115 protein-coding genes, 1 riboswitch and 1 other annotated feature (2 of these 117 cut by a window edge) are annotated in these 115,343 nt (G+C 46.6%); of the genes, 54 read left to right on the top strand and 61 right to left on the bottom strand.

Annotated features, from left to right (window positions below; translation table 11 throughout):
* From MUN34_RS13525 to MUN34_RS13515, 3 genes are all read left to right on the top strand, one after another.
* Positions 1–608, top strand: the 3' portion of a protein-coding gene (locus tag MUN34_RS13525) for an ABC transporter permease subunit (protein WP_247858073.1). It extends 199 nt beyond the left edge of the window; only the last 608 of its 807 coding nucleotides appear in the window; its start codon lies off the left edge, out of view; its stop codon occupies positions 606–608.
* Positions 609–752: 144 nt separating this feature from the next.
* Complete coding sequence (gene rlmN, locus MUN34_RS13520) at positions 753–1,826, top strand: dual-specificity RNA methyltransferase RlmN (protein WP_131503575.1); 1,074 nt, start codon at positions 753–755, stop codon at positions 1,824–1,826.
* 133 nt (positions 1,827–1,959) lie between these two features.
* Positions 1,960–3,405, top strand: a complete 1,446-nt coding sequence (locus tag MUN34_RS13515) for a DEAD/DEAH box helicase (protein WP_247858072.1) — start codon at positions 1,960–1,962, stop codon at positions 3,403–3,405.
* A gap of 33 nt (positions 3,406–3,438) precedes the next feature.
* On the opposite strand, the gene MUN34_RS13510 is transcribed toward MUN34_RS13515, so the two are convergent.
* The 5 genes from MUN34_RS13510 to MUN34_RS13490 form a co-directional block, all read right to left on the bottom strand.
* Positions 3,439–4,749 (bottom strand): NAD(P)/FAD-dependent oxidoreductase, encoded by a 1,311-nt coding sequence (locus tag MUN34_RS13510; RefSeq protein WP_247858113.1) that lies wholly within the window; start codon positions 4,747–4,749, stop codon positions 3,439–3,441.
* Positions 4,750–4,824: 75 nt separating this feature from the next.
* Positions 4,825–5,460 carry a nitroreductase family protein gene (locus MUN34_RS13505; protein ID WP_026827093.1) on the bottom strand — a complete coding sequence of 212 codons (636 nt, stop codon included), beginning with the start codon at positions 5,458–5,460 and terminating at the stop codon, positions 4,825–4,827.
* Positions 5,461–5,514: 54 nt separating this feature from the next.
* Positions 5,515–6,150 (bottom strand): nitroreductase family protein, encoded by a 636-nt coding sequence (locus MUN34_RS13500; RefSeq protein ID WP_247858071.1) that lies wholly within the window; start codon positions 6,148–6,150, stop codon positions 5,515–5,517.
* A 15-nt stretch (positions 6,151–6,165) separates the two neighbouring features.
* Positions 6,166–6,615, bottom strand: coding sequence for a MarR family winged helix-turn-helix transcriptional regulator (locus MUN34_RS13495; RefSeq protein ID WP_247858070.1), 450 nt, complete (start codon positions 6,613–6,615; stop codon positions 6,166–6,168).
* Positions 6,616–6,770: 155 nt separating this feature from the next.
* On the bottom strand, positions 6,771–7,439 hold the full coding sequence (locus MUN34_RS13490; RefSeq protein ID WP_026827096.1) for a YczE/YyaS/YitT family protein: 669 nt from the start codon (positions 7,437–7,439) through the stop codon (positions 6,771–6,773).
* Between the two features lie 150 nt (positions 7,440–7,589).
* Here MUN34_RS13490 and MUN34_RS13485 point away from each other — a divergent pair, with 150 nt between their 5' ends.
* Positions 7,590–8,399, top strand: coding sequence for a DUF817 domain-containing protein (locus MUN34_RS13485; RefSeq protein ID WP_247858069.1), 810 nt, complete (start codon positions 7,590–7,592; stop codon positions 8,397–8,399).
* Positions 8,400–8,427: 28 nt separating this feature from the next.
* Here the strand turns inward: MUN34_RS13485 and tnpB are convergent, their stop codons facing one another.
* The gene (gene tnpB, locus MUN34_RS13480; protein ID WP_247858112.1) at positions 8,428–9,600 is read right to left on the bottom strand and encodes an IS200/IS605 family element RNA-guided endonuclease TnpB; all 1,173 of its coding nucleotides are present in this window, start codon (positions 9,598–9,600) and stop codon (positions 8,428–8,430) included.
* 205 nt (positions 9,601–9,805) lie between these two features.
* Here tnpB and MUN34_RS13475 point away from each other — a divergent pair, with 205 nt between their 5' ends.
* The 5 genes from MUN34_RS13475 (at position 9,806) to MUN34_RS13455 (ending at position 14,637) form a co-directional block, all read left to right on the top strand.
* Positions 9,806–11,071: a DUF2325 domain-containing protein gene (locus MUN34_RS13475; protein WP_247858068.1), complete on the top strand. Its 1,266-nt coding sequence runs from the start codon at positions 9,806–9,808 to the stop codon at positions 11,069–11,071.
* 66 nt (positions 11,072–11,137) lie between these two features.
* Positions 11,138–11,776, top strand: a complete 639-nt coding sequence (locus MUN34_RS13470) for a DUF975 family protein (RefSeq protein ID WP_026827099.1) — start codon at positions 11,138–11,140, stop codon at positions 11,774–11,776.
* 119 nt (positions 11,777–11,895) lie between these two features.
* A riboswitch (SAM riboswitch) is annotated at positions 11,896–12,001 on the top strand.
* Positions 12,002–12,073: 72 nt separating this feature from the next.
* Positions 12,074–13,132 carry an LLM class flavin-dependent oxidoreductase gene (locus tag MUN34_RS13465; RefSeq protein ID WP_026827100.1) on the top strand — a complete coding sequence of 353 codons (1,059 nt, stop codon included), beginning with the start codon at positions 12,074–12,076 and terminating at the stop codon, positions 13,130–13,132.
* Positions 13,129–14,076 (top strand): ATP-grasp domain-containing protein, encoded by a 948-nt coding sequence (locus MUN34_RS13460; RefSeq protein ID WP_247858067.1) that lies wholly within the window; start codon positions 13,129–13,131, stop codon positions 14,074–14,076. Before MUN34_RS13465 ends, MUN34_RS13460 begins: the two co-directional genes overlap by 4 nt.
* Positions 14,077–14,178: 102 nt before the next feature.
* Complete coding sequence (locus MUN34_RS13455) at positions 14,179–14,637, top strand: SRPBCC family protein (RefSeq protein ID WP_247858066.1); 459 nt, start codon at positions 14,179–14,181, stop codon at positions 14,635–14,637.
* 89 nt (positions 14,638–14,726) lie between these two features.
* On the opposite strand, the gene MUN34_RS13450 is transcribed toward MUN34_RS13455, so the two are convergent.
* The 3 genes from MUN34_RS13450 to MUN34_RS13440 form a co-directional block, all read right to left on the bottom strand.
* Positions 14,727–16,604: a PhoX family protein gene (locus MUN34_RS13450; protein ID WP_247858065.1), complete on the bottom strand. Its 1,878-nt coding sequence runs from the start codon at positions 16,602–16,604 to the stop codon at positions 14,727–14,729.
* A gap of 113 nt (positions 16,605–16,717) precedes the next feature.
* Complete coding sequence (locus MUN34_RS13445; protein ID WP_247858064.1) at positions 16,718–17,119, bottom strand: NUDIX domain-containing protein; 402 nt, start codon at positions 17,117–17,119, stop codon at positions 16,718–16,720.
* Between the two features lie 86 nt (positions 17,120–17,205).
* Positions 17,206–18,831 (bottom strand): ABC-F family ATP-binding cassette domain-containing protein, encoded by a 1,626-nt coding sequence (locus MUN34_RS13440; protein ID WP_247858063.1) that lies wholly within the window; start codon positions 18,829–18,831, stop codon positions 17,206–17,208.
* A gap of 301 nt (positions 18,832–19,132) precedes the next feature.
* Here MUN34_RS13440 and MUN34_RS13435 point away from each other — a divergent pair, with 301 nt between their 5' ends.
* Positions 19,133–20,005 carry a prohibitin family protein gene (locus MUN34_RS13435; RefSeq protein WP_012371819.1) on the top strand — a complete coding sequence of 291 codons (873 nt, stop codon included), beginning with the start codon at positions 19,133–19,135 and terminating at the stop codon, positions 20,003–20,005.
* 104 nt (positions 20,006–20,109) lie between these two features.
* Here the strand turns inward: MUN34_RS13435 and pepT are convergent, their stop codons facing one another.
* Positions 20,110–21,345 carry a peptidase T gene (gene pepT / locus MUN34_RS13430; protein WP_247858062.1) on the bottom strand — a complete coding sequence of 412 codons (1,236 nt, stop codon included), beginning with the start codon at positions 21,343–21,345 and terminating at the stop codon, positions 20,110–20,112.
* Between the two features lie 107 nt (positions 21,346–21,452).
* Between pepT and MUN34_RS13425 the strand changes: the two genes are divergently transcribed.
* Positions 21,453–22,469, top strand: a complete 1,017-nt coding sequence (locus MUN34_RS13425) for a zinc-binding dehydrogenase (protein ID WP_247858061.1) — start codon at positions 21,453–21,455, stop codon at positions 22,467–22,469.
* 93 nt (positions 22,470–22,562) lie between these two features.
* Here the strand turns inward: MUN34_RS13425 and MUN34_RS13420 are convergent, their stop codons facing one another.
* Together MUN34_RS13420 and MUN34_RS13415 are read right to left on the bottom strand one after the other, a co-directional pair.
* Complete coding sequence (locus MUN34_RS13420) at positions 22,563–23,750, bottom strand: class I SAM-dependent rRNA methyltransferase (RefSeq protein WP_247858060.1); 1,188 nt, start codon at positions 23,748–23,750, stop codon at positions 22,563–22,565.
* Positions 23,751–23,776: 26 nt separating this feature from the next.
* Positions 23,777–24,247 carry a very short patch repair endonuclease gene (locus MUN34_RS13415; protein ID WP_247858059.1) on the bottom strand — a complete coding sequence of 157 codons (471 nt, stop codon included), beginning with the start codon at positions 24,245–24,247 and terminating at the stop codon, positions 23,777–23,779.
* Positions 24,248–24,369: 122 nt separating this feature from the next.
* Here MUN34_RS13415 and MUN34_RS13410 point away from each other — a divergent pair, with 122 nt between their 5' ends.
* Positions 24,370–25,317 (top strand): DNA cytosine methyltransferase, encoded by a 948-nt coding sequence (locus MUN34_RS13410; protein WP_247858058.1) that lies wholly within the window; start codon positions 24,370–24,372, stop codon positions 25,315–25,317.
* A 76-nt stretch (positions 25,318–25,393) separates the two neighbouring features.
* On the top strand, positions 25,394–26,578 hold the full coding sequence (locus tag MUN34_RS13405) for an MspI family type II restriction endonuclease (protein ID WP_247858057.1): 1,185 nt from the start codon (positions 25,394–25,396) through the stop codon (positions 26,576–26,578).
* Between the two features lie 40 nt (positions 26,579–26,618).
* On the opposite strand, the gene MUN34_RS13400 is transcribed toward MUN34_RS13405, so the two are convergent.
* The 4 genes from MUN34_RS13400 to MUN34_RS13385 all read right to left on the bottom strand — a co-directional run bounded on the left by MUN34_RS13400 (position 26,619) and on the right by MUN34_RS13385 (position 29,588).
* The gene (locus MUN34_RS13400; RefSeq protein ID WP_247858056.1) at positions 26,619–27,065 is read right to left on the bottom strand and encodes an OsmC family protein; all 447 of its coding nucleotides are present in this window, start codon (positions 27,063–27,065) and stop codon (positions 26,619–26,621) included.
* A gap of 105 nt (positions 27,066–27,170) precedes the next feature.
* Positions 27,171–28,103 (bottom strand): aldo/keto reductase, encoded by a 933-nt coding sequence (locus tag MUN34_RS13395; RefSeq protein WP_247858055.1) that lies wholly within the window; start codon positions 28,101–28,103, stop codon positions 27,171–27,173.
* A 13-nt stretch (positions 28,104–28,116) separates the two neighbouring features.
* A complete protein-coding gene (locus MUN34_RS13390) occupies positions 28,117–29,007 on the bottom strand; it encodes an aldo/keto reductase (protein ID WP_247858054.1) in 891 nt (296 codons plus the stop codon).
* 95 nt (positions 29,008–29,102) lie between these two features.
* A complete protein-coding gene (locus tag MUN34_RS13385; protein WP_247858053.1) occupies positions 29,103–29,588 on the bottom strand; it encodes a cupin domain-containing protein in 486 nt (161 codons plus the stop codon).
* Between the two features lie 144 nt (positions 29,589–29,732).
* Between MUN34_RS13385 and MUN34_RS13380 the strand changes: the two genes are divergently transcribed.
* From MUN34_RS13380 to MUN34_RS13370, 3 genes are all read left to right on the top strand, one after another.
* Positions 29,733–30,014 (top strand): putative quinol monooxygenase, encoded by a 282-nt coding sequence (locus tag MUN34_RS13380; protein ID WP_247858052.1) that lies wholly within the window; start codon positions 29,733–29,735, stop codon positions 30,012–30,014.
* A 164-nt stretch (positions 30,015–30,178) separates the two neighbouring features.
* Positions 30,179–31,585, top strand: a complete 1,407-nt coding sequence (locus MUN34_RS13375; RefSeq protein ID WP_247858051.1) for a YfcC family protein — start codon at positions 30,179–30,181, stop codon at positions 31,583–31,585.
* Positions 31,586–31,694: 109 nt separating this feature from the next.
* Entirely contained in the window at positions 31,695–32,516 is an 822-nt protein-coding gene (locus tag MUN34_RS13370; RefSeq protein WP_026827117.1) for a DUF1028 domain-containing protein, read from the top strand.
* Between the two features lie 47 nt (positions 32,517–32,563).
* On the opposite strand, the gene MUN34_RS13365 is transcribed toward MUN34_RS13370, so the two are convergent.
* Positions 32,564–34,201: a glycosyl hydrolase family 28-related protein gene (locus MUN34_RS13365; RefSeq protein WP_247858050.1), complete on the bottom strand. Its 1,638-nt coding sequence runs from the start codon at positions 34,199–34,201 to the stop codon at positions 32,564–32,566.
* Positions 34,202–34,440: 239 nt separating this feature from the next.
* Here MUN34_RS13365 and MUN34_RS13360 point away from each other — a divergent pair, with 239 nt between their 5' ends.
* The 4 genes from MUN34_RS13360 to MUN34_RS13345 all read left to right on the top strand — a co-directional run bounded on the left by MUN34_RS13360 (position 34,441) and on the right by MUN34_RS13345 (position 37,885).
* Positions 34,441–35,106 carry a hypothetical protein gene (locus tag MUN34_RS13360; protein WP_247858049.1) on the top strand — a complete coding sequence of 222 codons (666 nt, stop codon included), beginning with the start codon at positions 34,441–34,443 and terminating at the stop codon, positions 35,104–35,106.
* A 65-nt stretch (positions 35,107–35,171) separates the two neighbouring features.
* Positions 35,172–35,678, top strand: a complete 507-nt coding sequence (locus MUN34_RS13355; protein ID WP_247858048.1) for a hypothetical protein — start codon at positions 35,172–35,174, stop codon at positions 35,676–35,678.
* Between the two features lie 285 nt (positions 35,679–35,963).
* Positions 35,964–36,947 (top strand): YhdH/YhfP family quinone oxidoreductase, encoded by a 984-nt coding sequence (locus tag MUN34_RS13350; protein ID WP_247858047.1) that lies wholly within the window; start codon positions 35,964–35,966, stop codon positions 36,945–36,947.
* 71 nt (positions 36,948–37,018) lie between these two features.
* Positions 37,019–37,885: a hypothetical protein gene (locus tag MUN34_RS13345; RefSeq protein ID WP_247858046.1), complete on the top strand. Its 867-nt coding sequence runs from the start codon at positions 37,019–37,021 to the stop codon at positions 37,883–37,885.
* A gap of 98 nt (positions 37,886–37,983) precedes the next feature.
* On the opposite strand, the gene MUN34_RS13340 is transcribed toward MUN34_RS13345, so the two are convergent.
* From MUN34_RS13340 to MUN34_RS13330, 3 genes are all read right to left on the bottom strand, one after another.
* Positions 37,984–39,519, bottom strand: a complete 1,536-nt coding sequence (locus tag MUN34_RS13340) for a M4 family metallopeptidase (RefSeq protein WP_247858045.1) — start codon at positions 39,517–39,519, stop codon at positions 37,984–37,986.
* A 177-nt stretch (positions 39,520–39,696) separates the two neighbouring features.
* A complete protein-coding gene (locus MUN34_RS13335; protein WP_247858044.1) occupies positions 39,697–40,128 on the bottom strand; it encodes a GyrI-like domain-containing protein in 432 nt (143 codons plus the stop codon).
* Positions 40,129–40,149: 21 nt separating this feature from the next.
* Positions 40,150–41,643 (bottom strand): HD domain-containing phosphohydrolase, encoded by a 1,494-nt coding sequence (locus MUN34_RS13330; RefSeq protein WP_247858043.1) that lies wholly within the window; start codon positions 41,641–41,643, stop codon positions 40,150–40,152.
* Between the two features lie 279 nt (positions 41,644–41,922).
* Between MUN34_RS13330 and MUN34_RS13325 the strand changes: the two genes are divergently transcribed.
* The 5 genes from MUN34_RS13325 (at position 41,923) to MUN34_RS13305 (ending at position 47,575) form a co-directional block, all read left to right on the top strand.
* Positions 41,923–44,307 carry an immune inhibitor A domain-containing protein gene (locus tag MUN34_RS13325; protein ID WP_247858042.1) on the top strand — a complete coding sequence of 795 codons (2,385 nt, stop codon included), beginning with the start codon at positions 41,923–41,925 and terminating at the stop codon, positions 44,305–44,307.
* Between the two features lie 263 nt (positions 44,308–44,570).
* Positions 44,571–44,771: a cold-shock protein gene (locus tag MUN34_RS13320; RefSeq protein ID WP_012371797.1), complete on the top strand. Its 201-nt coding sequence runs from the start codon at positions 44,571–44,573 to the stop codon at positions 44,769–44,771.
* A 126-nt stretch (positions 44,772–44,897) separates the two neighbouring features.
* On the top strand, positions 44,898–45,863 hold the full coding sequence (locus MUN34_RS13315; protein WP_247858041.1) for a ring-cleaving dioxygenase: 966 nt from the start codon (positions 44,898–44,900) through the stop codon (positions 45,861–45,863).
* 77 nt (positions 45,864–45,940) lie between these two features.
* Positions 45,941–46,240, top strand: a complete 300-nt coding sequence (locus MUN34_RS13310) for a DUF3817 domain-containing protein (RefSeq protein ID WP_247858040.1) — start codon at positions 45,941–45,943, stop codon at positions 46,238–46,240.
* 102 nt (positions 46,241–46,342) lie between these two features.
* A complete protein-coding gene (locus MUN34_RS13305) occupies positions 46,343–47,575 on the top strand; it encodes a DEAD/DEAH box helicase (protein ID WP_012371794.1) in 1,233 nt (410 codons plus the stop codon).
* Between the two features lie 60 nt (positions 47,576–47,635).
* Here the strand turns inward: MUN34_RS13305 and MUN34_RS13300 are convergent, their stop codons facing one another.
* From MUN34_RS13300 to MUN34_RS13290, 3 genes are all read right to left on the bottom strand, one after another.
* Positions 47,636–48,049 carry a DUF2231 domain-containing protein gene (locus tag MUN34_RS13300; RefSeq protein WP_026827129.1) on the bottom strand — a complete coding sequence of 138 codons (414 nt, stop codon included), beginning with the start codon at positions 48,047–48,049 and terminating at the stop codon, positions 47,636–47,638.
* 75 nt (positions 48,050–48,124) lie between these two features.
* Positions 48,125–49,297, bottom strand: coding sequence for a sensor histidine kinase (locus MUN34_RS13295; protein ID WP_247858039.1), 1,173 nt, complete (start codon positions 49,295–49,297; stop codon positions 48,125–48,127).
* Positions 49,290–49,967 (bottom strand): response regulator transcription factor, encoded by a 678-nt coding sequence (locus MUN34_RS13290; protein ID WP_026827131.1) that lies wholly within the window; start codon positions 49,965–49,967, stop codon positions 49,290–49,292. Before MUN34_RS13290 ends, MUN34_RS13295 begins: the two co-directional genes overlap by 8 nt.
* A gap of 110 nt (positions 49,968–50,077) precedes the next feature.
* On the opposite strand from MUN34_RS13290, the gene MUN34_RS13285 reads away from it, so the two are divergent.
* From MUN34_RS13285 to MUN34_RS13275, 3 genes are read left to right on the top strand one after another with little or no spacing between them, the layout of a single operon-like run.
* Positions 50,078–50,389: a hypothetical protein gene (locus MUN34_RS13285; RefSeq protein ID WP_247858038.1), complete on the top strand. Its 312-nt coding sequence runs from the start codon at positions 50,078–50,080 to the stop codon at positions 50,387–50,389.
* 13 nt (positions 50,390–50,402) lie between these two features.
* A complete protein-coding gene (locus MUN34_RS13280) occupies positions 50,403–51,293 on the top strand; it encodes an FAD:protein FMN transferase (RefSeq protein ID WP_026827133.1) in 891 nt (296 codons plus the stop codon).
* Positions 51,281–51,856 (top strand): ferric reductase-like transmembrane domain-containing protein, encoded by a 576-nt coding sequence (locus MUN34_RS13275; protein WP_026827134.1) that lies wholly within the window; start codon positions 51,281–51,283, stop codon positions 51,854–51,856. Before MUN34_RS13280 ends, MUN34_RS13275 begins: the two co-directional genes overlap by 13 nt.
* A 13-nt stretch (positions 51,857–51,869) precedes the next feature.
* Here the strand turns inward: MUN34_RS13275 and MUN34_RS13270 are convergent, their stop codons facing one another.
* The 4 genes from MUN34_RS13270 to MUN34_RS13255 form a co-directional block, all read right to left on the bottom strand.
* On the bottom strand, positions 51,870–52,655 hold the full coding sequence (locus tag MUN34_RS13270; protein ID WP_247858037.1) for an alpha/beta hydrolase family protein: 786 nt from the start codon (positions 52,653–52,655) through the stop codon (positions 51,870–51,872).
* 163 nt (positions 52,656–52,818) lie between these two features.
* Complete coding sequence (locus tag MUN34_RS13265; RefSeq protein ID WP_012371786.1) at positions 52,819–54,375, bottom strand: ABC-F family ATP-binding cassette domain-containing protein; 1,557 nt, start codon at positions 54,373–54,375, stop codon at positions 52,819–52,821.
* Between the two features lie 27 nt (positions 54,376–54,402).
* A complete protein-coding gene (locus MUN34_RS13260; RefSeq protein WP_012371785.1) occupies positions 54,403–54,576 on the bottom strand; it encodes a hypothetical protein in 174 nt (57 codons plus the stop codon).
* An 86-nt stretch (positions 54,577–54,662) separates the two neighbouring features.
* Entirely contained in the window at positions 54,663–55,109 is a 447-nt protein-coding gene (locus MUN34_RS13255; protein ID WP_026827136.1) for a hypothetical protein, read from the bottom strand.
* 142 nt (positions 55,110–55,251) lie between these two features.
* On the opposite strand from MUN34_RS13255, the gene MUN34_RS13250 reads away from it, so the two are divergent.
* The 4 genes from MUN34_RS13250 (at position 55,252) to MUN34_RS13235 (ending at position 59,170) form a co-directional block, all read left to right on the top strand.
* Positions 55,252–55,581, top strand: a complete 330-nt coding sequence (locus tag MUN34_RS13250; protein ID WP_026827137.1) for a hypothetical protein — start codon at positions 55,252–55,254, stop codon at positions 55,579–55,581.
* Between the two features lie 14 nt (positions 55,582–55,595).
* Entirely contained in the window at positions 55,596–56,804 is a 1,209-nt protein-coding gene (locus tag MUN34_RS13245; RefSeq protein ID WP_247858036.1) for a glutathionylspermidine synthase family protein, read from the top strand.
* Positions 56,804–57,439: an NAD(P)H-binding protein gene (locus MUN34_RS13240; protein ID WP_034769584.1), complete on the top strand. Its 636-nt coding sequence runs from the start codon at positions 56,804–56,806 to the stop codon at positions 57,437–57,439. Before MUN34_RS13245 ends, MUN34_RS13240 begins: the two co-directional genes overlap by 1 nt.
* A 237-nt stretch (positions 57,440–57,676) precedes the next feature.
* Positions 57,677–59,170 carry a peptide MFS transporter gene (locus MUN34_RS13235; protein ID WP_247858035.1) on the top strand — a complete coding sequence of 498 codons (1,494 nt, stop codon included), beginning with the start codon at positions 57,677–57,679 and terminating at the stop codon, positions 59,168–59,170.
* 63 nt (positions 59,171–59,233) lie between these two features.
* Here the strand turns inward: MUN34_RS13235 and MUN34_RS13230 are convergent, their stop codons facing one another.
* On the bottom strand, positions 59,234–60,505 hold the full coding sequence (locus tag MUN34_RS13230; RefSeq protein ID WP_026827141.1) for a purine/pyrimidine permease: 1,272 nt from the start codon (positions 60,503–60,505) through the stop codon (positions 59,234–59,236).
* A 159-nt stretch (positions 60,506–60,664) separates the two neighbouring features.
* Between MUN34_RS13230 and MUN34_RS13225 the strand changes: the two genes are divergently transcribed.
* The gene (locus MUN34_RS13225) at positions 60,665–61,360 is read left to right on the top strand and encodes an alpha/beta hydrolase (RefSeq protein ID WP_247858034.1); all 696 of its coding nucleotides are present in this window, start codon (positions 60,665–60,667) and stop codon (positions 61,358–61,360) included.
* 77 nt (positions 61,361–61,437) lie between these two features.
* On the opposite strand, the gene MUN34_RS13220 is transcribed toward MUN34_RS13225, so the two are convergent.
* The 5 genes from MUN34_RS13220 to MUN34_RS13200 form a co-directional block, all read right to left on the bottom strand.
* Complete coding sequence (locus MUN34_RS13220; RefSeq protein WP_026827143.1) at positions 61,438–62,373, bottom strand: carbohydrate kinase family protein; 936 nt, start codon at positions 62,371–62,373, stop codon at positions 61,438–61,440.
* Positions 62,360–63,211, bottom strand: a complete 852-nt coding sequence (locus MUN34_RS13215) for a PRD domain-containing protein (RefSeq protein ID WP_348772919.1) — start codon at positions 63,209–63,211, stop codon at positions 62,360–62,362. The genes MUN34_RS13220 and MUN34_RS13215 overlap by 14 nt, the downstream gene beginning before the upstream one ends.
* Before the next feature lie 108 nt (positions 63,212–63,319).
* Positions 63,320–64,732, bottom strand: coding sequence for a sucrose-specific PTS transporter subunit IIBC (locus tag MUN34_RS13210; RefSeq protein ID WP_247858033.1), 1,413 nt, complete (start codon positions 64,730–64,732; stop codon positions 63,320–63,322).
* A gap of 175 nt (positions 64,733–64,907) precedes the next feature.
* Positions 64,908–65,711 (bottom strand): endonuclease/exonuclease/phosphatase family protein, encoded by an 804-nt coding sequence (locus tag MUN34_RS13205; RefSeq protein ID WP_026827146.1) that lies wholly within the window; start codon positions 65,709–65,711, stop codon positions 64,908–64,910.
* Between the two features lie 84 nt (positions 65,712–65,795).
* Complete coding sequence (locus tag MUN34_RS13200) at positions 65,796–67,451, bottom strand: PTS transporter subunit IIBC (RefSeq protein ID WP_026827147.1); 1,656 nt, start codon at positions 67,449–67,451, stop codon at positions 65,796–65,798.
* 252 nt (positions 67,452–67,703) lie between these two features.
* Between MUN34_RS13200 and MUN34_RS13195 the strand changes: the two genes are divergently transcribed.
* Positions 67,704–67,988 carry a helix-turn-helix domain-containing protein gene (locus tag MUN34_RS13195; RefSeq protein ID WP_026827148.1) on the top strand — a complete coding sequence of 95 codons (285 nt, stop codon included), beginning with the start codon at positions 67,704–67,706 and terminating at the stop codon, positions 67,986–67,988.
* Positions 67,989–68,038: 50 nt separating this feature from the next.
* Here the strand turns inward: MUN34_RS13195 and queF are convergent, their stop codons facing one another.
* The 9 genes from queF to MUN34_RS13150 all read right to left on the bottom strand — a co-directional run bounded on the left by queF (position 68,039) and on the right by MUN34_RS13150 (position 74,199).
* Positions 68,039–68,527 carry a preQ(1) synthase gene (queF, locus tag MUN34_RS13190; RefSeq protein WP_014971619.1) on the bottom strand — a complete coding sequence of 163 codons (489 nt, stop codon included), beginning with the start codon at positions 68,525–68,527 and terminating at the stop codon, positions 68,039–68,041.
* Positions 68,528–68,538: 11 nt separating this feature from the next.
* The gene (gene queE, locus MUN34_RS13185) at positions 68,539–69,255 is read right to left on the bottom strand and encodes a 7-carboxy-7-deazaguanine synthase QueE (RefSeq protein ID WP_034769591.1); all 717 of its coding nucleotides are present in this window, start codon (positions 69,253–69,255) and stop codon (positions 68,539–68,541) included.
* Complete coding sequence (queD, locus tag MUN34_RS13180; RefSeq protein WP_012371768.1) at positions 69,252–69,707, bottom strand: 6-carboxytetrahydropterin synthase QueD; 456 nt, start codon at positions 69,705–69,707, stop codon at positions 69,252–69,254. Before queD ends, queE begins: the two co-directional genes overlap by 4 nt.
* Positions 69,704–70,360, bottom strand: a complete 657-nt coding sequence (gene queC / locus MUN34_RS13175; protein WP_247858032.1) for a 7-cyano-7-deazaguanine synthase QueC — start codon at positions 70,358–70,360, stop codon at positions 69,704–69,706. Before queC ends, queD begins: the two co-directional genes overlap by 4 nt.
* Before the next feature lie 169 nt (positions 70,361–70,529).
* A complete protein-coding gene (gene bshB2, locus MUN34_RS13170) occupies positions 70,530–71,186 on the bottom strand; it encodes a bacillithiol biosynthesis deacetylase BshB2 (RefSeq protein ID WP_026827151.1) in 657 nt (218 codons plus the stop codon).
* The gene (locus MUN34_RS13165) at positions 71,186–71,551 is read right to left on the bottom strand and encodes a YojF family protein (RefSeq protein WP_247858031.1); all 366 of its coding nucleotides are present in this window, start codon (positions 71,549–71,551) and stop codon (positions 71,186–71,188) included. The genes bshB2 and MUN34_RS13165 overlap by 1 nt, the downstream gene beginning before the upstream one ends.
* Positions 71,552–71,612: 61 nt before the next feature.
* The gene (locus tag MUN34_RS13160; protein ID WP_026827153.1) at positions 71,613–72,428 is read right to left on the bottom strand and encodes a bifunctional hydroxymethylpyrimidine kinase/phosphomethylpyrimidine kinase; all 816 of its coding nucleotides are present in this window, start codon (positions 72,426–72,428) and stop codon (positions 71,613–71,615) included.
* 132 nt (positions 72,429–72,560) lie between these two features.
* Positions 72,561–73,565 (bottom strand): inorganic phosphate transporter, encoded by a 1,005-nt coding sequence (locus MUN34_RS13155; protein ID WP_026827154.1) that lies wholly within the window; start codon positions 73,563–73,565, stop codon positions 72,561–72,563.
* Positions 73,566–73,581: 16 nt separating this feature from the next.
* The gene (locus tag MUN34_RS13150; RefSeq protein ID WP_026827155.1) at positions 73,582–74,199 is read right to left on the bottom strand and encodes a DUF47 domain-containing protein; all 618 of its coding nucleotides are present in this window, start codon (positions 74,197–74,199) and stop codon (positions 73,582–73,584) included.
* A gap of 342 nt (positions 74,200–74,541) precedes the next feature.
* On the opposite strand from MUN34_RS13150, the gene cbpA reads away from it, so the two are divergent.
* The 5 genes from cbpA to MUN34_RS13125 all read left to right on the top strand — a co-directional run bounded on the left by cbpA (position 74,542) and on the right by MUN34_RS13125 (position 80,841).
* Positions 74,542–75,180: a cyclic di-AMP binding protein CbpA gene (gene cbpA / locus MUN34_RS13145; RefSeq protein WP_026827156.1), complete on the top strand. Its 639-nt coding sequence runs from the start codon at positions 74,542–74,544 to the stop codon at positions 75,178–75,180.
* 58 nt (positions 75,181–75,238) lie between these two features.
* Positions 75,239–76,006, top strand: coding sequence for a pyrroline-5-carboxylate reductase family protein (locus MUN34_RS13140; RefSeq protein WP_247858030.1), 768 nt, complete (start codon positions 75,239–75,241; stop codon positions 76,004–76,006).
* A 191-nt stretch (positions 76,007–76,197) separates the two neighbouring features.
* Complete coding sequence (locus tag MUN34_RS13135; protein WP_247858029.1) at positions 76,198–76,755, top strand: TetR/AcrR family transcriptional regulator; 558 nt, start codon at positions 76,198–76,200, stop codon at positions 76,753–76,755.
* Positions 76,756–76,799: 44 nt separating this feature from the next.
* Complete coding sequence (locus MUN34_RS13130; RefSeq protein ID WP_247858028.1) at positions 76,800–79,961, top strand: efflux RND transporter permease subunit; 3,162 nt, start codon at positions 76,800–76,802, stop codon at positions 79,959–79,961.
* A gap of 217 nt (positions 79,962–80,178) precedes the next feature.
* Positions 80,179–80,841, top strand: a complete 663-nt coding sequence (locus MUN34_RS13125; protein ID WP_026827160.1) for a C40 family peptidase — start codon at positions 80,179–80,181, stop codon at positions 80,839–80,841.
* Between the two features lie 63 nt (positions 80,842–80,904).
* Here the strand turns inward: MUN34_RS13125 and MUN34_RS13120 are convergent, their stop codons facing one another.
* Positions 80,905–81,870: a LacI family DNA-binding transcriptional regulator gene (locus MUN34_RS13120; protein WP_247858027.1), complete on the bottom strand. Its 966-nt coding sequence runs from the start codon at positions 81,868–81,870 to the stop codon at positions 80,905–80,907.
* A 12-nt stretch (positions 81,871–81,882) separates the two neighbouring features.
* Positions 81,883–82,140, bottom strand: coding sequence for a hypothetical protein (locus tag MUN34_RS13115; protein ID WP_026827162.1), 258 nt, complete (start codon positions 82,138–82,140; stop codon positions 81,883–81,885).
* Between the two features lie 172 nt (positions 82,141–82,312).
* Here MUN34_RS13115 and MUN34_RS13110 point away from each other — a divergent pair, with 172 nt between their 5' ends.
* Both MUN34_RS13110 and MUN34_RS13105 read left to right on the top strand, forming a co-directional pair.
* Positions 82,313–82,771: a MarR family winged helix-turn-helix transcriptional regulator gene (locus MUN34_RS13110; RefSeq protein ID WP_026827163.1), complete on the top strand. Its 459-nt coding sequence runs from the start codon at positions 82,313–82,315 to the stop codon at positions 82,769–82,771.
* Between the two features lie 116 nt (positions 82,772–82,887).
* Complete coding sequence (locus tag MUN34_RS13105; RefSeq protein ID WP_247858026.1) at positions 82,888–83,520, top strand: NAD(P)H-dependent oxidoreductase; 633 nt, start codon at positions 82,888–82,890, stop codon at positions 83,518–83,520.
* A 50-nt stretch (positions 83,521–83,570) separates the two neighbouring features.
* Here the strand turns inward: MUN34_RS13105 and MUN34_RS13100 are convergent, their stop codons facing one another.
* Positions 83,571–84,293 carry a WecB/TagA/CpsF family glycosyltransferase gene (locus MUN34_RS13100; RefSeq protein ID WP_247858025.1) on the bottom strand — a complete coding sequence of 241 codons (723 nt, stop codon included), beginning with the start codon at positions 84,291–84,293 and terminating at the stop codon, positions 83,571–83,573.
* Positions 84,294–84,375: 82 nt separating this feature from the next.
* On the opposite strand from MUN34_RS13100, the gene MUN34_RS13095 reads away from it, so the two are divergent.
* Positions 84,376–85,035: a uracil-DNA glycosylase gene (locus MUN34_RS13095; protein ID WP_247858024.1), complete on the top strand. Its 660-nt coding sequence runs from the start codon at positions 84,376–84,378 to the stop codon at positions 85,033–85,035.
* A 52-nt stretch (positions 85,036–85,087) separates the two neighbouring features.
* Here the strand turns inward: MUN34_RS13095 and MUN34_RS13090 are convergent, their stop codons facing one another.
* Entirely contained in the window at positions 85,088–85,894 is an 807-nt protein-coding gene (locus tag MUN34_RS13090; protein WP_026827167.1) for a Cof-type HAD-IIB family hydrolase, read from the bottom strand.
* 125 nt (positions 85,895–86,019) lie between these two features.
* Between MUN34_RS13090 and MUN34_RS13085 the strand changes: the two genes are divergently transcribed.
* The 6 genes from MUN34_RS13085 (at position 86,020) to MUN34_RS13060 (ending at position 91,816) form a co-directional block, all read left to right on the top strand.
* Positions 86,020–87,282 carry a hypothetical protein gene (locus MUN34_RS13085; protein ID WP_235188801.1) on the top strand — a complete coding sequence of 421 codons (1,263 nt, stop codon included), beginning with the start codon at positions 86,020–86,022 and terminating at the stop codon, positions 87,280–87,282.
* Between the two features lie 23 nt (positions 87,283–87,305).
* Positions 87,306–87,998, top strand: coding sequence for a response regulator transcription factor (locus tag MUN34_RS13080; protein ID WP_026827169.1), 693 nt, complete (start codon positions 87,306–87,308; stop codon positions 87,996–87,998).
* Positions 87,995–89,380 (top strand): sensor histidine kinase, encoded by a 1,386-nt coding sequence (locus tag MUN34_RS13075; protein ID WP_247858023.1) that lies wholly within the window; start codon positions 87,995–87,997, stop codon positions 89,378–89,380. The genes MUN34_RS13080 and MUN34_RS13075 overlap by 4 nt, the downstream gene beginning before the upstream one ends.
* Before the next feature lie 97 nt (positions 89,381–89,477).
* Positions 89,478–89,855 carry a DUF1499 domain-containing protein gene (locus MUN34_RS13070; RefSeq protein WP_247858022.1) on the top strand — a complete coding sequence of 126 codons (378 nt, stop codon included), beginning with the start codon at positions 89,478–89,480 and terminating at the stop codon, positions 89,853–89,855.
* Positions 89,852–91,279: a dihydrolipoyl dehydrogenase family protein gene (locus tag MUN34_RS13065; protein WP_026827172.1), complete on the top strand. Its 1,428-nt coding sequence runs from the start codon at positions 89,852–89,854 to the stop codon at positions 91,277–91,279. Before MUN34_RS13070 ends, MUN34_RS13065 begins: the two co-directional genes overlap by 4 nt.
* Positions 91,280–91,282: 3 nt before the next feature.
* Complete coding sequence (locus MUN34_RS13060; RefSeq protein WP_247858021.1) at positions 91,283–91,816, top strand: DUF420 domain-containing protein; 534 nt, start codon at positions 91,283–91,285, stop codon at positions 91,814–91,816.
* A gap of 84 nt (positions 91,817–91,900) precedes the next feature.
* Here the strand turns inward: MUN34_RS13060 and MUN34_RS13055 are convergent, their stop codons facing one another.
* Entirely contained in the window at positions 91,901–92,674 is a 774-nt protein-coding gene (locus MUN34_RS13055) for a flagellar motor protein MotB (protein WP_247858020.1), read from the bottom strand.
* Entirely contained in the window at positions 92,649–93,434 is a 786-nt protein-coding gene (motA, locus tag MUN34_RS13050; protein ID WP_012371742.1) for a flagellar motor stator protein MotA, read from the bottom strand. The genes MUN34_RS13055 and motA overlap by 26 nt, the downstream gene beginning before the upstream one ends.
* 497 nt (positions 93,435–93,931) lie before the next feature.
* Between motA and MUN34_RS13045 the strand changes: the two genes are divergently transcribed.
* Positions 93,932–95,323, top strand: a complete 1,392-nt coding sequence (locus tag MUN34_RS13045) for a TrkH family potassium uptake protein (RefSeq protein ID WP_247858019.1) — start codon at positions 93,932–93,934, stop codon at positions 95,321–95,323.
* Positions 95,324–95,385: 62 nt separating this feature from the next.
* Here MUN34_RS13045 and MUN34_RS13040 read toward each other — a convergent pair whose 3' ends face one another.
* From MUN34_RS13040 to MUN34_RS13030, 3 genes are read right to left on the bottom strand one after another with little or no spacing between them, the layout of a single operon-like run.
* Positions 95,386–96,129: a sugar nucleotide-binding protein gene (locus MUN34_RS13040; RefSeq protein WP_247858018.1), complete on the bottom strand. Its 744-nt coding sequence runs from the start codon at positions 96,127–96,129 to the stop codon at positions 95,386–95,388.
* Positions 96,126–97,211 carry an SDR family oxidoreductase gene (locus MUN34_RS13035; RefSeq protein WP_247858017.1) on the bottom strand — a complete coding sequence of 362 codons (1,086 nt, stop codon included), beginning with the start codon at positions 97,209–97,211 and terminating at the stop codon, positions 96,126–96,128. Before MUN34_RS13035 ends, MUN34_RS13040 begins: the two co-directional genes overlap by 4 nt.
* Complete coding sequence (locus tag MUN34_RS13030) at positions 97,208–99,352, bottom strand: PAS domain-containing sensor histidine kinase (protein WP_247858016.1); 2,145 nt, start codon at positions 99,350–99,352, stop codon at positions 97,208–97,210. The genes MUN34_RS13035 and MUN34_RS13030 overlap by 4 nt, the downstream gene beginning before the upstream one ends.
* A gap of 215 nt (positions 99,353–99,567) precedes the next feature.
* Here MUN34_RS13030 and MUN34_RS13025 point away from each other — a divergent pair, with 215 nt between their 5' ends.
* Both MUN34_RS13025 and MUN34_RS13020 read left to right on the top strand, forming a co-directional pair.
* On the top strand, positions 99,568–100,092 hold the full coding sequence (locus tag MUN34_RS13025) for a restriction endonuclease (RefSeq protein ID WP_247858015.1): 525 nt from the start codon (positions 99,568–99,570) through the stop codon (positions 100,090–100,092).
* 172 nt (positions 100,093–100,264) lie between these two features.
* On the top strand, positions 100,265–100,741 hold the full coding sequence (locus MUN34_RS13020) for an LURP-one-related family protein (protein WP_026827182.1): 477 nt from the start codon (positions 100,265–100,267) through the stop codon (positions 100,739–100,741).
* A gap of 49 nt (positions 100,742–100,790) precedes the next feature.
* Here the strand turns inward: MUN34_RS13020 and MUN34_RS13015 are convergent, their stop codons facing one another.
* On the bottom strand, positions 100,791–101,411 hold the full coding sequence (locus MUN34_RS13015; protein ID WP_026827183.1) for a DUF1836 domain-containing protein: 621 nt from the start codon (positions 101,409–101,411) through the stop codon (positions 100,791–100,793).
* A gap of 116 nt (positions 101,412–101,527) precedes the next feature.
* Between MUN34_RS13015 and MUN34_RS13010 the strand changes: the two genes are divergently transcribed.
* Positions 101,528–102,175: a diacylglycerol/polyprenol kinase family protein gene (locus MUN34_RS13010; RefSeq protein WP_026827184.1), complete on the top strand. Its 648-nt coding sequence runs from the start codon at positions 101,528–101,530 to the stop codon at positions 102,173–102,175.
* A gap of 1 nt (position 102,176) precedes the next feature.
* On the opposite strand, the gene MUN34_RS13005 is transcribed toward MUN34_RS13010, so the two are convergent.
* From MUN34_RS13005 to MUN34_RS12975, 7 genes are all read right to left on the bottom strand, one after another.
* A complete protein-coding gene (locus MUN34_RS13005; protein ID WP_026827185.1) occupies positions 102,177–103,040 on the bottom strand; it encodes a tetratricopeptide repeat protein in 864 nt (287 codons plus the stop codon).
* 108 nt (positions 103,041–103,148) lie between these two features.
* Entirely contained in the window at positions 103,149–104,273 is a 1,125-nt protein-coding gene (ald, locus tag MUN34_RS13000; RefSeq protein ID WP_247858014.1) for an alanine dehydrogenase, read from the bottom strand.
* Between the two features lie 120 nt (positions 104,274–104,393).
* Complete coding sequence (locus MUN34_RS12995; RefSeq protein WP_247858013.1) at positions 104,394–105,611, bottom strand: PucR family transcriptional regulator; 1,218 nt, start codon at positions 105,609–105,611, stop codon at positions 104,394–104,396.
* 207 nt (positions 105,612–105,818) lie between these two features.
* Positions 105,819–106,673: a sulfite exporter TauE/SafE family protein gene (locus MUN34_RS12990; RefSeq protein WP_114596637.1), complete on the bottom strand. Its 855-nt coding sequence runs from the start codon at positions 106,671–106,673 to the stop codon at positions 105,819–105,821.
* 107 nt (positions 106,674–106,780) lie between these two features.
* A complete protein-coding gene (locus MUN34_RS12985; RefSeq protein WP_026827189.1) occupies positions 106,781–108,337 on the bottom strand; it encodes a solute symporter family protein in 1,557 nt (518 codons plus the stop codon).
* A complete protein-coding gene (locus MUN34_RS12980; protein WP_247858012.1) occupies positions 108,334–108,660 on the bottom strand; it encodes a DUF485 domain-containing protein in 327 nt (108 codons plus the stop codon). The genes MUN34_RS12985 and MUN34_RS12980 overlap by 4 nt, the downstream gene beginning before the upstream one ends.
* A 296-nt stretch (positions 108,661–108,956) precedes the next feature.
* Positions 108,957–109,601: a TVP38/TMEM64 family protein gene (locus MUN34_RS12975; protein ID WP_247858011.1), complete on the bottom strand. Its 645-nt coding sequence runs from the start codon at positions 109,599–109,601 to the stop codon at positions 108,957–108,959.
* 236 nt (positions 109,602–109,837) lie between these two features.
* On the opposite strand from MUN34_RS12975, the gene trhO reads away from it, so the two are divergent.
* Positions 109,838–110,755 carry an oxygen-dependent tRNA uridine(34) hydroxylase TrhO gene (trhO, locus tag MUN34_RS12970; protein WP_481804381.1) on the top strand — a complete coding sequence of 306 codons (918 nt, stop codon included), beginning with the start codon at positions 109,838–109,840 and terminating at the stop codon, positions 110,753–110,755.
* Positions 110,756–110,816: 61 nt separating this feature from the next.
* Here trhO and MUN34_RS12965 read toward each other — a convergent pair whose 3' ends face one another.
* Together MUN34_RS12965 and MUN34_RS12960 are read right to left on the bottom strand one after the other, a co-directional pair.
* Positions 110,817–111,596 carry an alpha/beta hydrolase gene (locus tag MUN34_RS12965; protein WP_247858009.1) on the bottom strand — a complete coding sequence of 260 codons (780 nt, stop codon included), beginning with the start codon at positions 111,594–111,596 and terminating at the stop codon, positions 110,817–110,819.
* A 15-nt stretch (positions 111,597–111,611) separates the two neighbouring features.
* On the bottom strand, positions 111,612–113,288 hold the full coding sequence (locus MUN34_RS12960) for a GGDEF domain-containing protein (RefSeq protein WP_247858008.1): 1,677 nt from the start codon (positions 113,286–113,288) through the stop codon (positions 111,612–111,614).
* A gap of 125 nt (positions 113,289–113,413) precedes the next feature.
* Positions 113,414–113,635: a binding site (T-box leader), on the top strand.
* A 57-nt stretch (positions 113,636–113,692) separates the two neighbouring features.
* On the opposite strand from MUN34_RS12960, the gene argS reads away from it, so the two are divergent.
* Positions 113,693–115,343, top strand: the 5' portion of a protein-coding gene (gene argS / locus MUN34_RS12955; RefSeq protein ID WP_026827195.1) for an arginine--tRNA ligase. 32 nt of this gene lie beyond the right edge of the window; the window shows 1,651 of its 1,683 coding nt (coding positions 1–1,651); its start codon is at positions 113,693–113,695; its stop codon lies off the right edge, out of view.

Here is a 115,343-nt window from a genome sequence, read left to right as displayed (position 1 = left end):
ATAACGTGCTCGATTTACTGGGCGGGAATTATTACGGACTGATTTTTCAAATCATCGCGTCCCTGTTCTTATTATCGCTTGCTGCACGACTGCTCGCACGGCCGATTGATAACGGAGAATTGATTTTATACCTCGCAGCTCCGATTACGCGTCACCAATACACAGCATCGGCGATGATTGTGATGCTCGTCGCGAGTACATGCCTAGTGTTATGCAATACGTTCGTTTTACTGCTCGCTGACTGGTTTGTTTCCGGGGTTTCAATTGACGGTATGACGCTGGTCCGCTTTCAAGTAAACGCACTCTTCCTACTGTATGCCATCGGAGGGTTCACGTTGTGTATCGCCACGTTATTTGATGATGAACGACGTGCCTTTTCGATTGCCGGCAGTGTACTCGTACTGTCGATTGTCTTGATGATCGGAGCCGGTCTCAGTGAAAAAACGGACTGGATGCGTTACGGCTCGATTTTCAGTTTGTTCAACACACAACAATTATTAGAAGGAACCGAGCACTTCTTTTTACATCTCCTGCTGTTAGCGGGTATCAGTGTGTTGTTCCATCTCGGAGCCTTTGTCAGTTTTCGGAAACGAAGTTTGTCGATTTGACACGACTAGACCAAAAAATAAGCCAAAGTGGACAAGAAAATTTACAGAAAGTGAACATTTAGGATTTGAACGTTGCGTAAGCGGCTGATTTTTACTAAGATAAAGGAATGTTATAGTTCTGGAAAAAGAAATGAGGTCTCACTAATGAATAAACCATCCATTTATGGATTAACACTTGAGCAGATGACTGAATGGTTATCGCATCAAGGTCACAAACCGTTCCGAGCAAAACAAGTCTGGGATTGGTTGTATCGTAAACGTGTCACTACTTTCGCAGAAATGACGAATGTCAACAAGGATTGCCTTGAGTTGTTAGATCAGAGTTTTGCGATTAATTCAATGACGGAAGCCGTCAAGCAAGAATCAGCAGATGGAACAATCAAGTTCCTCTTCAAATTATATGACGGCAGCTTGATCGAAACGGTCCTGATGCGTCATAAGTACGGTTTGTCTGTCTGTGTCACGACACAAGTCGGCTGTAACATCGGCTGTAGCTTCTGCGCAAGTGGCTTGATCAAGAAGAGCCGTGATCTCTCGGCTGGAGAAATCGTCGAGCAAATCATGAACGTTCAGCATCACCTCGATGCGGTCGGTAAAGAAGAGCGTGTCAGCCACGTCGTCGTCATGGGTATCGGTGAGCCGTTTGATAACTTCGACAACATGGTCGATTTCTTGAACGTCATCAAAGATCATAACGGTCTTGCGATCGGTGCGCGTCACATCACGGTTTCGACAAGTGGACTCGCAGACAAAATCTATAAATTCGCAGATTTAAAACTTCAAGTCAACTTGGCGATTTCATTACATGCGCCAAACAACGAACTCCGGACACAAATCATGAAAATCAACCGTGCGATTCCGCTCGAGAAATTGATGCCTGCCATCGATTACTACGTCAAGACGACGAACCGGAAAATCACGATTGAGTACATCCTCTTACGTGGTGTCAACGACCAGAAAGCTCAAGCAATCGAGCTTGCGAAATTGTTCGAAGACAAACGTCATTTGACGTATGTCAACTTGATTCCGTATAATCCGGTTGACGAGCACGGTCAATATCAACGCAGTACGTCAGAAGATATTTCAACCTTCTACGACACGTTGAAAAAGAACGGTTTGAACTGTGGTGTCCGTCTTGAACATGGTACGGATATCGATGCCGCATGTGGTCAGCTCCGCAGTAAACAAATCAAAAAAGATACAGTCGCAGCAAAATAAGCAAGTGGAGCTTCCTGTCACTCTGACGGGAAGCTCTTTTGACGTCCTGCTGAAAGTAGCGCATAATGAGAGGTCACGTCTGATTCATTCATCGAACCAACACATAAACTATAAAAATAAATGAGGTATTCTTATGTCTAAAAAACCATTCACTGATTTTCAACTCAGTACTCCGATTCTAGAAGCGATTGAACAGCTCGGCTACCATACGCCGACGGATGTCCAACAAGCAGTCATTCCGGTCGCTTTATCGGAAAAAGATATCATCGTCAAATCACGGACCGGCAGCGGGAAAACGGCATCGTTCGGAATTCCGCTCTGTGAGCTCGTCGAGTGGGAAGAAAACAAACCACAGGCGTTGATTTTAACGCCAACGCGTGAGCTGGCCCTGCAAGTCACGGAAGATGTCATGAACATCGGTCGTTATAAACGAATTAAAGCGACAGCTGTGTTCGGGAAACAACCATTCCGCGGACAAGTCGCAGAACTAAAACAGAAGACACACATCGTTGTCGGAACGCCGGGACGTGTGCTCGATCACTTGGAGCGGGGCACGTTGTCGCTTGAAAAAGTGAAATATCTGGTCCTTGACGAGGCGGACGAGATGCTGAACATGGGCTTCCTCGATCAGGTCGATACGATTTTAAAACAATTGCCGAAACAGCGGACGACGATGCTGTTTTCGGCGACGTTCCCGCAGGACATCCATCAGTTGAGTGACCGGTACATGCAGTCACCGAAGGAAGTCGAAATCCTGACAAAGGCAACGGAAATCGCAGAAATTGAACACAGTTACATTACGGTAACCGATAAAACGAAGTTTGCGGTCCTCAAAGACGTTACGGTCGTCGAAAATCCAGACCGATGCATGATTTTCTGCCGGACGAAAGAACACGTCGATTTCGTCGCCCAAGGGTTGGCATCGATGGATTATCCGGTTGAAAAAATTCACGGTGGCATGGAACAGGATGAGCGTCTCGCCGTCATGAAAGCCTTCCGGGCAGGTGAGTTCCGTTACCTCGTCGCAACAGACGTCGCAGCACGCGGGATCGATATTGAAAACATCACACACGTCATCCAGTACGACATGCCGGTCGAAAAGGAAAGTTATGTGCACCGGACAGGCCGGACGGGACGGGCAGGAGCACTCGGAAAAGCAATCAGCTTAGTGACCGAGTCGGATATGCGTCGTCTGCGTGAAGTCGAACAGTACCGCGGTGAGGCCATTGAAAGACGCCAAGCACCGACTGAAAAGGAACTGATTCGGACAGCGGATGCGTTTGAAGAGAAAATAACGACAGCTGACGTCCGGGCTTCAAAAACGGAACAGCTCAATGCCGACATCATGAAATTGTATTTTAACGGCGGGAAGAAAAAGAAACTGCGTGCCGTTGATTTCGTCGGAACGATTGCGAAAATCGAAGGCATGACCGCGCAAGATATCGGAATCATCACGATTCAGGATACCGTCACGTACGTGGAAATCCTGAACGGAAAAGGTCCGCTTGTCTTACGGGCGATGAAGACAATAAAAGTCAAAGGCAAACAGTTGAAAGTGTACGAAGCGTTCAAAAAATAAATGGCAGCAGCCGTCTAAAGAGATATCACTCTCTTAAGACGGCTGTTTTTGTGTCAGGTGCTGTCCGAGATGAAGTCCGCTCGCAGCTGCTTGCGACAGCGAGTGTGTCACACCGGAGCAATCACCGATTGCATACAATCCTCGGATATCCGTTTCAAAGACAGGAGACGTCGACAACACCGGGGCATAAAATTTTCCATCCATACCGTACAGTAACGTATCCGGAGAGAGTGGCGTCTCGAGGAGGTGTTCAAGTCGGTCTAGAAATTCCAACAAGACCGTGATGTCGGTATCGGGCACTTCCTCGATCAGATTTCCGGGTGTCGCTTCCAGGGTCGGTCTGACTTTATTTTCAACGAGAGCATGTGGCTGTGTAGAGTGACCGGCACGCAAATCATCAAGCCGTTGCACGACAATCCGGTCCGTCCCTTGGTTGATGCGTCCGATGACGGAAGCAGCATAGTGATTCGCTTCTTCGAGTGTCGCAAAATAACGCGGTAAAAACAGCGTGAAGTTCAAGTTGGTCGTTCCGGACTCCTGTTCGCGAAAATTCTGACCGTCCGGCATGACGAGACCCTCCTGATGTTTGCGGATGATTCGTCCTTTCGGATTCATGCAGTACGTGACCGCCGTTCCGGCTGCTGACGCATAGGCCAATTTTGTTTCGAATGTATCCTGTAACAGTTTCCGGAATGCCGTTTCCTCCATCTCGATCCGGATGCCGAGGTCGAGACGGGTTTTATTTTGAACTAATCTAAGCGTTTGCAGTTGTTGCTGCATCCAGGTCGTACCGGAACGTCCGGTCGCGAAGACGACGCGTTGACTCGAAAATGTTTCGTGTTCAGTCGTGAGCAGAAATCCGTCCGCTTGCTGTTCGATTGTCGCAACAGCCGTCTCAAAACGAAAGGTGACGTGTTCGTGAAGTGCGGCTTCGAGCCGTCTTAAAATCCGTTCCGATAGTGCGGTCCCTAAATGCCGGACCGTCGTTTCGATTGTCTCAAGACCGGCAACTTTTGCCCGATTAGCTAAAACGGGATTAGACGTGGAGTACGATTCGACTTCGTCCGCACCGTAACGGCACAAAAGGGCATCGACCTGTTGCATCAGGTGGAGCGTCTTCTCCGGTCCTAGCTTTTGAGCAAGTTCGCCTCCGAATCCGGCAGAATAGTTGTATTTTCCTTCTGATTTACCAAGTCCGCCAAAGCCAAGGTAGGCTTCCTGTTTCGTCCGTTGCGCAAGTGGTTTTCCGGCATCAATCAACAGAACCGTCTGTCCCTGTTCCATCAGTTCATGGGCTAAAAAGATTCCGGCGATACCGGCACCGATAATCGTGACATCATACATCATTTGACCAGCTCCTTTTGGTCAGTATACAAAAAAACCGAATTCCTGTTGAGGAATCCGGTCGGTTGCTTGTGATTATTTCCAGTCTGTGATGTCGTTGATTGGCAGACGAACCGATGGGTAACCAGCGTCAACTGCTTTCCCGATGGAAAGGAGCATGACAGGAAGGTAACGGTCTTTATCCATACCGAAGGCTTCGGCGATTTGATCTTTTTCGTAGCCACCGATTGGATTTGTATCATAACCGTGCGCACGTGCCACAAGCATCAATTGCATTGAGACGAGACCTGAATCGATCAAGATGCTGTCACGAAGTGTATCTGTATCTTCCGGGCTGTAGAAGCCTTTGATGGCAGGGACTTGGCGGTCACGGACTTCTTGCGGCATCAAGCCTTTTTCAACAGCCATATCATAGATTGTATCGATGCTGTCGACTGCATTCATATCACCAAAGACAGCGATGACAGCAGATGATGTCTCGACTTGGACTTGGTTGAATTTAGCGAGTGGAGCAAGCGTCGCTTTTCCTTCTGCACTGTCGATGACGAGGAAACGCCATGGTTGCATGTTGACAGAAGACGGAGCAAGTGTTGCTTCTTCAAGGATTTGTGTCATTTCTTCTTTTGAAATCTTAACGTTTGTGTCGTAGTTGCGGATTGAGCGGCGTCCTTTAACGATTTCCATAAAGTCTGTAGTTGTTTGAGTTGTCATAGTAATAATCTCCCTTTTTGTTGGTTCTCTATTTTTGGTTAGTACGGGTACTGCTTATTTCCAGTCTGTGATGTCGTTGATCGGCAGGCGAACTGACGGGTATCCTGTGTCGACTGCTTTTCCGATTGATAACAGCATAACTGGTACGTAACGGTCTTTTTCCATGCCGAATGCTTCCGCGATTTGATCTTTTTCATAACCGCCGATTGGGTTTGTATCATAACCGTGTGCACGGGCAACAAGCATCAATTGCATCGAGACGAGACCTGAATCAATCAAGATACTGTCTTTGAGTGCGCTAGCTGGTACGCTTTCGTACATGCCTTGAATCGCCGGTACTTGACGATCGCGGACTTCTTGCGGCATGAGCCCTTGTGCGACTGCTGTATCATAAATATTTTCGAGTTGATCAATCGCGTTCATGTCACCGAAGACCGCGATGACAGCAGATGATGTCTCGACTTGGACTTGGTTGAATTTAGCGAGTGGAGCAAGCGTCGCTTTTCCTTCTGCGCTGTCGATGACGAGGAAACGCCATGGCTGCATGTTGACAGAAGACGGGGCAAGTGTTGCTTCTTCAAGGATCTGTGTCATTTCTTCTTTTGAAATCTTAACGTTTGTGTCATAGTTACGGATCGAGCGGCGTCCTTTAACGATTTCCATGAAATCAGTTGTAGTTTGTGTAGTCATTTGAAAGTCTCCTTTTTAGTTAACGGTTGTTTTAGGTAAGGTGAGGGCATTCGTTTCAATTCGTTGCATCATCTGTGCCAACTGGTGTTGTTCGTCTGTCGTGAATCCTTCAAGCAACTGCTCGAGGAATTCGTCTTTTTGTTCGCGTAACCGTGTAATCCGGGTTGCACCTTCTGGCGTCAGTGAAACGAGAATGACGCGGTTATCTGTTGCGGAACGGACACGTTCAATCATACCGTTCGTTTCAAGATGTTTTAAATGTCGTGTCACAGCTGCATTATCAACGTTGACCCGTTGTTGCAACTCTTTTTGACTGATTGTCGTATCGACCTCGAGTTGGGCTAATAAGTCCATCCGGGTTTGACTGAAGCCGTCCGTACAAAGATCAAATTTTTGAGCAATCGTCTTATTGACGGAGACGATTGCATAAATCAGTCGTCCCTTTTCAGTACAGGAAATACTCAATTCATCACATCCTTCCCTTCGTTCGAAAAATCCTTGACGTATCAAAGATTGATATGTAAACGAATATAACGTGTCTACTTTCATGCTGCAACTAATATGCTTCATCTGCACAAAAAAGATACCATTTCACGTGAAATGGTATCGAGTCAGACGACTTAACTAATTTTTTGTTGTTTGCGGGGAATCGTTCCGGCATCAATCGCAGCAATCATCCGACGGAAATGACCCAGCCAAAACTGAAGAAACGGACCAATCAAGAAAATCGATAAGATCGTTCCGAAGAATACCGGTCCTCCGAGCAGCCAACCGATGCCGCAAGCGGTGATTTCCATAAATGTCCGCATCATCCGGATGGACGTACCGAACCGTTCAGCGAGCGTCAGGGTCAGTCCGTCCCTTGGTCCGGCTCCGTAGCCGACAGCGACGTACAGTCCTGCGCCCATCCCGATGATGAAGATGCCGGCAATCAGCCAAAGCGTATTCTGCCACAGGGAAGAAAATGAGGGCAGGAGGCCTGAACCGAGAACGAGGTTCATGAAAACCCCGACAAAAATCGCGTTGACGAGTGTGCCGACCTGCGGTGTAATCCGGTCGATTAAATATTTGACAAACACCAACAACAGACCGACGAGAAGGATAATCGTCCCGACGGAAAACGGCGTTTTATTTTGAAGACCAAGGTGAAGAACGTCCCAAGTCGAGACGCCAAGTTGTGCCGTGATCATCATCGATGAACCGACAGCGAGTAAAAAAAGACCGAATAAAAATAATGCCCATTTCAGGACAGAACGTAACAGCCAAGATGTGTGAATGGTCTGCTTCATGAATGGAAGACACCTCGTTTCAAAATCAAATTGATTCATTAACTGTACCATGTTTGATGGATGAAACTAAAGCGAATCCGCTATTTTCCATCCTGAGATGGAGGGAATCCGTCCTGCTTATTCGTATACTAATGAAAAGGAGGTCAGTCGATGCGAAAAATCCGCCATTTGATCCGTTTTACATATCTTGAAGCCATCTGTTGCGTGTTCCCGGTCGCGATTTTCCTGGCACTTGCTGCATCCCGTTATTTACCGGCGGAACCGATTGCCCGCTATGATCTGCTTTTAATCTGGTGTCTCCTCGTGCAAATCGTCCTACTTGTCACGCATTATGAATCAAAGGAAGAGTTTAAATTGATTTTAATTTTTCATGCGATTGGACTCGGACTTGAGCTATTTAAAGTCCAGGTTGGGTCCTGGAGTTATCCGGAAGCCGCCTTCAGCAAAGTATTTGGTGTTCCGCTCTATGCCGGCTTCATGTATGCGAGTGTCGCTAGCTACATCTGTCAGGCATTCCGTCGGTTTGATCTCCGTATCACACAGTTTCCCCGGCCTCTGTTTGCTTTAGCGACCGGTCTGCTCGTGTACGCCAACTTCTTTACCCATCATTGGTTGTTTGATTTCCGTTGGATTTTGATGGGACTTGTCGCTCTCGTCTTTTATAAGTCCTGGGTCTATTTCCGTCTGGATGAGACTGTCTACCGAATGCCGCTCGTTCTTTCGTTTGGTTTAATTGCCTGGTTCATCTGGCTGGCGGAAAACATCGTGACCTTTTTTAAGGGATGGGTGTATCCGAATCAGCAGGATGGATGGGAGCTGGTCGACTTCGGGAAATTATCGTCCTGGTTTTTACTGGTCATCATCACGATTTTGATTGTCTCCGTCGAAAAGTACCGGTTGGGTGATCGGTCAATCGAATTGAACTACCTCCACCTTCGCTTAGAGGTGGAGGATTCCTGAGTTATCCGACCTGACGGTCGAAACCTGATCAGGCTAACCCCGTCGTCCCGACGGTTGAAGAAGCTAAGATACGTTCGGCTTCTCGTTTGAGATTCAGTCCTGCGTTCACATCACGGTCGTGATGGATGCCGCAACTCGGGCATGTCCATTCACGCAAGCCAAGATGTTTCACGTCTTTGTGTTGATGGCCGCAACTGGAGCACAGTTGACTGGAAGCAAAGGTCTTGCCGACTTTCATGACGGTCTTCCCGTACCATTCTGCTTTGTACTCCAGCATACGAAAGAACTCCGACCAGCTGACGTCCGAGATGGCCTTGCTCAACTTACGATTCTTCTGCATGTTCTTCACCTGCAAGGTCTCGATGCCGATGACGTCGTGGTTTTGGACGATCTCGGTCGATACCTTGTGCAGGAAGTCAGTGCGCTTGTTGACGATCTTCTCGTGGATACGGGCGACCTTCCGCTTCTGCTTCTGATAGTTTCTCGCCTCGGAAAGCGTGACTTTCTTGTTCCGGGCGATGCGTTGACGGCGGGAGAGCTTACGCTGTTCGCGCACCAGTTTCTTCTCGAGCGTACGGAAGTAACGGTCGTTCTTATAGACCGTGCCGTCCGACAGGATGGCGAAGTTCTTGAGTCCGACGTCGACGCCGACAGATGAACCGGTCTTCGGCAGTTCGTTGATTTCCTGCTCGACGAGCAGGGAGACGAAGTATTTTCCTGAAGCGTTACGTCGAATCGTGGCGTTCAAGATCCGGCCTTCGACCTGCTTCGAGTGGGCGAAACGAACCCATTTCAACTTCGGAAGTTTGAGCTGGTTGCACACAATCGAGACTTCAGGAAGTTGAGACTTGCCCTGTATGTTGGTCTTGTACGACTGGACGGGATTTCGTTTGGACTTGAATCGAGGGCGTTCATTCTGCTTCTTGAAGAAGCGGTCAAACGCATCGGCAAGATGTTTGATGCTGATCTGAACAGATGTGCTATCGACTTCCTTCAACCAGTCGAACTCCTGCTTCAACAAAGGAATTTCTTTGGAACAAGAACCATAGGACAGTCCTTTTCCAGTGGTCTTGTACATGTCATCCCACTTCGCCAGGAAGTGGTTGAAGATGAAGCGCGAACACCCGATGGTCTTCGCGATCAGGATTTCCTGCGCTTTTGTGGGGTAGATTCTGAATTTGTAAGCCTTGTGCTTCAACACCATTTTTCACCTCCTTCAAAGAGAATATACCCGAAAGACAGTCTGGCGATTCATCTCCCACTTTCACTTCGTTTAGAAGTGGGAGTATTCTCGCCTAATTTTGATAAAATCCTAACCATATACAAAAAATAACCCGGTCTTTTTTTGAGCAACCTAACCGACAGCCCCTTGCTATAGTTGAAAAAAAGCAAAGGGGTTGTTGAAGATGATGCAACAAATCGTGGAACGGGCGAAGACGCTAGTCGCCGGTAAAATGCAAGTAGTCGAAACGGTGGAAGAATGGGACTTACTGCTCGAGGAAATCCGAGGAATCGATGAATGGGTGCAGTTATCGCGTTACTATACACATTCCGTAAAACCAGACATCGCGTGGAGCGAACCAAAAGAAGACGTATCATTCGAGCAACCTGTCGTTCCGCCGGTGAAAATCACTCCTGTCATCGAACAACGTTACGCCTATACGTTTGTGCGTGAACTAAAAGGTGGTTCTTTACGGGAATGGCCGAACAGTCATATCTCGGAAACAGAAATCCGGCAATGGAACCTCGAACATGGAATGGAAATCCGTGTCCAAGTCGTACAGCAAGATGCACGCCGGACGACACTAGAAGTGATGGCCGTTGTCGCGACCGACCAGATGAAGCCACTGGCCGAACGAATCGTTTTTGAAAGATGTATCGTTAAAAATCATGGCATCATTGAATCGACGGTCGAAGGACCATTAAAGGATGAGACGGGTAAACCCTTTTACTATGCGACACCGGTTGAAGACATGCGCTTCTTCCATTTAAAAGAAGGGCAGCTCGTCGATCTCGTCATGTGGAAAAGTCGTCCGGAAACACTGACGATTGCCTGGAAGTATGCGTTCCAATATCAAGAGCCGACAGTACAGCTGTTAGAGACGTCAAACGATCCAACAGCACCAGTGCCTTCGTCAGTTGAATCGACTCAAGGATCAGCCGTCAAAAAATCTGGCCGTTACCTGAAGCAAATGAAACGAAAGTCGAAAGTAAAACAGGAACAGAAAACACGCCGGATTCGTGAAAAGAAATCTCAAGCGATGGCACCACTCGTCACGACATCCGTACCAGGGCAGCCAATCGACTTCCTTGATAAGAAGCCTCTCGATTTTGCGTCATTCGTCGGCATGCGACTCGTCATCGTCGGTAATGAACAGCAAGCACCGGTCTATCGGACATTTTTCGCGGAAACGGGTATCGAACTGATTCATCTGTCGGGAGACGCCCAATCAGCGAAAAAGATTGCCGGTCTCGCGAAAAAGACCGATGCGATCGTCGTCATCACGAGCCGTGTGTCCCACGCTGCTTCAGCACACGTCATCGCGCAGGCGAAAAAACACGATATTCCGTTTGCGATGGAACGACTGGATGGACGACGTTCTTTATATACGGCGTGCCAGCGCCAACTTGAAAAAGCACGCTTAAATCAGTTGAAAACAGGAAAATCCTGAAAAAGATGAAACTCCTCTCTTAATTAGCCGTAAATAGAGATAGAACTTATTTTGAGGAGGATCTCCATGATTAAAGAATTAAAATTATCCGCCCGTGAAGCGCTCAGTGGTCGCTGGGTCTTCATGGCACTTATGTTTTTACTGTTTCTCATCATTCAAAGTATTCCAACGATGTTTTCTTCTGATGCGAATGAAGATATTCAAGCGATTGATTTCATCGGTTTCTTACTGAACATTCTCTTACTTCCACTTGCGATTGGTTGGACATGGCTTGCGATGTCTGTCGCTCGGAAAGAACAGGCAAAAATCGTTGATTTATTTGAGCCATACAAAATTTTCTTAAAGGCAGTCGGTCTTTCGATTGTCCAAAGTATTTTCCTTGGTTTATGGTTCTTACTATTTATCATCCCGGGTATCATCAAGTCATTTTCGTATCTAATGACGTTTTATATTTTACGAGATGAACCTTCAATCGGAATTTTGGATGCGATTACACGTTCGCGCCAAATGATGGACGGACATAAGATGGAAGCGTTCATGCTCGTCCTCTCATTCATTGGTTGGTTCCTGCTCGGTTTGATTACCATCGGAATCGCCTTCTTGTGGGTTGGCCCATATTTCAGCGTCACGCTTGCAAAATTCTATGACCGCATCCGCGGTGAAGAAGCACCTGTCGAAGAGTCGACGTTTGTTGCCCCATATTAAGACAACGAGGATGAGAGCCCAGCTCTCATCCTTTTTTTATTGCTGTTTTTAATTCCGATTGGAAAACAAGGTTTAATGGTTGCTTTACTCTGCTAAAAAGTGTACGATAATTCCAATAATTCTTATCAAGAGAAGTCGAGGGAATGGCCCGAAGACACTTCAGCAACCCCGCGCGCAGCGGAAGGTGCTACTTCCTAAAGGGGGCAATCCCTTTACAGATAAGAGCAGACATGATTAATCCGTCGCTCTTTTCGATTTTCGAGAAGAGCGATTTTTTTTATAAGGGGGACATAACGGATGGAGTATGGATTTTGGTTACCGATTTTTGGCGGGTGGTTACGAAATGTCGAGGACGAACAGATGCCGGCGACGTTCGACTATGCGAAACAGGTCGCGCAAACGGCAGAACGAATCGGTTTTTCGACGACACTGATTGCGGAGTTGAATTTAAATGACATCAAAGGACTCGAGGCACCAAGTCTTGAAGCCTGGACGACGGCAGCGGCGATTGCCGCGACGACGGAGCGTCTCGAAATCATGACAGCTGTCCGTCCGGGGTTCCATAATCCGGCGACGACCGCGAAGATGGCAGCAAACATCGATCAACTCAGCAACGGGCGCTTTACACTGAACGTCGTCTCTGCCTGGTGGGAAGAAGAAGCGCGGCAATACAATGGCATCTTCACGGCCCACGACGAACGCTACGCGCGGACGGAAGAGTTTGTCACGATCATGAAAGGATTATGGGCAGATGCTTCGCCGTACAGCTTCGACGGGAACTATTATACGCTCGAGCAGACACAACTGCATCCGAAACCGGTTCAACGACCGGGCATCAAGTTGTACGCAGGCGGGGAAAGTGAAGCCGGGAAACAGACCATCGTCAATCATTGTGACGCCTATGTCATGCACGGGGGAACGGTGGAAGAAGTGTCCGTCAAGATTGAGGATATGAAGGCGCGTCGACAAGCAACTGGGCAACCGCCGCTTGAAAGTTTTGGACTGGCTGCCTATATCATCTGCCGGGATACGGAAGAAGAGGCCATTCAAGAATGGCAACGAATTACGGACGTCAAGGAAGACAGTGCCGGATACGCCGGGTACGACGACTTCGTCAGCAAATCACAACTCGAACAGCAGGTGAAACGGAACGATTATTCGGTCTCGAACCGCGGACTCCGTCCTGATTTGATTGGAACACCGGAACAGATTGCCGAACGGATTCTTGCGTTTGAGCAGGTGGGTGTCTCCTTATTATTACTTCAATTTTCACCACAACTGGAAGAGATGGAACGCTTCGCGCGCGACGTCATGCCGCTTGTCGAAGAAAAACGAAAGGTAGGTCAAACCAAATGACAAAAATTCATATCTTACACGAAAACCAAGAATGGACGGACCATTTAATTAAACGACTCGAAGAACTGGAGTTGCCATATGAACAGTGGCATCTCGACGAAGGGCAAGTTCCGCTTGATGAACTTCCACCGGAAGGCGTCTTTTACAGCCGGATGAGTGCATCTTCGCATACGCGCGGGCACCGCTACGCACCGGAACTGACAGAAGGTGTACTTGCTTGGCTTGAAGAACATGGTCGGACCGTCTTTAACGGGACCCGTGCCTTACGTCTTGAAGTGAGTAAAATCAATCAGTATACGGCTCTTCGAAAAGCCGGGATCCGGGTTCCGAAGACGACGGCTGCCGTCGGACGTGATCAGATTGTCGAAGCGGCGAAAAATATTGGCGTATCTTCGTTCATCACAAAACATAACCGTGCCGGAAAAGGACTCGGCGTTCAGTTGTTCCACTCGATTGAAGCACTCGAGACGTATCTCGACGGTCCGACGTTTGATGAACCGGTCGACGGGATCACGTTGATTCAAGAATATATCCAAGCACCGGAACCGTATATCACACGCTGTGAATTCGTCGGCGGAAAGTTCGTTTATGCTGTTCAGGTCGACACGTCAGAAGGATTTGAACTGTGCCCGGCAGATGCGTGTGTCATTGACGATTTGTTCTGCCCGGTCGGTGAAGAGGCCCCGCAAACACCGATGAAGTTTAAAATCGTCGATGGATTTGATGATCCAATCATTCAAAAGTATGAAGCATTCCTGCAGGCGAACCAGATTGCGGTCGCCGGGATCGAATTCATCAAGGATGCGAACGGAACCATTTATACGTATGACGTCAATACGAATACGAACTACAATTCAGATGCGGAAGCGGCTGCCGGTAAGTTCGGGATGCTCGAACTGGCGAAGTTCCTCGGAGCCGCACTGGAACTTCAAACTGTGAAATAACCATCACTAACCAATCCAAGCAAGCCGAATACCCTGTATGTGTGTAGTTTGAAGTTAGAACTGCACACATCAGGGTATTTTTCAGTAAAGGGAGGGGTTCGGATGGTAACGTGGCACGAAGAAAAGAGATTGGATGTTCCAATCGAGAAAGCCTGGCATATCTTTGATCATGATCGGTTACAACGTCTGATTCCGGGTGTCGTCCAGCACGAGGTGATTGAACGGAAACCGGGTGTCGTCGGCTCGACGTACCGGCAAACGTATATGCAGGGGAATCGATTAGAGACGTATATCGTGACGGATCTTGCCTATACGAATCAACCGGATTTTAAGCAAAATACGATTGGTTTTACGCTTGCTAAAATCTTTAAGCTCGAGATGACATTTACCTTAAAGCGGCTTGACGAAACAAGCTGTCAGCTGATTTATACCGGGAAAAACGAAGGCGCTAATTTCGTCGGACGAAGCCTGTTGTCACTTGGCGGCGAACGGGAAACAGAAAAAATCGTGCAGGAATTGCTCCGACGTGTGGAGCAGGAAGCCGGTCAGATGCGCACATAATCGAAAAACCGTCTTGAATCGCAAGACTAAAAAAGCAGGGAGCGGATTAAAACATCCACTGCCTGCTTTTTGCTAAGCTCTTATGCGATTTAACGGTGAGAATACGATTTCTGACCTGTCGGGAGACCGGACAAGTAACCGACACCGCCTGTTTTTTGAATGCCGATGCCGTCTTGCATCGCTTGCTCCAGTTTCTTCGGATCAACGGCTGTAATCTGCTTGCCGTTGAGTCCTTCACCCGGATGCTGGTAGTTGCTGAGCAGATAGCTGTATCCGCCGACACGATCGAGTGACCGGAGTCCTGTCGCTTCCGCACCAACCGGAACAGAGAGAATTCGTGACAGTTTTTTCGTCTTTAAGTTGTATGCCCAGACGAAGTTGTTTGTATGCAACGAGCTGTCTTCACCGATGAAGAGTGTGTTTGATGTTGCAGAATAGGCCAGGTTATCCGGATTTGAAACAAGATTCGGATTCGCTGTGTTGCCGTAGGCATCCGGCTTCGCTAAATCCTCACCGATGACGAGGGCCTGCATATTCGTCGGGACATAACGGCTGTCGATACCTTTTGCACGACCGAGGTCGATTTCAAACGTCGCACCGGATTCGCGTTTTTCCAGCTGAATATCGTCCTGAACGGCACCGTCTTGTTTTTCCGTACTACCGGAAACATACGAAAGCGCGATATAAGCTTTTTTGTCCTCCGCATTGACGGTAATCCCTTCCATCTTGTTGAACTCTGACGTTGCCCCGAGTAACGCGCCGTAACGACGGGATTCGAGGAAGGCCGCTTCTTTTTCCTTGCCTGGTTTTAACTTCAGATATTCGACCTTTTTGCTGGCGGCCGTCTTGACTGCTTTAAAGCCGGGCGTTGGAACGTCAGCGGTCTCAAAGATGTCACTAAACTTGGTTCCTTTGTCGATTAAGCGCTTCACTTCTTTATCGGATGCATGGCCGAGTTTGATCCATTCGAGATCCCCGGCGCCGCCTTCTGTTGCTTTCGTTTGATTGAACTTGGCAGCATACAGCGTTCCTTGTGAGAAGTCTTTCTTTTTATCGGCGACGTACATGAACATCATCGTATTATTGCCGTCATCTCCGAAGATGGCCGTTTTTTGGTCAGGAAGAATTTGCATCATCTCGTGTGAGAAACGACCGGTGCTGTAGTGCTTGACGACCGATGATTTTCCTTTGCGGTCGACAGAGATTTCCGGTGTGAAACCGTAGAAATAAGGATTTGCTTTTTCTTTTGTCCCAAAGTATCGTTCGGCGAAAGCGTTGACTTCTTTATAAGCGGAAGAGGCTGGATCGGATTCAAATGCCCGTGCATCCGGCTCATATTCTTCCGAACCGAGATGCGTCCCCCATGGTGTCGTCGAACCGTTACATGGTGTCCAGAGACCGTTGACGTTCTTGAAGTCGATTTTGCTTGCTTTCTTGACAGCCAGTTTCCCAGTCTTTTTATCCTGCACGACTTCTGTCAATGTCATCGAAGCGGGCAGTCCTTTGACCTCATTCCCTGCATTGTCGATTGAATCGTACTCGAAGTGGGAGACCATATACTTTTTCCCGTGGACTTCAAGCAGACTGTTTGAGTCCGGTGCATCCGAGACGAAGGCTTCCGGCTTGTCCGGGATGCTGCGGTCGATGATCGGATCTCCATTGACGTCAATCGGTGTTCCGGCAGCAATCATCGCGCCTTTATTCTCGACGATTTTATCTTGTGATAAGAACAATTGGTTGTAATCGAGCGGTTTGATTTCGGTTTTGCCGTTTTGATACGTGACTTTGACCTTGGCTTCCGTATACGTTTTGACCATTTGATTGACGGTGCTTGGTGCATCCATCGATAGAAACTCGACTTTCTTGATATCGCGTGCTGCACGTGATGTATGGGCATCAGCGAATGTTGGAATCAGACTCGATGACAGGACAGCTGCGGATAGACCGACGATAAGTGTTCGTTTCATGATAAATTCCCCCAAGTTGTTTGTTATCTTGCTACTTTCTCATTTAATCAGTTGATTATGAAGAGGATGTAAACATAACAGGACAGTTTCATTTCACTTGGTTAATTTTTCATTTACAAAAGGAGAGACGGTGTCTTGTTCAAAGCAGCCAATACTTCGGCAACTTGTATATCCTCTTTCATCTCAGCAAGAGGATGCCAGTCAATCCCGGATAGGACTTGTTGATCAAGTGGTCGTTCCGGATCGTGGCCGAGTAAAGGAATCGTTGCATCGACACGTTTGACGAGGAAGCAGACTTCTTTTCCGGACGAATCGGTTTTCGTATACAACGGTCGGATGACACGGACTGTCAGACGAACTTCTTCCGCGACTTCCCGAACGACCGCCTGTTCGAATGTTTCATCGGTGTTGAGACCACCGCCGGGTAAGGTCCAAAAACTTTGGTTTTCCGTTATGATCCGGACCATTAAAATCCGACCGTTCTCAATCAAAGCTGCACAGGCACGGTGACGCAAATGATTTCCTCCTCTGTTCGGACTGATACATCTAGTGTACAAAAAAAGAGACCCGATCCGCTAGGACAGGTCTCTTGTTTACTGCATTAGTTTGTAGCGTACAACGTTGATAGTTGTTCTTGGACAGACTCGTTGTTGAGGTATTCATCGTATGTCGTTTCTTTATCGACGATACCGTTTGGTGTCAATTCGATGATCCGGTTTGCAATCGTTTCGACGAACTGATGGTCATGCGAGCTGAACAGCATCGCACCTTTGTAAGCAATCAAACCATCGTTGAGTGCCGTGATTGATTCGAGATCCAAGTGGTTCGTCGGATCATCGAGGACAAGAACGTTTGAGCCGCTGAGCATCGCTTTTGATAACATACAACGGACTTTCTCTCCCCCTGATAAGACAGACGCTTTTTTCATGACTTCTTCACCGGAGAAGAGCATCCGACCGAGGAACCCACGAAGGAACGTGTCGCTCTCATCAGCTGGCGAATACTGGCGCAACCAATCGAGAATCGTTTTCTCCGAGCCTTCGAAGAAAGCAGAGTTGTCTTTTGGCAGATATGATTGTGACGTCGTGACACCCCATTTGAATGTTCCGCTGTCTGCTTCCATCTCACCCATCAGAATTTTAAAGAGTGTCGTGATTGCAATATCATTTTGACTGATGAAGACGGCTTTATCCGTTTTATTTAATGAGAAACGGACATTATCAAGGACTTTGACACCATCGATTGTTTTCGAAATGCCATCAACGATCAACAGATCATTTCCGATTTCACGTTCCGGTGTGAAGCCGACGAACGGATAACGGCGTGACGACGGACGGATGTCGTCGAGTGTGATTTTATCAAGCAGCTTTTTCCGTGACGTCGCTTGCTTCGCTTTGGAAGCGTTTGAGCTGAAACGGGCGATGAAGGCTTGAAGTTCTTTAATTTTTTCTTCTTTTTTCTTGTTTTGGTCGCCTGCCATACGTGAAGCAAGCTGACTTGATTCGTACCAGAAATCATAGTTTCCGATATACAGTTGGATTTTCCCGTAGTCGAGATCGGCCATATGCGTACAAACGTTGTTGAGGAAGTGACGGTCGTGGGAAATGACGATGACCGTATTTTCAAACCCGATTAAGAATTCTTCAAGCCATTTGACGGCTTTCAAGTCAAGACCGTTGGTAGGCTCATCGAGTAACAGAATGTCTGGCTTACCAAACAATGCTTGAGCAAGCAGGACTTTGACTTTCTCTCCGCCCGTTAGTTCAGCCATTGTTTTAGTGTGCAGATTTTCTTTGATACCAAGACCTTGTAAGAGCATTGCCGCTTCCGACTCTGCTTCCCATCCGTTCATTTCTGCGAACTCACCTTCGAGCTCAGCAGCACGCATGCCGTCTTCGTCCGAGAAGTTTTCTTTCATATAGATAGCATCTTTTTCTTTCATGACTTCATAAAGACGTTTATGTCCCATCATGACCGTTTCAATGACTTGGAACTCTTCATATTCATAATGGTTCTGGCGAAGGACACCAAGGCGTTCGCCCGGCGTGATGATGACGTCTCCTTGTTGCGCTTCGATATCACCGGCAAGAATTTTAAGGAATGTGGATTTACCGGCACCGTTTGCACCGATGAGACCGTAGCAGTTGCCCGGTGTGAACTTGATGTTGACGTCTTCGAATAATTTACGGTCCGCAAAGCGGAGACCGACGTTTTGTACTGTAATCATATAGAGATGAACCCTCGTTTCTAGTGTGTGATGTGCTGTTACGAGTGTACCACAAAATGATACGCTTCGTTTTAAGGACAAAGTTCTTTACATCTTAGACCGGATTGCACAATTTAGCAACCATGCTTTTAAACAAAATGAAACATTTTCCAACAGGGAGCGTAAGAGTAGGTAGAACATTCATGAAGGAGGAGGACGGTGTGGCAACACTTTTTACATTATTATTTTTTGCACTAATCGTCTTGCTAGCCATTGAACTGTATAAGTATATTCAGGATAAAATTGATAAAGGAGACTCAAAATGAGAGAAATCAAACCGAAAAAACGTATCAGGCCATCGATGATCATCGCCGGTGTAATCGTCGTTGCGCTTCTCGCGATGACGCCATTCATCGTCGAACAAATCGAACCGGGACAGGTCGGTGTCGTCTATAAACCGTCCAGCGGTGTTCAGGATGAGACACTCTCGCAAGGATGGCACATCGTGTCGCCGATTACACGTGTCACCGAATATCCGATCCGGACACAGACCAAGTCACTCGACAATATGACACTGGCGACAAAGGACGGAAAGAATATCGTCGTCGACTTTACGTACAGTTTTTCGGTCTCACCGGATCAAGTGACGGAAGTCTTTAATAAATTCGGTCCGATTGAAATTGATGAGATTGCTGCCGGTTACTTAAAACAACGTCTTTATGACGCGTCACGCGAACAGATTTCGAAAGTCACCGTCCTTGAGTTATTCGGGGAGCAGTCCGGAAACGTCTCGACGAGCATTCAGACGCAGTTTGCCGAAGATGTCAAAAAGATTGGATTTATCATCGAGGACGTCGCACTCGGAGCACCTAAACCGGATGCGAAAACACAGGAAGCGATTGATGCGCGGGTCAAAGCGTCACAAGAGCTTGATAAAAAGAAGACGGATCTTGCGATTGCGAAAGCGGAAGCAGAACGGCTACGGGTAGAAGCGAAAGGTGCAGCAGATGCCCGATTGATTGAAGCACAAGGACTTGCGAAGGCCCAAAAAGAACTACAAAAAACATTGACGGAAGAGATGATTCAGTACGAAGCCGTCAAGAAGTGGGACGGGAAATCACCGCTGGTCAGCGGGTCGGGCAGTATGGTCCAATTACCAATTCCGGATCAACAAACAACAACAGAAGAGAAGTAAGTGAACTGTAATTTTTTCATAAAGCTTATCTGTCATCTGAAGAAAAAATATGGAGCACAAAAAAGCAGATTCTCATGTCGAGAATCTGCTTTCGTTATACCGTCTTATTTAGCTGACTGAGCGAATCGCTCCGCAATCGCCACTACGACCTCTGTTGCTTTGACCATGTTGTCGACAGAGATGAATTCAAACTTCCCGTGGTAGTTTTCACCACCTGTAAAGAGATTTGGTGTCGGAAGTCCCATGTACGACAGTTGCGAACCGTCCGTACCGCCACGAATCGGTTTGATGATCGGTGTGATGCTGAGTGATTCCATCGCAGCATGCGCGATATCAACGATTTCCATATGCGGCTCGATTTTCTCGCGCATGTTGTAATATTGATCGTTCAGTTTGATTTCGACACTGCCTGCCCCATATTTCTTGTTCCATTCTTCGACCAAAGCCGTCAGGAAGTGTTTCCGGGCTTCGAATTTAGTACGGTCGAAATCACGGATAATGTAATGGACGGTCGTTTTTTCGACCGAACCTTCAAACGAAATCAAATGGTAGAATCCTTCGAAACCGTCTGTGAATTCAGGTGCCTCATCGCCCGGTAACCGGTTTTGGAAAGCCATCGCATGTTTTTGCGAGTTGACCATCTTGTCTTTCGCCGTACCCGGGTGGACGTTTGTTCCGTGGAAGACGATTTCTGCAGCAGCTGCGTTGAAACTTTCATATTCAAGTTCACCGAGCGGACCGCCGTCGACCGTATATGCAAATTTTGCATCAAAAGCAGCGACGTCAAAATGATGCGGACCACGTCCAATTTCTTCATCAGGTGTGAAGGCGACACGAATCCGGCCATGTTTGATTTCCGGGTGCGTGAGAAGATGATGCATCGCAGTCATGATCTCGGCGATTCCGGCCTTATTGTCTGCGCCGAGCAATGTCGTGCCATCTGTCGTCATCAACGTATGCCCGACATAGTTTTTAAGTGCAGGAAAATCCTTTGGGGACAGGATGACAGGAATCGTTGGGTTAAGCACCAGGTCTTCCCCGTCATATCCTTCGACGATTTGCGGATTGACGTTTGTTCCTGTGAAATCAGTCGCCGTATCCAGGTGGGCTAAAAATCCGATTGTCGGAATGTCCGCATCGGTATTGGCAGGAAGAGTCGCCATGACATATCCGTTTGCATCGACGGTCACATCACTCATGCCGATTTCCTTCAGTTCTTCAACAAGCAGACGGGCGAGCGTCCATTGTCCGTCGGTTGTCGGGACGGTCGTACTGGCATAGTCAGACTGTGTATCGATTTTCGCATATGTAGTCAAGCGACGAATCAAATCATGTTTCAAAGAAAAAACGTCCTTTCTGAGTTAAGGTAGCTTCATCATAGCATGAAGTAGGAATGTTAGAGTATTCTGAAACAAGATAAGCTGATTTGAAAAAAGGGGGATTTTTTATGAAAGCATATGTCGTCGAACAGTACGGAAAAGACGCTACGTTAACAGAAAAAGACGCTACGTTAACAGAAAAAGACGTCACACTTAATCAAACGGGGAACTACGATTTAAAGATTAAAGTGGAGGGTACAAGCCTAAATCCACTGGACACCAAAATGTTTTTTGGTCATGTGGCAGCAGCTCCATCAACTGGAATTCTCCAGGGCGATGTTACGGGGGAAATCATTGGAATCGGAGAGAGTGTGACGTCTTTTTCTGTCGGCGATCATGTCATTGCCTTTGGCGGTGGACTCGGTAACCGGTCCGGAGCACTGGCGGAGCAAATGTTGGTTCCTGAAAAGATGGCCGTACTCAGACCGGATAATCTGGACATTGCTACAGCAGGTTGTCTGCCGGTCATCAGTCTGACGGCAATGGAAGTGTTGAAGGAGCGGGCAGCCGTTCATCCGGGGATGCGCTTGTATGTAGCAGGTGGGACGGGGGGAGTCGGTCACCTTGTCGGACAACTGGCTAAACATTATGGATGTGACGTGACAGCGAGTGCTTCAAGTGATGAGAAGGCAACGTGGTTAGAACAACACGGTATTCGTCCGCACCGGTACCGGGATGAATCAGCCGAACAGTTATTAGCGCGTCTCGGTCATGATGGATTCGATGTCATCGTTGATACCGTCGGCGGAGATCATTTGCAAGAGTCTTTCATCCTTGCGAAGGAGCGCGGAAAAATTATTTCCATCGCCACCCGGACGACACAGGATTTGACGATGATGCACAGTAAGGCATTGACGCTCGAAGCCGTCTTCGTTGCCCTTCCATTGTTGAAAGGGAAAGAGCAGGAAATGTTACGTCAACAAGCGCATTTGGCAGAAGTCGCACAACTCGTCGCGGATGGAGTCATCGACCTCGTCATCGAAGAGCAGGTGCCGCGTCGGCTTGATGCATTGAATGTTGCCTACCAAACCTTTGATCAGCGGTCACATTTTGGGAAAATCAGCATCGTAACTGATTGTTCCTAAGAATAATGATTCGCTATTCATTTTACTTTTCCTTTTAATCCCAAAAAAAATCTGCTGATGAAAAAATCATCAGCAGAATCATTAATTATGTGCTTATTTACGCCGGACCAACACGGATTTTGAAGCTGTTTCTTTTAAAGAAGCATGTTCCGGGAAGTCGTCTAAAGGAGTACTTTCCCAAACGATTTCGTACGTTTGACGTAATTTTTTAAATGCTTGATCGACCATCTTCATGAAGCGGGCTTGGTCAAATAAAGGACAGTCTGTCGTAATCAGCAATAAACCGCCACGATGGGTCATGTGGATGGTTTGTTGAATCAAAGCGGGTAAGTCGACCTCCGCCCGGAAATGACGAGCCTGTGTTTTGACAAGAATCGGCGGATGAACGATGACGAAATCAAAGCGTGTTTTTTTATCGGCTTGATCGATATAGTCAAAGGCGTCCTGCACAAGAATGGTCTGTGTTGCGGGATCGAGTTGATGTAATTCCAACTGTTCGATGGTCTTATTACGGCTCCGTGTTGAAAAATCAACGCTTGTCGTCTCGGTTGCACCACCAAGAAGGGCAGCTGCCGTTAACGTACCGGTGTCAGAAAACAGATTCAGGACATGCCGGTCTGCAGCGTGTTCTTTAACGATGGAACGGAGTTCGCGCTGCTGAATATCGAGACCGGTACGCATACCGGCATCGAGATGGTACAGCAGAGGGATTCCATTTTCCTGCAAGACTTCGGGGAAATCACCGCGTTCACCGGCTAAGAAATCGTCACCTTTGACCGGTTGTCCATCGATTTGGAAAGCCCGTTTTTCATAAATGCTTTTGAAGTGGATAAGTGATTCGAGTGCTGACACGATATCGGCTTTAAAAGAGTAGATGCCTTCGTTTTCAAACGTGATCAGATAATGGTGATCAAAACAATCGATTGTCAGACCGCCGATTCCGTCTCCTGAACCGTTGAACACGCGGAACGTATCAATTAAATCATTCTCAAAAAAATCATTCCGACGATCGAGGGCAGCCTCGATTTTTTCTTTGAAGAAGGTTTCGTCGATGTCTTGCAGTTCATCAGTCGTCAGTAACCAACCAACCCCTTTTTCCTGCTTGCCAAAATAACCCGTTGCAAGGTATTCTTTATCTTCTGTCATCAGCCGGAGTAAGGCACCAGCTTCTTTGAGATGACTGGTTTTTTGAAACAATTCTTTGTACAAAAACGGTTGTCCGTCTTTGATTTGTTCGAGGGCTGTCGTTTTGACGACAACCGGATAAATTTCACGTGGCACACGAGTTCCTCATTTCTAGCAAAATATTAGCATTCTTCATCAAATGGTAAACTATTTTCGAAAGAAGCTTCGAAAGAAAATTTTTTATTTTCTTCTGCGTATTTTAATTTGTTATGTGTGATAATAACTTCTTCAATTATTTGTTCAAAACTACTTTTTATATCGTGCTCCCAAATTCTTAAAATTGTCCATCCATTACAAGTATAATGTTTTGTAACTTCTAAGTCTCTTTCAATGTTTCTTTCAATTTTTTTTTCCCAAAAGAGAGAATTTTTTTTAGGTAGTTTAAAATGCTTAGGACATCCATGCCAAAAGCATGAATCAATAAAAATGACAAATTTTAAATTGGGAAAAGCGATATCAGGAGTTCCAAACAATATAGAAACATTTTTTCTATACCGAAGTCCTCTTTTCCATAATACTTTTCTAACACGAAACTCCAGTTTCGTATCTTTGGATTTTGCTTTATGATTAATATTATTTTTTTTCATCACCATACTTTGTATAACACCTCCAATAAGTTATAATTTAAGAATTAAGAACTAATGATCGTAAAAGAAGTGGAAATCGGTTTTAAAAATTAAATTTAAATAAGTAAAATTAAAAAGAGGTGACAATATTGAAAAAATATAAATTTATAGATTTATTCGCAGGAATTGGTGGCATGAGACTAGCTTTTACAGACGAAGATAGTGAATGTGTATTTTCTTCAGAATGGGATCGTTTCTCTCAACAAACATATGAAGCTAATTTCGGAGAGAAACCTCACGGTGATATTACTTTAATTCCCGAAAATGAAGTTCCAAATCATAATATCTTGATTGCTGGATTTCCTTGTCAACCATTTAGCAATATTGGAAAAAGAGAAGGTTTTTCTCATAAAACACAAGGAACGCTATTTTTTGATGTCCTAAGAATTTTGAAAGAAAAACAACCAGAAAGTTTTTTATTAGAAAATGTAGTTGGTTTGTTAACTATCCAAAAGGGTGAAGCATTCCGTATTATTCAAAATGCATTAATTGAAATCGGCTATACAGTATATTATAAAGTTTTAGATTCAGTAGACTTTGGGATTCCTCAAAATCGAAAAAGAATATATATTGTAGGGTTCAGAAATGATTTAAAAGTAAATTCATTTGAATTTCCTTCAGGAAATTCTTTGAAAGAACCAATTAATAAGTACATTGAGTGGGGAGCAGCTGGTTATTCGATTACCAAAAAAACCCAAGAGAATTATTTGTTTAAAAAGGATGATGGACGCCCTCAAATCATTGATGAAACATCTGAATTTCCAGTAAAAACATTGGTTGCTAGCTACCATAAAATTCAAAGACTAACAGGAACTTTTGTAAGAGATGGGGAGACTGGGTTAAGGTTGCTTTCTGAAAAAGAGTGTAAATCAATTATGGGTTATCCTAAAGACTTCGTGATTCCTGTTTCCCGAACACAGATGTATAGACAATTTGGGAATAGTGTAGCTGTTCCTGTTGTAAGGGAAATAGCTAAAGAAATGAAAAAGTCTTTATGTATTGAAATAAATGATAATCAAATAGAATTTGTTATATAAAATTAACAAATTATAGATAAATCACACCTTTTATGTATAATAAGGGTGTGATTTTATTTTGTTAGGAGGGTTTATTTTGAATATTTACAAGGATTCAAGAAATATGCGTGGAGCACTTCATTCAAGTATGATTGAAATTTTACTGGATAAGCTGTTAGAAAAAAAATATATAAAAAATTTTTTGACAAAACCTAGAATAGGTTATGCTTCAAAGAAAAAACAATTTCACTTTTCGATAGAAATTGAGTTTTTAGATGGAGAGAAATGGCTAATCCAAACCTCTACCTCTTACCCTAGAGAAAGAATAAATGGTTACCAGTGGAATGCTTTAAATTTTAAAAAAATTGATTCGTCTTACAAAAAGGCATTGATAGTGTATCCTGACATGATTGATGAAAAGGAAGTTAAGAAATTTGAAAGCTATAAGTCTTCAATTGACAAAGAAAAAATTCTTTCAGAAATCGATAATATAGTTAGTTTTACTGAATTATATTTTTTGATAGAAGAGAAATGGTTAGAAAAAGAAAAACTAACAAAAGTAAAAGCTTTACAAGGGACAGCTTTTGAAAAGTTGCTTGTAGATATTTTATCAAGTAAACATAATTTAAATATATGGAATCAAGATACACATAAGGAAATTGGATTTTATTTCCCTTATTTCTATAAAATAATAAGTAAATTTGGAATACATACAGAAGAAAAAATAATAGATATAAAAGCAACAAATATTATTCCTAAATTAAAAAACAATCACTTAAGTTTAAGATCTAGCAATCCTAAAACTGACTTAATAGTAAAGATTTTTTTGAAAGATAGTGAAAAAACTTTTACTATTAGTTCCAAAAGAACGAGTAGTAAATGGGTAGCGGTTCATCAATATCCAGCTAGTTCTTTTATTGAAGTATTAAATATAAAAGAAGAACCACTAAAATATGCTTTGAATGAATTGCAACAAACAGGTGCACCTACTCAGATTAGCGATGAAAGTATATATGCTATCAACCAATATTTCCCTAAATACTATGAAAAATTAACAGAGTGGGCTTATTGTGGTATAGGTGGAGTTGGTACTGGAGTTCAAAATGCTGAATATTTTACTGTCTATAAAAATGATACTAAAGAATTAATGATTTATCATAAAGAAGAATATATTAATAAAATTTTAACTGAAGTTAAGAATGGACAATTTAATAGCCCCTTCCAGTTTACGTATACAGGTGAACGAGGAGCAAGTATTCAGTTAAAAGGAAAAGTATTATAATGCATAAAAGAATAATTCGATAATACAAAAAAAGGAGGTGTTACCCTCCAAATTCCACAACCGCCTCTAACGAAACCTTCACATTACCAGCCAGTGCCCGCGTAATCATACACGATCCTTCTGCTTTTTCAGCCAGGCGGCGTGCTTTCGTCAGGTTCGCTTCTGTCGTCTCTACCGGTAGAATCAAGGTCGGTCGGTGTATGATCGCGTCATAGGTGAAGACGCCGTTCGTGACGTCGACGATTCCTTCCGATTCCATCGTCAGTGATACTTTAGGAATGTTGTTCCGTTCAAGCATGGCAGCGAGTGTGATGATGTAACAGGTTGCTGCCGCGCCAAGTAACATTTCGTCCGGATTGGTACCGACACCGGGACCGTCCATTGCATCCGGAATTGAAATCTTGGTTTTTAATTCGCCGGTCTCGATTTGTCCGACATCATTGCGGTTGCCCGGCCAATCTGCTGTCAGGTGAAAATGGTGTTTCATAGTAATCGCCTCCTGTTTCTTCATCATACGAGCCATTCTTCAATTTTTCGCCTAATCTGCTCAAAGCAAAACCACGCCAAGTCGAACTGGCGTGGTTTTGTTGTGTCAGCTGAAGATGTGATCGATTTGACGAATCTCGTCTTCCGTTAATTCGACATCAAGTGTCCGGATCGTATCCGTGACTTGATCAGCCCGTTTCGCACCCGGGATGATGGCGTCGATGCCGTCCTGTGCTAAATACCAGGCGAGAACGATGTGCGCGACTTCGGCATCTTTCGCTTCCGCAATCGGACGCAACAAGTCGACTTTTGCCAGATTGTCTTTGAATACATCATCCTGGAACAACGGATCGTTTTTCCGAAGATCATCAAACTTCGTATCTGCATCATATTTTCCGGCAAGCAGACCGGCAGCAAGCGGGAAGTACGGTACGAATGAAATGCCGTGTTCCCGAATGTACGGTAAAATCTCTTTTTCGGCATCGCGTTTAAAGAGATTGTACTCACCTTGGTAGACGTCGACATGACCGTCCTTATTGGCTTCTTTTAACTGCTCGAGCGAGAAGTTAGAGACACCGATCGCCCGAATTTTTCCTGCGGCTTTTAGCTCAGCAAGAGCTGCGACGGCTTCGTCTTTTGGTGTCGTCTCGTCCGGGAAGTGAATGTAATACAAATCAATGTAATCTGTCCGCAGACGCTTCAGACTATCTTCGACCGCTTGTTTCAAAAATTCAGGTGAGTTGTTCATGACGGCCTTACCGTCGATGAGTTGGTGTGCCCCTTTTGTCGCAAGAATAACTTCCTCACGTTCCACTGTTTCACTCCACACTTCTCCGACTAGTTCTTCCGAACGTTCCGGACCATAAATGTAGGCGGTATCCAAGAAGTTAATACCGTTCATCAAAGCGACGCGGACAAGATCCCGACCTGCCTGTTCATCGAGATTTGGATAAAGGTTGTGTCCTCCGACCGCATTCGTTCCAAGACCGATTGGATTGACGGTAAGATTAGATTTTCCAAGAGTGACTGATTTGTTCATGACTTTTTCCTCCTTAAACGATATCGAGTGGTTCTTTTTTAGTTGGTGCCGGGAATGCTTCATCGAGTGCTGTATATTCTTCGTCGGTTAACTCGACGAGCGCCGATTTCCCGTTTTCTTCCACGTGTTGTGCCTGTCCGGCTTTCGGGATTGCGATGACGTCACCGCTGCGAATCGCCCAGGCAAGTAGAATTTGTGCCGGTTTGACGCCATGTTCTTCCGCAAGACGTTCGACAGTCGGATGATCAAGCAATTGGTCCCGTAAGCTACCGCCTTCTGCGAGTGGGCAATAGGCCATGACCGGAATCCCGTGTTGTTTTAAGAGCGGCATCAACTCATACTCGATACCACGCGAACCAAGATGATACAGCACTTGGTTGACAGAACATTGATCGCCGTTACGAAGTGATAAAAGTTCGTTCATGTCAGAGACATCAAAGTTAGAGACACCCCAACGGCGGATTTTACCTTCTGCCTTTAATTGCTCGAGACCGTCGACCGTTTCCTGAAGCGGAATGCTGCCGCGCCAGTGCAACAAGTAGAGATCTAAATAATCAGTACCGAGATTTTCAAGTGTCTGCTCACAGGCTGCGCGCAGTTTTTCGCCGCCGGCATTGTGGGGATAGACTTTTGAGACGAGGAACACGTCGTCACGTCGTTCTTTCAGTACCTCGCGAATCAGTTGTTCGGAGGCTCCTTCCCCGTACATTTCCGCGGTATCGATCAGTTCCATCCCGCTGTCGAGTCCGACGTGCAAGGCTTCGATTTCAGCCTGACGCTTACTTTGGTCTTCTCCCATACGCCATGTCCCTTGGCCAAGTGCACGAACATGCGTCTGATCCGGAAGTGTAACGGTCTTTTGTTTCAGTGCCGCCAGTATGACGGTCCGTTCTGTCTCATTCATCTCAGTTCCTCCTTTAAAAAGCACAATAGTAGGGTTTACCACGGATAGAGCAGAAAAAAACGTCCGCCTTCCGGGCAAACGGAAGACGGATGAGATTACCAGTGCTCAAGTAACGGTCCTTGTTGTCCATAAACGGGATCTGTTTGCGGCCGTTCCACTTGGGCAATCCGTTTCAGGTTATCCGGGCGTTCACACGGATCACCGGTCAATGTATCGTAGTCTTGCCCTTTCGGATAGGCGCCGACGACCTGAAACCGTCGACTCGTGTGTAAAGCCTTGTGGCCCGTACCGGCAGGCAGGACGACGACATCGCCGGCGGTTAACGTAAAAGTTTTTCCGAGCGGTCCGCCCAATTGAATGCTCGCATGTCCTTCAAGAATGCCGATGACCTCGTGGGCGACGCTGTGATAATGATGGAAATCAAAAATCCCATCGACCCAACTGTTCTGCCAGTTGTGCGTATTGAAGGTCTCTTCGATGGAAGAGGGATCATCAAAGACATGACGATAAATAAGTACAGGCAAATCTGGATTGTTGGGAATCTCACCATCATCATCGAAATAAAAAGTCTCGACGTTCATGAAATAAACTCCTTTCCAATGTCAAAATGATACATTTTTTTACCCGAAATATAACTTCCTTAATCGTCCAAGCATCTTAATGGAGAATGGGGAAGGAAGGTGCTACGATACTTGAGTTAATGAAATTTTAGAGGAGGCTTTCCAATGATCGCCATTGAAGCAAAATTAGAAGTACAACCAGCAAAACGTCAAGAGCTTTTAGAAGCTACTAAAACGTTGATCGAAGGATCACGCTTAGAAGCGGGCAACATCAGCTATGACCTTTTCCAAAGCACGGAAGATGAAAATGTCTTCATGATGATTGAGAAATGGGAAGATCAGGCAGCCATCGAAACGCACAACACAAGTGCACATTTCGGGCAGTTCGTGGCGTTTGCGCAAACAGCGCTTGCGAAACCACTTGATGTTCAATCATTTAATGCTTGAGTAAGACTCAAAAAACCTGACTGCGGTCAGGTTTTTTTGTTTTTCTTACAGATTTAATATATTACAAAAAAATTAAATGACGAAATAGACTGTTATTTTTTCCATAAATAGGGCATTATCTCTTAAGAGAGTCAAAATTTAAAGGTAGGTCAGGAGGCAAATGAATGAATGAACGGAAACCACAGGCAAATGCTTCGGAGCGCTCTTTCTTCAAGATGCCTCACACGTACGCGATTATCATGGGGATTTTACTGATTGCTGTCATCTTGACGTATACATTACCGGCAGGTCAGTTTGACCGGGAAAAGCAGGACGGACAAACGGTTGTCATCGATGGTACGTATCGTGCCGTTGAATCCGCACCCGTTAACTTGTTTGGTTTGTTTGAAGCCATTCCAAAAGGGATGGAGGCAGGTGCTGCCATTATCTTTTATATCTTTTTGGTCGGTGGTGTATTTGGAATCATCCGGCAAACGGGTGCGATCGAATCCGGCATCAATCAACTGATTAATCGGTTCGGTCAAAAAGGGCATATCATGATCCCGATGACGATGTTCGTCTTTTCCGTTGCCGGTGCGACAATCGGAATGGCGGAAGAAACGATTATCTTCGTTCCGATCGGCATCATGTTAGCACGTGCCCTTGGTTACGATGCGATGACGGGTGCAGCGATTGTCAGTCTCGGAGCTGCCGTCGGTTTTGCCGGAGGTATGCTGAACCCATTTACGGTCGGCGTCGCGCAGTCAATTGCTGAAGTGCCGCTGTTCAGTGGACTCGGTTACCGGACTGCAGTCTATCTCGTCTTTTTAATTGTTACGATTCTTTATGTCATGAACTATGCACAGAAGGTCAAAAAAAATCCGGAACAGAGTCTTGTACATGATCTGGAGAAACACCGAAAACAGGAAATAGCAACAACTTTTTCTCAATTTTCGAAAAAACATCTTTTTGTTCTAGTTGTGCTTGTCGGCGGAATCACGCTGAACGTCATCGGTATTTTTGAGTGGGGTTGGTATTTGACGGAACTGACAGCTTCGTTCCTGATTATCGGCTTACTCGCTGGTATCGTGACAATGGGCGTCAACCGGACATTCGAAAGTTTAATTGATGGAGCCAAGGCCGTTACGTTTGGTGCCTTGATTGTTGGTTTTGCCCGGGCAATTGTCGTCATCTTAGAAGACGGACGGGTCATCGATACCGTGATTTACGGTTTGTCGAACGCCGTCGGACAGTTACCGACGTCTCTTGCTGTCATCGGGATGTATATCGTCCAACTGATTACGAACTTTTTTATTCCCTCCGGAAGTGGACAAGCGGCGACGACGATGCCGATCATGGCGCCACTTGCTGATTTGCTCGGAATTGAGCGGCAAGTCGCAGTCCTCGCCTTTCAGTACGGTGACGGTTTGACGAATATGATTTTCCCGACGAGTGCCCACTTGATGGCGTTCCTGGCGATTGCCGGTATTCCGTACGAAAAATGGCTACGATTTGTTTGGAAACTGTTTGCGATTTGGATTGTCCTTGCGTGTGGTGCCTTGCTGCTCGCGGTAGTCCTCGGAATTCAATAATCACACCAAACCTTTCGTTCGAAGTGAACGGAAGGTTTTTCATATGCAGGAAACGGGAAATCTTACGACGAACAGAATATGTATGATAATCGAGGGGGATTTTAGACAGATGACTTATTCAATCGTTGGGTATTGTGAAAAAGAACAGGCTTGGGGTGTAGCGGTTCAGTCAAAATTTTTAGCAGTCGGCAGTGCCGTACCTTTTGCGAAAGCCGGTGTCGGAGCGATTGCGACCCAGTCGTTTGCAAACACGTCATACGGTCCGGAAGGGTTGCGGATGATTGAAGAAGGCAAGTCGGCCGACGAAGTCTTGAAACGGCTGACGGAAGCCGATGAAGGACGGGCGGATCGTCAAGTTGGAATCATCGATGCTTCAGGTAAAAGTGCGACGTTTACGGGAGAAGGCTGTAATGACTGGGCAGGCGGAATTGCAGGAAAACACTTCGCGGCACAAGGAAACATTCTTGTCGACGGCAATACGGTCAAGGAGATGGCCCGTGTGTTCGAGACGACGGAAGGTCCGCTGGCTGAACGGTTATTACGGGCACTTGCCGCCGGTCAAGCAGCGGGCGGAGATTCACGGGGCATGCAGTCGGCAGCATTGTTAGTCGTCAAAGAAGGCGGCGGGTACGGTGGTTTTAATGATCGTTATATTGATTTACGGGTCGATGATCATGCGAGTCCGATTCAGGAACTGGAGCGGATTTATCAGTTGCATACGCTGTATTTGCAACCAAGCAAGCCGGAAGAAATCAAGCCGATTGATGATGCACTCGAATCGGAATTGATGGACAAGCTGCTCGAACTCGGATACCGCGGTTCATTTGCGGAAGCTTTCCGGACGTACCTGCATACGGAAAACTTCGAGATGCGGGAACAAACGGATCGGTCGATTGACACGCGGGTCCTCGCCTATCTTCGGGCACAATGAAAATAAGGCTGTTTCGACATGAGTCGGAGCAGCCTTATTTTAGTGGATTAGCCTGATGTAGCATGCGTCCGGACCGGTACTTTGTAGCCGGTCGCAATAAACCGTTCCAGTTCCGGTTCAGACTTGGCATTCAGGCCGACTGTCCCGTCCCCTTTGATGGCGACGTTCGTCAAGCGGACGTGTTCGATGTTTGGACCAATCGTGATGCCGTGTTTGGCCGAATCTTCAATCCGGACGTCAATCAATCGGACGTCTTCGGCCCGGTTGTCTCCGCCGAATACCTGGATATCCGTTTTAGCCTGGCGGAATCCGCTCATTTTGACCTGGCTCAGCGTGACGTTCCGGGCTTTATATTGAATTCCGATCATCGGTTGTTCCTGATAGTCATAATACGGGTCCCCGAGCACCGTGAAATCATGAATGACGACATTACGGTAAGCCGAGACGATGAGAGCCCGCGGTTTCGAATTTTGATACAGTGACGTATATTGCGGTGTCTGGGCAATCAGCCGGGTTGCGATGATATTGTACGCTGTTTGGGACGTCGGGTCTGTTGCTTGATGATGTCCAATATGACGGAAGTTGAACGACCGGTGATCATCGATAGACAAGTGACCGACGATTTTAACGGTTGATGCGGCGGATGATGTCGCATGGGCCTTGATTTCAAGTCCTCCGAAGCAGCGTGTCGTCGCATTGTTGAATAACCAGACATCGCGGGAACCGTCATCAATCTCGATCCCGTTTGAGTTCGAGAAGCCGGCCGCATGGGCACGGCCGCTCGGATCACGTATGAAACAGTTTGAGATGAACAGATGATCACTGTGATGGGTCGTGATCCCGTCATCGCCAAAACCGGATCCTGTCAGACCGTCAAACCAGATGAACGAACTGCTGAGATTGGCCCGTGCGCCGTCGCCGTTATAATTATAGTACGGAGTTGAAATATCGAAGCAGTGTAATCCCGGATTGACCGCATCGACATCAAAGACCCAACCGTACGTCACGTGCGCATACGTCAAACAACTCGAATGATTGCCCCATGTACTGCTCTTTTTCGCATCCCCGATCCGTTCGATGTTCCAATCCAGTGTCATCCGTTCGACGAGCAGATGATGATTCCCGAGTAAGTAATTTTGATTCGTGATCAACCGGCGTCCTTTGGGAGCCGCATCGTGGAGCTTAATGATCGTTTGTCCTTTACCGTCTCCGGTCAAAATCGTATAACTTGGCAAGCGAATGCCGCGGACAAGATACGTCCCGGCTGGAACATGGACTTGCCGGTGTCCGTCTGCAAGTGCTTCTTTAAAGGCGAGCGTATCGTCTGTCACGCCGTCACCGATCGCCCCATATGCCCGGACATCGACTTTTTCGACCTGACTGATCAATTGCTCGAATTCATATGTCAGCCGTCCGAACCAACTGGGCCGGATTTCATCCTGTTCGCTGGCGAAGGCTTTCGTTAACGGCAAGATATGTTTATCCCGGTCCGTTAAAAACAGTGGTGAAATCAGTGAACGGAGGTAGCGGCTCGGATGAGTCGCCCGACGCGGTGCGACGAACGGACTGTCTTTCATCAATTGTTCCGCCCGAAGCACAGCCTCACCGTTTGATTTTGTTTCGGTATATTCTGCAATTAGTTGTCCGTTTTGATATGGATCATGTGTATGATCTAAGTTCAACATAATTGAAACCCCTCTCTAAAAATCACTTCTTTCCTTTTCCCGTCCCACTCCGGATTCAAGCTCTTTTCTTTAAAAAACAAAAAATTCCGATAATTAGGGTTGGACTCGTATATAATGGATAAAAATGACATTAGCGAGGTGGGGACATGCGTTTTCGAAGTCGATTGCTTATTTTGATAGGTGTGGTCATTTTAGGACTTGGCATTATAAAACCGTTGGTTGAGGCAGGGTACAGTGCTATGCAAAAGGTCGAAGTGTTTCCGGGTGGCGGTCAGCCAAGTTGTGTAAGCAACTGTGAATCCGAGCCGTTGACGTTTTGGTGGTCGAACTTGTTTAAGAAAAAAGAGCCGCCAAAGAAAAAAATCATCTATGGATATGATACGGATGAAAGAGGAAAAGGCGACGGAAATGGTCGGAAAGTAAAGTTCATCTCCCTAGGATTTCATCCATTCTCAAAAGGTCAAGGCGAAGAAGGAGAAAACGGCTTTCCGTATCTGCTTGTCGCTGCCGGTCTCGCCGGGGTAATCTTACTGATTCTGATTGTTCAGCGTTTCCGAAAACGAAAGAAATGGGACAATACTGAAGAAGAGTTAGTACCACGTTCGGTTCGAATAAAAAAACGCCTGGGAGAAACGAATCCAGAAGACGAACTGCCACCTTTACCGGTCGAGCAGGTCCGGCAACAAGTCGTCTTGTTTAACCGTCATCTCCCGCAAAAACTGAAACGACGGGAGACCGAGTCGTTCCGGGAATGGTTTGAACGGATCGGTTTTCAGCCGTCATCCGAGCTGCAACGGCTGTATGAGACGGTTCGTTATGATCCGAACCAATCGACCGGTATGGAGCAGACGGTGCTGACAAATATCCAGCAAGATTTTTCCGACTATCTCGGACAACTCAAATGAAACCTTTCAAAAGCTTATGACGTAATAGACACTAGAGCAAAATCAGGAAACGGGGGGACTGAACAATGTACTTAGCAGACGCTGTGAAACTCAAAAGTATCTTACGGAAACAGCTCGAACAGCTGGTCGAAGAAGTGGACCGGATTGCATTTGTTGATCTTGAAAAAGGTGAGGCGATGCCGACGGGGCAAGACCGGACATTACTGGACGTCGAGTCAGCGATGGATGAAGTCCGGCGTGATATGCGGACACTCGACCGGTTAGTGTACGCAGCGAACTTGTCGACGATGATCGAGACGACGGAAGGTGAAATGCCTCTCGTCGAAGCGATTGAACTGGCAACGCAACTCCGGGCAAAGGCAACACAGTTCCAAGAACTTGCGGCCCGTCCAAAACGCGAATTCCAATACGGATTTGAAGGAACGACGGTCATTCGACATGCCCTGTACGATCCGGATGCGTACCGGATTAAAGCGCAGGAAATTGAGCGGTCGGCGCACCGGATTTCCAATGCGATCAATGCCGCCAATTACCGGACTGAGATTGATTTTGACGGTACACGTTATATGTGATCCTTGATCAGGTGAGACTCCTGATCAAGGACGGCGCTTTGACACAAACCTCTTCCAATCGGGAATCTCGACGGCCACGGCACACCTATGACCACGGACCGATGACATGTTTACCTGTCACTCGTGACTACCTGCGGAAAACAGTTTCCTTTCGTCAGACGCCAAAAACCGTGAGTGCTTCGGCATTCACGGTTTTTTGTATGAACAAAACGTACATAAAAGGTATGCCGATGACTGTGTTCGGGTATAGCTTACTGGAGTCATTAATGGAAAGGGGTCTTGGAGATGAAAGATACATTCAAAGCATTTGTTGTCCGGGAACAGGAGGGTGAATTTACAGGAGCACTAGAACAAAAGCAAGTCGTGGAGTTGCCAGAAGGAGACGTCTTGATCCGCGTCGACTATTCCTGCGTCAATTACAAAGATGCCTTATCGGTCACGGGAAACCGCGGAGTGACGAAACAATATCCGCATACACCGGGTGTCGATGCAGCGGGTCATATCGTCACGTCAACTGATCCGCGGTTTCAAGAAGGAGAAGCGGTTGTCGTCAACGGTTTTGATTTTGGGATGAATACGTCCGGCGGCTTTCAAGAGTACATACGTGTTCCGGGAGACTGGATCACACCGTTGCCGGACGGATTCACGACCTTTGAAGCGATGGCTTACGGTACAGCAGGATTAACTGCTGCTCAATCCGTTAACGAACTCCTACAAAGGGTCAAGCGGGAAGACGGACCGGTTCTTGTGACCGGTGCGACCGGGGGTGTCGGCAGTATTGCGGTCGCACTCCTTCTGAAGCTAGGGTTCGTCGTCCATGCCGTCACCGGAAAAGAAGCGGAAGCCGACCGGTTAAAACAGGAAGGCGTGACAGAAGTGTTAACCCGGCAATCTTTTTTGGATGAGACGACCCGTCCGCTGAAAAAAGGCACGTATGCCGGAATTATCGATACGGTCGGGGGACCGTTACTTGCGTCCGTCATTCGCTATGTTCAATACGGTGGACTTGTCACGACATGCGGCAATGTCGGTGGGGCTGAAATGACGTTGACGGTATATCCGTTTATCTTACGGGGCGTTCGTTTGATCGGGATTGATGCTGTTCAATTTCCAATCGCTGAACGGGTTCGGCTGTGGTACAAACTGGCGGATGAATGGAAACTGCCGATTGGGGAGTGGGTTACTACAAAAAGCCTGAGCGAGATCCCGGACGTCGTAGCGTCTCTGCTCGACGGAACCCATCAAGGCAGAACTGTCATCGAAATTTAACCACTGCCGGCACAGTGTTCGGTGGTATAGTGATTAAAAAAGTGTCTCGATCAATTCAGGAGGAACAATAGATGAGTCAAAATGAACAACAGAAAGAGCAAGACCGGTTATCCCGAAAAGAACGCCGGAAGCAGAAACGGAATCGCCGGAGCGTGGCACTGGGTGGTATTTTAGCGACCGTCTTGATTGTCGGCGGATGGGGTTACATGGTGTCGACGAATGACGCGAGCCAAGCGACGTCGACCGTTGAGTCACCGAAAACGGTTGGAAGCGAACAAGAGAAAGACACGAAAGATACGAAAAAATCAGCGTCGACCGAGCAAAAGACAAAAGAAAAGAAACCAAAGAAAAAAGCGGACAAACCGGAAATCAGCCAAGCTGCTTGGGTCACACGTCCTTTTGCGGATGTCTATCAGGATGCTAACCGGAGTAGTGTGATCTATAAAGCCGATTTAGGGGATGTCTATGAAATTTTAGATGCCGAGAACGGGATGGTTCACTTGAAATTGAGTGATGCGGTCGAAGGTTATATTCCGGAAACAGATGTCCGGATGGATGTTCCGTCGTCAGTCAAAGACAAGACATTGCTTGAGACGTTATCACAAGTCGTTGCCAATCAACCGATCGAGAAGCCGGAACAATACCTCGGACAGCCACTCGAAAAATTTGAAGCGAAGTACGGTGCGCTTGGGAATACACAAAAAGATGCCGTCAATACGTATCACTTCTCAAACTCGGGTTATCTGCTTGTCGTATCCGACGGAATCGTCGAAGCGATCGACTGGACGAATGCATCGGCCTCCGGCCTGTCGGCTTTAGGCCAACCGGTCGTTGAAACGAGTTACGGAACATGGTACCAAGGTGAAAAACTACAATTAAAAGCTTTCCCGGACAACGGATCAACGCGACTTCGTCTCGCACGTGACCCAGGGAAATAAGCCGGAACGGTCTGTCGTTGACAGATCGTTTTTTTTTCGACAAAAAACCTCCCGAGCCGTAGACTCGGGAGGTCGAAAATCCTTGGGAGGAAGTTTTCTTAGTAGACGCCGACAGCATCAAATGATTTCGCTGCTGCTGTTGCTTCTGCACTTGTTGAACCGTAAAGATCTTTCGCCGATTGAACGACTGCTGCGCGAAGTGAGCTGAAGTTCGAGTTCGGAGTCAAGTAAACGCTGAGGGCACGGTAGTAGATTGCGCCGAGTTTTGGTACGCCGACACCAGTGACTGTGACACCAGTATGTGTTCCACCGTTACCGAGGAGGTAAGCGGCTTTGTTGACGATACCTGAGTTCGTGTGGACACCACCGTTATCTTGTGTACCTGTGTAGCGTTTTGAGTAGTGGTCCGGATCGCCGTAAGCAGCCGGGTTTGACATCGAACGGAGTGCGTCACCGCTGACACCAGGTGTGTAGATGTCTTCTCCTACGAGCCAATCGAAGTTCGATCCGACTGAGTATTCAGCGACTGTTCCCATGATATCGGAAACCGCTTCGTTGATGGCACCCGACTCATTTTGATAGACGAGTCCAGCTGTGTATTCTGTGACGGCATGCGTCAATTCGTGCGCAACGACGTCAAGTGCGCCAGAGAGGTATGTGAATGTTGAACCGTCTCCATCACCATAGACCATCTTCGTTCCATCCCAGAACGCATTGTTGTAGCTCGTTGAATAGTGGACTGAAGAGTTAAGTGCAGCACCTGCGTTGTCATAACTGTTGCGGCCGTAAGTGTTTTTGTAGAAATCATACGTTTTCACTGCGTTGACTTGTGCGCTGACAGCGGCACGGTCGTATGTTGTATTGAATTGGTTATCAAGATCCGCCCAAAGCGAACCTGGAAGCGTGTTACGATTTTTTGCATCGTACGTGTAGATCCCTTTACCGCGTGTCGAATCTTGTAAGTAGTAGTAAGAACCGCTCTTCACTGTGTTGAAAGTGGCAGTAGTTCCGAGAACCGTCGTACCTGTACCGACAGAAGTCGTTCCGGTAACTGTGTTGACCGGTTTCGCATGAGCGAGTTGGTCATATTTATTAAGAACTTTACCTGAATTCGCATCGATGAAGTAAGTCCAGCGTGACGGCTCTTTACCGGCGAGGACTGTTGATGTGACTTTGTAAGCGTAGACCGCATCGTCTTTCACTGGGTAGATGACGAGTTCTGCTTTAGGAGCCACTTCGAATTCTGTTGCTTTGATGGCTTTTTGATAAAGTTTAACTGCTTTTTTCTCAGAAAGTGATGCTTTTTTAGCGAGACCAGGTTTCCCTTTGACATTGATTGCATCATTGACGACTGCTTTCAAAGTACCGTCTTTCGCAACGTTACCGACGACGACACTACCGAAGACCGGGACGCCATCCACTTCTTGTTGGAGACGTACGATGTTAGATGATCCATCTTTTTGGACATCTTGGACAGAGAAATCACCTTTTTTGTTCACGTACTCTTTAACGATTGATGCAGCTGGTGCTGATGAAGCTTTCGTCAGTTTGCCAGTTTGAAGACCTTCTGCTCCGACGACTGTAGGAACGACAAGTACACTTGCGACAAGCGATGTAGCGAGAAACTTTTTCAAAATAAATCGCCTCCTTGTTTGGGTTGAGTCTAACTATGCCAAAGAAAAGGAAAAGCGAGAATAAGGCGTTCGTATTAATTAGAATTTTCTGAATATAGTACTTAATACCCTGACTGAATAGTTAAGTGACATAAAAAAAGACAAGAGAACATAAAAAAACCGCTCTAGAAAGCGGTTTTAAAGGATGCGTTGATAGAGATGATGTGTCTTGTCACGTGTCTCGTCAATTTTAAAATTCAGTGGATCCAGTGTAATACCTTGCTTCTGCGCAAAGTGTTGCATCTTTTCAAACGATTTCCAAATCTCAATATCGGGACCTTCATGTTTCCAGAAAATATAACTGGCCGGAGGAATATGATGTCCTTTCATCCCTTTAGGAATCTGGTCAAGTGACGCGACAGGAAGACCGATACACTGCATATGTTTGGTTCCGCGTTGTCCAAGTGACAAATCGAGTGGATAACTTCCGGGTTCAGCAGGAATCTCATGCGAACGGCGTGAAAACTCGCGCCACAGTTCCGGCATCAGGGTATGCAATTCGTTTTCTTTACACGTCAAACCAAGTCCGACAACATACAATTCGTGGCGATCGACAATTTTAGGATGCATAAGAAACTCCTTTCATGAGAGTCAAGAGGCAGTGATGACAGAAGGTCTCTTTAAATCAAGGAACAATTGTGTGAAAGAAGCATCCCATTGTGTCCCGCGGCCTTCTTCCAAAATGGCGAGTGCTTTTGCAACGGGCATTCCTTTCCGGTAAGGTCGATCGGATGTCATCGCGTCATAGGCATCAGCAATCGCCATAATTCGTCCGAAAACAGGAATCGCTTCCCCTGCCAAACCTTCTGGATAGCCTTTTCCATCATAACGCTCGTGGTGGTACTTTACCCCGGGAAGAATCGGTTGTAACTTCTCCGGTAGATGAACTTGCGATAAGATATGTACACCAATGACAGGATGTTGCTTGATTTTATCGAATTCTTCATCCGTCAAGCGTCCTTCCTTCAATAGAACATCATCACGGATTCCGATTTTTCCGATGTCATGTAAAAGGGCAGACTTACGTAACAACTCAACTTGATCATCGGGCAATCCGGCGGCACGGGCAATCTCAACCGAATATTCCGCAACACGTAAGGAGTGTCCGGCGGTATAGGGATCCCGGGCATCAAGTGTCGCAGCAAACAAGGTAAACAAACTGTCGAGCAACTGCTCGTTTTCCTGATCCCGTCCTTGGATCCCTTCGACCATTAAGTTGAAGCCGCCAACTAATTGAGAGAATTCATCGGAAAAAGGATTATTGATCGTGTTCAATTGACCCGATTCAATCTGGGCAACCCCTTCTTGCAAAGCCAAAATCGGTTTTTGGATATTTTCATATAGAAGCAAACTGCAAAATGTCGCAAGACAAAGGATGACGACTAAGATTAAAGTCGACCAACTCCAGTAGGAGCGCAGACTTTCGTTCTCCGTCAATTGAACGGCAGAAGCGAGAACGAATAACAGGATCGGAAAGACACCGATGATCAGCGTACTGATCAACATTTTTTGACGCAGACTGATAAAATCCTTTTTTGTTAAGACGAGCTCACCATCACCGTATGTTTGAGAGTGAATGGTTAATTCCGCTAACATGGATTCCGTGACACGATACGTCAAGAAAAATTCGATCAAAGCGTGCAGGATGGCGACGAGAACGGCACCGAAACAAGCGAGACCAATGAGATAATACGGCATTTCGAGCCAGTTGAAGTGAATGGCGAGTGCCGTTAAGGAAGAAGACGGAATCGATAATCCAAGGAAATGGGGTCCGAGGATCCGTTTGATGGTCAGTAACGGAAAACGGTGAGTCGTCCGAAAAGCAGCAGTAAGTTGTGCTTGGCTCGGAGCAGGCGTACGGAAGAATTGATAGAGCGGACGCATATGCTTTCGATAGACCGTATATTCAAAGCTGAACATCAGAAAAACAGAGAGAAACATGATTGTCAGTAAAATTGCACGTTCCTGGGCATCGAATGTCAATGTTTCGAAAATAAACAAACAGCCGACACCGAAAACAGCGACAAAGGATCCGATTAAGTAATTTTTCAAAAGTTGCCGTTCGAATTTTTGGAGAGGTGTCATAAGGTGCCTCCTTTTAGAGTAAGTCATGTATGTAGCGTATCGCGATACGTAACCGATAACCTGTCCTCTTTTAAAAAATGAGGGGAAGGATCATGAACGTTTATTAATAATATCGGTCGATTTCCGTAAAAATGAACTAAATTCCAAAAATAGGTATAGTTACAAAGCACTAATTGTTCTAAAAGTAATTGATTAAGCAACTAAAACAATATATGATTTGAATATTCAGAAAAGTTATCTTAGTCATGCTTTTCACTACTACATAGGGGGTCAGTTCACGTGGGAAAAAAGAAACAGCTTAGCTTAGCCGTCTTATCCGGAATCACGGCAGCAGCATTTGCCGTTGGTCCAGTTTTACCTGGTGGGAAGGTAAAATCTGTTGAAGCTGCTGAAAAAACGGTAGCCGGTGCGCCGATGGATTTAAACACGGTTGATCAGGAACGTCTATTGAAAGTGCTTGAAAAACGTGGGGTCGTCTCAAAAGCAGCATCTGCAGCTGAAAAACAAAAAGCCGTTCAAAAGTATCTTGATAAAAAGGCGAACGGGAAACCGGAAGCGGATCATGATCATGAGTCGGAAAAAGAAGCGAAATTTGATCAAAAAACAAAAGATTTCTTAACGAAACAAAAAGATCAATTAGCGAAACAACTTGCTAAAAATCACAATAACTACAAAAAAGGTAAAAAAGATGGGTTTGTCAAAGTCGATAAAGCCAAACAAGCAGCCTACAACGGTTCTACCCGGACAGACAAAGTACTTGTCTTGCTTGTCGAATACAGCGACTTCAAGCATAACAACGTCGTCCAAGAACCGGGCTACATGTATTCGAAGGACTTCAACCAAAAACATTATCAAGACTTGATGTTCGGGGATAAAGAATTTGAACTGTTCAACGGCGATAAGGTCAAGACGTTCAAACAATATTATGAAGAACAATCCGGCGGCAGCTATTCTGTCGATGGGAAAGTGTCGAACTGGTTGACAGTACCGGGTACGGCAAAAGATTACGGTTCAGATAATCCGAAAGGCGGCAATGATAACCTTCCGGGTGCCAAAGGACCACGCGGTCTTGTTAAAGATTCATTAAACGCAGCGGTAAAATCCGGTATTAACCTGGCAGAGTATGATCAGTTCGATCAATACGACTTAGACGGTGACGGCAACTTGAACGAGCCGGACGGTCTCGTCGATCATTTGATGATCATTCATGCCGGAACAGGACAAGAAGCAGGCGGCGGAACGCTCGGCGACGATGCAATCTGGTCGCACCGTTGGACACTCGATGGTGTTTATCCTGTCGCGAATACAACTTCAAACTCTACAAACTGGGGCGGCAAGATGGCAGCCTACGACTATACGGTTCAACCGGAAGACGGTGCAGTCGGCGTCTTCGCTCACGAATTCGGACACGATCTTGGACTTCCGGATGAGTACGATACACAGTATACAGGACAAGGTGAGCCGGTTGCTTCATGGTCAATCATGAGTGGCGGTAGCTGGAACGGGAATATTGCCGGAGCAGAGCCGACAAGCTTCTCACCACAAAACAAAGAATTCTTCCAGAACGTCATGGGCGGAAACTGGGCAAACATCCAGAACGTTGATTTCGATTCACTTTCAAAAGCAGGAACGGCTTCGTACCTCGATCAAAGTGTCACGAAATCAAAAAATCCTGGAATCATTAAAGTCAACTTACCGAAAAAGCCTGTTAAAGGAATCGCTCCAGCTTTCGGTAAAAAATACTACTACAGCACAAAAGGAAATGATCTTCACACGTCAATGACGTCACCAGAGTTTGATTTGACGGCTGCGACAGCTGCAAAATTCGATTACAAAGCGTACTTCGATGTCGAATTCAATTATGACTTCTTGAAAGTCACGGCAACAGCTGACGGTGTCTCGAAAGTCATCGACGTTATCGGTGATGAGGATACGGACGGTGATCAACGCGCCGAGTCTTCAAAAGGTGCATGGGTCGACAAATCATATGATCTCAGTGAATTTGCCGGTAAAAAGGTCACATTGACGTTCGACTACACAGGTGATGCCGGTCTTGCCCTCGACGGATTCGCACTGGATAATGCTAAATTGACAGTTGACGGAAAAGTTGTTTTTGAAGACGATGCAGAAGGTACTCCGAAGTTTAAATTGGATGGTTTCATTGCTTCAGACGGTTTCAGCTATGCGGACAACGCATACTACCTCGAATGGCGGAACTATGCAGGCTCAGACAAAGCGCTTGAGTATGCACGTGGCGTGAAATACAATACAGGTCTTGTCGTTTGGTATGCCGACAGCAGCTTCACGGACAACTGGGTTGGCGTTCATCCGGGTGAAGGATTCCTCGGTGTCGTCGATTCGCATCCTGAAGCAATCGTCGGAACTCTTAAAGGGAAACCGGTTGTTACAGGGAGCACACGTTACCAAATCGCGGATGCAGCTTTCAGCTTCGATAAAGCACCAGCATGGCTTATCGACTCACCATCACGTGGTCTTTACGATTACAAAGGACTTGCGGGTGTGACGAAGTTTGATGATTCTAAATCGTATATCGATCAATTGATTCCGGATGCAGGAAAACTCCTCCCGAACAACGGTCTTAAAATTCAAGTCATCGGTGAAGCAAAAGATAACTCTGCTGGAGCTGTCTGGATCCACCGTTAATGAACAGAAGCAGGTTCGGATCATTCCGAACCTGCTTTTTTGCTTGAAAAGTGGAATCAATTGGAAATTTATTGGTCAGACAACTTGACTTTTAAAGCGCAATCATTTTATACTGACGTTAGCTTAATATTGTTATTGTCACTACTGATTCACATTGCGTCACGAACAATCTTTTCGTCGCTCCATGTATTTCGGGACAATAATGAATTTCTTTCATATGCGCGGCATATGTATTAAGTAATTTATTTTTGGAGGTTGTTCCCATGAACACAGGTAAAGTAAAATGGTTTAACGCAGAAAAAGGTTTCGGTTTCATCGAAGTTGAAGGCGGAGAAGACGTATTCGTACATTTCTCAGCAATCACTGGTGAAGGTTTCAAATCACTTGACGAAGGTCAAGAAGTTGAATTCGAAATCACTGAAGGCGCACGTGGAGCACAAGCTGCTAACGTCGTAAAACTTTAATCTTAACTTTTCAATCGTCCTTTTTCGAAAGGGCGATTTTTTTAATGAGTTAATATCTTGAATTCAAGATATATGTGGGATATACTGAAGATACAAATTAAAAACAAACAAAAGGACGTGGCAAACATGGAATTACTCGGTATTCATCATGTATCCATTTTAACGGGGATGGCAGAACGTAACTATCAATTTTATACACAGGTTCTTGGCATGCGTCTGATCAAAAAGACGGTCAATCAGGACGATACGACATCGTATCATCTGTTTTATGGAGATGCAGAAGGGAATCCGGGAACGGATCTGACTTTTTTTGATATTCCTCATTTAGGGACAGGTGTACCGGGTGCGTCAAGCATCTCGTCGACATCCCTCCGCGTCAAAACGACAGCATCCCTTCAGTTTTGGGTAGAGCGCTTTACGCAACAAGGTGTCGATCATGATGCGATTGTCGAACGGGCGGGGCGTCAGACGCTGGCGTTTCGTGATCAAGAAGGAACCCGGTTGATTCTTGTCGCAGAAGACGGGGAACAAGGTGTCGCAGGTGGTGTGCCATGGAAACACGATGAGATTCCGGCTGAACATGCCATCGTCGGCTTAGGTGCCGTGACATTGACCGTCAATGATCCAGAACCGACGGCTCTTGTCTTAACGGAATTCCTCGGCTTTAAAAAAATCAGCAGTTATCCATCACTTGCCGGTGATTTTGCTGAAATTGACGTCTATTCAACAGGACAAGGCGGAATCGGGGCAGAGGTGCATCTCGAAGCCCGTCCTGATCTCGACCGGGAACGTCTCGGTCGCGGCGGCGTTCACCATGTAGCGTTCCGTGTCCCGAACAGTGAAGAGTATGATTTATGGGTGAAACGTTTGAAAGAATATCGTCTGCCAAACTCAGGGAAAGTTGACCGCCATTATTTCCAAGCGCTCTATTTCCGCGAACCAAACCATATCCTGTTTGAATTATCGACGGATACGCCGGGATTCGCGACAGATGAATCGGTCGAAACGCTCGGCGAGACATTGGCACTTCCACCGTTCCTTGAGCCAAAGCGCCAAGAGATTGAAGCCCGTCTTCGCCCACTCGAAATCTGACAATCCTGTGACACAGGTCACAGACTGACGGGCGTCCCGTATACTAAAGACAGGAACCAGAAAAAAGGAGTGACGGGATGTTAGGAACTACGTTAGGTCAATTTCGATTGATTGCGATTTTAGAAGGTATTTCATTTTTAGTTTTACTGTTGATTGCCATGCCGTTAAAGTATATGGCAGGTGTTCCGGAAGCGGTTTCCGTCGTCGGAGCCATGCACGGTGTCTTGTTCGTCATGTATGCGTTATGGCTTGCTGTCGTTAAATTTAAATACCGCTGGTCGTTTGTCAAAGCAGGGATCGTTTTTATTGCTTCGTTCATTCCATTCGGGACATTTGTACTCGATCGAAAGTTAAAACAGGAAGCAACAAACGCGTAAATTGTGTATAATAGAAAAAGCACGGCTGTGGATAACTGTTTTTGTCGATTCGAAGCAGGTTATCCACAGCTTTTTTCTGTGGATAATTTTTAGGAGGATACTATGTCAACATTTGAAGCACTACACATTCAAGAACAATGGGTCAAGAAATTACAAAAACAAGGCATCAAACAACCAACGCCGATTCAAGAGCAGGCGATTCCGCATTTGCTCGCCGGTCGTGATTTAATAGGAAAAGCGCAAACCGGTACAGGGAAAACACTTGCGTTTCTTCTGCCGATTCTCGAACAAATCGATTTAGAAAGCAAAACGGTCCAAGCGTTGATTGTCGCACCGACACGTGAACTCGCGCGTCAGATTGCAGATGAAACACACAAGTTAATCCGGAACATGGAAGATATTCGTGCGCTTGCTGTGTACGGCGGGCAGGATGTCTTTAAACAAATTCAACGTCTTGGCCGCATGCCACAAATCATCATCGGGACGCCGGGGCGGATTTTGGATCACGTCGGTCGCGGAACACTTGATTTGAGTGAATTGAAGACGCTTGTCTTAGATGAAGCGGATCAGATGTTGCAAATCGGATTCTTACCGGAAATCGAAGATATCATCGCAGCAGCACCAGTCGATCGTCAGTTCGTCATGTTATCAGCGACGATGCCGGAAAAAGTCGAACAACTCGCGAAAACATATTTGCGCGATCCAATCGAAGTCCAAGTCGAAGCGGAAAAAGTAACCGTCGATGCAATCGAACAGTTCGTCGTTGAGACGACGGATCGTCGGAAACAGGCGACACTTCGGACGATGCTTGACGAGATGCGTCCCTATGCCGCGATCATCTTCTGTCGGACACAGCGTCGTGTCAGCAAACTGAATGAAGAATTACAGATGCAAGGGTATCCGACGGATGAATTGCATGGTGGTTTGACGCAAGGGAAACGTGAAAAGGCGATGGCGAAGTTCTATCAAGGAAAAACTCCATTCCTGATTGCAACCGACGTCGCATCACGTGGTCTTGACGTGACAGGTGTCACACACGTCTTCAACTACGATTTACCGGACGATGCGGAAAGTTATGTCCACCGGATTGGTCGGACAGGTCGTGCCGGAAACGACGGCGTGGCCATCTCGATCGTCACACCACGTGACGGCCGCAGCTTCCGTGATATGGAGCGGGAACTTGGTGTCGAAGTGACACCAATCGTTGTCGAACTTTCGGATGAAATGATCCGTGCGCAGCACGATCAAAGTAAAGGCACGAAAAAACCGGCGGAAGGTCGCGGCAATACACGCCGCTCGAGCAACCGCCGTCCAGGCCGTGATCATCATAAATAAGTAAGTAAGTAAGTGAAAATCCCCTTTTCTCCATGGATCGTTTGGAGGAAAGGGGATTTTTTATTTGGCGTAAACCATCTGTCCGCCGAGATGACCGGTATAAGCGAGTAAACCGCTTCCGACGACAGCGACGAGCAGGCTCAACATGAGCATCGTTTTTTTGTTCGAACGGTAGCCAAGTAACAGGAGAACGAAAGCGATACCAAAGGCGACGAGGCTGAACAAAGCGAAATTTTCATGATTCGAGATGGCCGCGTGCGTCGCACTGCTGAGGTTGGTTTCTGCATATTCTTCTGCTCCGTCACCGGATAAGTAAGCGGCGACGCCGGACAACAGGCCGGCAAATAACGTGATGAGAACAAATAGTTTTAACTGGACCCATTTTAAACTAAACAGTAATAAGAGTGTTGCGAACAGTAAAAGAGCGATCGGTGCGTGAACGAGCAGGGGATGAAGTGGTACGCCACCTAACATAAGATAACCTCCTTGATAAGTAATAAGAACATACTGCTACTTTACCCGGGTTATCTGACAGTTAGCTGACGGGAATCAAGAAATTGGAAAAAGAATCATGAACTGTGTTCCTGTTTCGGATGTTGACTCAACAAAGATGGTAGCGCCGTGAGCATCGGCAATGGATTTGGCGATGGCGAGCCCGAGCCCGGTTCCGGTGCCATGACGGGAATGGTCACCACGGAAAAACCGCTCAAATATCTTATCGTGATTTTCGGATGGAATGCCGATTCCGTGATCGGCAATGGTCAGTTGAACATGGGTTGACGTTTGCTGCAGTTGAACTTCGATATCGTCATCACTGTAAGCAACGGCATTTTCTAAAAAAATCGTCAACAGACGGATCAATTGGTTTGGGTCTCCCTTGATCAACAGATGTGGTGTGACGGTTAAAGACAATGCCCGATCGACTAACGTATGTTTAAACCGTTCAGAAGTCTGCGTGACGAGTGTACTTAAATCGACGGGACGCATGGATCCGGGTTGACCTTCCCGAGCCAATAACAGTAAATCAGAGACTAAATACTGCATCGATGCCGTTTCTGCCTTCAAATCGGCTAAGATCGTTTTTCCTTCCGTGCTGAGCGGTTCGGTCTCGAGTAACTCGATTCCACTGTATAAAATCGTCAGCGGAGTCCTTAGTTCATGGGAAGCATCTGATGTAAACCGACGCTGCCGGTCAAAAGCTTGTTGGACCGGAACGACTGAACGACCGGCTAATACATAGCTGAGTCCCATCAAGACGAGGGTCGACAGAATCGTGATACCGGCTAACATGGCAATCAATCGTTGCAGTGTATCTTGTGTGGCGGAGATATCTTTCATCAGGAGAATCATTCCCTGTTCATCATTTTCCCGTTGATAAAGGAGATAATGCCGATCTTCGAGCTCGATTTTCGTGGTCTCCGCGTCCGATTTAATGAATCGTTGGATGGTCTTGTTCGATAAGTCGTCAGGAAGCGACTTATAGCGGATCGATCCGTCCGAATTCATGATTTGAAAATAGATTGGATTGCGGATTAGCCGGTCTTCTCCATGTTCAATCCGTTCAAACAGATCACGGTCGGAGACCGACTTTAATTGGTTCAGTTCCGTTTGATCGAGCAGCCGGGCTGTCGTAAAGTACACCCCGACTAAAATCAGAATCAACAACAGTAAAAACGTTCCACTGAACAGTAACGTCAACCGTTTTCGAATGGTTTCAAGCATGAGGACCTCCGAGCCGGTAACCGAATCCGCGGACGGTTTGAATCAAAGCCGGTGCACCGGCAGCATCGAGCTTTTTCCGGACGAGCCGGACGAGTGCATCGAGGGCATTATCGGTGATATCTGCTCCGATTCCCCAGACGACTTCAATGATCAGCTCTCGTCCCATGACCTGTTCGGGACGACGAAGCAACAGCGAGAGAAATTCGAATTCACGGCGCGTCAGCTCAAGTAACTGACCGGCATAAGAAATCGTTTGGGTCGTAATATCAAGTTCGAGTTCTTGATACGACACGATGGAGACAAATGCTTTTTTCTGACGCCGGCTCAGGGCGCGGAGGCGTGCTAACAGTTCGTTTGCCTGAAAGGGTTTCACGAGATAATCATCGGCGCCGCTGTCGAGTCCGTGTACCAAATCGATTTCCGTATCACGGGCTGTTAACATCAGGATCCCGCCTTCGAAGCGTTCCCCGCGCAATTCAGTCGCCACTTCAATCCCGCTTTTATGAGGCATCATCCAATCGAGAACGACTAAATCGTAACGAAAGGTTTGGCATTGTTCGATGGCTTCAAGACCGTCATGGGCAACGTCGACCTGATAGCCGGCACGTTCCAAATGGAGTCGCAACATTTTCGCAAGCCGCTTGTCATCCTCTGCAATCAAAATCCGCATCTTTGTTCCTCCCGTTTTGTTTTTTCTTATTATCCCACAGTTGTCATCAGCTAGTTGTCAGTTTTTATCGATACAGTAAAGATAACAGGAAACGAGAGGAGAGGAAAAATGTGAAGCCAAAACCGTTTGCAAAGTGGATTGTTGGTCTAAGCAGCAGTGTCTTTTTAGGTCTTGCCATCGGACAATTAAGTGTTGCTTCAAATGATCAGCCGGCGAACACGATCAATACAGGAGATTCTTATTCAAACGAGACGACGATTCCGAGTCAACCGTCTACAGGTGATGATGATGAATGGGGAGAGTCGGATGATGAAGGTGAACACTATTACGATGATGAGGATGAGGGATGGCAAAGTAACGATTCCTCTGGATTTAATCAACCGACTGGCGGAAGTGATGGGCAGTCCAGTCATTCGAAATAGGAGGTGAGACGAAATGGAGCGGAAATTATATTCGATGCATAATAGCATCCGTTTTATCACGAACCAAATGATTGAAGAGAAAGAATGGCAGGAAATCGAACAATTCTTCCAATATGTCGACCGGCAGTGGTCGCGGTTTCGTTCTTCAAGCGAAGTCAGTCAGTTGAATCAATTGTTGATCGGTCAGACGTTAACCGTGTCGTTGCCGCTTGCCCGCTTGTTGCAACGGGCGATTCGTTATTTTGAGCAGACCGAACATTACTTTTCGCCCTTCTTACTCGATCAGCAACGTGCAAACGGGTACGACCGATCATTTCCCTTCCGCCAGGCCGTTGAATCAGAAACGGTACTGCCGCCTGAAATCAGTCCGTTTTTAGTCGAAGGATGCGAAGTGACCCGGATTGGGGGAGGAACGATTGACTTAGGCGGAATCGGTAAAGGAGCGGCTGCGATGATGGTTGCCCAACGTTTACGGAAGAATCAGTCACGCGGGTTGATTGAGGCGGGCGGGGACGTCATCGTCTGGTCTGATGACGAGCCTTGGAAAATTGCCATCACGGATCCCGAGACGGAAACTGCAATCGCAGAAGTCCGGTTACGACAAGGGGCTGTCGCGACCTCGAGCCGGATGTATCGCTCCTGGAAAGTCGGCGGAAAAATAAATCATCATTTGTTAAGCGGCAAGACAGGGCGTCCAATTGAAAGCCGGTTCGTCCAAATCACGGCGTCCGCTCCACAACTCTATGAAGCAGAAGTGATGACGAAACTCGCGTTTCAGATGACAGAAGCCGAACGGCAGGACAAACTGTTCAAGTGGTTTCCGAACGGACGGCTGCTGTTGATGGATGAATCAGGAAAAATGGTCGCGGAAGAGAAGGGAGGGCAAGCCATATGGACTGGATGAAGTGGTTATTCTCAACATGGACGATGATTCGCTTGAGCGGACTGACCGGACATTTCTTTTTGACATTATCGGTGTTAGCCGGTCTACTCGGTTCATTCCCGGCATTGAAAAAACAAAAGGCCCGTCTGCATAATATTCATCTGTACAGTGGCTGGGCCGGTTTACTCGCGATTGTGCTGCATGCGACATTGATCATCGTCGATACGTATGCCCCTCTGAGTTTACTTGAAATCCTGATTCCGGGAACAGCATCGTATGAGCCGCTTTGGAACGCCTTTGGAACAATCAGTCTTTATCTGTTTGGTTTCGTCTTAGTCACTTCTGATTTCTTGAAAGAGACGCTCGGAAAAACGTTATGGAAATTAACGCACTGGCTTGTCCTGCCCGCCTGGCTTTTGATGACGCTCCACGGAATCTTCATCGGAACGGATACAGGAACACTCTTCACGACCATTTGGTACGCCTGTTCCACATTAACGCTGTTCACGCTGATTTTGTACCGGATGCAGGTTCGTCCAAAAACAGCAACACCTAAAAAGCAAGCATCCTCACTGGTGAAATGAGGATGCTTGCTTTTTAATGTTGTTTTAACCACATTGTCCAGGCCTGGAAGGCAGCTTCCCGATTTTCGATATAGTTGTGGTCACTGTCCACAATGATTTGTTCAAAGGCACTGGCATCCTGAAGTAAGTCATGATGAAGCGATTTGATGGACGTTTCATCCCGTTCTGACGTGACCAGCAGGGCTGAACGTGTATCGAGTTGTTCTTTCAGTGACAACAGATTCCACTTCGCATGATGTTGTTTTAATTCGTCTAGCAACGTGTCGCCATCCGTATGCGACAGGAACTTGGCCCCACGACTCAACACACCCTGTAACGCTTCTTCGTGTTCCGGATAATCGAGTACAAGTTGACCGATCAAACCGAAGTTGAATGGAGAAATGCCGATGTAATGGGCAATGTCCGGAACATCGACGAACGCATGAAGTCCGGCAAAGCCGCCCATACTGTGGCCGACGATTGAAATTTGATCGGCTGAGATGTCGTGTGCTTGCGTAAAGGCGGGAGAAACGACATGTTGCATGATGGCAGTCGCATCTTCAAGGACATGTTGGAAACGGAATGCTCCCGGACTGCCAATCGTTCCGCGGTAAGACGTCACAAGGACGTGGAAGCCGAGATCTTGTAATTGAACAGCCCAGTCCATGTTCAATTGTTTCCCGGGGAATCCGTGAAACAGGACGATGAGTGGGGCAGGAGCGGTGAGTGCAGGAGAGTAGAGACGGCAAAATAAAGACTCGTCTCCACCGCTCGGGAGTTCGAGTAATGATAAGTTGGCTTTTTTAGTGATGGTTTCCATGACATCCACTCCTTCAGAAAAAGTTGTATCTGCCATTTAGTTTGATGCAAATCGATGAACAAGGCAATGATTAAGTCTATGAATTAAATGAAAGCACAAAAAAGACGGAACGCAGGACTCGATGTAAAATCGAGTTCCGCCTTCCGTCAGATGGTGTTTACCTTTAGAACACTTTTGTCGTCCACGATTCACAATTCCATAAATCCGTTGCGACGGCTTCATAAAATTCAGGTTCATGTGAGATCAACAGAACTGTTCCTTTATATTCCTGTAACGCACGCTTGAGCTCTTCTTTTGCTTCGACGTCCAAGTGATTGGTCGGCTCATCGAGAACCAGAATGTTGGATTCCGTATTCATCAATTTACAAAGGCGGACTTTCGCCTTTTCCCCACCACTGAGGACTTCGATTTTCGATTCGATGTGTTTTGTCATCAGACCACATTTCGCGAGCATCGCCCGAACCTGTTGCTGTGTCAGAGAAGGGAACGTACCCCAGATCTCTTCAATACACGTGTTCGAATTTTTTTCTTTAATTTCCTGTTCGAAGTAGCCGATGTGAAGATTTTCCCCGCGTTCGACTGTACCGGAAACCGAAGGAATCTCACCAAGCAGACTTTTGAGTAACGTCGACTTCCCGATACCATTTGCCCCGTGTAAGGCGATTTTTTGACCGCGCTCAATCATCAAGTCAAGCGGACGGGAAAGTGGCTCATCGTATCCGATGACAAGTCCTTTCGCTTCAAACATCAACTTACTTGGTGTCCGGGCTGTCTGGAAATGAAACTCAGGTTTCGGACGTTCCTGCGCGAGTTCGATGACATCCATCTTATCGAGTTTCTTCTGACGGGACATCGCCATGTTACGTGTCGAGACACGGGCCTTATTTCGGGCGACGAAGTCTTTCAGCTCGGAAATTTCCTGCTGTTGACGTTTAAAGGCTGACTCATGTTGCTTCTTCTTCGCCTCATGGACAGTCAAGAAATTGTCGTAATCACCGACGTAACGATTGAGTCCTTGGTTTTCCATATGGTAAATCAAGTTGATGACACTGTTCAAGAATGGAATGTCGTGTGAAATCAAAATGAACGCATTTTCATAATCATTGAGGTAACGTTTCAACCATTCGATGTGCTGGACATCAAGATAGTTGGTCGGCTCATCGAGTAACAGGATGTCTGGTTTTTCAAGCAATAGTTTCGCGAGCAGGATTTTTGTCCGCTGACCGCCGCTGAGTTCCTGGACATCACGATCGAGACCGATCTCATCAAGACCTAGACCGCGTGCAATTTCTTCGACTTTCGCATCAATCGTATAAAAATCATTGTTCGTCAAGATGTCTTGTAAGACTCCGACTTCTTCTAACATTTTTTCGAGTTCGTCTGGTTCGACTTCGCCCATTTTTGTATACAAATCATTGATCTCCTGCTCGATGTCGAACAAGTATTGGAACGCTCCTTTTAAGGCATCACGAATCGTGAGTCCTTTGGAAAGAACAGCATGCTGATCCAGGTAGCCGACGCGGACATGTTTCGCCCATTCGACTTTACCTTCGTCTGGTTCGAGCTGTGAAGTAATGATGTTCATGAACGTCGATTTACCCTCACCGTTTGCTCCGACGAGACCGATGTGTTCCCCTTTTAACAGACGAAACGAGACATCTTCGAAAATCGCACGATCGCCAAAACCATGGCTTAAGTTTGATACCGTTAAAATACTCATAGTTACTCCCTTATTTCACGAATTCAATTAGACGCCTGTCCGTTTTTTCTGGTTGTTCGTTTTTTTCGTTTTTTGGCTTGTCATTTGTTTTGTTTCTGTTCCGCGCAAACCGGTCGGACGTTTTGTCTGTGACTGTTTTTTTGCTTTTAATTGTTCAATCATTGCTTCTTGAAGAGACAATTTTTTTGGCTGTTCGCTCATGTGTGTTCACCTCGATTAATTCGTTCTTATCCTCTAGTATGCCAAAAAAAACGTGTCTTGAAAACGAACTATACTTAATTCTTTCATTAAATGATTTCTTCACCTAAATAAATCACGTAACAATTTCGGTCTAAATCGACTTCACAACTATCTCTTTCGAATACGCCGTGATCGGGTACGCTCAGTTTATCCTTAACCAAAAAGCGCATGGCCTGGATATGATTCGGGACGGTCACCGTCTTGATGACCGGATGTGAAGCACTTTCTTGGAAGCGTCGGAATTCGAGATGAATTTGGTGCGGCGGATAAACACGGTCCGCCGGATCACGGGGGGAGGCTTCGACATGATCGACGATTAACTGGTCGTATTCACCATCCATTTCATTGGAGCGCAACTCATACAAGTGACCTTCGATGATATGAAATTCGCAGAGTTGATGCGCAATGATTTCATCCGGTTCAATGGCAAAGCGGCTGTATTGATAGATGGATTTGAATTCATTTTGATCTTCGACATAATAGGCGAGTGACATTTGATTTCCTCCTCAAGTCTTCTTCGTTATTCTACTGGCCTTAACAAAAAAAGTTCCGGAACGACTTAGAAACTTTTTTGGTGGAAAAAGCGTATACTTAGAATAACAAATTGTGACGAAAGGGGTATGCGATGTGAGTTGGATGAAGCAGGCGACACTTGCAGCTACGTTGTTGATCGGAACGACGCTCAGCGGATGTGGATCGGACAATGCAAAGGCGGAACGTCCGGATGATCCGGATTGTGATGATTATGAATATGATAATGATGAGGGTGTTTGGTATTGTGATGATTCAAGCTCGACGCACTCCGGGTTCTTTTACTGGGGAGGAAGTTACTTTGCTTCGCGCGCCTTGATGCATAGTGCAATGCGAACGAAAGGATACACACCCCGATCAAAGGATGTCAAAAGTTATAATAGCAAGACAAAAGGATTTGGGACGGGATCATCGTCCGGCTTCTTCGGCGGATGAGGACGCGACAGGAATTGTACGGGGACATCGACGCTTTTTGGGATGTACTGGATGGCGAAATTTACGCCTTGGCGGAAGTAATGCCCGTTTCGAAAGAGACCATTCAAGCATTGCGGACAGCGGCACGAGAAGCGTATACCATCTTTGAAAAAGTGATTCCGATTCTTTGGACGATGGATGACGACGGATTGATTGAACTCGGTTTTCCGAAGGCATCTTTACCGTTTTTACGGTTACAGACGATGCGTCCTTTATCAGTCATCAGCCGCTTTGATTTCATTGTCACAGACAAACGGATATCGGTCATGGAATGGAACGCGGATACGCCGACGTTTATTAAGGAATCGTTTGAAGTCAACGACCGGATTGCGCGAAAAGTGGGTTTTGGGCCATTTAATGACGGACAAGCGAAACAGTTGGCGGACAGCGTGGATCGTGCGGTGAAGGCGGCAAGCCATCGGATCCGTCACGATCAGCCGCACGTCGTCTTCACTTCACATGGAGACAACATCGAAGACCGGTGGACGACAGAGTATCTGCAACAATTTGTTGCCGGTGCTACATACTGTCCTCTTGACGAACTGGAGATACGGGCAGAAGATGGATTGTATGACCAACAGGGACGGCGAATCGACATTCTGTACCGGCAGACGTTTCCGATTGAGATGGCATTACTCGATCGCGATGAAGACGGAAAAGAACTGGGACGCTTGTTGCTTCAGCTCGTCGAGATGGGGTTGCTTGAAATCATCAATCCACCGTCCGCCTTCCTGATGCAGGCAAAGTCGGTCTTGGCATTGATTTGGCTTTTACATGAAACAGACCATCCTTATTTGACCGAGCACGATCATGAGGTCATTGCTCAGTACTTCTTGCCGACCTATTTGAGTCCGGAGCCGTTTTTACGTCAGAATCAAGCTTTCGTCGAAAAACCGATCTTTGGACGAGAAGGGGATACGGTCACTGTCCATCAAGGGGACGGGAATGTCCTGTTCAGCAACGAACAACGTTCATTCAGCAATCAGTCGGCCGTGTATCAACGTTATCAGGAATTACCGATGTGGTCATTAGAAAATGAAACAGAAGTCGCATATATGTTTGGTGTGTTTGTTCTTGGCGGGCGACCAAGTGCTGTCGGGGTGCGGGCAGGTGAACGGATCACGGGGAATCGATCTTATTTCTTACCGATCGGACAACGTGAAAATCAAGAGGAGGATGGATGATGAAAGCAGCTATTTTAGGAGCAACCGGTTTAGTGGGGCAAGAACTGGTCGATCAACTATTGGCGCATGATGAGTATCAAGAAGTACATGTTCTCGTACGTCGTCCGATGAATCGATTTCATCAAAAACTCGAAGAATGGGTGATTGATTTTGATCATGTGACGGAAATCGAATTACCGGAAGTGGATCATGTTTACTGTGCACTAGGGACAACGATTAAACAGGCCGGATCGCAAGAAGCGTTTCGTCTCGTAGATTACACATATCCAATCGAGGTGGGACGAGAATTGCTTGATCTGGGGGCCACTCGATTTGCTCTGATTTCAGCACTCGGCGCCCACCCGAACGCGAAAACATTTTATAACCGTGTCAAAGGGGATGCGGAAAATGGATTACGTGTACTCGGTTACGATGCCTTACTTATTTTCCGACCTTCATTATTATTAGGCGAACGGGATGAATTCCGGTTCGGCGAACAGGCGGCGGCCCGGGTATCGACCGTGTTGCGTCCATTGTTGCGACGCAGCCCGTACGCACCGATTGAAGCGGCGAAGGTCGCACAGGCGATGATTCACCATACGTTGCATGAACCGCCGGGAGTAACGATTGTTGAATCAAAAGAGATGCAGACATGAGTGAGCGGATTTTTCGTATCACTCTTTTTTTGTGTCCAGAAATTAATATTTGACTCATCAAATGATTTACGGTTGAATGATATAGTGCTGTCTCATAAACAAAAAAAGAAGTGAGACAATTCAGGCAAAACAGTGTATTTGCGTTCAATTGGTTCGTTCATGCTTATCGTTTGGGGAAAGCGGGAAAAAGATTGGACAATGTGCACATATCGAAGGTAGACGAAAGGAGCCGTTCATATGGCAGAGTTTGATCGCGATCAGGTCTACAAGACTGTTCCGCAAAAAGGATTCTTCGGAAATCCAAAAGGACTGTTCACGTTATTCTTTACTGAGTTTTGGGAGCGATTCTCCTACTACGGGATGCGTGCCATCCTCATCTTCTACATGTATGATTCAGTTGCTAACGGTGGTCTTGGAATCGACAAGCCGACTGCTGCATCAATCATGGCAGTATACGGTTCACTCGTTTACATGTCCGGTATCATCGGTGGTTGGGTCGCTGACCGACTGCTCGGTACTTCCCGGACCGTTTTCTATGGTGGAGTGCTTATCATGCTCGGACATATCGTCCTTGCGTTACCGGCCGGAATCACGGCATTGTTTATCTCAATGGGATTGATCGTCATCGGAACAGGATTCTTGAAACCAAACGTTTCGAATATCGTCGGTGATCTGTACAGCAAAACGGATAACCGCCGTGACGCTGGATTCAGTATCTTCTACATGGGAATCAATGCCGGTGCCTTCCTGGCCCCGTTGATTGTTGGTAAAGTGTCGGACTCAGCAGGATATCACGCTGGTTTTGCACTCGCTGCAATCGGAATGTTCTTAGGTCTGATCGTCTTCGTCTTGACGAAGAAAAAGAACTTGGGACAAGCGGGAACATATGTCTTGAACCCGCTTGTAGGAAATGAACGGAAACGATTCTTTACGATCGCAGCCGTTGTCGTTATCGTGCTTGCAGTTCTTGGAACGATTGCATCAATGACAGGATTATTGACAATCAGCCGCTTCACGCTTATGGTCACGTTCCTCGGAATCTTGATTCCGATTGCTTACTTCACCTTCATGTTGCGGAGTCCAAAAATTACGGATGATGAACGGTCGCGTCTGCTTGCGTATATTCCGCTCTTCATTGCGGCGGCAGTATTCTGGGCGATTCAAGAACAGGGTTCATATGTTCTTTCGATTTTTGCAGATGAACGGACAAATCTTTCGTTCCTCGGCTTTGGTCTGGAACCGGCCTTCTTCCAGTCCCTGAACCCACTGTTTATCATCGTCTTGGCACCTGTATTTGCAAGCTTTTGGGTGAAACTCGGTGATCGTCAACCAACAACAATGCAGAAGTTTTCGTTTGGTTTAGTATTTGCCGGATTGTCATTTATCGTCATGATGTTACCGGGCTTGTTGTTCGGAACGGATACGACGGTCAGTCCGCTTTGGCTTGCGCTCAGCTTCTTCCTCGTTGTTATCGGTGAGTTGTTCTTATCACCGGTCGGATTATCGGCAACGACGAAATTGGCACCGGCTGCCTTCTCGGCACAGACGATGAGTTTGTGGTTCTTGACGAATGCGACCGGACAAGCCGTCAATGCTCAAATCGTAAAATATTACGGAGCAGATACCGAAGTGGCATACTTCGGAATTACAGGACTTGTTGCCATCATTCTTGGGGTTATCCTGTTCGCTTTCGCACCAAAACTTCAAAAATATATGCGGGGTATTCGTTAAGAAGATGCCACGAAAAAAGACAGCCGGCTTGGATGCATACATTCCAAGATCAGCTGTCTTTTTTTAATCATTCGTTCGGATATGACGCAGTGATTCAGCAAGCAAGGCGACGAGTGTTCCAAGGACAAGACCGTTCGACATCAATGTCGTGACGAGTGGAGGTAAATCAGAAGTGGCGCCTTTCGGAAGAAGCAGGGCACCGATTCCGACGAGAACCGGCAATCCGACTGTAATCATCGCAGTCTGCCGGTTTAACTCCCTGGAAGCTTCCGTGACCCCGATAATCGCCATCCCGGCAACGATCGGAGCAACCATCGCGTATCCGACAGCGACCGGAATCTTGGCAATCAGTCCGACGAATGGAGTGACGACGCTGAGGAACAGGCAAATGACGTTAGCGATCGCAAAGGCTTTCCGGTCCGTATTGTCCGTCGAAGCGATGAAGCCGGCTGTTCCAGAAATTGCAACGGGACCAACCGTTCCGAACATCCCCGCGAAAATTTGCCCGATTCCGGCTGTGACGCCGGCTGTCGCGACTTGTCCCTTCACTTGTTCACCACGTTTCGCACTGATGATACGTTCAATGACTTTGATGTTCGCCAAGACGTTTGTCATCAGCAGCAACGAGATGATCAGGGCTGTCGGGAGCAGGCTCCAGTCGAGCTGAATGCCGCCAAACGGCATCAAATCAGGGAAGGTGAAGAATGGACCGTCGAATGTCGGCATTTCGGCACGACCAATCAAAGCAAACATGCTCCAACCGATGAGCAACGTAATCAATAAGGCATACTGACGCAACCGATCGCTCCGTTCTAAATAAAGTGAGATGATGACGGTTAAGACAGAAATAACGGCAGGAAGCACCTGAATCTTTCCGTCTTCGATATTGAGCAACCCTTTCATGACCGAACCGGATAACTGAGCCGATAACAGCAACATATAAACACCGATGACTTGTGGTGTGAACAGGGGCACGAGTCGGCGTAGTACCCCGGTCAAGGTAAGAATGATACAGATGATCCCACTTAAGATGAGAAGAAAACCAAGCGACTGTAACGTGTTTGAGTAACTGCCGTACAAGGTGATCCCGATAGAAGAGTAAAGCGCGAACACGCCCCACCAAATACCGGCAGGACCTTCCATGATTGGCAGACGGTGACCGAATAACACTTGAATAAGACTTAAAATCGCAAAAACGAATAAACAACGGGATAAAAAGGCGAGGGTATCTGCACTTGATAGTTCAAATGAGGCGGCAATCGCGAGTGGCGGGGCAATGTTAGTACAAATAATAAACAAAAACCACTGAATCGTGGAGACAACAGTACGTGGCAAAACAAATGATTCCCCTTTCGAATAACGGATGCTTTTTTAATCTTAAACCAAATATTGAAAAAGAGATAGATACGCTTACATTAACTGAAAATTCAAAACAATGCTTTCATATGTGATTTTGCACACTACATTGGGTATCATAAAAGAGGAGGGATGAACATGAAAAGATGGTTAAAACGAATAAGTGTCAGTTTGCTGATTCTAGTGGGTATCTTAGTTGCAGCATTCATGATTTGGGCTCAATTTGATTACAATCCAACAAAGGAAGCAAAACAGTATCTCGGTGAACCGGTCGGACAAGGTTATCAATTCGGAGACGACACGAGTGACACAGGCTTCATTTTTTATCAAGGGGCAAAAGTGAATCCAGGCGCCTACAGTTATCTCGGTCATCAATTAGCGAAAGAAGGATATTACGTCGCCTTGCCGAAACTGCCGTTTAATATTGCGCTGCTTGACTCTAAAAAGGGATTATCGATCATCGAAGAGCATCCAAAAATCAAGCAGTGGTATTTAATTGGTCACTCGTTAGGCGGAAGTGCAGCTTCAACAATTTTGGAAGACAGTCCAAAAATCAAAGGTATGATTTTCTTAGCCTCATATCCAATCGATGCAATCGCCATCCCGTCGCTAACCGTCTACGGTGGACGGGACGGCGTTTTACCAGTCGAGGATATTGAGGACAGCAAACAGAATGTCCGTTCCGATGCGGTATTTCATTTGATCAAAGATGGAAATCATGCAAACTTCGGAATGTATGGAAAACAAAAAGGCGACAACGAAAGTCCATTGACACCAAAAGAACAACAGGATGAAACGTTGAAGGTGATCCAGGAATTCGTATCGGCACAGTAAAAAAAGACCCGCTCTTCTGTCAGACCGGACAGGGGAGCGGGTTTGATGTTGCTTGAAATATCGTGTTTCCGTCACGGTTACGTTAATCTTCGAGAGACCTCGTCAAGCGTCGGTAAGGCGACCATCGCGCCTTTAACCGAGGCGGCTAACCCTCCGGAAATCGCAGCAAATCGACCGATGTCCTGTAATTCTTCTTCATCCCAGTCGAACGAAAACGAGCGGATGGCACATTGATGCAGAAGACCGGACATGAAGGCGTCACCTGCTCCCGTCGTATCAATCGCATCAACAGAAATCGCTTGAATCTCTGCCATCGAACGGTCGGTATAAATGAGAGAACCTTCTGCCCCACGTGTTACAGCCAGCAAACGAATCGGATATTCTGCGAGCAGCTCGGCAGCTCCTTCATCCAGATTCGTCTGTCCTGTTAAAAAGGTCAGTTCTTCCTCCGCCAGTTTCACGATTTGAGCATCCGGTAAGACGGAACGAATCGTTGAACGAGCGGCATCTAAATCAGACCACAACGACTCGCGTAAATTCGGGTCGTAAGAGATGGGTACGTCATGCGCTTTCGCAACTTCAATCGCCCGTCGGGTCGCTTCGACCGCATCTCCGGAAATTAATGAGATCGATCCGATGTGCAAGAGGTCCGCGTCTGCGAGTGAAGCTGGAATATCTTTTTCATGAAAACTCATATCCGCACGATAGCTGTTAATGAACTCAAATGACCGTTCACCATTCGCTGCGTTTGTGACGAGGACAAGACCGGTTTTATGCGTTGGATCAAAAACGATATGATCTGTTTTAACGCCATAATGATGCAACGTATCTTTAAGGAAGTGTCCCATTGAATCATCGCCGACAGATCCTAAAAAATAACTGTCTGCTCCAAGACGCGCCAGACCGACGGCTACATTTGCCGGTGCGCCACCGGGATTTTTTTGGAACGTTACATTATCGGCATCGAGTGGAATTAAATCGATCAGTGCTTCTCCGAGACTATAAATTTTCATGCGAATTACTCCTTTCGAAATCGGGGCGGATTCGTTCCACATGAAGGGCCATATAGCCGACTTCCGACAGAGGAACGGTTGTCTGTAATTCTTGTTCCAGCCAGTCTGCCATGTTTTCCGCACAACGGAAGGCATCCGTATAACGGGTTTGAACGGCGGATAAGATGACATCATCCATATCATGTAACGTTTGTCCTTGTTCGATCCGGGCTAAGACGAGTTTCATATGGGTGAAGAACCGGTAATAGGTCATCGATGTTGTTTCAATCGTCTGACCAAAAAAGACTTCAATTTGTTCACGCAACTCATTTAGTAACGTAGCCGTCTGCAGGGCTGTTGCCATGTTGGGATGCCGTTGCCGTGCATTGTACAGGTGAAGGGCGATGTTCGCAGCTTCTTCTTTCGGTAATGAAACGGTCAACTTTTGTTCGATATGGGCGACTGCCCATTCCCCAATCTGATATTCCGCTGTATACAGTAACCGGATTTCTTCCGCCAACCGATTGTGGACGACCAGTTGTTCCCGGGCAAGTCGGACCGCGTGGGCGAGGTGATCGGTCAGACTGACATGAATGTAGTCATGAAAAGGTGTTTTCAGTTCGCCTTCTGCATAAGAAATGATCTGCTCCGATAAATCGATGATATCGAGTGGAGTCGTCGTCAGGATTTCCTTGAACTGTTCGGCATTCTCAAAAGACGGGATGAACATTTTTTCGATTTTCGTCGGATCAACGGGATCCTTCTTTTTCTTACCAAAAGCAATGCCCGGTCCCATAATGATCCGTTCCTGACCTTGTTCTTTTGTGACGATGGCGTTGTTGTTGAGTACTTTATGAATAATCAGTCTGACTACCTCCTTTCTACTTACATTATACGGGTTATCGTCGATCTAGGAAAACTGACAAATGCGACCCGAAGAGGATTCTCAAGGGGTCGCATCTTTTAATTAAGCAGCCAAGTCCGTCTGCTTTTGTTTTCGTGCATCGAGACGCATCAAGACGACCGTTGCGACAAAAGCCGTTGCGACAGCAATCGCAAAACCAACAAGATAGTTGATCAAGTTGGAAGCACCGAGCGGCGCAACGATGGCAATCATCGGAATTCCCGTCAATCCGTAAGCGTTCGCTGCGACTTGTGTCAAGACGACGTATCCGCCGCCGATCGCGCCGCCAATCGCTCCTCCGATAAATGGTTTACCGAGTCGAAGATTCACCCCGTAGATGACCGGTTCCGTAATTCCGAGGAAAGCAGAGAAGGCAGATGGGAGAGCGAGTGCTTTGAGTTTAACGTTTTTCGTCATGAAGTAAACGGCAAGACCTGCTCCGCCCTGGGCGACGTTCGCCATCGACCAGATCGGGAGCAAGAAGTTTTTACCGATACTCTTGTCGGCAAGGAGTCCTGCTTCAATCGCATGGAAGCTGTGGTGCATCCCCGTAATGACGATTGTCGAGTACAGACCGCCGAACAGGAGACCGGCGACGACCGAGAATTGCTCATAGAAGAAGACGAGGACAAATGAGATTCCTTTACCGAGCAACGTTCCGATCGGACCGATGACGATCAGCGCGAGGAATCCAGTCACGAGAATCGTCACGAACGGTGTGACGAGGAGATCCAGTGTTTCCGGTGTCCGTTTGCGGACTTGTTGTTCGATTTTAGCCATGACCCAAACCGTCAGGAGGACCGGGAAGACCGTTCCTTGATAGCCGATCAATTCAATGTTCATCCCAAGGAAATGCATCACTTCCGGTTCACTGTTTCCGAGTGTCCACGGATTTAACAATGACGGATGGGTCATGATGCCACCGATGACGGCACCGAGGTACGGATTGGCGCCGAACTCGCGTGCTGCTGAGAAACCGATCAAGATCGGTAAGATGATGAAGGCAGAGGACGAGAACATATCGAGCAACTGGACGATGGGTGAATCGCCGCTGACCCAGCCGAATGCCTTGATCATTCCGAGCAGTCCCATTAACAGACCGGCAGCAACGATGGCCGGAATCAGTGGTACGAACACGTTGGACAGGGAACGTGCGAGACGGGCAAAGGGATTCAGTTTTTGAGAAGCTGCTTTTTTGACATCGAGCGGTTCTTCTCCGTCGAGCTTCACACCAGCGAGTGGTGCGAATTCAGCAAAAACTTTATTAACCGTTCCCGTTCCGAAGATAATTTGGTACTGACCAGAACTTGAGAAGGCACCGCTGACACCATCCAAATCTTCGAGTGCCGCTTGATTGACTTTGGATTCATCGTGTAAAACGAGACGCAGGCGCGTCGCACAATGGGCGGCTGTGATGATGTTTTCCCGGCCTCCGACGAGTTCGAGAACACGTGTTGCGGTTTGTTTGTAATCCATCTTGGTTTCCTCCTTTAGGAAAGGCGTGCGATGGCAACAAGTCACAAAAAAAGGCAAGACCGAACAACACCTTCACGAACGAGGTGTTGAATCGGTCTTGCCAGCCGTACTGTCACAATCCGCACTATTTACTTGTTGCCCTCATCATAATGAGAAAAGAAAGCGTTGTCAACAGTTAAATCGGTTCTTTTTGAATGGAAATATCAACCTCGACGCCAAAGTGATCGGAGACGACCGGTGCCAAGACACCGTCAAACACGACACCAACACGATCGACATCAATTTTTCGGTTCGATAAGACAAGGTCGAGACGCAAGCCGTGTTGATTTTCTTCCCAACCATCAATTTTTCCTTCGACCGTCTCGACACCGACGGTTTCCTGTGCCAACAAAAAGACGTCGTGAAGTCCGCGTTGCACCATGTAGTCATAACCTGTTCCGCGTTCTAAAGCATCATTGTTGAAGTCGCCGAGGAACAGTGTCCATTCGAGTGGATCCATCCGTGCAATCAAGTGATTAAATTGTTCACTGAACGGTTCCTCCGCATCTTCCCACCATCCGAGATGACAGGAGTTGAACGTGATGTGTGTTCCATTGACATCAATCGTCGCCCGGACGATTTTTCGGGATTTCCAGTCCATCGTATCCTGACTCCGGCTGATGTAATAGGAATCAGATTTGATGATCGGATGTTTGGTCAAGAGAGCAAGACCTTCTTCGTAGGCATCATACCCGATATGCGAAAAATCCCAGACGAACGAATAGTCGAGACCTTGTTTACGCAATGCTTGTTGAATCAAGTAGACAAAATTATCTTCACGGATATTGTCATAGAGGATCGGTGTATCCATCAGCTGACTCACTTCCTGTAAAGCGATTACATCATAATCCTGCTGGATGATGTGCGTGACGATTTGATTTAATTTATCAAGTTGTTGTTCTTCCTGCCATGAGTGGCAATTTAACGTAAGTAGTCGCATCTGCTGTTCCTCCTGATTTTCAATAAAGAAAGGTGAAACTCATGATGAGCTTCACCTTTTCTTATTTACCCTAATCCATTTGGTTTATGCGCCGATTCGATCTTGGATATCTGATTTCAAGACATCCGCTTTAGGACCGTAAATGGCTTGCACGCCATTATTTTTTAGGATTAATCCAAGTGCACCATTGGATTTCCAATCAGATTCCGGTGCGACAAGACTTGGATCTTTAACCGTGACGCGTAAACGTGTCATACAAGCATCGACTTCTTCGATGTTCGCTTGACCACCAAGTAACCCGATGATTTTTGATGCTTGTGATTGATCGGTTGTTGCAGCCGCTTCGTTCGTAGCTTGAGCATTGTCTGAAACGACGACATCATCCAAGTAGTTTCCGTTACGGCCCGGTGTGGCATAATTGAACTTTTTAATAACAAAACGGAATGTAAAGAAGTTCAAGAAGAAGAAGAAGACACATACACCGATGAAGCGGATTAAGTCACCGATCAGTCCCGCTTTTGCAATCAGCGGAATCCGTGTCAGCAATTCAATGGCTCCGAACGCATGGATCCGGAGATGCATGATGTCAGCTAGCGCAAAGGCAACACCTGTTAAGACAGCGTAGACGACGTAAAGGACAGGCGCGATGAACATGAACATGAATTCGATCGGCTCTGTAACACCCGTTAAGAAAACAGCGAGACCAGCAGATAAGAAGACCGGTTTATACGCTTTCTTTTTGTCTTCATCAACCGACATGTACATGGCAACAGCGACACCGATTAAAGAAGCCAGGGAAGTGACGACTTGTCCTTCTTTGAAACGTGCCGGGACGACGCTGTTGATTAAATCGTTGTACCCTTGTGTGTTACCTGCTTGTTTTAAGTTGACGAGATCGGTAATCCAAGCGAGCCATAATGGATCTTGACCTGCGACAGTTGAACCTTGCGCCGCACCCGTTAAGATTTTATACGTTCCACCGAGTTCCGTATAGTTCATCGGAACCGTCAACATGTGGTGAAGACCAAACGGTAAGAGCAGACGTTCCAGTGTTCCGTAAACAAATGGAGCAAGGATTGGTGCCGTATCGCGTGACGTCGCGATCCAGCGTCCGAAGTCATTCAGCAATCCTTGAACGAACGGCCAAACGAGTGATAAAACGAACGCGGCAACAACGGATCCACCGATGACGACGAATGGTACAAACCGTTTACCGTTAAAGAACGCAAGTGCATCAGGCAACTTGCTGAAGTTATAAAATTTGTTGAAGAGTACGGCTCCAAGGAAACCGGAAATGATTCCGACGAATACGCCCATGTTGAGCGCCGGAGCACCAAGGACAGAAGTGAAATAATCTTTCACGATTAAATCAGAACCAAGTAAAGATGTGACGGTTGCTTTTGGATCAGCAAGCATCGTCGAATTGACACCAAAGATGGCACCGGTAACACGGTTGACTAAAATAAATGCAAGTAAGGCTGCAAATGCTCCGCCGGCCCGTTCTTTTGCCCACGATCCACCGATCGCAACAGCGAACAAGACATGGAGGTTAGTAATAATGGCCCAACCTAAATCTTCAACGATTCTTGCAACCGTTTGCATAAACACGATGTCACCACCGTACATTCCGATCAACTTCCCGATCGAGATCATGATTCCGGCAGCTGGCATGACTGCGATGACTACCATTAACGCTTTTCCTAGCTTTTGCCAGAAATCAAATGAAATTTTGTTTTTCATGTGGTCTCACTCCTCTATGTATCTGTTATCTGTGTAATTAGTGCAAAAAATGTAAGCGATTAATGCAACCGCTTGCACTTAAAATTGTAAGCGATAACTTTTTAAAAAGCTAGTTCTTTTTTATGATTTTTTTGAAATTATATTTTAGTTAGTAAATAGTATGAAGAGAAGAAGTGTTGAAAAGTGAAATTCGGGAATAAATTAACAGGATTAAAGGTAGAAAGTCATGTGCTTAGAAAAGGAGATTACATCATGAGTGAAACGATAAGTCCTCTCGAAAATTATGGAGAGCGGATTCGTACATTACGTGAACGGCAAGAAATCAATCAGGAGCAATTGGCTGAACTGACAGAGACGACACCCGAAATGATGGAACGGATTGAGCAGAGTATCGCACACCCTTCATTTTCGATGATTGAACGTTTGGCAAAAGCACTTAACGTCCCATATGAACATTTAGTGCGGCATATTTGGCCTGCTCAAATCATCCGGCTTCACGAAGAAGGGGCAAAAATCATTGATTTACCGTCCAGTTGATCGCGTTAAAAATCCTCCACTGCCTAAGGCAATGGAGGATTTTTCGAGTCTTAGCGATTGTCGATCGTTTCAGGATATAAATCATGATTAAAGAGACGGTGTTCGGCCATCTGTTCATATTTCGTATCCGGTTTACCGTAGTTGTAGTAAGGATCAATCGAAATTCCACCGCGTGGCGTGAATTTCCCCCAAACTTCGAGGTAACGGGGTTCCATCAGTTTGACGAGATCCTTTCCGATGACATTGATGCAGTTTTCATGGAAATCTCCGTGATTACGGAAGCTGAACAGATAAAGTTTTAGTGATTTTGATTCGACCAGCTTCTCATCCGGAATGTAAGAAATATAAATGGTCGCAAAATCCGGTTGATTCGTAATCGGGCAGAGGCTCGTAAATTCAGGTGCATTAAACTTTACGAAGTAGTCGTTTTCTGGGTGACGGTTCGGGAAGGCTTCAAGCACTTCCGGTTGATATTCAAAAATATAAGGGACAGACTTTTGACCAAGTAAGGACAAATCGTTTAAATCTTCTGGACGCATAATTAATCTCCTTAAACGCCGCGGTCGTTTGCGAAAACGAGGGCATGTAGTTGTGGAAGAACCCGTGCATGATTAAATCGTTCGTCAGTTGCAACGCGTTCCCATAAAGTTTTTAAGTCGGATAACATCCGCGGTGCAATCGTACCTTCTTCCGCAGGATCAGGATTACCGAGTGATAGATATAAGGTTTTTAAGGCGTAACGTTCTGAAATGGCAGCAGCAAAGTCAAGATCCGCTTCGTCAAAAATGACGATTTTAACGGCCCGTTGCTGTTCAGGCAACCGTTTGAAAAAGACATCAAGCCGGTCATAATCAACCGTCATCCCACTCGACGGTGGTTTCGGACTGATCGTGACGTCTTCGATATCGAGCACCCAGTTTTGCCAGTAAGAACCTTGTGTTTCGACCGACATCGTGATGCCACGGCTCTTCAATGCGTCGACGAGCGTTCCAATCGACGCATGTAACAACGGGTTACCGCCGGAAATCGTGACATGACCATATGAACCGAGGGCATCGAGTTGCGTCAGGATTTCTTCTGCTGTCAGTAAATCCGGTTTTTCCGATCCGTCCCAAGTAAAGGCCGAGTCACACCAGGCACAGGAATAGTCACAGCCACCAGTCCGGACGAACATCGTTTTTTGACCGATCGAACGTCCTTCACCTTGGAAGGTCGGACCAAAGATTTCAAGAACAGGAATCTTCGGTGTTTTCTTCAATTGACTCATGATTCAAGCATCCATTCCCGGCGGACTTCTGCAAAAGCAGTCGGTGTTTCGTACAGTTTGACGAACTCTACACGGAGACCGCGTTCATCGGGCAGGTGTTTACCGAGTGTTTCAAAAATCCACGCTGACATGTTTTCAGCGGTCGTGTTCATGTAAGGAAGAGACTCATTCAAGTAACGGTGATCGAGCAATGGTTCGAGGTGCTCTTTGAAAATTTTCTTCAAATCACCAAAGTCGAGTGTCATCCCGCGGTGGTCAAGGAATCCGCTGATGCCGAGATCGACGTGATACGTATGACCGTGGAGGGCGCGACACTTGCCGTCATAGTCATACAGGTGATGGGCTGCATCAAATGTCAGTTTTTTAACAATCATGACACGTGATTTTGTATAAATAAGCGAGTCGCCGGTCGGGCGCTCGACGGTTTCGGGTGCTTCATAGTTGAATTTCATGTGTGTTGGACCTCCTCGATGTAGGCAGCTAAGCCTTTTTTCCGTAATTCGCAAGCCGGGCAATCGCCGCAGCCGTCTCCGATGATTCCGTTGTAACACGTCAATGTCCGTTCGCGGACAAACTCAAACGCGCCGAGTGAATCAGCTAATGCCCATGTCTCTTTTTTGTCGAGCCACATGAGCGGAGTATGAATCACGAATGGATAGTCCATCGCGAGGTTAAGCGTCACGTTCAGTGACTTGATGAAGGAATCACGACAGTCGGGATAACCGGAAAAGTCTGTTTCGCATACACCGGTAATGATATGGCGGATGCCACGTCCTTTAGCGAGTACGGCTGCGAAAGACAGGAACAGGTGGTTTCGACCATCTACAAAGGTAGAGGGAAGCCCATCTTCATTCGTCGTGATTGATTGTGAGTGGTCAGTCAAGGAATTGCTCGTCAATTGACTGAGGAGTGAGAGATCGAGCTCGTGATGTTTCACACCGAGTTCGGATGCGATTTCGCGAGCGACATCGAGTTCTGCGGCATGACGTTGCCCATAGTTGAAGGTAACGACTTCAACTTCTGAATAATCGGCGAGTGCCTGAAACAGGCAGGTCGTCGAATCTTGACCGCCACTGAAGACGACAAGAGCACGTTCATTTTTCATAGTGTACACTTCCATTCCTAGTTTTTGTGACGGAGGAGGTTACGAACTCCGGAGACACAGTCTCAACTATTCACACTAGCAGAAGGCGACACAAAAGTCGACTGACAATCGAGGATTTCGCAAGACAAAAAAGCACCCTTGAACGAAAGAACGTCCAAGGGTGAAAAAATCATAATGGGTAATGATAATAGCGTTCTTTGACGAGCAAATCACGGATGTTCGAGTCTTCTGAGATGACTTTCATCAAACCGCCTGTTTGCGAGGCATGTGCTTGAAGGGCTGCAATTTTTTGATCGGTATACGCACTGACATCATGGATGAACGTTCCTTCACCGAGTTCGTCACGTGTATTGTTAGCGAAGGCAACCGCTAAAAATTCAGGACGCTGACTTTCGTCGATCGCACGAAGCGCCCGGACGACGGCACGTGCTGTTGCTTCGTGATCCGGATGGACGGCATATCCCGGATAAAATGAAATCACCCGTGTCGGTTGCGTTTTCGTAATCAATTGTCCAATCCGTTCAGCAAGCATCGCTTCATCTTCGAATTCGACTGTTTTGTCGCGAAGTCCCCACATTTGTAAATCGGAAATCTTCATTTTTTCAGATGCGGCAATCAGTTCACGTTTGCGGATTGTTGCGAGCTCCTCGCGGTTCGTAAAGACAGGACGACCCATGTTGCGTCCCATTTCACCGAGTGTCAGGCAGGCATACGTGACAGGTCCGCGGTTTTCTGCATGTTCGATAATCGTTCCAGCCGAGCTGAACGCTTCATCATCCGGGTGAGGGAAGATGACGAGTAGATGATCTTGTTCGTTGTAAGCCATCATTCTACCTCCTCTGCGCCTTGCGCGAATGGAGTCGGACTGAGCTCGAAGGCAATCGCAAGACGTCCTTCAATGTCGTGTCCGGCAATCAACAGTTGATCGCCTGCAAATTCATAATCGGTTAAACCTTCACCGTACAACCAACCGTGGGCAAGTTTCAGTCCGATCCGGTACGGACCGTTTCCAGTAATCAGACCACGTTCGAACGTAATCTCGGCATTGCGGAAAAACATGCCGGCACTGTGGAACGTCGGATCCTGGTGTGTCGCGTACGCACCGTTCGTCGTTTCGACGTGGACGTAAAGTGGTGTATTGGCATACTTGTCGATATAGTTTTGTACAGCTGTTAAATCAAGTGCTTGCATGATGAATCCCCTTTCCTATACAGAAAGAAGTCCGCGATCAGTGCGCGGACTTCTTGAGCGATTAAGACGTTACTGTTCGGTGAGCAGCGTGGTCAGTCGGACCGACATATTCATTCAAGCGGAATGAATGACGAATCGCCGAAGTGATAAACGATTTCGCTGTACGGACCGCTTGCTCCACGGAAGCTCCTTTTGCGAGTTCAGCCGTGATTGCAGCAGAGTAGGTGCATCCTGCTCCGTGCGTATACGGTGTCTCAATACGCTCGTCCTCAATTAGGATAAACTCTTTTCCGTCATAAAGCACGTCAACTGCTCGTGGGTGGTCAATCTTGCTGCCACCTTTAACAAGAACGTATTGAGCACCTTTTTCATGAATCCGTGCAGCTGCCAGCTTCATTTCATCGATTGTCGAAGGTGTTTTTCCAAGACCGGACAATTGACCTGCTTCAAAGACATTAGGGGTCACGACCGTTGCGAGCGGTGTCAGGACATCGCGTAAAGCGTTCGCTGTATCGGGATTCAGAACTTCATCTTCACCTTTACAAACCATGACGGGATCGATGACGACATTTTTGACACCGGATGACTTGATTTTTTCAGCAACGACTTCAATGATTTCGACAGTCGGGAGCATACCCGTCTTCATCGCATCTACACCAATTCCTCCAAGGACCGTATGGATTTGTGTCCGGACGAGTTCTGCATCGATCGGGTAAACCGCATGGTGCCAAGAATGATCGGGATCTTGAGCGACGATGACCGTCAATGCGTTCATTCCATAGACTTCAAGTTCCTGGAACGTTTTTAAATCAGCTTGAATACCAGCGCCGCCACTCGTGTCAGAACCGGCAATCGTTAAAGCTTTACGTTTTGTCATGTGGAATTCCTCCTAAATAAAATAAGCATATCTTCTTGCCATCAATCATAGCGAATTCTAGTCCAAGCGACAACTGCAGGGGCTTAATTGAGAGAGAAAAACCCCACCTAGCCGACTAGATGGGGAATGAAATCATTTAATGAAAAGGAAATCTAAAATGTAGTAGATGAGCGCCGCCACTGCCATTGAAATCGGCAATGTGATGACCCATGTAATCAACATCCGTTGTGCTGTTCCCCATTTAACACCTTTTTTCCGGTGTGATGTACCTACACCGAGAATGGCAGAAGAAATAACGTGTGTCGTTGAAACCGGTAAGTGAATCGCTGTCGCACCAAAGATGATGGCAGCAGACGTCAAGTCAGCCGCAACCCCGTTGACCGGACGGATTTTCATAATCTGTCCACCAACCGTCTTGATGATCCGCCATCCACCGACGGATGTTCCGAGACCCATTGCGACCGCACACGATAGTTTAACCCAAAGTGCGACTTCGTGATCGGTTTGGAAACCAGATGAAATAAGGGCGAGCGTGATGATACCCATCGCTTTTTGTGCATCATTCGTTCCGTGTGTGTACGATTGAAGAGCTGCTGTTGCGATTTGCATATGACGGAAACGACGATTCGTCTTCGCCAAGTTTCCTTTTTTGAAAACTACTTTAAAGATGCCGTAAACGATAAATCCAAGAGTGAAGGCAAGAATCGGTGAAATGATCAGTGCCTGAACGATTTTTAAAATTCCTTTTGCTTCGATTCCGCCAAAGCCGACAGATGCGATAGCCGCACCGGCGATTGAACCGATCAATGTGTGCGAAGAACTAGACGGAATACCGAAATACCACGTCAAGAGGTTCCAGGCGATAGCAGAAAGTAAAGCAGCAATGACGACATAACTTCCGTGCTCAAGCGTCGAAGGATCGACGATATCACTGGAAATTGTTTTAGCGACGCCAGTAAACGTGATTGCACCTAAAAAATTCATCGTCGCGGCAAGAATGATGGCGTGACGTGGTTTCAAAGCACGAGTCGACACCGAAGTCGCAATCGAGTTCGCTGTATCGTGGAAACCATTAATGAAGTCGAAGCTAAGTGCGAGAATGACGATTATGGCGGTGATGATAAAAAGACTATCCATCTCGTTAGCTCCTCACTTATGCGTTTTTCATGATGATCGTTTCAATGACGTTTGCTGCATCTTGGCAGTAATCGGCGATTGACTCGAGCGACTCATAAATTTCTTTGTATTGAATGATTTTGATTGGATCTGTTTCTGTTGCGAACAATGCTTTGATTGATTTACGACGCAAGTTATCGCAGATCGTTTCCTGTTCTTTTACTTTGATAACGTGTTCACGCATCGGTTGGAGTTTACGTGCGACTAACAAATCCATAGATAAAGCGAGCTCATTAACGGCAATGTGGATCTCATCCACAAAACGAATCATATGCTCGTCTGCTTTTACGATATTGTAAATTTCGAAAATAGCTGAACATTCTTCAAAACCATCGAGGACATCGTCAAGTGAGTTAGCAAGCGCTAATAAATCTTCCCGGTCGATTGGTGTAATGAACGCGTTGTTCAAATCGATGATCAGTTGATGCATCAGATCGTCACCAGCTGTTTCAAAATCTTTTACTTTATGGGCGAATTCTTTGACATCGGCAATACCATTGATTTTAAAGTCGACGAAAAATTGTGACGTTCGTTGCAGGTGTCCTGCAATCTCAGATAATTTAACCGCGAATGGATCTTGTTTTTTACTGAACATTTCTTCTGCCTCCATATTAAGAACAAGAATAGAATAGTGAAGTGACTTCACGAGTTCGATTGTATCAGACGCTATTGTAAAAGAATACAACTATGTCCCGTCTTTACGAAATCTTAATAAATCTTAATACTAAGGGGATTGTTGAATTAATAAAGAATTAAAAATTGCGACAATAAGATGGATTCTCTTATTAATCTTGAGGAAAATTGTGTTTTCTCTTGGCGCTTGTGAGGGAATAGAAGAAAAGCAGGAGAAGGAAGAGCGGAAGCGAATAAGAAATTAAGTTAGAGCGCCATGTAAATCAGGTATAATGATGTTAAAGGAAAGAGGAGGACGTTTTGTATGCTCGTTCAAAGTTTGTGTATTCCGAAACACCAGTGTGTCAAGATTTTAGAAACCGCTACGATTCGAGAAGCATTACAGACGCTAGAAGAAACAGGATATCGTTGTGTCCCGGTTCTTGATCAGACCGGTCAATTGTTCAAGGGGAACATTTACAAGATGCATATTTACCGCCACGGAATGAACGGTGGTAGCTTAGACGATAACGTCATGACGTTGATCAAAAACACCACGAAGTTCATCTACACAGGCAGTAACTTCTTTGAAGTCTTTTTCTCAATCAAAGAATTGCCTTACATCGCAGTCTTGAATGATGATGGACAGTTCTTCGGCATCTTACCACACGGAAAGATGCTTGGTATGCTCGAAGAAGCATGGAATCGTGATTCAGGCAGCTATATCTTAACGGTTGCACTCAGTGAACAAAAAGGTGCCCTTGAAAAGATTGCTAAAATCGTCAATAAGTACTCAACCGTTGCGAGTTTGATGACACTTGATGCGAAAAGCAGTGTCATGCGCCGGGTCTTGATCACATTACCGACGGACTGTGATGAGAAAACGAAAAAGAAAATCGTCAAGAAATTAAATGAAAAAGGACTCCGTGTCGTTGCTGTGGAAGACTTGGCAGTTCGTGTATAATGACTAGGAAATCCGAAGGGACCAGCAAGTGGTCCTTTTTTTGTTGGGAGGAATAAAAATGAAAATTTTAATGGTAGGGGCAGGTTCGATGAGCGAATCCTTAGTCAAAGGATGGCTTGATTCGGGTATATCCCCTCAAACGATCACGATGACCAATCGAACCGACCGGACACGTCTGTTCGCTCTGGCGGAGCAGTACGGTGTTCGGACGACGGCCGAGGAACAGGTCGAACAATTTGATGTCGTTGTTTTAGCCATGCAGCCGGACGGAGTTCTCGACTACATCAAACAACAGACTTGGACGGATCAGCTGGTGGTGTCCGTCGCCGCGCACATCACACCGTCAGACATCGAAGCATACGTTTCGTGTGGTGCTGTCTGTGCGATGCCGAATACACCCGTCGCCTTTCAGACAGGAATGACGGGCCTATGGTTTGGTGACCTCTTATCCGATAAGAAAAGACAACAAGCGACGGCATTGTTTGAACGAGTGGGTCAGACGGTTGAAACGAATGCGACAACGATGCCTTATTTGATGGCAGCAGCGGGATGCAGTCCTGCTTTCTTCTATGAAATCGTCGGCGCGATGACACCTGTATTAACGAAAGCAGGTTTTGATTCTTCTTCTGCCCGGCAAATCATTGCACAGGCGATGAAAGGATCGGCGGAACTATTATTGCATGAAGAACGTCCGACAGCGGAATTGATTGACGATGTAGCGGCTCCGGGTGGTCCGACGGATCGTGGAGTCCGCGTTCTGCGCGAGCATCACTTGGCACAAGCGATGCATGCTGCTTTGATGGAAAGTGCGCGGGAAGATAACTGAGTATCATCTGAAACGTCTACCGGTTCTCGATTCGAAGAACGCAGGTAGGCGTTTTTTGATCAGGTTCGGCTCATGTAATACGAAGCGTTTCACGTGAAACATTGATTTACTCTTGCAAAGTAGGGCAGAACTCCGTATATTTAAAAAAGAAACCGTCCAGACGGTACAGTAAAATAGAAAGGAGAAAAATGATGGTCAGTACAAAAGCGTTAGAAACACGACGGCGAATCACGGATGCGACTGTTCAAGTCATGCTGACTCAAGGGTTTCCACAACTGACACTTGAAGAAGTGGCGAAACAGGCCAATGTCTCCAAAGGTGGATTGTTGTATCATTTTTCTTCCAAAGAAGAATTATTGATGGGTGTGATTGAAGAACAGGAACGGCGTCAGTTTCAGCAATATCAGACGTACCGGGAAGAGGGATTCGGTCCAATGGAAGCATTCGTCCTGTTGCAAGCACGGCGGGACGAAGAATTTTGCCTCGACATCGATACGGTATTGTTTTTGTTGTCCCTGTTAAAGGAAAATGCCGCTTTTGTGGAAGAACGAAAAAAGCAGGTCCATCAGTTTTTTGATCAGTTGATGGAACAAGCGGATCCTGTAGACGCGATGATGATTCGGTTTACGTTGGACGGGCTAAAGATGTCGGAACATTTTCAGTTCGGTCAACCTGCACCTGACGTACGACAGGCCTTGATTGAACGGTTATTGAAACAAGCACGAAAGATTGATCAAGCATCAAAATAATAAGGTGGAATTGAAAAAGAAGAGAGAGAAGGCGGATTTTTACCATGAAGCGTATCATTCAATTTTCAGTCAATAATAAGTTTGCCCTTTGGTTGCTGACGATTATAATCACAGTCGCCGGAATTTATGCCGGAACGACGATGAAACTCGAGACATTGCCGGATATCACGACACCAACCGTGTCCGTGACGACGATTTATCCGGGAGCAACACCGGAACAAGTACTCGATGAAGTCAGCCGTGAACTTGAAAGTAAGGTCGAGAATCTCGGCGGAGTCGAAACCGTCCGCTCGTCCTCTTTCCAGAATGCCTCAAATCTACAAATCGACTATAGCTTCAGTACAGACATGGACGAAGCGGAACAAAAAGTCAAAGAAGCATTGGCGAACGTGGAGTTACCGGAAGGCGCCCAGGAACCTCAAGTTTCCCGAATCTCCTTTGATGCCTTCCCGGTCATCGGATTTGCTGTATCGGACGAAAAACGTTCCTTGTCCGACTTGACCAAACTGGTCGAAAACGAACTTCAACCAAAACTCGAAGGAATCGAAGGCGCACAAACGGTTCAAATTGCCGGTCAAGAAATCCGCCGAATTGAGATCCGATTTGACGAAAAGAAACTGCAACAGTATGGATTGACGGAAGAAAACGCCAAACAACTGATTCAAGCGAATGATTCCCGCTTGGCACTTGGATTATATGAATTAGGTGATAAAGAACAGGCTGTTGTCCTCGATGGAAAGGCAACGACAGTCACTGAACTGAAAAATCTCCGTCTGCCTTACACACCACAAACAGCAACAGGACAAGTACCTGAAGCAGGCGCGGGACAAGGACAGACGCAAGCACCTGCGCAATCGGCGCCGACAGATGCAGCTTCGGCACAAGCCTCGAGTCCGGCAGCAGTTGCACCGACGCAAGTCCCGACCGTTAAATTATCGCAACTGGCGACGATTGAAGACAAAGGGATCGAAGAATCAATTTCCCGGTCAAACGGGGAACGTTCGATCGGCGTCCAGGTGACGAAATCACAAGACGCGAATACGGTCGAAGTCGTTAATGCGGTCAAAGAGACGATTAAAGACTTTGAGAAAGACAACGCTAGCGTAAAAGCATCGATCACACTCGACCAAGGGAAGCCGATTGAAGAATCGGTCTCAACGATGATCAGCAAAGCATTGATTGGTGCCTTGTTTGCCGTCGTCATCATTCTCTTGTTCCTACGTAACATCAAATCAACGATCATTGCCGTTATCTCGATTCCATTATCTCTGCTGATGGCGATTTTAGTCTTGAAACAATTGGATATCTCTCTCAACATCATGACACTGGGTGCGATGACGGTGGCGATTGGTCGTGTCGTGGATGATTCGATTGTCGTCATTGAGAACATTTACCGTCGATTGACGGATCCAACTGAACCGTTAAAAGGGAAAGCGCTCATCATCGATGCGACACGTGAAGTCTTCATTCCGGTCGCTTCATCTACAATCGTCACGATTGCCGTCTTCCTGCCGCTTGGATTTGTCACAGGATTCGTCGGAGAACTGTTCCTTCCATTCGCCTTGACAGTCGTCTTTGCGCTCTTTGCCTCGTTGATCGTGGCGGTAACGGTTGTTCCGATGTTTGCTGACTCACTCTTTAAACGCGGAAAGGCACCAAAACCTGAAAAAGAAGATGGCGGAAAACTCGCCAATTGGTACCGGGGTGTACTAAATTGGTCATTGAATCATAAACTCGTCGTGTTTGGTCTCGCCGTCCTGCTGTTGATCGGCAGTTTCGCGCTTGTTCCAACAATCGGCGTCAACTTCTTGAATCAAGAAAGTGAAAAAACATTTTATGTGACCTATAATCCAAAACCGGGTCAAACACTTGATGATTCTTTAAAGGCAGCAGACCAGGCAGAAGCTTATTTTGACAAGCAAAGTGATATAGATAATCTTCAATTTACAGTCGGTGGAGAAAATCCATTAAATCCTGGAAATACAAAACAGGCTGTCTTCATTGCCCAGTATGATCCGGATACAGCCGATTTTGCAGATGTGAAGCAACAGGCCATCAAACAATTGAATAAAGAGATTCCGACAGGCGAATGGAAAGAACAGGACTTTAGTGGAGGAGCAGCTTCTTCCGGTGTCTCGTACTCCGTTTATGCGAATTCCATCGACGATTTACAAACGATGACACCTAAATTCGTGAAAGCGATTGAGGGTGAATCGAAATACGTGCGTAAAGTAACAACCGACTTAAAAGAGTCGTATACGCAATACACGTTCGAAGTCGATCAACAAAAAGCCGCTGAATTCGGTATCTCGACAGCGCAATTGGCACAAGGGATTGCAAATGTGCAGGGTGAAGAAAAACCACTTTCTACTATAAAAGTAGACGGCAAGGAACTTGATGTCATCGTTCCGAACGAACAGACGACATATGATTCCATCAATGATTTACAAAAAACAGATGTCACGACGCCGCTTGGTGTCCGGAAACTGTCGGATTTCGTCTCCGTTAAAAAAGGGACGACACCGGATTCACTCAGTGAACGGGACGGCAAATTGGTCGCGACGGTCACTGCAGAATTAAAAACAGACAAAGCAACAGAAGCTTCACAAGCCATCGATAAAACAGTCAAAAAAATTGATCTTCCGACAGGTGTTTCGTATAAAGCAGGTGGTGTGACGGAGCAAATTCAAGAGTCATTCACGCAACTCGGACTTGCGATGGTAGCAGCAGTCGCCATCGTCTACCTTGTTCTCGTCGTCACCTTTGGAGGCGCATTGACACCACTTGTCATCTTGTTCTCGCTTCCGTTTGCCATCATCGGCGGATTACTCGCGCTGTTGATTACAGGCGAAACGATTTCAGTATCTTCATTAATCGGTGCATTGATGTTGATCGGAATCGTCGTGACGAACGCCATCGTTCTGATTGATCGCGTCATTCACAAGGAAAAAGAAGGACTTGATACACGTGAAGCCTTGTTGGATGCATCAGGAACACGACTTCGTCCGATCTTGATGACAGCGCTCGCGACAATTGGCGCCCTATCACCATTGGCACTAGGTCTTGAAGGCGGTGCTTTGATTTCGAAAGGGCTCGGGGTGACGGTCATTGGCGGATTAACAAGTTCAACGTTATTAACCTTGTTGATTGTCCCGATCGTCTACGAATTCTTTGCACGGTTTCGGAAAAAGAAGTCAATGGATTAAGCGGACTTAGTCTTTCATCATTTAAACAGGTATCATGAAACGGCTCCAGACTGCCATTTCATGACCTGTTTTTTTATTTGTTGCAAAATTGTTACGAAAAACTATCCCTGTTAATAAACTGTAACACGACGATAGAAAACAGCATGATAGGATAAAAACAGTAATTATCTGATAATTTAGTTTTTCACATAGACTTACTTACAAGGGAGATAGACGGATGAAAAGTTCATTTTTAGTTCGTGTCATCGTATTTGCAACGTTGCTCATCAGTAGTTTTGCCGCTGTTCCCCAACAAACGAAAGCCAGTGCATCCAAAAAAGTTGTCGTGGCAGTCGACGTGTTGAATGTCCGTTCACAAGCAACGACGACGGGTCAAAAGCTCGGTCAACTGAAATTAGGACAAACGGTAACAGTCCTTGGAAAAACGGCAAACAATTGGTATCAACTCCGGTATGCAGGAAAAACTGCTTACATAGCGGCTACATACACAAAAGCTTTTAATGCAAAAGCGACGACAGGATTAACTAAAAATGGAGCAGCCGTCGTATCCGTGGCGGAAGGATTAAAAGGACGTCCTTACGTATTTGGCGCGACGGGGCCTGTCAGCTTCGACTGTTCCGGCTTTACGCGTTATGTCTACAATGCGTTGGGTAAGTCATTACCACGAACAGCGGCTGCCCAATATGGCGCGACGAAACGAACGGCTCCAGTTGCCGGTGATCTCGTCTTCTTCACACACGGAAGCGGAATTCAGCACGTCGGGATTGCAGTTGACGGATCGACGATGATCAACGCCAATTCGTATTACGGACAAGTCGTCAAAGAATCATTCCGGAGCGGCTACTGGGGATCGCGTTACGTTGCGGCCGGCTCTCTATAAAACAGCAAACCATTCAAAAAACCCGCTCTTGACGCATTTGCGAGACAAGAGCGGGTTTTTCATCTATTCATGGGATTCAAGTGCGGTTAACCCGCTCAGAAGAGTGGTCGGAATTTCCACCTGGGGATGATTCCGCCAGTCGGCACTGGTTGCGATGGAGAAGGCTTGGCGGCCGATGGTCTCATAAGGGACGGCAACGGTCGTCATGTTGAGGACGACCGCTAACTCACTTCCGTCAAACCCGATGACCGCTAAATCTTCCGGAATCCGATACCCTTGTTTGCGAAGCTCCAGGATGATGCCCGCTGCCACATGATCACTTGCAGTCAATAAAGCGGTCGGACGATAGGTTTGCTTGGCCCACTGCCGTGCAATCCGGGCCCCATCTTCAATCGTCAATGCCTGCTGATAGACCCAGTCAGCGTCGGCCAGCGATACGGTATCCTGATAAGCACGTTTTCGGGCGCGACTGTTCGTGCTGTCGGGACGACCGAGACAAATCCCGATCTGGATATGACCGAAAGTCTGAAGTGCCTTTAACCCGCTCTGAAACGCGGTATAATGATTAATGTAGACCGAAGAGACATCTTCATGATGTTCACAAAACACAATCGGACCATATTGTTCGTATTGTAAAATATCTTCGACCGGCAGACTGTGTGACACGACAATCAGTCCATCGACTTCACGTTGTGCAAGGGCTTGAAGAACCGTTTGTTCATGTGATGCGATGTAGTTCGTCTGCCAAGTTAAAAAACGGTACTCCTCTTCAAAAGCAGACTGGGCAATGCCGTGTAAGATGGCAGCGTGATAAGGATGATCGACATAAGGCAACATGACGCCGATGGTTTTCGTTTGACCGGTCGATAAATGGACGGCAGTTTGATTGCGGATGTAGCCGAGTTTTGTGATGGCATCCCGTACGGCCTGGCGTTTATCTTCCGCGACGTACGGATGATCATTGAGGACACGCGAGACTGTCGTCACTGAAACATCTGCTTCACGTGCTAAGTCACGAATGTTGGTCATCAAAAGTTCCTCCTAGCTGTTGGATAATTGTTGATGAATCTGAATCCAGTCGTGCTTCGTAATCGGACCTTCAAGCCAAGGCGAACGCTCGAGTTGTTCTGATATTTTTTGTAACAGCTCGACTTGATGCGCCGGCGGTAAGTCCGGATACTGGTCGACTAACGTATGTTTACACAAATAGTAACCGGTCGGTGTATAAAGCTGTTCAATCGCTAGCTCATAAGCGACATTTTTTTGAATCAGACGAGATAAGATTGTTTGGAAAGACACAAGAAGACCTCCCTTGTAGTGTATATCAAGACCATAATATATGGAACGCGTTTCACGGCAAGAGAAAATCGGGATGTCCTTCAAAAAAGTTGGAAATCCGGGCTGGAATTGACCTATGGAAAAAAGAGGACTATGATTGTTTCGAATCAAGATAAAGAGGGGCGAACGTAAAATGGAATCGACAGACTCGAAGCTGGCATTAAAAATGCTCGTTGTTCTATCTCGTACAATGCATGCAGTAGCAGAACAAGTGAAGGTAGACATCAAGACCCATCAGCTGAACTTATCGGAATTTGGTGTTCTCGAATTGTTGTACCACAAAGGAGATACGCCACTCCAACAAATCGGCGATAAAATCTTATTAACAAGTGGCAGTGTCACATATGTCGTGGATAAATTAGAGAATCGGGGGCTTCTTGCCCGACGATCTTGCCCGACGGATCGTCGCGTGACGTTCGGAACACTGACGGAGGCCGGAAGAGAACTGATGGAAGAAACTTTTCCAAAGCACGAAGCGTTCCTCACGGACTTGTTCAGTGATCTTTCGATTCCAGAAAAAGAACAGTTGATCGACCAGTTAAAACGGATTGGTCATCGCGCAGACCATTATAAACACTCAGAAAAAGCCTAATCATCATGATTAAGCTTTTTTTGTTGATTTCTTTGAAATCAAACTAATTGACAAAAGAAAATGGTGTTGGTATATTTACTTACAGAAATTACTTTAGATAAAAGGGAGAAATAAAAATGACTAAATTACTTTATGTAACTGTAAACCCGAAATCAACAGAACATTCATTCAGCCTTCAAGCTGGTGAAGCTTTCCTCGAAAGCTACAAAGCAGCTAACCCGAACGCTGAAGTTCAAGTTCTTGATCTATATAAAGAAGATGTCCAAGAAATCGATACAGACGTACTCAGCGCATGGGGCAAATTCGCAACAGGCGAAGAGCTTTCAGAAGTTGAAATCGCTAAAGTCGGTACAATGACGAAACACCTGGAGCAGTATATGGAAGCGGACGAATATGTATTTGTGACGCCAATGTGGAACTTCTCATTCCCAGCACGTCTTAAAATGTACATCGACAGCGTTCTTCTTGCAGGCAAAACATTTGCTTACACGGCAGAAGGTCCTAAAGGATTGATGGAAGGCAAAAAAGCGCTCCACATTCAAGCAACAGGCGGCATATACACTGGTTCTGGCCTCAACTTCGGAGATGACTACCTCCGTCAAGCACTCGCTTTCACTGGCGTAACGGACTACAACTCATTGTTCATCGAAGGTATGGCAATGAATCCAGAAAAAGCAGAAGAAATCAAACAAGCAGCAATCGCAGAAGCAAAAGAACTTGGTCGTTCATTCTCAACAGTCAACGCATAAGAAACGAAAACACCCGCTGTCCGGTCAACCGGACAGCGGGTGTTTTGCGTTTACAAATGAGTTTTTTTCCGTAAGACGAGCGACGCAAAAAGGAACAAGTCCTTTAATTTCTCCAATCCGCGCGGATGACTGGAAATCCGGTACAGCCATTCGAGCTTCAGCTTCCGGAACAGCTTCGGGGCACGTTTACTGTGACCCGACCAGACATCAAATGCACCTCCGACACCGATGAAAAGACCGTGATCCACCTGGTCGTAAACGGATGCGATCCATTCTTCCTGTTTCGGCGCGCCGAGGGCCACCAAAATCAAATCAGCTTCGACCGATTGAATCGCTTTTGCGGCTTCTGCTTCTTTGCCGAATCCGTGAAAGGTTCCGACGAACTGGATATCAGGAAAACGAATCGACAATTGCTGGATCAGCGACTTCATGACTTCCGGGCGTCCGCCAAGCAGGAAGACCCGTTTTTTCAAAGCATCGGCTGTTCGAAGCAACTCCCGTGCCGTCTCGATTCCGGGCAACGTCGCAGTGAGCGGTTGCCCCATTCGTTTGCTGGCTGCCGTCACACCGATTCCGTCAGGTGTGATGAACGTTGCTTGTTGTAAGATATGCTTATAAGCGGGTTCGCGCAAAGAACGTAAGACCAGTTCGGGATTAGCTGTAACAAGAAAGGCTTTTTCATTGTTGTGTAAAATCGTTTTAATATGGGTATACCAATTCGACGGTGTTGCGTCGACAAAAGGCAAACCAAATAACTGTGTTGTTTGAATCATCTTTATTCCACCTCATTATTCATCATAGCAGAATCGGGCCGGACGAACAGGGGCTTGAGACTGAAAAAAAGGAGCGATCGGGATGCATGCAGCCTGGCAGGAGATTTTAAAAGAAGAGAAAGAAAAAGACTACTTTATCCGATTATGGGATTTTATCAAGACCGCTTACCGGGAAACGACGGTGTATCCGCCGAAGGATCGGATTTTTCATGCGTTTGACGCGGTGGCGCCGCAGGATGTCCGTTGCGTCATCCTGGGTCAGGATCCATACCATGGACCGAATCAGGCCAATGGATTAAGCTTTTCCGTTAATGACGGCATTGCGATTCCGCCGTCTTTACGTAATATGTACAAGGAATTAGTGTCCGATATCGGATGTCCTGTGCCGACGACTGGAAATCTTGAAGCCTGGTCGCAGCAGGGGGTGTTTCTGTTGAATACGTCACTGACCGTTGAAGCTGGAAAAGCGGGTTCCCATGCGAAAAAAGGCTGGGAATCCTTTACGGACCGCGTCATCGAAGTGCTCGGACAACAGGAGCAACCGATTGTATTCATTCTCTGGGGAAATCACGCAAAAAGTAAAAAAAGTTTGATTGATACGAACCGGCATCTCGTTCTCGAATCCGTTCATCCAAGCCCGCTTTCAGCGAGCCGCGGTTTTTTTGGCAGTCGACCGTATTCGCAAACCAATGACTGGTTACAGCAGCAAAATCGAACACCGATCGATTGGTGTATGTCATAACACAGGAAAAACCAATTTACTCCGTCCTTATGGAGTAAATTGGTTTTTTTGTTCAATCCATCATGAATTTTTCGATGACGAGGGCAATGCCATCCTCATCATTAGAAGCTGTCATGTACTGGGCTTTTTCTTTGACAGTATCGGCGGCATTCGCCATCGCGACACCAAGCCCGGCCCATTCGATCATCGATAAATCATTGTTGCCGTCTCCGCAGGCAATGACATCCGACTGCTTGATTCCGAGACGTTCAGCTAGTAGGGCAAGACTCGTTCCTTTCGTCACGCCAGCTTCCGTAAACTCAAGGAAAAATGGCTTCGAGCGGGCGACAGCGAGCTCACCGGCTAACTCGACTTGAAGTTTTTGCTCGACTTCGGCCAAACGATTTTCTTCCGCAAGCATCAAACATTTGACGACCGGCTCTGTGATGGATGCTTTGAAATCCGTCACAGTAATGACATCCATTCCCGTCAGTTCCCCTTCAATTGTCGTAAAGGCGTTCGCTCTCTCCGTCAAAATTTCGTGTCCGACATACGTGTGGATGTCGATGTTTTCCCGTTTACTTAAATCGTAGAGACGATGGACGGTTTCCGGAAGAAGGGTACTGGAGAAGAGGGACTCATTTGTTTTACAGTCGATGATGGAAGCCCCGTTGAAACTTAGGATATAGCTGCCGTATCGGGCAAGCTCCAACTCTTTTGCCAAATCGATCATAGCGTAAGTCGGACGACCACTCGCAAGCACCACTTTTTTTCCGCGACGCTGTGCATCGAGTAACGATTCTTTCGTTTTTGGAGAAATCGTATGGTCGCTCGTCAATAATGTATCGTCAAGATCAAGTACAATCATTTCGTAAGCCATAAATATAAACCCCTTTCGAATATCTGTTACATCTTAACAAGTTGACTCTTCTTCCACAATATACTCTCGCTTGAAAGAGTGTGATAAAGTTTGAGAAGAGCATGTATGGAAAGGATTTAAGTCTGATGAAATATTTTGTAATTTTCTTATCGACCCTATATTTGGCGGGATGCGGTCTTACGTTGCCCCATCCTGCTTCATTACTCGAACACCCGGCGTTACCGGAATGGGAAAAGTCGTTAAAAGCAAAAATTGATACCGATCTTCCTACAGAGGCGGAAATCGTGGCACCGCGGAATCAATCTATTTCAAGGCTGTATGAATTGATTGATTTGAACCGGGATGGACGTGATGAAGCCATTACGTTTTACCGGATTGAACAGCGAGGGACATTTCAAATCAAGGTGTTGGTCCACGAACGTCTGAAGAACAAGTGGGTTTTACGTGTGAGCCAGCCGATTGCGACAGGCCGATCGATTGATCAACTTCACGTCATCCTCGATGAATCCAAAAAAGTGAATCAACTGATGATTGGTGTGACGAGTCTTGAAGAGAATACGGTCTATCTCCTGAAAGATTTGATGAAGCCATCGATTAACATTACTAAAATCGATACATATGATCGATTGACGATTGCCGATTTGAATCAAGATCGACGTCAGGATATGGTACTACTCAAAAAAGGACGGACGACAGAACTTGTGTATTATGAGGAAGCCTTGAAGCCGACCAACCGACAAGATGTCACATTGCCAGTCAAAGAAGGCGATTTATTTGCGGATCATGATCTATTTGAAATTGATACCGTGAATCCGGCTAAGAAAAAAGGTGTATTCGTCTCCTTTACCCGTGAGGCAAAAATGCATTTGCTCGTCTTTCAGCTCGAACAAGCCCGGCTGACATCCGTCCGCTGGGGTGAGACATCAGAAATTGTCGAGCCGATGTATACGTTCCCGAAAGACGTTGACCAGGACGGTGTCATCGAATTTGCACATCAATACACGCCTGAAGGAAGTATAGGACGCGTGTCTGAAGAAAAACCAAGAATCACTGCTTATTATGCGTGGAATGGATCCGACGTTCAGCCATTTCTCGAAAGTGGATTTGAGCTTCGGGAAGAGCAATACATTGATCTCGAATACAATTTCGTGATGCGTTTTCCCGCAAACTGGGCGACGCGTGAAACTATTGAGAAAAAGGACAACCGGGTCCGGTTCATCAACCGGGAGACCGGAACAATTGATTTTGAGCTGGAGATCATTCCAAAAACTCAATATATCGCCAGCCATCGCAAGAAGAAAATTAAAGAAGGCATTGATTACGTGTATGTCATCTCTACCAATCAATCCTATGAAGAGTACGCTGCCAACGTAGCGCTCGTGGAATAAAGTAAAAGCAGGAGGAAAATAAGATGACTAAAATATTAGTGGCCGAGGATGAACATGCGATTCGTAGTTTCATCGTCATTAATTTAAAACGTGCAGGATATGAAGTGATTGAAGCAGAAAACGGACGGGAAGCATTGGACTACTTTGAGCAGCAAACGTTCGACATCCTGCTGCTCGACATCATGATGCCGGAAGTCGACGGATTTGCGGTTTGTGAACAAGCCCGCTCGAAAGATGAAGTCGTCGGCATCATCATGCTGACAGCACGGACGCGCGAAGAAGATAAAGTCATGGGACTCAGTGTCGGTGCGGATGATTATATTGCGAAGCCGTTCAGCCCGGCTGAACTGTTGGCGCGTATTCAATCCTTACTCCGCCGAGTCGAGACACTTCGCCGCCGAAAACAACCCCGTGAACTGATCTCAGGTCCTTTTCGAATTGACCTCGGAGCAAAGCGGGTCCAAAAAGCAGGTGTTGATGTCGAAGTCACACCGACAGAATACGATTTGTTATGCCATTTCATTAAAAATGAAGATCAGGTCATGTCCCGGGATGAGTTGCTCGATGCAGTGTGGGGCGAAAATTATTTTGGAGACCGTAAGACGGTCGACGTCAACATTCGCCGCCTGCGTCAGAAAATCGAAGAAAATCCAGCAGAACCCGAGTTCATCGAGACGTTATGGGGACACGGCTACAAGTGGCGTAACGAAAAATGAAACGACAGATTTTGATGCGGTTCATGACGATCATTACGGTAACGGTTTTGCTGGTCATCGGAATTTTATCCTTCGTGACGTATAACTATTATTATGTGACGGCGACAGATGTCTTGAAACGGCATGCCAATGCAAGTGCCATCTTATTTGCAAACAGTGGTCTGGCTTATGATTTTCAAGACTCAGAAGCGACGATTCATGACGTGCTTGATTCATATGCCTACACAGATGCGGAAATTGAAGTATTGGATGTGAAGGGAATTCCCCGCTATTCGTCGACAGGTTTCGTCTCGAAACGGAATATGACGAAACAGGAAGTGACACGTCTGTTGAGCGGTGGAACGATCACAAAACGTTATGATGATCCGACGACGAATGAACATCTGCTTGAGGTGACGGAACCGATCGTATCCTTCGGACAGACGACAGGAGCGCTACGTTATACGACGTCGCTTGCCAAGATTGATCAACGGGTCATTGAAATTTGTTTGGCGATTTTCTTATTAGGTGTCGTGATTTGGGGACTGGCCTACATTTATTCCTCCCGTCTCGTTTCGTCGATCGTTCGACCGATTCAGGAAGTTATCGGTGCATCCGATCAAATCGCAAAACAGCATTATGACGTCAAGGTCAATGAGGAGTATACGTTTGAACTGGGGGAACTTGCCCGAACGATCAACTATATGGGACAACAGATCAAGCAACAGGAAACATTGAAGGATGAGTTCATCTCCGGGATTTCGCACGAGTTACGAACACCGCTCACTTCCATTAAAGGATGGAGTGAAACATTACTGGCAGAACCGGAACGTTTGCCAGAGGAAGCGTCGCTCGGGATGGGAATCATCCATTCGGAGACGGAACGGTTGATTTCGTTAGTGGAACAGTTGCTTGATTTTTCGAAACTGGAGACGAGCCGGCTCGTCTTATACCGGCAGGAAGTAAATTTGACTGAAATCATTGAAACGGTAACGGCACAATTGCGTCAAAAACTGGAAGAAAAAAACATCCGCATTGTCCGCAAATTGCCGGCACAGGTGATTGGTCTTTACGATGAAAACCGTTTAAAACAGGTCTTTTTAAATTTACTGGATAACGCGATCCGCTTTTCGCCGATTGACGGCGAAATCACAATTCGCCTTGTCCGCTCAGAACGTGTCCTCTTTTTATCTTTCAGCGATGAAGGACCCGGTATTCCTAAAAATCACCTCAGACATGTCACGGAAAAGTTTTATCAGGTTCAAAAAGGGAAAGGTGGAACAGGGTTAGGTCTCGCAATTTGCCGTGAACTGGTTGAAGCACATGAAGGGAAATTGTTCATCGATAATCAACCGGAAGGCGGAGCGATTGCAACGATCCTCCTGCCGGTCACGAAAGCATAACGGGAAAGTCAAATGAGAAGCGCTTTCGAAACTGAACTGGTAAAGTGAAATGAGGATAACGATTTACAGCAAGACGAAACGAATGGAGGAATCAGTCATGGCACTTGGCGTATCGAACGGCAGATTAAGTCCGCTTACAGGGAAACCGAACGCGGTATCGACACAGACGGATAAAGAAGCGTTGAAGATGACACCTTTACCGTTCAACGGAAATCTAGCAGAATCAAAATTTCAAATCATGCGAGTTCTTCAAAGTCTTGACCGGGTGACAGTAGTCAAAGAAGATCCAACGTACATTCATGCTGTCTTCTCGAGTAAAGTCCTTCGTTTTAAAGATGATGTTGAATTTTATTTCGACGAAGCTTCTCAAAAAATTCATTTCCGCTCAGCTTCCCGTGTCGGCTATTCCGACTGGGGCGTTAACCGAAAACGAATGGAAGACATTTCGGCACGATATAAGGAGGCTTCCCGATGAAAAGTTATCAGTTGGTCGTAATTGGTGGTGGAGCAGCCGGAATGACAATTGCGGCAGGAGCAGCCAGTCTTGGTGCCCATGTCGCATTGATTGAGCGTCATACACATTTAGGTGGAGATTGTTTGCATTACGGTTGTGTCCCGTCAAAAGCGTTGATTGAAGCTGCACATGACGTCCATGTCATGAAGCAGACAGCAGCGAAGTACAACGTGACATTAAACGGAGACGCAGTGTACAGCAAAACAAAAGCAAGCGTCGACCGTGCCCGGAATATCATTCAGTCGCATGACGGAACGAAACGGTTCGAAGAGCTTGGTGTCGATGTTTACATCGGCGAAGCCAGTTTCTTGAGTGCCAATGAAGTCGAAGTAGCGGGTCAACTGGTTGTCGGAGAGAAATTCGCGATTTCGACGGGATCACAGCCGATCATTCCGCCGATTGAGGGGCTTGATACGATTCCGTACTTAACGAATGAGACGATTTTTGAACAAACGGAACGCCCTGAACGATTGCTGGTCATCGGCGGCGGAGCGATTGGTCTCGAATTATCGCAAGCCTATGCCCATCTCGGAACGGAAGTGACCGTGATTGAAGGTGCTAAATCCTTGATGCCAAAAGAAGACCGCAGCATGGTCACGGTACTACAACGACAAATCGAACAAGAATTGACACTCCATTTGGATACGACCGTCACAAGTGTCCGGAAAGCTGCGAACGGAATCGAAGTCACAGTCAAAACAGGCGAAGAATCCCGTGTCATTGAAACGGATGCCGTACTCGTGGCTGTTGGCCGGAAGCCGCGGATTGATGCGTTACGCCTTGATCGCGCAGGTGTTCATGTTGAAAAAGGTTATGTTCAAGTCGATGGTTCCCTTCGGACGAACCAACGTCATATCTTTGCTGTCGGTGATACGATTCAATCGTTGCCGTTTACGCACGTGGCTGGTCTTGAAGGGAAAACAGTCGTTACGAACGCTTTGTTCGGCTTACGGACTAAACCAGATTACCGTGCCGTTCCATGGGTGACGTTTACGACACCTGAACTGTTCCACCTGGGACTGACAGAAGAAGAAGCACGTCAAAAATACAGCGACATCAAAGTTTACGAAACCGGACTTGATGAAGTCGATCGGTTTGTCATCAATGGTCGGACGGAAGGACGCGTCAAACTGATTGCCGATAAACGCGGTAAACTGATTGGTGCCCATGCAATTGGTGAGCAAGCCGGCGAATGGATGCAGGAAGTCGTTTATGCGATGGCTCGTAAAGATAAGGTCGGTCAGTTATCCCGTGTCGTTCATCCGTATCCGATTCGTGGTGCTGCGGTCCAACGTGCAGCTGATTTATACTGGCGTGAACGTCTCTTTGACGGTCCGTTGCCAAAATGGTTAAAACGATACTTTGATTGGAAACAAGGAGAATAATACATGCAACAATCTGCTAAAAAACGTAATTTCGTTCCGGTCGTCATCCTCTTGACGCTCGTCATCAATCTGTTGGTCGCGCTGTTGTTTTTTGCACCGCCTTTACAGGTCGGTGATGGGTTTGACTGGACGCTGCTTCCTTTTTTAAACGCCATCTTCAACAGCTTCACGTTCATGTTGTTGCTCGGTGCCTGGATTTCAATCCGTCGGGGAAACCGGATCAATCACCGTCGCTTTATCGGCGGTGCCATGACGACGACGACGTTATTCTTGATTTCGTACGTGACGTATCATGCGGTCAGTGAATCGACGAAGTTCGGCGGAGAAGGGTTTGTCCGTCCCATCTATTTCTTTATTCTGATTTCGCATATCATTTTAGCAGCGGTCATCGTTCCGCTCGTCTTGATGTCGCTCGCTCATGCATTGAATCAAAATTTCGAGAAACATAAGAAGTGGACGCGTTTTACGATGCCGCTTTGGTTATATGTCAGTCTGACGGGTGTTATCGTCTATGTGATGATTCGTCCGTACTATTAAAACCGCACATCAAAACAGGCCCATTCCGATTTTTCTCGGAGTGGGCCTGTTTTTGATTGCCGAATCGTCATACAGCAAAGGAGATTACGGTTTTACCTTCGTTTCATCCAAGACATTTTGTGCTTTGATGTCAATTAGTGGACGGATCAAGACCTCAACACGCCGGTTTTGACTGCGACCGTTTTCCGTAGCATTCGAAGCAATCGGTTGATACTCTCCGTATCCGCTGACCGTAAACCGTTTTGGAGCAAGCTGTGGATTCCGCTGAAGGGCACGCATGAAACTGATGGCCCGTTCTGCACTGAGTTCCCAGTTCGACGGATACTGAACGGTATTAATTGGAATGTTATCCGTATGACCCGAAACCTGGATCTGACGTTGTCCTGCTTTGACAAGCAGGGTACTCATGCCTTGAGCGATTTGAATCGCATCACCTTTTACATCTGCTTGGGCAGGTGAAAAGAGGGCCCGGTCACGGATCGTAAAGACAAGCCCTTCATTCGTGACCTCAACTTTGATGTCTTTTTCAAGCTTCTGCTGTTTGATGTAGTCATTTGCTTCTTCTTTGATTTTTTCGAGTTCAGCGATTTCATAGCTTTGTGCTTTCGTTCGGGCATCAGTCTTTTTCGAGTCCTCTTCTTCCTGTGAGGTCGATAAGGAACTGTTCGTAATCATGCCTGAACCACCATTGAAGACAGAACTGAACGATTGAGACATTGCTTTCAGTTTGACGGCATCGACGTTACTCGAAGCGAAAAGAACGATGAACAGAGCGAGTAACAAGGTAAGGAGATCGGCATAAGGAATCAGCCAGCCTTCGGAAATGTGTTCATCATGCGGCTTCTTTTTCCGTTTCATACGTCGCACGCTCCTTCGGTGTCAGATAGACAAGTAACTTATCCTCCAGGTTTTTAGGAGATTCTCCGTTCTGGATTGATAAGATTCCTTCAATCATCATTTCATAGAGTTGGATTTCAGTGGCTGACTTCTGCTTTAACTTTGTCGCAAATGGGAACCATAGGACATATCCTGTGAAAATCCCAAATAGCGTTGCGATGAAGGCCCCGGAAATCGCGTGCCCCAGCTTTTCGATATCTGATAGATCGGATAGCGCGGCAACGAGTCCGACGACAGCCCCGAGTACACCGAGGGTCGGTGCATATGTACCGGCTTGCGTGAAGATGTTGGCATTCGCATGGTGCCGTTCGGTCATGTTTTCAAGGTCGCGGGTCATGACGTCTTCGACGTATTCTGACGGTTGACCGTCGATAACCATCATGACACCGCGGCGCATGAACGCATTATCCACTTCTTCGAGTGCCGTTTCAAGTGACAATAAACCTTCTTTTCGGGCTTGTGTCGAGAGGGTTAAAAATTGTTGAAGCAATGTCTGTTTCGTCATCAGTTGTTGTTCAAAGAAAATGACTTTAAACAAAGCAGGGATGATTTTTAAGCGTTCTTTCGGAAACGAAATCATGATTGCTGCCGCTGTACCGACAAAAATAATAACGAGTGCCGCGGGGTTCAGCAATGCGATCGGAGAGGCCCCTTTTAAAATCATTCCTCCGACTAAGGTGATGAGCCCTAGTATAATACCAATAATCGACACGATATCCATTTCATTTGTGCCACCTTTCCCATGTTGTCTGATCGTGAACGAAAAATAAAAAGAGCAGAAGAGGCGTCTTCTGCTCGGAAATCCAAAAACCGAGAATCACGCGCCGTTTTCGTCGATAAGCAATTGAATGCTTTCGTTTCGTTCGTCACGCTCTATATCGGTTAATACATCGTATTTTTTTAATGCAATATACAATTCGTTTAGAATTGATTGATCCACATGTAGCGATAGTAACTCCTCGAATTGATAATATAGCTGTGCGGGCATCCATTGCGATTGGCGTTCAAGCCTTCGCGAGACATCTTCAATCGAATGTTCAGCCGTCCTAGGGTCCACTGTTTCCCTCAACCTCCTTTTATGATTAAACGTCGACTTTTATCTATTTTACCAAAAAAAAACGAAAACGTTTAGCAGATTAGAGATTTAAATAGAACAAATGTTTTTGAGAGAGTATGATAGATGCAATTGGGTCATTTCATCTTAGGAGGAGTATGAATATGTTTTCACATAAAAGACGTTCACGTCTTGCGAAGTTCGGCCGGCTCGGAGAACTGATTTACCATCAGTTATTCGATAAGCCGGCCCGGTTCATTGCGACCGGCTTTACCTTGACCATCTTATTGGGTGGTTTTTTACTGTGGTTACCGGTGTCTCAACAGGCAGGACAGAATGTGTCGTTCATTGACTGTCTGTTCGTCGCGACGTCAGCGGGAACGGTAACGGGTCTCTCAACGATTAATATTGCGGAATCCTTTAATCTGCTGGGACAAATCATCATGATGTTGCTGATTCAGGTCGGCGGACTCGGGTTCATGACGATTGCTCTTGTCTTGTTAAGCGTGACGGGACGGAAAATCGGTATCCGGCAACGGATCATCATTCAGGAGATGTTTAACCTCGACAGCCCGGGCGGTACGATCCGTCTTACCCGTAACATCATCCTGACGACCGTCGTCGTTGAGTTGATCGGGATGCTGTTGATTGCCCTCGACTTATTTATCCAATATAAGTATACGTTCGGCAAATCGCTATATTATGGATTGTTCCATGCCGTATCAGCCTTCAATAATGCCGGTTTTGCATTATGGGGCGATAACCTGGTCGGTTTTCAACAGGATACGACGTTCATCCTGACGATTTCAGCGTTATTGATGATCGGTGGACTCGGCTTTACCGTCATTGCGGATTTATCTGCTAAACGGAGTTTTAAGAAGATTTCCTTGCATTCAAAACTGATGGTATTATCGCTTGTTGTCATCAATGGCCTTGGTGTCCTCGCGATGATGATTTATGAATGGGTGTCGCACCTCGGATCGCTTCACGATAAATCCTTTTTTGAAGCGTTACACATCGTCTTCTTCCAAGTCGTCACGACGCGGACGGCCGGTTTCCAGACAATCGATTTAACGACGATGGTTCCGTTATCGATTGGATTGATGATGGTCTTGATGTACATCGGGGCAGGTTCTGCTTCGACGGGATCTGGAATCAAGGTCACGACGGCAGCTGTCATCTTGAAAAACGTCTGGACGTATCTGCGCGGACAGCGGGAGACGGTCTTGATGCGACGGACAGTTCGACCACAGGCGATTCAAAAAGCTTACGCCATTGCTGTGTTCAGTCTCCTGTTCATTGCCTTGATTACGACGTTGCTTGCTTTGTCACAACCGAACATCTCCTTTGTCGGCTTGTTTTTCGAGACTGTGTCAGCGTTCGGGACAGTTGGTCTGTCGTTGAATGTCACGGCTGAATTAAACGACTTCGGGAAAGCTTTGATCATGTTTATGATGTTGCTTGGTCGGGTCGGATCGTTGACGATTCTGTTCACGTTTGCCGCTCAACACGATCGCTTGATTCGTTATCCGAAAGAAAACATGTTGATTGGTTGATGTTCAACAACAGCCAAAAAAGTGTCCTCCATCCCGTATTGACCGGGATGGAGGACACTTTTTTAATGGACGAAGGATAGGCGTTCTGAAATCGGTCGGATGTCAACCCGTGAGTCGGTCATCCGATCATCGCGTGTCATACGGTTATCTTCGGTAATCTGCCACTTCGACCCATGCAGGATGTTCAAAGCTGTCGCGATTTCAAAAAATGAATGACTTGAATTCCCGTTTGCCAGATAAAGACCGGGTGTATACGTCGTGACAATCGTATAAAGCGTCTGTGCCGTATCCTCTAAAAAGGCGCAGGAAGGATACCACTGTGTGCTGGCGGGAATCGGACCTGTGACAGCGTGGCGTTCCAAATAATCAATCATATTATTGGAGCCGGCTGCCTGTCCGATCTGCCAACCGATCCGGACGATGTAGGCGTCGGGATTGACCGCTTGGATCAGACGTTCGCACGTTCGTTTATAAGCCCCGTACTCATCCATTGCCGCCGGCACGACTGCAGGATCATGCGGTCCTTTTTGATTGTCGGAATAGACGGAAGCCGTACTTGTAAACAGAAACGGAATGTTTCGTTCAAACGACAGGCGTGCAAGTGTTTCGGCGAATTCAGCCGAACCCATTCCGATATGCAGCAACAGGTCGGGTTGAACACGATCGATGAACGCTTCCATGACGGCAGGATCAGTCGTTGAGACGACGGACCGGTCCCAGGCGGTGATGTCGTAGTGATGGGAACGGAAGACGTCTGCGAGGACGGGAGCGACCGTTCCGTTCATCCCGGTGATTAAAACGTTCATAGTGTTTCTCCTATCTGTGAATGTTGTGTTTTGTAATAGGCGACAAGGCGGGGAACCAGTTCCGCCAAATCCGGACAGATGATACCGGTCCCGTCCAAATCACGCAAGGCGTTACTCGTATCATATCGGGCCGGATGTACGAAGTAATCAAGCGTCTGCCGCTGCATCTGCAAGCGTTTGGCGATACGCGGCGTGAGCAGAGACGTGACCAGACGGAACGGAACAGTACCTCTCGGGTAAGAACCGTAATAGACGACGTGAAGCATTTCGTAAATCGCCCGGGCGCCATGCGGGAAGGGGTCTGTCAGATGATAAGTCGTCCGAACCCCTGCAGGTGCATGACTGAGATAGGTCGTCGCGTTGACGACATAATCATACGGAACGAGGTTAACGAGTGCGTTCGCTCGTCCGGCATAAGGTAACGGTGCAAATGGACTCAACAACCGTAAAGCATTCAGGATGAAATAGACGCCATCCCATTTCGGTGTTTCACCCGTCTGTGAATGCCCGACGACGATTCCGGGACGGATGATGGTATAGGGTAACGTTCCGATTTCTTCACGGAATCGTACTTCTGCAATGTATTTTGTTTCTTCATAGGCATTTTTAAAGTCCGCCCGATGTGATAATTCATTTTCAGAGATTGTTCCTGTTCGAAGACCGGAAACGTATGCCGTACTGAAGTAGACATACCGCTCCAGGTGGACGAACGTATGGGCAAGACGTGTCACATGAGACGTACCGGTGACGTTAATTCGAAAGGCATTGTCATAAGAAGTGGCTAAGTCATACAGGGCAGCGAGATGGAAGAGATGGGTGACACGACCAGCCAGCTCCTCCCGGATGGAGCCGGGCAAACCCAATCCCTCTTTTGTGATGTCGCCTTCAATTAAAATCAACTGTTCTTCCTTAAGCGGGGTCGTCCGTAAAAACTGTTCTTTCTGCGAAACAGCGCTCGCATGTTCATGTTTAAGATGCAACAGATAAAAGCAGTCAATTTGTTCAGGAACAAGAGCCAGGCGTTCAATCAACTTTGTTGCCAAAAAGCCGGGAAAGCCCGTCATCAGATAAGTTCGGTTCATTTCTTCTCAAAATCCTTTCGTGGATCAAGCTCCAATACAATCGTGAACGTCGATCCTTGATGTAATTCCGATTCGACAGAGATGGCACCTCCGTGGGATTCGATGATTTCCTTGCAGATGGCGAGCCCTAAACCGGTTCCACCGATTTTTCGGACGGCCGAATTGTCGACACGGTAAAATTTCGTGAATAATTTATCAAAGGCAGTTGAAGGAATGCCGAGCCCGTAATCCGTCACGCTCAAGATGGCCTGGTCTGTTGTTTTTTCGAGGCGTACATCAATCTGGTCGGAAGTGGGCGAATATTTGATGGCATTGGATAACAGATTGATGATGACCTGTTTGACCTTGTCCTCATCGGCAAAAATAACGATCGGGTCATCATCCATTGTGGCGTGAATCGTATGTGTCTCTGCCGTCTCACCGAATGTTTCAATCGTTTCGGCTAACAGTTGACGTAACGAAAACGGTTTGAAGACATAGTCTTGTTTGCCGCCTTCCATTCGTTGGATGTCTAAAAAATCATTCAGAAGATTAGTCAGGCGTTTGGCTTCTTCATGGACGATTTCAATGTATCGGGTCGTTTTTTCAGGTGTCGGTTGCCGGTAACGCAACAGTTCCATGAAACCAAGGATGGATGAGAGCGGCGTCCGCAATTCATGGGAGACGGTGCTGATCAGTTCATCTTTGACGTGATCCATTTTCTGTTCTTCCGTCCGGTCACGGAAGACGAACAAGAAGCCGTGACGAGAAAAGCGGCTGCGTTCTTTTTTGATCGAGGTCGCATAAAATTCAAAGTAATGATGACTTGATTCGTCCGGTTGCTGCAAGGTGAAGCGGAAGGAAATCTCAGAATGTTTCCCTGCCAGCAATTCCTCGACCTGTTGCAGCATGGCGTAACGTGTCGCTAAATCGAGATTCGGAATCATGCTGATCCGCTCCTGGATTTTACTTGGTGCGATGCCCGGCACATCCAGCAGTTTACGCGCTTTGACATTCATGTAGGCGAAACTGCCGTCTTCCCCCGTCAGTAAAAAGCCTTCATTGGAAGCTTGGAGGATCGATTGTGTAATATCGCGTTGGCGCATGATGGCATTTTTTTCACGCTCCAACATTTTTTCGATTTTTTTCTGTTCGCTGATATCACGGACGACAGCGACGCGCATCCGGGTTTTGTCATATGTGATTTCGCGGGGAAACACTTCGATTTCGACAGAAGTGCCGTCTGCCCGCCGTCCGATGACTTCATATGGTTCTTCATAATGACTCGTGATCCGGTGAATGACGGATTCCTGAAACTCGGGTTGAATAAAATCAAGGATCTGATGTCCTTTCATCAGTTCGAGTCGGGTCCGGAAAATGATTTCCGCCGCCCGGTTAGCATCGAGAATGACGCCGTCATCATGAAAGATGACGGCTTCAAGGACAGATTCGGCAATCAGACGGAACCGGCGTTCACTTTTTGCGAGATGCAGTTCGACTTGTTTTTGGGAACTGATGTCCGTAATGAATAAGAAGAAGCCGCCATTTTGGAGACGTGTCATATACAAGCGACCATAAAACTGAGAACCGTCTGTTCGATGATACGTCCATTCATTTTCTGTATCCCGTCCGTGTAACAAGAGGATATCTTCATCGGACAGGTTTTTTAAATTTAACTGCTCCAGATGTTGTTTCCGGAGCTGGAATTCTTCCAGATCATGTATTGAGAGTGGTGTCATCTCCTGAGGCAGCGCAGCAGGATCGACGCCGAACATCGTCCCGGCTGTCTCGTTGATGGCTGTGATGCGAAAATCAGAATCTGTTACGAGAAGCGCAGCGTCAATTGTTGAAGCCAATAATTGATGGAGATCAAGGGACTTGATTGTGACTAAAAAGAAGTCGGTCTGCTCGACTGGGGAAATCGTCAATGTGTAAGGAAGAGAAACGACCTGAATCCGATTTGAAATCGGGAAAATCGTATCTTCTAATAAAAAAAACGAAGCAAGTGACGTATCAGCTGACGACAGACGGAACTGTTGATGAAATGCAGGATTCGCAAAGTCGATGATACCGAGTCGATTCACTAATACGACAGGCTCTTCGAGAGCGCGCAACGTTGCATGAATGACTCTACTGGAAGAAGGAGATGAATGTTCTGCCATGAGCTGCCTCCTTAAAAGAAATGAGCGGTAAACGGATATGTGTAAAGATCAGTAAAGTGACGTATTCTCTATATATTCTCCATCCCATGACATCTTTCCTATCGCCTACGCGAGAGAAGCCTGAATTTAGTATGATGAATTCAGAGAATGATCCGAATCAAGGACTGTATCGTACGCAAAACAGATAACAGATTCAGAAGGGCGGTAACAGAACGATGCAAAAACAAATGAAACGAAGAATGATGGCCTTGCTATTTGCGGTGACCGGAGGAGTCGCTACTTATTTTTTTTCGAGTTCTTGGGAACCTTTAATCTTGATTGTGAGTATAGTAGGGTGTACACTCTTTTTAATCCTTTCCTTCCTGACCCCGTCATTAGCAAACCGACTGGACCGGATGGAAGGACGAGAGTTTGAGGAATGGTTGGTCGAGCTTTTTGAAACAGCCGGGTATCGTGTCGAGTTGACACCGGCCTCACGTGATTTCGGAGCAGATTTATTGATTGAAGACGCACAAGGGTATAGGATTGCGATTCAAGCGAAACGATATGGTTCGGTCGTAGGACTCGAAGCTGTTCAACAAGTGGCAGCTGCTGTCCCGTTTTACGGTATGGATGAAGGGTGGGTCGTGACGAACTCGACCTATACGGAAGCCGCGTATCGTTTGGCAGAACCGAATCAGGTTCGGTTGATTGATCGAAACGAATTACTGGAATTTGCTCATGAAATTGGCTTTCGCTAATGTTGTCGAATGATTGTCGACAAAAGGGGGTTGTCAATTTGTTCAAACGGTGCAATAATCATTTTCGTTAACGAAATATCAGTCAGATAAAGAAAATCAAAATTATACGGAATGTCTAAATATACTGGGGACGAAATACCAGCACTTTTTAGCAGTGAGAGGAGAATTTCTGGTGCGCAAAGTTGTCTATGTGCAGGGTTGCGTTTTTTCGCAAGGTCATGCCGCGATTTATGATGAATCCCACCAAATGATTGGTGCGGTTCAACACGACGAAACAGGTCGTGTTCAAGTAATGAATGGTGAAGGTAGAGGGGTAGCGTTTGGTAAGTTCATCCCGACATGTAAGAAATGGGTCGTGATGAACCACGATGGTCAAGAAGTAGGTCAAATGCGTGAGAAATTTTCACTCTTCTCGAAGAAATGTGAGTACAACGTTTACGAACGCGGTACGTACACGATTTCCTTCGACCTGACAAAAGGAAAATTCTCAGTACGGAGTTCAGCGGGAGAAGTCGTCGCAGAATTGCTGCAAGACGGCGATGAATACCGTCTTGTCAAAGATGCGGATAAACTTTCGATGTACGAGTTACTCTCGGTTCTAAAAAGCCTGACGAATAACGTCAACTATAAATCACTTACAGCAGTTTAAAACAAAAAAAGATGTCCGGCCATTATTGATGGCTGGACATCTTTTTTTGTTAAGTTTGTAAGACATGCTGGAGACGCTGCTTCGCTTCATGCGTCAGGTGCGATATACGGCGTGCGTAGAGACAGAGCTGGAGAACGTGGACGGTTTCAGGGCGATAGGCATTGATGCGCTCTAATGACCGTCTCAAACGTTTTTCTGTTAATTCAATTGGACCGCTTGTTTCCGCATGTTGTGTATACACAAGGTAGAAATCAAGGGGACTGATTAGGTCATCTTCATCGATGTTCGGATTTTTGAAGACAATCGTCAATAATTCACGTGTTTCTTCCAGTGAAAACAGATGCTTTAAATCATCAAGTAAGTAAATGATGGCAGCCTGGTTAATGGAGTACTTCTTACCACGGTGCGGAACACCGATGATGTCACGAACTTCACGTTTCGTCCAATTTTGAATCGTCGTTGCCGACATATGCTCCCCGATCAATGCATTGGCAAGGTGGACGATTTCATTAATGGACAAACCATTTTTAGAAGGATCAAACTGTTTGAGGCGGGTCATTACTTTCGGCAAATCGGCTTCCTCTTCTGACCCGAGTGTTCCGATTCCTTTGCCTTCTTTCAAACGAAGCAGGCAACTGGATAACGTTTGTACGGCTTGAGCATCATACATGCAGAATACTTCCTCTCTAGAACGTCATTTGACCTTATGTTAACAAATGAAGGTTCGAAAGAGCAAACGCCAATCGAACGAAGTACAATGAAACTATCAGAAAAAGGGGGATTCGTATGGAGTGGATTGCGGCAATCGGAACAATCGTCATCGTTGGAATCGTCTTAGCCCTTCTCGAATGGACGGGAAAGAAATTGCAGGTGCAACCCGAGACGATACGGAAGTGGATTCATATCGCGGTCGGGCATTGGGTATTTCTCGCACTTGCCTGGATGGAACATTGGTATGTCGCCATCACACCGCTACTATTTTTTACACTGGTCAATCTGATCACTTTGAAGCGAGGAACCGGACGAATGAATCAGGTGGAACGGGTTTCGTATGGAACGGTGTATTATCCGATCGCCTTGGCCCTGCTGGTTCTGTTCTTTTTCGAACAGGAACCGATGGCGCTTGTCGCAGGAAGCATGGTCCTTGCCTGGGGAGACGGATTAGCCGCCCTCGTCGGAAAACGCTTTGGGAAAACATTCTACACCCGTGGAAAAATCCGTCGTTCATTCGAAGGCAGCATCGCGATGTTTTTAGCATCTTTTCTCGTATTGACAGTGACATTTCTATTTTATGAAGAACCGGCCTGGCTTGCGGTCAGTTACGGCTTTTTACTGGCCAACATTGCGGCCTTGATTGAAGCGGTCTCTTACCGGGATACCGATAATCTGTTGATTCCGCTGACAATCGGAGCCCTTGTCGCATTCGCCCTTTAAATTACGGACGGTGAAACAGACGACGCATGAAGTACCGGGACCGGATTGTCAGGTAGAGCGGAATGGACCGGATTCCAGCATGCCGATACGTCAAGTCACGGCAGATTGTATCAAAAACGGTCCGATACATCCGGTCTTTCGTCTGATCGTAGACGGCCGCCCACATGCTGTGTTCGACCATCAGGGAAAGCATGGAATCGAGCCGGAAGACGGTTGCTTCATCCGGTTCACCGTCCAGTGCCTGATGGAACAACTCATAACGCATTTCCGCATTGTTGGCGGCAATCGCATGGAACACCATATCGTGGTGGTGTTCCGGAATCTCGAACAGCAATGAGTAAAGAGACTCCAGCACATGTTCATCATGCCCCGGCATCGACTGCATCATATCGATTGTCATCAAGGTCCCTTCTCCACCGGGACCGATTTTTTTCAGATACTTGAGTGCATGTGACGCGGCCTCGCCGAAGAATTCCCGCTCGTGATAATGAACGGCTAAATGACGGTGCACACTCGGCTCATCCGGAAAAAGCGACAACGCATCCAGGAAATGCCGTTCGGCCTCATGTTGAAAATTTTCGACTTCACTCATCAAGCCAAGCAGGAGATGAGCCCGGACATGATCGCCGGTTTCAGCACGTGCCTGTTCGAGTTGCCGGCGTGCGGCTGAAAAGTTTTGTTCGTGAAAAAAGGCATAGGCTTTGGCAATCCCGGGAAGAGGGTGCCCGGGGTCCAACTGGTGCAGGCGTTCAATTTTTTGCTGAAACAGCTTAGGTTCGAATTCGGACGTCAAATGAGACAACAGATCAAGCTCTGCGAAGGGAATCGTAATCTCATTTGATTGGGCATGTAACGTATGGATCATGTGAAAACCACCTTATGTCGTGTTATATCTTCATGATAATGGAAAGAGAAGACAAGAAACAGCCCGTTGCTAAGGCAACGGGCTGTTTCTTGTCTTTATCGGATAGGCTTAAGCGTGTAGATGAAGCACATCTTCCACCGATTTGTACGTGTATCCAAGATCGCGTGCAACCGCTTCGTACGTGACGAATCCTTGGGCAACATTCAGACCTTTTTCAAGAGCAGCGTTTTCGGCAAGTGCACGGTGCGTGCCTTTGTTCGCAAGCTCGAGTACATAAGGAAGTGTCGCGTTCGTCAAAGCGAGTGTCGATGTGCGTGGAACCGCACCCGGCATGTTGGCGACAGCGTAGTGAACGACACCGAACTTCTCGTATGTCGGATCATCGTGTGTCGAAATCCGGTCGACCGTTTCGAAGATTCCACCTTGGTCAATCGCAACGTCAACGATGACAGAACCGGGTTTCATCCGCTCAACCATGTCAGCCGTGACGAGTTTTGGTGCTTTTGCTCCAGGAATCAAGACAGCACCGACAACCAGATCACTTTCAGCGACAGCTTCAGCGATTGTATACGGGTTTGAAATCAATGTGTTGATTGAATTCCCAAAAATATCGTCGAGTTGACGGAGACGTTCCGGACTGACGTCGATGATTGTGACATCGGCACCGAGACCAACCGCAAGTTTCGCTGCGTTTGTTCCGACGACACCACCGCCGATGACCGTTACTTTACCGCGACGAACACCAGGAACACCTGCAAGCAGGATTCCCATACCGCCGTGTGGTTTTTCGAGGAATTGCGCTCCGATTTGTGACGCCATTCGACCGGCGACTTCGCTCATCGGTGTTAAGAGTGGTAATGTCCGGTTTTTTTCGACCGTTTCGTATGCGATGGCTGTAATTTTTGAATCGACGAGTGCGCGTGTCAACTCAGGTTCTGCAGCCAGATGAAGGTATGTGAACAATGTGAGTTCCGGACGGAAGTATTGATATTCCGAAGCAACCGGTTCCTTAACTTTCAATGCCAACTCGGCAGTAGCCCAAACTTCAGCCGCTGTCTCGATGATTTGTGCCCCTGCTTGCGTGTATTCTTCGTTTGTAAAGCCGCTCCCCATACCAGCAGTTGTTTCGACGATGACCGTATGTCCTTGACCCGTTAAAGCCGCTACCCCAGCAGGCGTTAACGCGACACGATTTTCATTGTTTTTAATTTCCTTTAATACTCCGATGATCATAAATGCGATCCCCTTTCGCGAATAAACAAACAGTGTGTCACTTCTCCTTCAGTATACGAGAAATGAAAGCGTTCTACTTTATCGGCGATTTCAAAAATACAAGCAATCCTTTGTGAAAAATCACAAAGGATAACGGTCCGCTTTTAAGTACAGATAAAGAAGGGCGCGTTCCGGAAGCGATTCCATCCGGATACCGGCTTCTTCCTCGATTCTTCGCATCCGATACAAAATCGTATTCGGGTGCACATGCAGGTGGGAAGCGACCTGTTTGACGTTTCCATCATAATGAAGGAACCACTCCAACGTCTCACATAACGAAGCAGCATGTTTCCCGTCATAGGCGCGTAATCGCTCGATCTCTTCTAAACGAACGGTCCTTCTACGAAGACGTTCGGAAAAAATCGGTAACAGTTGGAACAAACCAAGCCGCTCATATCGTGTGACGGTATTTAATTCAAACGGAAAAGCATCTTTTAACCGGAGAACGATGCCGGTTTCTTCGTAACGTTCCGGAATCGACTGGACGCCGGTAAACACTTCACTGCTGGCAGAGATGAAGTTTGTATAGTTAAACCGTTCCGCGAGCATCTGCCGGAACGACTGGATGAACGCATCGAACTGCAGTCGTTCATGATGGGCATCTTGATCGTTTGTGCTGATCCACAAAATAAAATCAGTCTCATCGTACGCGTACAAAAGCGGTCGGACGGTTTGCTGGATAGTCAGCAAATAACGTAACCGATCAGCAAGTCGCGGTGTGATGGCTTCTGAAAATCGAATCACCATTAGGCGACTGATTCCGGGTGGAGCAACGTGTAGTTTAGAGAAGGTCTTTAAAATTTCCGACTCGGGCATATCTTCATGCAGCAGTTCAAAAAAGAATTGTTCCGTTTTTTCTTCTTGGCGTTTCTTTTGCATATCGATCGCGAGCAATTGCCGTTGGGCCAGCAAAGCTCCCTTTTTTAAGTCGGATAACTCCGTTTCTGAAAAAGGCGTACTGCGGGCGATCGACCAAATGTACCCTAAAATTTCTGTATCTTGCTTGATCGCAATCGCGACACGGTCATTCAAACCGACACCTGTACGGGCTGAAATGATCAACGGTTCATCCTGTGCCGCAAGATTCTGAATGACTTCGTCTTTCCACAGTTGATCAATGACCGATTCAGGAACGCGTCGCCCGATAATCGTTGCAATCCGGGCCGGGTCCGTATCGGCAGTGTGTGTACTATAAGCAAGCAACCGGTGATTCCGGTCCTCGATCGTAATGGGAGCACTCAGTGCGACACCAATCGCTTCCGCTAAATCCTCAAGGGAATGATACGTCGCTTCCAACATAAAAATCAGACCTTCTTTCTCTTTTAAAAATACTGTTGAAGTAAGTATATCTTTGGTTGTGTATAAGAACAAAGAGTTTTCCGATAAGTTGTAAAATTTAACAAATTATAAAGAGTAGATGAATATGAAAACCAGGCACAAAAAAAACCTCCCGACAGTTAACCGGATTTACCGGGGAACTGTCGGGAGGCGAAATTATAGGCAGAATCAGCGTCGAACAGACCGTCTCCGGCTGTAGACGACGAGTGTCAGCAAGAAGATAAGACTAAGGGCAATCAAGACAATCAGTGAAGCCGTATTGAAATGAAGGACTTCAAGAAGGACGCTTGTTGCAACGGTCAGATAAAAAATACCGAGATATTTTTTGACGAAAGGGCTGTCGAAATGAGCCAACTGTTTCGCACCGATCGGCGCACCGAGTAACGCTCCGATGATCAACATGACTCCGACGAGGAGATCGACATCGGTACTTGCAACCGTATAGTTGACGAGACCGGACAAGACGATCAGTAAGGCAGAAGCAATACTTGTTCCGACTGCGCGCTTCAACTCATATCCGGCGATACCGACGAGTAACGGTGTAATGATAAAACCACCGCTGACACCGAGCAACGACGAGATGAATCCGGCAAACAGTCCGATGAATCCAAGCGCCAGATAACGGTTTTTCCAACCGGTCTGTGATCCGGTCGTTGTTTTGGGACGTAAAAATTTATTGGCGAAGTACAGGAGCAAACCGATATACACGATCGAGATGACGAGATGGGCGCCGTTCACTTCCTCTAACCGGAGAACGATCGGGGTCGCGATGGTAGAGCCGATGATGCCGACTAAACCGACGACCAGGCTGTCACGCCAGACTACATTTTTCAGGCGGAGGTGCGAGAGGGTACCGGATACGGTCGATCCAAGGGTTAACATTAAACTGGTCGCGATGGCGACACTCGGTGCAAAACCAAGAATCAACAACAACGGGGTCAAAATGATTCCGCCGCCGATTCCAAAGAAACCAGAGATGATGCCAATGAAAAAGCCGAGCGGTAAAAAATAATAAAATTCCATTTGAGACATTCCTTTCACGTTCTTTCATACGGTTAGTATGGCAATTCATTCATAAAATGTAAAAGGGAACGGCTCCTTCAAGGGGGTTGAAGGAGCCGTTAAGGGGATTATTCTTTTGATGCAGCAACTTCAGTTGCTGCATCAATACCGGTATTGGCTTTGACAAGAATACGTTCGAAGTTACCGGCCACTTCGTCCGATTTCGTAACAAGTGTTCCGATGATCGCACCTAGAAAACCAAGTGGAATCGAAACAATTCCCGGATTCGACAGTGGGAATAATGCTTCCCCGACGAATAAGGCTGAACCGTCAACTGCCCAGATATTAGGACTGAGCGCGACGAGAAGCAGTGAAGAGAAAAGACCGACGACCATACCTGTGACAGCTCCGCCAGTATTGAAACGGCGCCAGAAAATCGTCAGCAAAATGACGGGCAAATTGGCACTGGCTGCCACTGCAAAGGCCAGTGAAACGAGGAATGCGACGTTCATCGATTGAGCGAATAACGCCAGTACCATCGAAACAAGTGCGACGGCAATGGAGGCGAGACGGGCAGCCGTCATTTGTTCTTTTTCCGTCGCTTGCCCTTTACGCAGAATATGACTGTAAAAATCATGGGCAAAGGCGGAAGCAGCCGATAAAACGAGTCCGGCAACGACGGCAAGGATGGTCGCAAAAGCGACAGCCGCAACGAAGGCGAACAGTAAATCTCCGCCAAGCGCCTGTGCGAGAAGAGGTGCGGCCATGTTTCCAGCAGCATTCGCAGCGATGATGTCATCTGCTCCAACGAAGGCAGCGGCTCCAAATCCAAGGAAAATCGTTAAGATATAAAAGGCGCCGATGATCCATGTCGCATAAACAACTGATTGCCGGGCAGTCGGTGCATCTTTTACCGTAAAGAAGCGGATTAAAATGTGCGGCAATCCGGCTGTCCCGAGAACAAGTGCCAAGTTTAAGGAAATCGTATCGAGCGGTAACTTAAACTTGTTTCCGGGATTCAAGAAGGCGTCACCGAGCGGTGTTGCTTGTTTCACTTCCGAGAACATCTTCATGATTGAGAAATCGAATTTGGCAAATACCATGAAGGAAATAACGGCTGTACCGGCCATCAATAGAATCGCTTTGATGATTTGTACCCATGAGGTGGCCGTCATACCGCCAAAAACAACATATACAGTCATCAAAATACCGACGATGATGACGCTTGTCGTATACGGAATCCCGAGTAGCAACTCAATCAAAGCACCGGCTCCAACCAGTTGCGCAATCATGTAGAAAATCGAGATGACGATTGAGTTCATTGCGGCAACACCACGAACTTTCGAAGCATTGAAACGAGCAGCAATCATATCTGCCATCGTGTATTTCCCTAAGTTGCGTAATGGTTCGGCGACGAGGTAAAGAACGACGAGGTAGGCAACGAGAAAACCAATGGAATAAAAGAATCCGTCAAATCCAGCCAGGGCGATCATACCGGCGATTCCGAGGAAGGAAGCAGCAGACATGTAGTCACCGGCAATGGCGATTCCGTTTTGAGCGCCGGTCAAACCACCGTCCGCAGTATAAAAATCATTCGCCGTCTTTGTTTTACGGGCAGCGAAATATGTAATGACGAGTGTTAACCCGACAATCGCAGCGAATAGGGCGACAGCGGTATAGTTCATCTGGATTCCTCCTTGATCTGTTCGACCAGTCGATCAAACGAACGTGCCTTTTTGTTGTAAAGCGTACAAAACGTCCACGTCATGATGAACTGCAGGAAAGCAAATAACCAAGCCCCTGTGATATCACCAAGCAATGGCCGATTCAAGAAGGTGAAATAGCTTGTCATGATGGGAAGCGTAAAATAAAAAATGAGACAAAATACAATCGCCGGTAAGATGAATGTATTCTTCTCGCGCATCAATTGTTTAAACGATGCACTTTCAACGATTGCTTCAGCAGAGCGTGTCGTTTCCGTCTTCGCTGTTTCAGATACCTGGTGCATGAGACGCCTCCTTTGAAAATGAATTTAAATTCATTATAGAGACACTTTCTTTGGAAAATCTATCCTAATTTAGAAGGGAGAAACAAAGATGTTATATCAGTATTGGTCTTACCAATTATTTGTAAGCGTTTTCAATGTTGGACAAAATGTGAACGTTATTCTAGAAATATATTAATGTAGAAAAATGATTCAAAAGTCCTGCCTGGAAATATAAGCGGAAACGGCATAACGAAACGCTAAATCGGGATAATTAAAACGACACACCCTGATAAAGAGTGTGCCGATGATTGATCAAATCATTTGTTATTGTGCTCGATTTCTTGTTCAAGATCACGCAGTGACTTGGAACGTCGTGCGAGGGCGCGGCGCTTGATGATTTCTTCGACGCCACGACTGACTCCCCAGATGGCGAGTAAAATCAGGAACAGAAAAACAAGGCGAATCGGCCGTTCCAAAAAAGTCGACCATTCTTTACCGATTAAGGAGAAGATGATGACGACAATCAGTCGACCTGCTCCAGCCGCAATCAAATAAGTCCGAAGTGACAGTTGAATCATTGCAGAAATTGCTGTAATGATGAATGCCGGCATGAACGGAAGTGAAAAGAAAAAACCGAGTGAAATCGGACTCATATGACGAACACGTTCAATCCACTGTTGGGCGGCTTTATGTTGTTCAAGCCACCTCGTGACAGGGCGACGGAATAAATAACGGATACAGGCAAAGACGACAAGTGAACCGAGCATACTTCCGACCCAAGAGACGAGTACACCCATCCAAAATCCATAAGTCGCTGCATTGGCGGAAATGATGAGAACAAGCGGGAGGAACGGAAAAAGTGATTCCAAAAAAGGAGCAATCAATCCGGTCGAAGCACCACCCGGAAGATCCTGGAGAAACGTAATCATCTGTTCAATCCACTGACGGACGGTTTGGAGCATTCGGAATCCTCCTTACAAAATAAACTGCTAATTTCTATTTTAACTCTTTACTCATCAGAAAGGAAAAACTTTATCGCGTCGTCCGCTGAACTGGCAATTGTACATTTCAAATGAAGTTGGTATTATACTTAAATGGGTGCGTTTTGCAGGCGTTCCCAGCTAGCTAATAGCTATGACGCTTCGTTCGCCAACGTTCGTTTTACTGCAAAAAACTGACATGGGGGCCAATGAGGATTATGAAACCTTATCGCGTACTATTATTTTATAAGTATGTTCCGATCGACAATGCGGAACAATTAACAAAAGAGCACCTTGCGTATTGCAAAGAGCTTGGCATCAAAGGAAGAATCTTGATTGCTCCAGAAGGAATCAATGGCACACTGTCTGGAACAGTCGAGCAAACCGATCAATACATGCAAGACTTGCTTGCCGATCCACGGTTTAGTGACATTGAGTTCAAAATCGATGAGGTCGACGAACATGCCTTCAAGAAAATTTTCGTTCGTTATAAAAGCGAACTTGTCACATGGCGTTTTGAAGATGAGTTCAACGTGCCGGAAGAACATGCCACGTATCTTGAACCAACTGAGTGGAAAGACATGATGCAAAACGAAGATGTCGTCATTCTTGATGTTCGGAACAACTATGAATACGATCTCGGTCATTTTAAAAATGCCGTCAAGGTCGATGTCGATGCTTCACGTGAATTCCCGCAATGGCTTGATGAAAATGAACATTTGTTTGAAGGGAAAAAGGTCCTGACATACTGTACGGGCGGTGTCCGTTGTGAAAAATTCACGGCATATTTCCGTAAACGTCAAAACAGCGACGACATCTTCCACTTAAAAGGCGGAGTCGTCATGTATGGGAAAGATGAAGCGACACGTGGAGAAGACTGGGAAGGGGAGTTGTATGTGTTCGATGAACGCATTCAAGTACCTGTCAACGAAGTTAATCCAACGGTCGTCTCGACTTGTTATTACTGTGGAAAAGACGAAACACGTTACGTGAATTGTGCAAATCCGGAATGTAATCGTCAACACTTCTGCTGTGAAGAGTGTGAACCGAAAGTCATGCGTTCTTGTTCAGACGAATGCCGGGAACACCCGCGCAACCGTTATGTAAAAGAACAAACGGAAGAACTGGTAAAGTGATCAAGTATGAATGAAAACAGGCTGACGAAATCCGGGATTCGGATTCCGTCAGCCTGTTTGTTTAGATGGAGAACAAGAAGCGGAGGATATCCGGCATTCGTTTCGCCCATTCAGTTTCATGATGGATGGCACCGGGGATAATTTCATAAGCCGCTTGTGGAACTTTTTTCTGAACCGCTTTAGCAAGAACATCGTTCGTATGCAGGTAGTCATTTTCCGTCATCGGTCCGCTGACTTCCTTCGTACCGACATCCATGTAACAACGATGGTGCTCGGATAATCGTGGACTATGCTCGATAAATTCCAGTAAAGAAGAAAAATTCGCCCAACCAGCCGTCGATAAAGCAGCGACACGCGTAAAGACTTCCGGATAAGCAAACAAGCCGTACAATGAAATGACACCACCCATGGAACTGCCGATCATGGTCGTATCTGTCGGAATCGTCGCATAATGCGTGTCGATATACGGTTTTAGTTCGTGAACGATCCAGTGCATGTATTGTTTTCCGTTGCCACCAATCGTCTTGCGATGGGACGGATAGGCCTTGCGCATTAAAAGAGCTTCGTCCGTCCAAGGCGCATATTCATCATATCGGTCCATCCCATCATCCGGACTGTCGATGGCGACGATCATCGCATGCAGCTGAACGGTGTGCAGTGCGTGATGGACTTCCCAGCCTTTTCCGAAAGAAGCGGTCTCACCACTAAACACGTTTTGTCCATCATGCATATAAATGACTGGGAGCGCTTCGTCGACAGGTAGTTCGGTCGGACGATAAATCCGAATGGTTCGAGGCGATGTAAGGGTCGGGATTGTTCGGGCAATTTCAGTAATCGACAATAGAGTCACGACCTTTCAAAGATTAGCGTAATGAGCGGTACAATTGCGACCGTTGTGTTTTCCACCGACATAAAGAGCATGATCCGCTTGACGAAGCGATTCTTCGAACGACCGTTCAGATGGATATTCGACGGTGTCGACGCCGAGACTGATGGTGATGGATAAGCGATATCCATCGACGACGAACGGTCGGTCGAGGACAGCATGACGAATTTCTTCTGCAAAATCGATGGCTTGTTTCTGTGGCGATTGATTGAGTAATAAAACAAACTCCTCTCCACCGTATCGCGCTGCGAAGACATGCTGCTTTTTCTGTTGCACGGACCGAATTCTGCGACCAAGCTCACGCAGGACAAGGTCACCGACCTTATGGCCATACGTATCGTTGACGTGTTTGAAGTGATCGATATCAAATAAAATAATTGACAGCGGATAGCGGTCGGAGGCGAATTGCTGTGCCCCTTCTTCGTAAAACGCACGGCTGTTGGCGAGCTCCGTCAAAGCGTCAGTCCGGCTTTCAGCATACAGTTGATATGTTTCCTGCGAACGGTGCAACACCCGGCAGAAAATACGTAACAAACGTGAAAGCTCATCGGCACTTGTCGCATCATAGGCATCAGCGGTTTGATGAAACAGGACGATCGATACATCGACATCTTCGTTTGTGATGGACGGAATCGCAATCATCGAATGACGATCAACAGGTAAGTCAATCTGGATATCTGTACCCCAATCGAACCGAAGGCCATGAATGATTGGGGTCTGCAGCTGTTCAGCCGACAAGGAATGGAACAGAGGCAGGACATCAATGATTGTTTTCGTCCGTATGTTGTAGATGGTTTGCTTGCGTTGTTGCTGAATCGAAATCCAGCCTTCGGAAAAATCAATCAGGTGAGGCAAGTCGCGTAATAAGGAGTCACTCGTTTCTTGTTCGAACCGGGAAATCAGCAATCGTTCTTTCGCGTCATCAAACCGTTTGGCTTTTTCGTTCGCTTCCATCGTCACACCCCGTTGTTGGAGCAACCGTTTGAACAAAAGTAAGATGAGTGCTGAGACGGAAGCGGCGATGAGCGGGTTTTCATCGTAAAACCAGATGCCGAGAAACGCACACAGCATACTCGTCCCGTAAACCAGTGTCTGCAAACGGACAAGACGGATCCAATCGTATTTCAGATACAAGACACGATTGACGAAACGGCACTGCAAGTAAGAGACGAGCATGACAGCCGTTAAGTATCCTAAAAAGGGAACGATCGCTTCCGAGTACGTGAATCCAGTACCGATGGGCCCACCGAGTGCCAAGTAAACGAGTGAGGGACAAGCGAGATAAAACAAATCAAACAGGACATTGATTGGATACAAGTATAAAAACCGTTTGAGACGGATTTCTTTTTTATGAGAAAAAATTTGAAAGATGATGATACCAATCTGACTGAGCAAGATCGACGGCAATAAACCGTAGTTGAGAAAGATAAACAAGATGATTCCTTCCTGAAACGTATAATAAATGCCCCCCCGACGGACGTTGTCGAACTGGAACAAGATGATAAGTGCAAGAAGGTAGGCTGCATTGCCGAATGAGAGTGGAAAGTCGATGAGTGTCGGATGGATAAGTAAAGTGAAGGTAAGCAGACTAACAACGAGACACAAGACGAGCCAACTGTTTCGTGCGACTTTTTGATAGTAGACCATGATGCGTCTCCCTCCTTTAACAGTCCTTCCCTACTTATACCCGTTTTGTGGAAATTATGATGATGGATTTACAAAAAAATAAGGTTGAGAGAATGCAGTGAATTGCGTATAATGTGAAAGATATCAAACAATCGATGACGAAGAAAGTAGCGATATGATTTAATCGGCCAGCGAATCAGGGAACGGTGGAAGCCTGAACAGATTAGACCATCGTGAAACGCACTTCCGAGACGCTATCCGAATCCATGTGATCAGGCCTAGCCGGGGGACCCCCGTTACCCCCGCTAAAGTGGGTGTCGTACCGTCGACATCAAGAAGAGTGGTACCGCGGTCATTCCGTCTCTTTGCGTGTTGCGCAAAGGGCGTTTTTTATTGGAAAAAATAAACTGTTTGGAGGAAACAAGATGAGTTACAAGCAACAGTATGCCCAAGTATTACATGATGTGATCGGTGACGCATTGTCACAAGAAGAAATTGAACAGTTGATCGAACAACCAAAACACGAGGATCACGGAGACCTGGCGTTCCCATGTTTCCAACTCGCGAAAGCATTCCGCAAAGCACCGATGATGATTGCGACAGAGCTGGCTGAAAAAATCGATAATCCACTATTCTCGAACGTGCAAGCAGCCGGACCGTACGTGAACGTCTTCTTGAACCGGGAAGTGGTTTCGCGCGAAATCATCAAACGTGTGTTAGAAGAACAACAAGCTTACGGATCAAGCGAAGCGAACGGCAAAACGATTGTCACGGATTTCTCGTCTCCGAACATCGCAAAACCATTCTCGATGGGACATTTACGTTCGACAGTCATCGGAAACGCATTGAACCAGATTTCACGGAAAAAAGGATACGAAGTCGTCGGCATCAACCACCTGGGAGACTGGGGTACACAGTTCGGCAAGTTGATGGTTGCTTACAACATGTGGGGCAAGGAAGAAGACGTCCGCGCTGAGCCAATCAAAGAATTGTTGAAACTATATGTCCGTTTCCATGAAGAAGCGGAAGAAAATCCGGCTCTTGAAGATGAAGGGCGGGCTTGGTTCAAAAAACTCGAACAGGGTGACGAACAAGCGACGACACTTTGGACATGGTTCCGTGAAGTTTCGCTCGTCGAGTTCAACCGTGTGTATGAAATGCTGGGTGTCAGTTTCGACAGCTTGAACGGTGAAGCCTTCTATAATGATAAGATGCAGCACGTCATCGATTTATTAGAAGAAAAAGAGTTGCTCGTCGAGTCGGAAGGCGCCATGGTCGTCGACCTCGAAGCTGAAGGAATGCCTCCTGCTTTGATCAAGAAAAAAGACGGTGCGACATTATACGCGACACGCGATTTGGCTGCTGCCGTCTATCGTCTTGAGACATACGGTTTTGAGCAAGCCTTTTATGTTGTCGGTGGCGAACAAGCCCTTCACTTTAAACAGCTGTTTGCTGTTCTGAAGAAACTTGGTTTTGAAAATGTCGACGGTATGCACCATGTCCCGTTTGGTCTGATCATGAAAGACGGGAAAAAGATGTCGACACGTAAAGGACGGATTGTCCTTCTCGAAGAAGTGCTTCAAGATGCAATCAATGTCGCGAAACAAAACATCGCTGAGAAAAATCCGAACCTTGCCAATGCCGAACAGACGGCACGCGAAGTCGGTGTCGGTGCTGTCATTTTCCATGATTTAAAAAATGAGCGCATGAACAACATTGAATTCGATTTGGAGCAAATGTTGAAATTTGAAGGAGAAACAGGTCCATACGTCCAATATACGAATGCACGGGCAAATTCATTATTACGTAAAGGCGAATATGATGGATCAGCATTTGCCGGTAGTGCAGACGACTATTCATGGGGTGTCGTCTCGATGCTGAACCAGTTCTCGACAGTGATTGACCGGGCGTTTACACGTCGCGAACCATCGATCATCAGCCGTTATGTCCTTGATTTAGCTCAAAGCTTCAACAAATATTACGGACAGGTTCGTGTCCTCGAAGACGATGCGGAAAAACAATCTCGCCTCGCGCTCGTAAAATCGGTTACGATTGTATTGACGGAAGGATTACGCC

It is taken from the genome of Exiguobacterium sp. 17-1, from assembly GCF_023096305.1.
Lineage (GTDB): Bacteria > Bacillota > Bacilli > Exiguobacteriales > Exiguobacteriaceae > Exiguobacterium_A > Exiguobacterium_A sibiricum_A.
Note: the sequence above shows the minus strand (reverse complement) of the source record. Positions and strands in the feature narration are given on the sequence as shown.

What these genes read in the sequence shown, in the direction of transcription:
- MUN34_RS13200 (WP_026827147.1), bottom strand. Translation starts at nt 67,451, where the DNA reads ATGAAAAACAAAATTTCATTTGATTTCTGGCAAAAGCTAGGAAAAGCG.
- MUN34_RS13275 (WP_026827134.1), top strand. Translation starts at nt 51,281, where the DNA reads ATGGACTGGATGAAGTGGTTATTCTCAACATGGACGATGATTCGCTTG.
- MUN34_RS13335 (WP_247858044.1), bottom strand. Translation starts at nt 40,128, where the DNA reads ATGCATCCTAAAATTGTCGATCGCCACGAATTGTATGTTGTCGGACTT.
- MUN34_RS13355 (WP_247858048.1), top strand. Translation starts at nt 35,172, where the DNA reads ATGTACTTAGCAGACGCTGTGAAACTCAAAAGTATCTTACGGAAACAG.
- MUN34_RS13295 (WP_247858039.1), bottom strand. Translation starts at nt 49,297, where the DNA reads ATGCTTGAAACCATTCGAAAACGGTTGACGTTACTGTTCAGTGGAACG.
- MUN34_RS13490 (WP_026827096.1), bottom strand. Translation starts at nt 7,439, where the DNA reads ATGAAGCAGACCATTCACACATCTTGGCTGTTACGTTCTGTCCTGAAA.
- MUN34_RS13425 (WP_247858061.1), top strand. Translation starts at nt 21,453, where the DNA reads ATGAAAGCATATGTCGTCGAACAGTACGGAAAAGACGCTACGTTAACA.
- MUN34_RS13030 (WP_247858016.1), bottom strand. Translation starts at nt 99,352, where the DNA reads ATGGCAGAACATTCATCTCCTTCTTCCAGTAGAGTCATTCATGCAACG.
- MUN34_RS13070 (WP_247858022.1), top strand. Translation starts at nt 89,478, where the DNA reads ATGGCACTTGGCGTATCGAACGGCAGATTAAGTCCGCTTACAGGGAAA.
- MUN34_RS13385 (WP_247858053.1), bottom strand. Translation starts at nt 29,588, where the DNA reads ATGAACGTCGAGACTTTTTATTTCGATGATGATGGTGAGATTCCCAAC.
- MUN34_RS13455 (WP_247858066.1), top strand. Translation starts at nt 14,179, where the DNA reads ATGGTAACGTGGCACGAAGAAAAGAGATTGGATGTTCCAATCGAGAAA.
- MUN34_RS13120 (WP_247858027.1), bottom strand. Translation starts at nt 81,870, where the DNA reads ATGACCAACATTCGTGACTTAGCACGTGAAGCAGATGTTTCAGTGACG.
- MUN34_RS13440 (WP_247858063.1), bottom strand. Translation starts at nt 18,831, where the DNA reads ATGATTACAGTACAAAACGTCGGTCTCCGCTTTGCGGACCGTAAATTA.
- MUN34_RS13390 (WP_247858054.1), bottom strand. Translation starts at nt 29,007, where the DNA reads ATGAATGAGACAGAACGGACCGTCATACTGGCGGCACTGAAACAAAAG.
- MUN34_RS13060 (WP_247858021.1), top strand. Translation starts at nt 91,283, where the DNA reads ATGCAACAATCTGCTAAAAAACGTAATTTCGTTCCGGTCGTCATCCTC.
- MUN34_RS13255 (WP_026827136.1), bottom strand. Translation starts at nt 55,109, where the DNA reads ATGTCACTCGCCTATTATGTCGAAGATCAAAATGAATTCAAATCCATC.
- MUN34_RS13005 (WP_026827185.1), bottom strand. Translation starts at nt 103,040, where the DNA reads ATGATCCATACGTTACATGCCCAATCAAATGAGATTACGATTCCCTTC.
- MUN34_RS13045 (WP_247858019.1), top strand. Translation starts at nt 93,932, where the DNA reads ATGTTTTCACATAAAAGACGTTCACGTCTTGCGAAGTTCGGCCGGCTC.
- MUN34_RS13415 (WP_247858059.1), bottom strand. Translation starts at nt 24,247, where the DNA reads ATGGTGATGAAAAAAAATAATATTAATCATAAAGCAAAATCCAAAGAT.
- MUN34_RS13250 (WP_026827137.1), top strand. Translation starts at nt 55,252, where the DNA reads ATGAAGCAGGCGACACTTGCAGCTACGTTGTTGATCGGAACGACGCTC.
- MUN34_RS13515 (WP_247858072.1), top strand. Translation starts at nt 1,960, where the DNA reads ATGTCTAAAAAACCATTCACTGATTTTCAACTCAGTACTCCGATTCTA.
- MUN34_RS13085 (WP_235188801.1), top strand. Translation starts at nt 86,020, where the DNA reads ATGAAATATTTTGTAATTTTCTTATCGACCCTATATTTGGCGGGATGC.
- MUN34_RS13015 (WP_026827183.1), bottom strand. Translation starts at nt 101,411, where the DNA reads ATGTATGATGCTCAAGCCGTACAAACGTTATCCAGTTGCCTGCTTCGT.
- MUN34_RS13485 (WP_247858069.1), top strand. Translation starts at nt 7,590, where the DNA reads ATGCGAAAAATCCGCCATTTGATCCGTTTTACATATCTTGAAGCCATC.
- MUN34_RS13110 (WP_026827163.1), top strand. Translation starts at nt 82,313, where the DNA reads ATGGAATCGACAGACTCGAAGCTGGCATTAAAAATGCTCGTTGTTCTA.
- MUN34_RS12985 (WP_026827189.1), bottom strand. Translation starts at nt 108,337, where the DNA reads ATGAACTATACCGCTGTCGCCCTATTCGCTGCGATTGTCGGGTTAACA.
- MUN34_RS13510 (WP_247858113.1), bottom strand. Translation starts at nt 4,749, where the DNA reads ATGTATGATGTCACGATTATCGGTGCCGGTATCGCCGGAATCTTTTTA.
- MUN34_RS13300 (WP_026827129.1), bottom strand. Translation starts at nt 48,049, where the DNA reads ATGTTAGGTGGCGTACCACTTCATCCCCTGCTCGTTCACGCACCGATC.
- MUN34_RS13105 (WP_247858026.1), top strand. Translation starts at nt 82,888, where the DNA reads ATGACTAAATTACTTTATGTAACTGTAAACCCGAAATCAACAGAACAT.
- rlmN (WP_131503575.1), top strand. Translation starts at nt 753, where the DNA reads ATGAATAAACCATCCATTTATGGATTAACACTTGAGCAGATGACTGAA.
- MUN34_RS13380 (WP_247858052.1), top strand. Translation starts at nt 29,733, where the DNA reads ATGATCGCCATTGAAGCAAAATTAGAAGTACAACCAGCAAAACGTCAA.
- MUN34_RS13240 (WP_034769584.1), top strand. Translation starts at nt 56,804, where the DNA reads ATGAAAGCAGCTATTTTAGGAGCAACCGGTTTAGTGGGGCAAGAACTG.
- MUN34_RS13465 (WP_026827100.1), top strand. Translation starts at nt 12,074, where the DNA reads ATGGAGTATGGATTTTGGTTACCGATTTTTGGCGGGTGGTTACGAAAT.
- trhO (WP_481804381.1), top strand. Translation starts at nt 109,838, where the DNA reads ATGAAACCTTATCGCGTACTATTATTTTATAAGTATGTTCCGATCGAC.
- MUN34_RS13090 (WP_026827167.1), bottom strand. Translation starts at nt 85,894, where the DNA reads ATGGCTTACGAAATGATTGTACTTGATCTTGACGATACATTATTGACG.
- MUN34_RS13150 (WP_026827155.1), bottom strand. Translation starts at nt 74,199, where the DNA reads ATGTTCAGTAAAAAACAAGATCCATTCGCGGTTAAATTATCTGAGATT.
- MUN34_RS13305 (WP_012371794.1), top strand. Translation starts at nt 46,343, where the DNA reads ATGTCAACATTTGAAGCACTACACATTCAAGAACAATGGGTCAAGAAA.
- MUN34_RS13360 (WP_247858049.1), top strand. Translation starts at nt 34,441, where the DNA reads ATGCAAAAGGTCGAAGTGTTTCCGGGTGGCGGTCAGCCAAGTTGTGTA.
- MUN34_RS13505 (WP_026827093.1), bottom strand. Translation starts at nt 5,460, where the DNA reads ATGACAACTCAAACAACTACAGACTTTATGGAAATCGTTAAAGGACGC.
- MUN34_RS13270 (WP_247858037.1), bottom strand. Translation starts at nt 52,655, where the DNA reads ATGGAAACCATCACTAAAAAAGCCAACTTATCATTACTCGAACTCCCG.
- MUN34_RS13155 (WP_026827154.1), bottom strand. Translation starts at nt 73,565, where the DNA reads ATGGATAGTCTTTTTATCATCACCGCCATAATCGTCATTCTCGCACTT.
- MUN34_RS13100 (WP_247858025.1), bottom strand. Translation starts at nt 84,293, where the DNA reads ATGATTCAAACAACACAGTTATTTGGTTTGCCTTTTGTCGACGCAACA.
- MUN34_RS13460 (WP_247858067.1), top strand. Translation starts at nt 13,129, where the DNA reads ATGACAAAAATTCATATCTTACACGAAAACCAAGAATGGACGGACCAT.
- queC (WP_247858032.1), bottom strand. Translation starts at nt 70,360, where the DNA reads ATGAAAAATGAACGTGCTCTTGTCGTCTTCAGTGGCGGTCAAGATTCG.
- MUN34_RS13080 (WP_026827169.1), top strand. Translation starts at nt 87,306, where the DNA reads ATGACTAAAATATTAGTGGCCGAGGATGAACATGCGATTCGTAGTTTC.
- MUN34_RS13330 (WP_247858043.1), bottom strand. Translation starts at nt 41,643, where the DNA reads ATGACACCTCTCCAAAAATTCGAACGGCAACTTTTGAAAAATTACTTA.
- MUN34_RS13225 (WP_247858034.1), top strand. Translation starts at nt 60,665, where the DNA reads ATGAAAAGATGGTTAAAACGAATAAGTGTCAGTTTGCTGATTCTAGTG.
- MUN34_RS13235 (WP_247858035.1), top strand. Translation starts at nt 57,677, where the DNA reads ATGGCAGAGTTTGATCGCGATCAGGTCTACAAGACTGTTCCGCAAAAA.
- MUN34_RS13310 (WP_247858040.1), top strand. Translation starts at nt 45,941, where the DNA reads ATGTTAGGAACTACGTTAGGTCAATTTCGATTGATTGCGATTTTAGAA.
- MUN34_RS13165 (WP_247858031.1), bottom strand. Translation starts at nt 71,551, where the DNA reads ATGCAAGCACTTGATTTAACAGCTGTACAAAACTATATCGACAAGTAT.
- MUN34_RS13435 (WP_012371819.1), top strand. Translation starts at nt 19,133, where the DNA reads ATGAGAGAAATCAAACCGAAAAAACGTATCAGGCCATCGATGATCATC.
- MUN34_RS13315 (WP_247858041.1), top strand. Translation starts at nt 44,898, where the DNA reads ATGGAATTACTCGGTATTCATCATGTATCCATTTTAACGGGGATGGCA.
- MUN34_RS13450 (WP_247858065.1), bottom strand. Translation starts at nt 16,604, where the DNA reads ATGAAACGAACACTTATCGTCGGTCTATCCGCAGCTGTCCTGTCATCG.
- MUN34_RS13395 (WP_247858055.1), bottom strand. Translation starts at nt 28,103, where the DNA reads ATGAACAAATCAGTCACTCTTGGAAAATCTAATCTTACCGTCAATCCA.
- MUN34_RS13265 (WP_012371786.1), bottom strand. Translation starts at nt 54,375, where the DNA reads ATGAGTATTTTAACGGTATCAAACTTAAGCCATGGTTTTGGCGATCGT.
- MUN34_RS13210 (WP_247858033.1), bottom strand. Translation starts at nt 64,732, where the DNA reads ATGGATTACAAACAAACCGCAACACGTGTTCTCGAACTCGTCGGAGGC.
- MUN34_RS13280 (WP_026827133.1), top strand. Translation starts at nt 50,403, where the DNA reads ATGGAGCGGAAATTATATTCGATGCATAATAGCATCCGTTTTATCACG.
- motA (WP_012371742.1), bottom strand. Translation starts at nt 93,434, where the DNA reads ATGGATATCGTGTCGATTATTGGTATTATACTAGGGCTCATCACCTTA.
- MUN34_RS13140 (WP_247858030.1), top strand. Translation starts at nt 75,239, where the DNA reads ATGAAAATTTTAATGGTAGGGGCAGGTTCGATGAGCGAATCCTTAGTC.
- MUN34_RS13055 (WP_247858020.1), bottom strand. Translation starts at nt 92,674, where the DNA reads ATGAAACGGAAAAAGAAGCCGCATGATGAACACATTTCCGAAGGCTGG.
- MUN34_RS13365 (WP_247858050.1), bottom strand. Translation starts at nt 34,201, where the DNA reads ATGTTGAACTTAGATCATACACATGATCCATATCAAAACGGACAACTA.
- MUN34_RS13130 (WP_247858028.1), top strand. Translation starts at nt 76,800, where the DNA reads ATGAAGCGTATCATTCAATTTTCAGTCAATAATAAGTTTGCCCTTTGG.
- MUN34_RS13375 (WP_247858051.1), top strand. Translation starts at nt 30,179, where the DNA reads ATGAATGAACGGAAACCACAGGCAAATGCTTCGGAGCGCTCTTTCTTC.
- MUN34_RS13075 (WP_247858023.1), top strand. Translation starts at nt 87,995, where the DNA reads ATGAAACGACAGATTTTGATGCGGTTCATGACGATCATTACGGTAACG.
- MUN34_RS13035 (WP_247858017.1), bottom strand. Translation starts at nt 97,211, where the DNA reads ATGAACCGAACTTATCTGATGACGGGCTTTCCCGGCTTTTTGGCAACA.
- MUN34_RS13400 (WP_247858056.1), bottom strand. Translation starts at nt 27,065, where the DNA reads ATGAAACACCATTTTCACCTGACAGCAGATTGGCCGGGCAACCGCAAT.
- MUN34_RS13475 (WP_247858068.1), top strand. Translation starts at nt 9,806, where the DNA reads ATGATGCAACAAATCGTGGAACGGGCGAAGACGCTAGTCGCCGGTAAA.
- MUN34_RS13195 (WP_026827148.1), top strand. Translation starts at nt 67,704, where the DNA reads ATGAGTGAAACGATAAGTCCTCTCGAAAATTATGGAGAGCGGATTCGT.
- MUN34_RS13470 (WP_026827099.1), top strand. Translation starts at nt 11,138, where the DNA reads ATGATTAAAGAATTAAAATTATCCGCCCGTGAAGCGCTCAGTGGTCGC.
- MUN34_RS13160 (WP_026827153.1), bottom strand. Translation starts at nt 72,428, where the DNA reads ATGACAAAACGTAAAGCTTTAACGATTGCCGGTTCTGACACGAGTGGC.
- queD (WP_012371768.1), bottom strand. Translation starts at nt 69,707, where the DNA reads ATGAAATTCAACTATGAAGCACCCGAAACCGTCGAGCGCCCGACCGGC.
- MUN34_RS13135 (WP_247858029.1), top strand. Translation starts at nt 76,198, where the DNA reads ATGGTCAGTACAAAAGCGTTAGAAACACGACGGCGAATCACGGATGCG.
- MUN34_RS12990 (WP_114596637.1), bottom strand. Translation starts at nt 106,673, where the DNA reads ATGGAATTTTATTATTTTTTACCGCTCGGCTTTTTCATTGGCATCATC.
- MUN34_RS13095 (WP_247858024.1), top strand. Translation starts at nt 84,376, where the DNA reads ATGCATGCAGCCTGGCAGGAGATTTTAAAAGAAGAGAAAGAAAAAGAC.
- MUN34_RS13500 (WP_247858071.1), bottom strand. Translation starts at nt 6,150, where the DNA reads ATGACTACACAAACTACAACTGATTTCATGGAAATCGTTAAAGGACGC.
- MUN34_RS13205 (WP_026827146.1), bottom strand. Translation starts at nt 65,711, where the DNA reads ATGCGACTACTTACGTTAAATTGCCACTCATGGCAGGAAGAACAACAA.
- MUN34_RS13125 (WP_026827160.1), top strand. Translation starts at nt 80,179, where the DNA reads ATGAAAAGTTCATTTTTAGTTCGTGTCATCGTATTTGCAACGTTGCTC.
- MUN34_RS13040 (WP_247858018.1), bottom strand. Translation starts at nt 96,129, where the DNA reads ATGAACGTTTTAATCACCGGGATGAACGGAACGGTCGCTCCCGTCCTC.
- bshB2 (WP_026827151.1), bottom strand. Translation starts at nt 71,186, where the DNA reads ATGGCTTACAACGAACAAGATCATCTACTCGTCATCTTCCCTCACCCG.
- MUN34_RS13345 (WP_247858046.1), top strand. Translation starts at nt 37,019, where the DNA reads ATGAGTCAAAATGAACAACAGAAAGAGCAAGACCGGTTATCCCGAAAA.
- MUN34_RS12975 (WP_247858011.1), bottom strand. Translation starts at nt 109,601, where the DNA reads ATGCTCCAAACCGTCCGTCAGTGGATTGAACAGATGATTACGTTTCTC.
- MUN34_RS13320 (WP_012371797.1), top strand. Translation starts at nt 44,571, where the DNA reads ATGAACACAGGTAAAGTAAAATGGTTTAACGCAGAAAAAGGTTTCGGT.
- MUN34_RS13290 (WP_026827131.1), bottom strand. Translation starts at nt 49,967, where the DNA reads ATGCGGATTTTGATTGCAGAGGATGACAAGCGGCTTGCGAAAATGTTG.
- queF (WP_014971619.1), bottom strand. Translation starts at nt 68,527, where the DNA reads ATGCGTCCAGAAGATTTAAACGATTTGTCCTTACTTGGTCAAAAGTCT.
- MUN34_RS12980 (WP_247858012.1), bottom strand. Translation starts at nt 108,660, where the DNA reads ATGCACCAGGTATCTGAAACAGCGAAGACGGAAACGACACGCTCTGCT.
- cbpA (WP_026827156.1), top strand. Translation starts at nt 74,542, where the DNA reads ATGCTCGTTCAAAGTTTGTGTATTCCGAAACACCAGTGTGTCAAGATT.
- MUN34_RS13260 (WP_012371785.1), bottom strand. Translation starts at nt 54,576, where the DNA reads ATGAGCGAACAGCCAAAAAAATTGTCTCTTCAAGAAGCAATGATTGAA.
- MUN34_RS13350 (WP_247858047.1), top strand. Translation starts at nt 35,964, where the DNA reads ATGAAAGATACATTCAAAGCATTTGTTGTCCGGGAACAGGAGGGTGAA.
- MUN34_RS13065 (WP_026827172.1), top strand. Translation starts at nt 89,852, where the DNA reads ATGAAAAGTTATCAGTTGGTCGTAATTGGTGGTGGAGCAGCCGGAATG.
- MUN34_RS13025 (WP_247858015.1), top strand. Translation starts at nt 99,568, where the DNA reads ATGCAAAAACAAATGAAACGAAGAATGATGGCCTTGCTATTTGCGGTG.
- MUN34_RS12995 (WP_247858013.1), bottom strand. Translation starts at nt 105,611, where the DNA reads ATGTTGGAAGCGACGTATCATTCCCTTGAGGATTTAGCGGAAGCGATT.
- queE (WP_034769591.1), bottom strand. Translation starts at nt 69,255, where the DNA reads ATGAGTCAATTGAAGAAAACACCGAAGATTCCTGTTCTTGAAATCTTT.
- MUN34_RS13370 (WP_026827117.1), top strand. Translation starts at nt 31,695, where the DNA reads ATGACTTATTCAATCGTTGGGTATTGTGAAAAAGAACAGGCTTGGGGT.
- MUN34_RS13220 (WP_026827143.1), bottom strand. Translation starts at nt 62,373, where the DNA reads ATGAAAATTTATAGTCTCGGAGAAGCACTGATCGATTTAATTCCACTC.
- MUN34_RS12960 (WP_247858008.1), bottom strand. Translation starts at nt 113,288, where the DNA reads ATGGTCTACTATCAAAAAGTCGCACGAAACAGTTGGCTCGTCTTGTGT.
- ald (WP_247858014.1), bottom strand. Translation starts at nt 104,273, where the DNA reads ATGATCATCGGAGTATTAAAGGAAATTAAAAACAATGAAAATCGTGTC.
- MUN34_RS13010 (WP_026827184.1), top strand. Translation starts at nt 101,528, where the DNA reads ATGGAGTGGATTGCGGCAATCGGAACAATCGTCATCGTTGGAATCGTC.